The 91,442-nt window shown below is 70.4% G+C and carries 87 protein-coding genes (1 of these 87 cut by a window edge); 44 read left to right on the forward strand and 43 right to left on the reverse strand.

Translation table 11 applies throughout. The features are described from left to right. A protein-coding gene (gene edd / locus AC1DS4_RS17050) for a phosphogluconate dehydratase (RefSeq protein WP_477633474.1) crosses the window boundary here: on the reverse strand, nt 1-269 show its 5' portion. 1,630 nt of this gene lie to the left of the window's left edge; 269 of the gene's 1,899 nt are visible here — the first part of the coding sequence; the start codon lies at nt 267-269; its stop codon lies beyond the left edge, outside the window. Between the two features lie 191 nt (nt 270-460). On the opposite strand from edd, the gene AC1DS4_RS17055 reads away from it, so the two are divergent. After that, nucleotides 461-955 (forward strand): phosphate-starvation-inducible PsiE family protein, encoded by a 495-nt coding sequence (locus AC1DS4_RS17055; protein ID WP_477633473.1) that lies wholly within the window; start codon nt 461-463, stop codon nt 953-955. A 26-nt stretch (nt 956-981) separates the two neighbouring features. Here AC1DS4_RS17055 and pdxH read toward each other — a convergent pair whose 3' ends face one another. After that, nucleotides 982-1,659, reverse strand: coding sequence for a pyridoxamine 5'-phosphate oxidase (gene pdxH, locus AC1DS4_RS17060; protein WP_477633472.1), 678 nt, complete (start codon nt 1,657-1,659; stop codon nt 982-984). 93 nt (nt 1,660-1,752) lie between these two features. On the opposite strand from pdxH, the gene AC1DS4_RS17065 reads away from it, so the two are divergent. Beyond that, nucleotides 1,753-2,154, forward strand: a complete 402-nt coding sequence (locus AC1DS4_RS17065; RefSeq protein ID WP_477633471.1) for a hypothetical protein — start codon at nt 1,753-1,755, stop codon at nt 2,152-2,154. After that, nucleotides 2,151-3,056, forward strand: coding sequence for an oxygenase MpaB family protein (locus AC1DS4_RS17070; protein WP_477633470.1), 906 nt, complete (start codon nt 2,151-2,153; stop codon nt 3,054-3,056). Before AC1DS4_RS17065 ends, AC1DS4_RS17070 begins: the two co-directional genes overlap by 4 nt. A 108-nt stretch (nt 3,057-3,164) precedes the next feature. Here AC1DS4_RS17070 and AC1DS4_RS17075 read toward each other — a convergent pair whose 3' ends face one another. Next, nucleotides 3,165-3,899: a hypothetical protein gene (locus tag AC1DS4_RS17075; protein ID WP_477624318.1), complete on the reverse strand. Its 735-nt coding sequence runs from the start codon at nt 3,897-3,899 to the stop codon at nt 3,165-3,167. 196 nt (nt 3,900-4,095) lie between these two features. On the opposite strand from AC1DS4_RS17075, the gene AC1DS4_RS17080 reads away from it, so the two are divergent. Together AC1DS4_RS17080 and AC1DS4_RS17085 are read left to right on the forward strand one after the other, a co-directional pair. Beyond that, a complete protein-coding gene (locus AC1DS4_RS17080; protein ID WP_477633469.1) occupies nt 4,096-5,319 on the forward strand; it encodes a sensor histidine kinase in 1,224 nt (407 codons plus the stop codon). A 10-nt stretch (nt 5,320-5,329) separates the two neighbouring features. Next, complete coding sequence (locus AC1DS4_RS17085) at nt 5,330-5,995, forward strand: response regulator (RefSeq protein WP_477615799.1); 666 nt, start codon at nt 5,330-5,332, stop codon at nt 5,993-5,995. 147 nt (nt 5,996-6,142) lie between these two features. Here AC1DS4_RS17085 and AC1DS4_RS17090 read toward each other — a convergent pair whose 3' ends face one another. Next, nucleotides 6,143-7,417 (reverse strand): MFS transporter, encoded by a 1,275-nt coding sequence (locus tag AC1DS4_RS17090; protein WP_477633468.1) that lies wholly within the window; start codon nt 7,415-7,417, stop codon nt 6,143-6,145. Between the two features lie 60 nt (nt 7,418-7,477). Here AC1DS4_RS17090 and AC1DS4_RS17095 point away from each other — a divergent pair, with 60 nt between their 5' ends. Further along, nucleotides 7,478-8,359, forward strand: a complete 882-nt coding sequence (locus tag AC1DS4_RS17095) for an NYN domain-containing protein (RefSeq protein ID WP_477615801.1) — start codon at nt 7,478-7,480, stop codon at nt 8,357-8,359. 61 nt (nt 8,360-8,420) lie between these two features. On the opposite strand, the gene AC1DS4_RS17100 is transcribed toward AC1DS4_RS17095, so the two are convergent. Together AC1DS4_RS17100 and AC1DS4_RS17105 are read right to left on the reverse strand one after the other, a co-directional pair. Beyond that, on the reverse strand, nt 8,421-9,341 hold the full coding sequence (locus tag AC1DS4_RS17100; protein WP_477633467.1) for an alpha/beta fold hydrolase: 921 nt from the start codon (nt 9,339-9,341) through the stop codon (nt 8,421-8,423). Nucleotides 9,342-9,428: 87 nt separating this feature from the next. Next, nucleotides 9,429-10,028, reverse strand: coding sequence for a pentapeptide repeat-containing protein (locus tag AC1DS4_RS17105; RefSeq protein WP_477615803.1), 600 nt, complete (start codon nt 10,026-10,028; stop codon nt 9,429-9,431). Nucleotides 10,029-10,119: 91 nt separating this feature from the next. On the opposite strand from AC1DS4_RS17105, the gene AC1DS4_RS17110 reads away from it, so the two are divergent. The 3 genes from AC1DS4_RS17110 to AC1DS4_RS17120 all read left to right on the forward strand — a co-directional run bounded on the left by AC1DS4_RS17110 (nt 10,120) and on the right by AC1DS4_RS17120 (nt 13,909). Continuing rightward, the gene (locus AC1DS4_RS17110; protein WP_477633466.1) at nt 10,120-11,217 is read left to right on the forward strand and encodes a citrate synthase 2; all 1,098 of its coding nucleotides are present in this window, start codon (nt 10,120-10,122) and stop codon (nt 11,215-11,217) included. Between the two features lie 202 nt (nt 11,218-11,419). Continuing rightward, nucleotides 11,420-12,550: a phosphoserine transaminase gene (serC, locus tag AC1DS4_RS17115; protein ID WP_477633465.1), complete on the forward strand. Its 1,131-nt coding sequence runs from the start codon at nt 11,420-11,422 to the stop codon at nt 12,548-12,550. Nucleotides 12,551-12,676: 126 nt separating this feature from the next. Further along, a complete protein-coding gene (locus tag AC1DS4_RS17120; protein ID WP_477633464.1) occupies nt 12,677-13,909 on the forward strand; it encodes a lytic transglycosylase domain-containing protein in 1,233 nt (410 codons plus the stop codon). Nucleotides 13,910-14,413: 504 nt separating this feature from the next. On the opposite strand, the gene AC1DS4_RS17125 is transcribed toward AC1DS4_RS17120, so the two are convergent. Genes AC1DS4_RS17125 through AC1DS4_RS17135 form a run of 3 tightly spaced genes read right to left on the reverse strand, consistent with a single transcriptional unit; the run spans nt 14,414 to nt 17,773 of the window. Further along, the gene (locus tag AC1DS4_RS17125; protein ID WP_477615807.1) at nt 14,414-15,712 is read right to left on the reverse strand and encodes an MFS transporter; all 1,299 of its coding nucleotides are present in this window, start codon (nt 15,710-15,712) and stop codon (nt 14,414-14,416) included. Next, nucleotides 15,709-16,176, reverse strand: a complete 468-nt coding sequence (locus tag AC1DS4_RS17130; protein WP_477615808.1) for a MarR family winged helix-turn-helix transcriptional regulator — start codon at nt 16,174-16,176, stop codon at nt 15,709-15,711. The genes AC1DS4_RS17125 and AC1DS4_RS17130 overlap by 4 nt, the downstream gene beginning before the upstream one ends. Nucleotides 16,177-16,198: 22 nt before the next feature. Continuing rightward, nucleotides 16,199-17,773 carry an NCS2 family permease gene (locus tag AC1DS4_RS17135; RefSeq protein WP_477646082.1) on the reverse strand — a complete coding sequence of 525 codons (1,575 nt, stop codon included), beginning with the start codon at nt 17,771-17,773 and terminating at the stop codon, nt 16,199-16,201. Between the two features lie 55 nt (nt 17,774-17,828). Here AC1DS4_RS17135 and AC1DS4_RS17140 point away from each other — a divergent pair, with 55 nt between their 5' ends. Then, nucleotides 17,829-18,080 carry a DUF2530 domain-containing protein gene (locus AC1DS4_RS17140; RefSeq protein WP_477615810.1) on the forward strand — a complete coding sequence of 84 codons (252 nt, stop codon included), beginning with the start codon at nt 17,829-17,831 and terminating at the stop codon, nt 18,078-18,080. Nucleotides 18,081-18,096: 16 nt separating this feature from the next. Here AC1DS4_RS17140 and AC1DS4_RS17145 read toward each other — a convergent pair whose 3' ends face one another. Next, nucleotides 18,097-18,837 (reverse strand): DUF3027 domain-containing protein, encoded by a 741-nt coding sequence (locus AC1DS4_RS17145; protein ID WP_477615811.1) that lies wholly within the window; start codon nt 18,835-18,837, stop codon nt 18,097-18,099. Continuing rightward, nucleotides 18,837-19,232 (reverse strand): cold-shock protein, encoded by a 396-nt coding sequence (locus AC1DS4_RS17150; protein WP_477615812.1) that lies wholly within the window; start codon nt 19,230-19,232, stop codon nt 18,837-18,839. The genes AC1DS4_RS17145 and AC1DS4_RS17150 overlap by 1 nt, the downstream gene beginning before the upstream one ends. Before the next feature lie 198 nt (nt 19,233-19,430). Here AC1DS4_RS17150 and AC1DS4_RS17155 point away from each other — a divergent pair, with 198 nt between their 5' ends. Further along, entirely contained in the window at nt 19,431-20,783 is a 1,353-nt protein-coding gene (locus AC1DS4_RS17155; protein ID WP_477633463.1) for an MFS transporter, read from the forward strand. Here AC1DS4_RS17155 and AC1DS4_RS17160 read toward each other — a convergent pair. Both AC1DS4_RS17160 and AC1DS4_RS17165 read right to left on the reverse strand, forming a co-directional pair. Continuing rightward, nucleotides 20,776-21,702, reverse strand: a complete 927-nt coding sequence (locus AC1DS4_RS17160) for an aldose 1-epimerase family protein (RefSeq protein ID WP_477633462.1) — start codon at nt 21,700-21,702, stop codon at nt 20,776-20,778. The genes AC1DS4_RS17155 and AC1DS4_RS17160 overlap by 8 nt on opposite strands. Before the next feature lie 56 nt (nt 21,703-21,758). Next, nucleotides 21,759-22,595, reverse strand: a complete 837-nt coding sequence (locus tag AC1DS4_RS17165; protein ID WP_477633461.1) for a hypothetical protein — start codon at nt 22,593-22,595, stop codon at nt 21,759-21,761. Between the two features lie 103 nt (nt 22,596-22,698). On the opposite strand from AC1DS4_RS17165, the gene AC1DS4_RS17170 reads away from it, so the two are divergent. Continuing rightward, nucleotides 22,699-24,966 carry a helicase-associated domain-containing protein gene (locus AC1DS4_RS17170; protein WP_477633460.1) on the forward strand — a complete coding sequence of 756 codons (2,268 nt, stop codon included), beginning with the start codon at nt 22,699-22,701 and terminating at the stop codon, nt 24,964-24,966. Between the two features lie 13 nt (nt 24,967-24,979). Here AC1DS4_RS17170 and AC1DS4_RS17175 read toward each other — a convergent pair whose 3' ends face one another. Then, on the reverse strand, nt 24,980-25,912 hold the full coding sequence (locus AC1DS4_RS17175; protein WP_477633501.1) for a hydroxymethylglutaryl-CoA lyase: 933 nt from the start codon (nt 25,910-25,912) through the stop codon (nt 24,980-24,982). A 100-nt stretch (nt 25,913-26,012) separates the two neighbouring features. Between AC1DS4_RS17175 and AC1DS4_RS17180 the strand changes: the two genes are divergently transcribed. From AC1DS4_RS17180 to AC1DS4_RS17210, 7 genes are all read left to right on the forward strand, one after another. After that, nucleotides 26,013-26,837: a hypothetical protein gene (locus tag AC1DS4_RS17180; protein ID WP_477633459.1), complete on the forward strand. Its 825-nt coding sequence runs from the start codon at nt 26,013-26,015 to the stop codon at nt 26,835-26,837. A 3-nt stretch (nt 26,838-26,840) separates the two neighbouring features. Next, nucleotides 26,841-28,487, forward strand: a complete 1,647-nt coding sequence (locus AC1DS4_RS17185; protein ID WP_477633458.1) for a DNA repair helicase XPB — start codon at nt 26,841-26,843, stop codon at nt 28,485-28,487. A 304-nt stretch (nt 28,488-28,791) separates the two neighbouring features. Continuing rightward, on the forward strand, nt 28,792-29,499 hold the full coding sequence (locus AC1DS4_RS17190) for a response regulator transcription factor (RefSeq protein ID WP_477615819.1): 708 nt from the start codon (nt 28,792-28,794) through the stop codon (nt 29,497-29,499). Continuing rightward, nucleotides 29,500-31,035 carry a sensor histidine kinase gene (locus tag AC1DS4_RS17195; RefSeq protein WP_477615820.1) on the forward strand — a complete coding sequence of 512 codons (1,536 nt, stop codon included), beginning with the start codon at nt 29,500-29,502 and terminating at the stop codon, nt 31,033-31,035. A 53-nt stretch (nt 31,036-31,088) separates the two neighbouring features. Further along, entirely contained in the window at nt 31,089-32,642 is a 1,554-nt protein-coding gene (locus AC1DS4_RS17200) for a S1C family serine protease (RefSeq protein WP_477633457.1), read from the forward strand. Between the two features lie 47 nt (nt 32,643-32,689). Continuing rightward, nucleotides 32,690-34,714 carry a HelD family protein gene (locus AC1DS4_RS17205; RefSeq protein WP_477633456.1) on the forward strand — a complete coding sequence of 675 codons (2,025 nt, stop codon included), beginning with the start codon at nt 32,690-32,692 and terminating at the stop codon, nt 34,712-34,714. Nucleotides 34,715-34,781: 67 nt separating this feature from the next. Continuing rightward, nucleotides 34,782-35,444, forward strand: coding sequence for an HD domain-containing protein (locus AC1DS4_RS17210; RefSeq protein ID WP_477633455.1), 663 nt, complete (start codon nt 34,782-34,784; stop codon nt 35,442-35,444). Here the strand turns inward: AC1DS4_RS17210 and AC1DS4_RS17215 are convergent. Then, nucleotides 35,395-35,928, reverse strand: a complete 534-nt coding sequence (locus AC1DS4_RS17215; protein WP_477615824.1) for an NUDIX hydrolase — start codon at nt 35,926-35,928, stop codon at nt 35,395-35,397. The two genes, AC1DS4_RS17210 and AC1DS4_RS17215, sit on opposite strands and share 50 nt — an antisense overlap. Continuing rightward, nucleotides 35,925-36,671 (reverse strand): DUF4031 domain-containing protein, encoded by a 747-nt coding sequence (locus AC1DS4_RS17220; RefSeq protein ID WP_477633454.1) that lies wholly within the window; start codon nt 36,669-36,671, stop codon nt 35,925-35,927. The genes AC1DS4_RS17215 and AC1DS4_RS17220 overlap by 4 nt, the downstream gene beginning before the upstream one ends. Nucleotides 36,672-36,791: 120 nt before the next feature. Between AC1DS4_RS17220 and AC1DS4_RS17225 the strand changes: the two genes are divergently transcribed. Further along, complete coding sequence (locus AC1DS4_RS17225) at nt 36,792-37,082, forward strand: WXG100 family type VII secretion target (RefSeq protein WP_477615826.1); 291 nt, start codon at nt 36,792-36,794, stop codon at nt 37,080-37,082. A 115-nt stretch (nt 37,083-37,197) separates the two neighbouring features. Here the strand turns inward: AC1DS4_RS17225 and AC1DS4_RS17230 are convergent, their stop codons facing one another. The 4 genes from AC1DS4_RS17230 to groL form a co-directional block, all read right to left on the reverse strand. Further along, nucleotides 37,198-39,741, reverse strand: coding sequence for an ABC transporter permease (locus AC1DS4_RS17230; protein ID WP_477633453.1), 2,544 nt, complete (start codon nt 39,739-39,741; stop codon nt 37,198-37,200). Nucleotide 39,742: 1 nt separating this feature from the next. After that, nucleotides 39,743-40,528, reverse strand: a complete 786-nt coding sequence (locus tag AC1DS4_RS17235; RefSeq protein WP_477633452.1) for an ABC transporter ATP-binding protein — start codon at nt 40,526-40,528, stop codon at nt 39,743-39,745. Between the two features lie 123 nt (nt 40,529-40,651). Then, nucleotides 40,652-42,349, reverse strand: a complete 1,698-nt coding sequence (locus AC1DS4_RS17240) for an alkaline phosphatase D family protein (protein ID WP_477633451.1) — start codon at nt 42,347-42,349, stop codon at nt 40,652-40,654. Between the two features lie 139 nt (nt 42,350-42,488). Further along, nucleotides 42,489-44,114: a chaperonin GroEL gene (groL, locus tag AC1DS4_RS17245; RefSeq protein WP_477615830.1), complete on the reverse strand. Its 1,626-nt coding sequence runs from the start codon at nt 44,112-44,114 to the stop codon at nt 42,489-42,491. Between the two features lie 248 nt (nt 44,115-44,362). Between groL and AC1DS4_RS17250 the strand changes: the two genes are divergently transcribed. Then, complete coding sequence (locus tag AC1DS4_RS17250) at nt 44,363-44,800, forward strand: phage tail protein (protein WP_477633450.1); 438 nt, start codon at nt 44,363-44,365, stop codon at nt 44,798-44,800. Here AC1DS4_RS17250 and AC1DS4_RS17255 read toward each other — a convergent pair. The 9 genes from AC1DS4_RS17255 to AC1DS4_RS17295 all read right to left on the reverse strand — a co-directional run bounded on the left by AC1DS4_RS17255 (nt 44,797) and on the right by AC1DS4_RS17295 (nt 50,952). After that, the gene (locus AC1DS4_RS17255; RefSeq protein WP_477633449.1) at nt 44,797-45,855 is read right to left on the reverse strand and encodes a P1 family peptidase; all 1,059 of its coding nucleotides are present in this window, start codon (nt 45,853-45,855) and stop codon (nt 44,797-44,799) included. The two genes, AC1DS4_RS17250 and AC1DS4_RS17255, sit on opposite strands and share 4 nt — an antisense overlap. Continuing rightward, complete coding sequence (locus AC1DS4_RS17260; protein WP_477633448.1) at nt 45,852-46,256, reverse strand: VOC family protein; 405 nt, start codon at nt 46,254-46,256, stop codon at nt 45,852-45,854. The genes AC1DS4_RS17255 and AC1DS4_RS17260 overlap by 4 nt, the downstream gene beginning before the upstream one ends. Then, complete coding sequence (locus AC1DS4_RS17265) at nt 46,256-46,711, reverse strand: N-acetyltransferase family protein (protein WP_477633447.1); 456 nt, start codon at nt 46,709-46,711, stop codon at nt 46,256-46,258. The genes AC1DS4_RS17260 and AC1DS4_RS17265 overlap by 1 nt, the downstream gene beginning before the upstream one ends. Before the next feature lie 82 nt (nt 46,712-46,793). Continuing rightward, entirely contained in the window at nt 46,794-47,084 is a 291-nt protein-coding gene (locus AC1DS4_RS17270; RefSeq protein WP_477615835.1) for a DUF3263 domain-containing protein, read from the reverse strand. 185 nt (nt 47,085-47,269) lie between these two features. Beyond that, the gene (locus AC1DS4_RS17275; protein ID WP_477615836.1) at nt 47,270-48,640 is read right to left on the reverse strand and encodes a pyridoxal phosphate-dependent decarboxylase family protein; all 1,371 of its coding nucleotides are present in this window, start codon (nt 48,638-48,640) and stop codon (nt 47,270-47,272) included. Between the two features lie 23 nt (nt 48,641-48,663). Then, nucleotides 48,664-49,320 (reverse strand): HAD family hydrolase, encoded by a 657-nt coding sequence (locus tag AC1DS4_RS17280; RefSeq protein WP_477633446.1) that lies wholly within the window; start codon nt 49,318-49,320, stop codon nt 48,664-48,666. A gap of 47 nt (nt 49,321-49,367) precedes the next feature. Beyond that, nucleotides 49,368-49,781 carry an arsenate reductase ArsC gene (locus AC1DS4_RS17285; RefSeq protein WP_477615838.1) on the reverse strand — a complete coding sequence of 138 codons (414 nt, stop codon included), beginning with the start codon at nt 49,779-49,781 and terminating at the stop codon, nt 49,368-49,370. Next, on the reverse strand, nt 49,778-50,470 hold the full coding sequence (locus AC1DS4_RS17290) for an aquaporin (protein WP_477615839.1): 693 nt from the start codon (nt 50,468-50,470) through the stop codon (nt 49,778-49,780). Before AC1DS4_RS17290 ends, AC1DS4_RS17285 begins: the two co-directional genes overlap by 4 nt. Beyond that, a complete protein-coding gene (locus tag AC1DS4_RS17295) occupies nt 50,461-50,952 on the reverse strand; it encodes an ArsI/CadI family heavy metal resistance metalloenzyme (protein ID WP_477633445.1) in 492 nt (163 codons plus the stop codon). The genes AC1DS4_RS17290 and AC1DS4_RS17295 overlap by 10 nt, the downstream gene beginning before the upstream one ends. Nucleotides 50,953-51,052: 100 nt before the next feature. Here AC1DS4_RS17295 and AC1DS4_RS17300 point away from each other — a divergent pair, with 100 nt between their 5' ends. From AC1DS4_RS17300 to AC1DS4_RS17310, 3 genes are read left to right on the forward strand one after another with little or no spacing between them, the layout of a single operon-like run. Then, nucleotides 51,053-51,433, forward strand: coding sequence for an ArsR/SmtB family transcription factor (locus AC1DS4_RS17300; RefSeq protein ID WP_477633444.1), 381 nt, complete (start codon nt 51,053-51,055; stop codon nt 51,431-51,433). Between the two features lie 20 nt (nt 51,434-51,453). Continuing rightward, the gene (locus AC1DS4_RS17305) at nt 51,454-52,131 is read left to right on the forward strand and encodes a uracil-DNA glycosylase (protein WP_477633443.1); all 678 of its coding nucleotides are present in this window, start codon (nt 51,454-51,456) and stop codon (nt 52,129-52,131) included. 38 nt (nt 52,132-52,169) lie between these two features. Further along, nucleotides 52,170-52,997: an SGNH/GDSL hydrolase family protein gene (locus AC1DS4_RS17310; protein ID WP_477633500.1), complete on the forward strand. Its 828-nt coding sequence runs from the start codon at nt 52,170-52,172 to the stop codon at nt 52,995-52,997. A 7-nt stretch (nt 52,998-53,004) separates the two neighbouring features. Here AC1DS4_RS17310 and AC1DS4_RS17315 read toward each other — a convergent pair whose 3' ends face one another. Further along, nucleotides 53,005-53,718 carry a DUF5995 family protein gene (locus tag AC1DS4_RS17315; protein WP_477633442.1) on the reverse strand — a complete coding sequence of 238 codons (714 nt, stop codon included), beginning with the start codon at nt 53,716-53,718 and terminating at the stop codon, nt 53,005-53,007. A gap of 204 nt (nt 53,719-53,922) precedes the next feature. Between AC1DS4_RS17315 and AC1DS4_RS17320 the strand changes: the two genes are divergently transcribed. From AC1DS4_RS17320 to AC1DS4_RS17335, 4 genes are all read left to right on the forward strand, one after another. Beyond that, on the forward strand, nt 53,923-55,107 hold the full coding sequence (locus AC1DS4_RS17320) for an acyl-CoA dehydrogenase family protein (RefSeq protein ID WP_477615844.1): 1,185 nt from the start codon (nt 53,923-53,925) through the stop codon (nt 55,105-55,107). Nucleotides 55,108-55,111: 4 nt separating this feature from the next. Beyond that, nucleotides 55,112-55,876: an SDR family NAD(P)-dependent oxidoreductase gene (locus AC1DS4_RS17325; protein WP_477633441.1), complete on the forward strand. Its 765-nt coding sequence runs from the start codon at nt 55,112-55,114 to the stop codon at nt 55,874-55,876. 238 nt (nt 55,877-56,114) lie between these two features. Beyond that, a complete protein-coding gene (locus tag AC1DS4_RS17330; protein ID WP_477633440.1) occupies nt 56,115-57,518 on the forward strand; it encodes a vanadium-dependent haloperoxidase in 1,404 nt (467 codons plus the stop codon). A 311-nt stretch (nt 57,519-57,829) separates the two neighbouring features. Continuing rightward, on the forward strand, nt 57,830-58,051 hold the full coding sequence (locus tag AC1DS4_RS17335; protein WP_477633439.1) for a hypothetical protein: 222 nt from the start codon (nt 57,830-57,832) through the stop codon (nt 58,049-58,051). A 17-nt stretch (nt 58,052-58,068) separates the two neighbouring features. On the opposite strand, the gene gabT is transcribed toward AC1DS4_RS17335, so the two are convergent. Next, on the reverse strand, nt 58,069-59,400 hold the full coding sequence (gabT, locus tag AC1DS4_RS17340; protein ID WP_477615848.1) for a 4-aminobutyrate--2-oxoglutarate transaminase: 1,332 nt from the start codon (nt 59,398-59,400) through the stop codon (nt 58,069-58,071). 169 nt (nt 59,401-59,569) lie between these two features. On the opposite strand from gabT, the gene ligD reads away from it, so the two are divergent. The 6 genes from ligD (at nt 59,570) to AC1DS4_RS17370 (ending at nt 64,420) form a co-directional block, all read left to right on the forward strand. Beyond that, nucleotides 59,570-60,547 carry a non-homologous end-joining DNA ligase gene (ligD, locus tag AC1DS4_RS17345; protein WP_477624321.1) on the forward strand — a complete coding sequence of 326 codons (978 nt, stop codon included), beginning with the start codon at nt 59,570-59,572 and terminating at the stop codon, nt 60,545-60,547. 145 nt (nt 60,548-60,692) lie between these two features. Then, on the forward strand, nt 60,693-61,097 hold the full coding sequence (locus AC1DS4_RS17350) for a TOBE domain-containing protein (RefSeq protein WP_477615850.1): 405 nt from the start codon (nt 60,693-60,695) through the stop codon (nt 61,095-61,097). After that, nucleotides 61,094-61,909 carry a molybdate ABC transporter substrate-binding protein gene (modA, locus tag AC1DS4_RS17355; protein ID WP_477615851.1) on the forward strand — a complete coding sequence of 272 codons (816 nt, stop codon included), beginning with the start codon at nt 61,094-61,096 and terminating at the stop codon, nt 61,907-61,909. Before AC1DS4_RS17350 ends, modA begins: the two co-directional genes overlap by 4 nt. A gap of 10 nt (nt 61,910-61,919) precedes the next feature. Next, entirely contained in the window at nt 61,920-62,744 is an 825-nt protein-coding gene (locus AC1DS4_RS17360) for an ABC transporter permease (RefSeq protein ID WP_477615852.1), read from the forward strand. After that, nucleotides 62,741-63,805: a sulfate/molybdate ABC transporter ATP-binding protein gene (locus tag AC1DS4_RS17365; RefSeq protein WP_477615853.1), complete on the forward strand. Its 1,065-nt coding sequence runs from the start codon at nt 62,741-62,743 to the stop codon at nt 63,803-63,805. Before AC1DS4_RS17360 ends, AC1DS4_RS17365 begins: the two co-directional genes overlap by 4 nt. Nucleotides 63,806-63,832: 27 nt before the next feature. Further along, nucleotides 63,833-64,420 carry a DUF2238 domain-containing protein gene (locus AC1DS4_RS17370; protein WP_477615854.1) on the forward strand — a complete coding sequence of 196 codons (588 nt, stop codon included), beginning with the start codon at nt 63,833-63,835 and terminating at the stop codon, nt 64,418-64,420. A 6-nt stretch (nt 64,421-64,426) separates the two neighbouring features. Here the strand turns inward: AC1DS4_RS17370 and AC1DS4_RS17375 are convergent, their stop codons facing one another. The 7 genes from AC1DS4_RS17375 to AC1DS4_RS17405 form a co-directional block, all read right to left on the reverse strand. Next, the gene (locus AC1DS4_RS17375; protein ID WP_477615855.1) at nt 64,427-64,852 is read right to left on the reverse strand and encodes a VOC family protein; all 426 of its coding nucleotides are present in this window, start codon (nt 64,850-64,852) and stop codon (nt 64,427-64,429) included. Between the two features lie 98 nt (nt 64,853-64,950). Next, nucleotides 64,951-65,325 carry an acyl-CoA thioesterase gene (locus tag AC1DS4_RS17380; protein ID WP_477615856.1) on the reverse strand — a complete coding sequence of 125 codons (375 nt, stop codon included), beginning with the start codon at nt 65,323-65,325 and terminating at the stop codon, nt 64,951-64,953. Nucleotides 65,326-65,369: 44 nt separating this feature from the next. After that, on the reverse strand, nt 65,370-67,769 hold the full coding sequence (locus AC1DS4_RS17385; protein ID WP_477633438.1) for a bifunctional salicylyl-CoA 5-hydroxylase/oxidoreductase: 2,400 nt from the start codon (nt 67,767-67,769) through the stop codon (nt 65,370-65,372). Then, nucleotides 67,766-69,406 (reverse strand): AMP-binding protein, encoded by a 1,641-nt coding sequence (locus AC1DS4_RS17390; protein WP_477633437.1) that lies wholly within the window; start codon nt 69,404-69,406, stop codon nt 67,766-67,768. The genes AC1DS4_RS17385 and AC1DS4_RS17390 overlap by 4 nt, the downstream gene beginning before the upstream one ends. A 32-nt stretch (nt 69,407-69,438) precedes the next feature. After that, nucleotides 69,439-70,362 carry an acyl-CoA thioesterase gene (locus AC1DS4_RS17395; RefSeq protein WP_477633436.1) on the reverse strand — a complete coding sequence of 308 codons (924 nt, stop codon included), beginning with the start codon at nt 70,360-70,362 and terminating at the stop codon, nt 69,439-69,441. Then, complete coding sequence (locus tag AC1DS4_RS17400; RefSeq protein WP_477633435.1) at nt 70,359-70,835, reverse strand: cupin domain-containing protein; 477 nt, start codon at nt 70,833-70,835, stop codon at nt 70,359-70,361. Before AC1DS4_RS17400 ends, AC1DS4_RS17395 begins: the two co-directional genes overlap by 4 nt. Next, complete coding sequence (locus tag AC1DS4_RS17405) at nt 70,825-71,709, reverse strand: fumarylacetoacetate hydrolase family protein (protein WP_477633434.1); 885 nt, start codon at nt 71,707-71,709, stop codon at nt 70,825-70,827. Before AC1DS4_RS17405 ends, AC1DS4_RS17400 begins: the two co-directional genes overlap by 11 nt. 108 nt (nt 71,710-71,817) lie before the next feature. Between AC1DS4_RS17405 and AC1DS4_RS17410 the strand changes: the two genes are divergently transcribed. Next, nucleotides 71,818-72,237: a RidA family protein gene (locus AC1DS4_RS17410; RefSeq protein WP_477615862.1), complete on the forward strand. Its 420-nt coding sequence runs from the start codon at nt 71,818-71,820 to the stop codon at nt 72,235-72,237. Here AC1DS4_RS17410 and AC1DS4_RS17415 read toward each other — a convergent pair. Next, entirely contained in the window at nt 72,234-73,145 is a 912-nt protein-coding gene (locus AC1DS4_RS17415; RefSeq protein WP_477615863.1) for a PaaX family transcriptional regulator, read from the reverse strand. The genes AC1DS4_RS17410 and AC1DS4_RS17415 overlap by 4 nt on opposite strands. A 9-nt stretch (nt 73,146-73,154) precedes the next feature. Beyond that, nucleotides 73,155-73,436, reverse strand: a complete 282-nt coding sequence (locus AC1DS4_RS17420; protein ID WP_477615864.1) for a hypothetical protein — start codon at nt 73,434-73,436, stop codon at nt 73,155-73,157. 315 nt (nt 73,437-73,751) lie between these two features. Between AC1DS4_RS17420 and AC1DS4_RS17425 the strand changes: the two genes are divergently transcribed. The 9 genes from AC1DS4_RS17425 to AC1DS4_RS17465 all read left to right on the forward strand — a co-directional run bounded on the left by AC1DS4_RS17425 (nt 73,752) and on the right by AC1DS4_RS17465 (nt 84,373). After that, nucleotides 73,752-74,111 (forward strand): hypothetical protein, encoded by a 360-nt coding sequence (locus tag AC1DS4_RS17425; protein WP_477624323.1) that lies wholly within the window; start codon nt 73,752-73,754, stop codon nt 74,109-74,111. A 413-nt stretch (nt 74,112-74,524) separates the two neighbouring features. After that, a complete protein-coding gene (locus AC1DS4_RS17430) occupies nt 74,525-75,493 on the forward strand; it encodes an alpha/beta fold hydrolase (RefSeq protein ID WP_477615866.1) in 969 nt (322 codons plus the stop codon). A 289-nt stretch (nt 75,494-75,782) separates the two neighbouring features. Beyond that, nucleotides 75,783-77,042 (forward strand): Ig-like domain-containing protein, encoded by a 1,260-nt coding sequence (locus tag AC1DS4_RS17435; RefSeq protein ID WP_477615867.1) that lies wholly within the window; start codon nt 75,783-75,785, stop codon nt 77,040-77,042. 130 nt (nt 77,043-77,172) lie between these two features. After that, the gene (locus AC1DS4_RS17440) at nt 77,173-78,327 is read left to right on the forward strand and encodes a DUF1611 domain-containing protein (RefSeq protein WP_477646083.1); all 1,155 of its coding nucleotides are present in this window, start codon (nt 77,173-77,175) and stop codon (nt 78,325-78,327) included. An 88-nt stretch (nt 78,328-78,415) separates the two neighbouring features. After that, complete coding sequence (locus tag AC1DS4_RS17445) at nt 78,416-80,113, forward strand: ABC transporter transmembrane domain-containing protein (RefSeq protein WP_477633433.1); 1,698 nt, start codon at nt 78,416-78,418, stop codon at nt 80,111-80,113. Between the two features lie 17 nt (nt 80,114-80,130). Next, nucleotides 80,131-81,201, forward strand: a complete 1,071-nt coding sequence (locus tag AC1DS4_RS17450) for a CapA family protein (protein WP_477615870.1) — start codon at nt 80,131-80,133, stop codon at nt 81,199-81,201. A 23-nt stretch (nt 81,202-81,224) separates the two neighbouring features. Beyond that, nucleotides 81,225-82,088, forward strand: a complete 864-nt coding sequence (locus AC1DS4_RS17455) for a lipase family protein (protein ID WP_477624324.1) — start codon at nt 81,225-81,227, stop codon at nt 82,086-82,088. Nucleotides 82,089-82,540: 452 nt separating this feature from the next. Next, entirely contained in the window at nt 82,541-84,076 is a 1,536-nt protein-coding gene (locus AC1DS4_RS17460; RefSeq protein ID WP_477633431.1) for an RNA polymerase sigma factor, read from the forward strand. A 78-nt stretch (nt 84,077-84,154) separates the two neighbouring features. Continuing rightward, the gene (locus AC1DS4_RS17465) at nt 84,155-84,373 is read left to right on the forward strand and encodes a hypothetical protein (RefSeq protein ID WP_477615873.1); all 219 of its coding nucleotides are present in this window, start codon (nt 84,155-84,157) and stop codon (nt 84,371-84,373) included. Nucleotides 84,374-84,529: 156 nt separating this feature from the next. Here the strand turns inward: AC1DS4_RS17465 and AC1DS4_RS17470 are convergent, their stop codons facing one another. The 3 genes from AC1DS4_RS17470 to AC1DS4_RS17480 form a co-directional block, all read right to left on the reverse strand. Then, nucleotides 84,530-87,232 carry a DUF7507 domain-containing protein gene (locus AC1DS4_RS17470; protein ID WP_477633430.1) on the reverse strand — a complete coding sequence of 901 codons (2,703 nt, stop codon included), beginning with the start codon at nt 87,230-87,232 and terminating at the stop codon, nt 84,530-84,532. Between the two features lie 113 nt (nt 87,233-87,345). Next, nucleotides 87,346-89,778 carry a putative bifunctional diguanylate cyclase/phosphodiesterase gene (locus AC1DS4_RS17475; RefSeq protein ID WP_477633429.1) on the reverse strand — a complete coding sequence of 811 codons (2,433 nt, stop codon included), beginning with the start codon at nt 89,776-89,778 and terminating at the stop codon, nt 87,346-87,348. Nucleotides 89,779-90,019: 241 nt separating this feature from the next. Continuing rightward, nucleotides 90,020-90,832 (reverse strand): SH3 domain-containing protein, encoded by an 813-nt coding sequence (locus AC1DS4_RS17480; protein WP_477633428.1) that lies wholly within the window; start codon nt 90,830-90,832, stop codon nt 90,020-90,022. Nucleotides 90,833-91,442 lie beyond the last annotated feature (610 nt).

Below are 91,442 nucleotides of genomic sequence, written 5' to 3' on the forward strand. Positions count from 1 at the left end.
GAGAGCATGTCGTTGTAGGACGTGATGATCCCGAGGCTGACGCCGGTGTCGGCAGCCATGGTGGTCCGGTCGCTGCCGCCGCACGCGGCGACCGCGTGGGCGAGGTTGGAGCAACCGAGGTCGGTGCGCGCCGGGCGCAGGCTCAGCTCGGAGGCGGCCCGGGAGAGGCGTTGCAGGTATGCCGTGCGGCTGGCACGGCTGCGGTCGGTCACCCGGGCGGTGACGTCGGCGACGACGGGGTGGATCGCGGGGTGGCTGGCGGGCGCCATGGGGCTCCTGAGGGGATTCGGCGGTCGGGGTTGGGACCGCGCGAACGGCATCTTTGGCGCGCGCGTGTGATTCAGTTCACAAGTGTGACGGCGACCCGGGATCCGGCAATGGCCATCCCGGCATACGGACCGGTAGCCCTGCGAGTGACGGACGAGTGACGGATCAGCGCAGGTCGGTCAGGATGTCGGTCATGACGGACTTGATCGAACGGACCATCGAGCGGGTCGAGAACGTCATCTACCTCGCCGTGGCTGTGGTCCTGTTCGCCATCGCCGCCGTCGTGATCGGCAAGACCGTGCTGACCTTCGGGGACCTCGGCAGCGGCGGGGTCGTGGAAGTGGCCGCCGACATCCTCGACCTGCTGCTCCTCGTCTTCATCGTCGTCGAGCTGCTCTTCGCCGTGCGAACCACCCTGTCCCGGCGCGAGCTCGTGGCCGAGCCCTTCCTCCTCGTCGGGATCATCGCCTCCATCAAGGAGATCGTGGTGCTGTCGGTCAAGGCGCCGGACCTGCTGGGCAAGCCCGAGTTCACCGACACGCTGCGGCTCATGGGACTGCTGACGGGCACGATCATCCTGCTGGCGCTGGCGTCGTTCCTGTTGCGGCGCAAGGAGCGAGAGCCCAGCGAGGGCGCCAACTCCGGCCACGGCGACACCGAGGTGCAGACCGAGGCCCACCCGACCTGACCGCCCCAACCACCGTTCAGCGGACGTCAGGGTTGGCGACGGGACAGTGCCCAGGCGGCCGCGTCGTCCAGCGAACCCTTCCCCACCCTGCTGAAGACGAGCCGGTCGTGCAGCCGGTTGCGCCGGCCACCCCAGAACTCGACCTCGTCGCAGAGCACGCGGTAGCCGCCCCAGAACTCGGGCACGGGCACGTCGTCCGCGTTCCCTCGGTCGGGGAACTGCGCGGCATACCTGTCGTAGGCCTGCTCGAGGCCGGCGCGACCCTCGATCGGCTGGGACTGTCGCGAGGCCCACGCGGAGATGCGAGAGGCCCACGGCCGTGACCCGAAGTAGCCGGCAACCTCTTCGCGGGAGACCTCCTGCGCCACGCCTCGGAACCGGATCGCCCGGAACATCGCCGGCCAGGTCAGCGCCGCGGCGACCCCGCCGGTGGCGGCGATCTCGAGTCCCTTCGTGGACTCGGTGCCGGTGACGAACCCCGGACCGCGCTCGTCGAAGAACCGCATCAACACGGTCCGCACGTTGGGGCGTCCCTCGGCGTCGACGGTGGCGACCGAGAGGGCGTACGGCTCGGGAACGTCGGCCTGGACCTGCGAGCGCGCCACCGCCTCGTCGACCCAGCGCCTGGCCTGTTGCCACGGCGTGGGCGCGATGTCGGCCTCGGAGATTCCGTCGCCGCTGTAGTCGGTGCGAGCAGTGTCCATGGGAACAGTGTCCACGCGCCGTACGTCTCCCATGACACGGGACCAGGGGCCCGAGATTAGGGTGAAGGCCGGACCAGACGTCAGGGAGGCAGCATGCCCAGCAAAGGCAAGGCCGTCGGCAACCTCGTGAAGTGGGGCGTGAAGTACGGCCCCCACGTGGTCGTGCTGGCCCAGCAGGCCAAGGAGCCGGCGATGAAAGCCGCTCAGACGGCACTGGACCGGCAACGGGCCAGGCGCCGGGCGATCGAGCACGCGGCGACGGTGCGTGAGGGCACCGTGCTCAAGACGTTCGACCCGCGGGCGGACCACAGCGAACCGGTGTGGGTGGTCTTCTCGGCCGACGACCCCATCGCTGCCCACCCCACCTCCACCACCCCGCTGGCCGAGCTGATCGCCAACAGCGACCTGTCCAAGCGCGTCCGCCCGGCGGACCTCCCCACCCCGGCCGCACGCCTCAAGCAGCTCCCCCGCCGCCGGAACGGACGATCGCGATGACGCTGCTGGCGCCGATGGCCGACGGGGCTCGGCGCCAGCTCGCCCACGCGCTGCGCTCCAGGGTCGCCGGCAGTGACGCCCAGGCCAAGGCCGAGCGCATCTGGGGAGCCGAGGGACCGCGCTGGTTCACGCCGGAGGACCCGATCTGGCGGGTGCACGCCGACGCCGCGATGTTCCCCGGCGGCATCCGGGCGCTCCTGCTGCAGTCGCTGCACCCGCTCGCCATGGCGGGCGTCGCCGGGCACTCGGGCTACAAGGGCGACCCGTGGGGGCGGCTGCAGCGGACCAGCGAGTTCCTGGCCACGACGACCTTCGGCACCATCGACCACGCAGAGGAACAGATCGCCCGGGTCCGGTCGATCCACGACCGGGTGCGCGGCAAGGCGGCCGACGGTCGCCCCTACTCCGCCGGCGACCCGCACCTGCTGAAGTGGGTGCACGCGACCGAGGCCGACAGCTTCCTCACCGCCTACCAGCGCTACGCCGTGTCGCCGCTGAGCGCTGCCGAGGCCGACCTCTACGTGCAGCAGGGCGGCATCGTCGCCAGCGCGCTCGGGGTGGTCGACCCGCCGACGACCGTGGCTGGGCTGCGCTCGACCATCGAGGGCTACCGGCCCGAGCTCGAGTCGACTGCAGCGGCTCGTGAGGCGGCGCGGTTCCTGCTCGTCCACCCACCGCTGCCGCTGGCCGCCCGACCCGGGTATGCCGCGTTGGCAGCGGGCGCCGTGGCGATGCTCCCGCGGTGGGCCAGGCAGCCGTTGCGGCTGCCGTGGCTGCCTGTGACCGAGCGGCTGGTCGGGCGCCCCCTCGGTGGGGTGGCGACGTCGACGGTGCGCTGGGCGATGGCGGACGCGACCGACGAACGCCGCCGCGCCGCCTTGCGCCGGGGCAGCTCCGTCTGACGGACGGGTTCCGCCGGCTGGCGCTGGCCGGAACAAGCGGTGTGCCGCGCGGCTGAGCCAGCCACGCGGCATACCTGCTGTTGTTGCTCGGTTGGGGGTTGCTCTGGTTCAGGCGAGCCGGCTGCGCTGGAGCAGCCGCAGCCCGACGAGCGCGAACGGCGAGAACCCGACGAGCACACAGGCTGCGGCGACGAGCGGGCTCGTTGCGCCGAAGACCATCAGCCCCGCGACACCGGTGACGATCAGCCCCAGGGTCCACCAGCCAAGGACCCCCGCACGGGCCAGGCCCGCCAGCAGGAGCAGCGGCCCCACCAGGCTGAGCGGCTCGGTGCCGTCCCAGAAGGGCAGCAGCGACCCGGTCTTGAAGCCGCGGAACACCTCGACAGCCTGCTCGGAGCTGAGGTGCGTGCCGGCGGAGGCGTTCCACCAGTCGCTGAGGACCATCCCCGATACGTTCGCGAACCCGATGGCGGTGGCGAGGGCTCCCGCGACAGCGAGGCGCAGGCCGCGGGCGCCGCGCACCAGGCTCGGTCCGGCGAGGATGCCGAGGGCGATCACGAGGTTGCCGTAGTGCAGGAACAGCGCCGAGATCTGCGTCATCGTCGTGTCCCGCGTCAGCGAGGAGATGTAGTCGGCGTCGGCCATGCTCTCCTGCGGCGGAGAGGTGAACATGCCACCCGCCCACAGCAGGGGGCCTGCGACGAGGGCGATCCCGGCGGCGACCGCCATCGCGCGACCGGGCGCCCGGCGCGGGTGGTCGGCGGTGGTCTCGTCGCGGGTGGTGCGGTCGCGGGTGGTGTGGTCGCGGGTGGTGAGCGAGGTCCGTGGGGTCGTGGTGGTCACGGTGTGTCCTTTTCGTGAGGTGGCCCGTGGGCCGTCGCCGGCTCTCGGCGCTGCACCAACGGTCCCGGCGGTCCCCCTCAGCGCAGATCCGTCGAGGGGGACCGTCTTCGCCTCCCCCTCGAGGCGGAGCTGGACACGCTGCCGCTCCTCCTCAAGTGGGATACGCGTGCTCGGCGGGCGCCCTACTGTTTTCGCCATGTCTCGAGCCGCCGCCCTCCGCGACCACCGCGTGGTGCCCGTCGTGGCCGCGGTCGCCCTGGGCCTGCTCGGTCTCGTGGAAGCGTGGTCCGATCCCCAGTTCCGGCCGCACTTCGGTGCCCTCGCCATCGCGTCAGGAGTCATCGCCGCCGGCTTCCTGGTGGCCGTCCGCTGGCCGGTTGCCGGTGCCGTCGTGGTCGCCTGCTTCTATCCCCTCGCCACCCTGCTCGGCGCCCCCGGCCCGGGTGGTGCCGGCCTCATCGCCTCGCTCGTGGCCATGGCGTATGCCGGCTTCGCGGCATCCCCGCGCACGTCCCGCATCGCCGCCGTCGCCTCTGTGGCGGTGTTCATCGCCACCGAGGCCCTGCGCAACGGACTGGGCTGGGACACGGTCTTCTTCCCCGCGGTGTTCGTGCCGGCTTGGTGGGTCGGCACCCTGGTGCGGCGGGAGCGCGAGCGCAGCCGCCAGGTCATCGCCCTCGCCACGGAGCTCGACGCGCAGCGCGAAGCCAGCGCTCGCGCCGCGGTGGTCGAGGAACGGGCCCGCATCGCGCGTGAGGTCCACGACTCGGTGGCGCACTCGGTCAGCGTCATGACGCTGCAGCTCGGCGGCCTGCGGCGCCAACTCGACGCAGTGCTGGTCGACCACCCCGTGGAGCGCGACGTGATGCTGGGGCTCGAGCGGCTCGGCCGTCAGTCGGTCGAGGAGCTCCGCGCCACCGTGGGCATCCTCCGCGAGCCGGGTGATACCGCCATCGGAGCCCCTCCCCCTGCGCTGGCCCGGCTGGAGGACCTGGTCGGCGACGTGCGCGCCACCGGCCTGGAGGTGTCCCTCGAGGTGAGTGGCCCGCTCGACGGGCTGCCCAAGGCGCTCGACACCGCGGCATACCGGATCGTCCAGGAGGCGCTCAGCAACGTCCTGCGGCACGCACCGGGAGCGCATGCTGTCGTGCGGGTCGTCAACGACGGCACCGTGGTTCGCCTCACCGTGACCGACGACGGGCGCGGCTCCGGTCGCGCCGGTGTCACCGACCGGGACACCCCCACCACCGCGGACGGGGCGCACGGCGGCCACGGCGGCCACGGCGGCCACGGCGGCCACGGCATCGTGGGCATGCGCGAGCGGGTGGACATGCTCGGCGGGAGCATCTCCGTCGGGCCGGTGCCCGGCGGAGGGTTCGAGGTCGACGTGCGGCTGCCGGTCTCGCGGGAGTGGCAGTGAGGGAGGGGTCGTGAGCATCCGGGTGCTGCTGGTGGACGACGAGGCGATGGTGCGTGTCGGGCTGCGCATGGTGCTGAGTGCCGAGCCCGACATCGAGGTCGTGGGAGAGATCGGGGACGGTGAGGCCGCCGAAGCCGCCGCGCTCGAGCTGGCTCCGGACGTCGTGCTGATGGACGTCCGCATGCCCAGGCTCGACGGGATCGAGGCGGCTCGCCGGGTGATGGCCGCCCGGCCGCAGACGCGCGTGGTGATCCTGACGACGTTCGGCGAGGACGAGTACGTCGAGGGGGCGCTGCGCTCCGGCGTCAGCGGGTTCCTCCTCAAGGTGTCGCCGCCGGAGCAGCTGGTGGCAGCGGTGCGGACGGTCGCCTCCGGGGGTGGTCTGCTGGACCCGTCGGTGACGTTGCGGGTCATCGAGCGGTTCGCCGGCGCTCCCACTCCGCGGACCGTCCGCTCCTCGGCGCTGGACGCGCTGACCGAGCGCGAGCGCGACGTGCTGACCCTGATCGCGAGGGGACTGTCGAACGCCGAGATCGCCGCAGATCTCTACCTCGGCGAGGCCACCGTCAAGACGCACGTGTCGAACGTGCTGATGAAGCTCAGGCTCCGCGACCGGGTGCAGGCCGTCGTGGCTGCCTACGAGCTGGGCCTGGTCGCGCCCGGGGGCCCGGGCTAGTCACCACTGGCGGTCGGCAGCGGAGTTTCGGGCGAGTGGCCGAAAGTTGGGCCCCACCGGGCGGCGCGGGCCGGGAGTTTCGGGCGAGTGGCCGAAAGTTGGACCCCACCGGGGGGACAGATGCGGCGGAAGGGTTACGGCTAGGCGCTAGGGCACGGGGTGGCGGGCGTCGTAGCGCACGAAGCCCGGCTGCAACCGGCCCAGCACGACGATGGCGAGCACACAGGCGAGGCCGCCGACGACCGCGGTCATCGCCTCGCCGATTCCGCTGGCGAGGAAGCCACCCGCCATCTCACCCAGCCTCGGCCCGCCCGCCACCACGACGATGAAGACGCCCTGCAGCCGCCCGCGCAGGTGGTCCGGTGTGGCGGCCTGCAGGATCGTCGTCCGGAACACGGCGCTCACCGAGTCCGAGGCGCCGGCCACCGCCATGGCCACCAGCCCGAGCCACAGCGCCGCCCCCTTGGACATCACCCCACCGGCCGCCAGCATGGCGGCCCCGAAGCCGGCGATGGCGAAGCCCCAGCCCACGATCGACACCAGGATCGCCAGGCCCTGACGACGCACGTGTCCGAGCCGGCCGGAGAAGAACATGGCGACGATCCCACCCACCGCCGCCGCCGCCGACAGCGCCCCCACCGTCTTGGCCCCGCCTCCGAAGATGATTGCGCCGGCAGCCGGGAACAGCACCCGAGGCTGGGCCAGCAGCATCGCGCAGATGTCGGCGACGAAGGTCATGCGCACATTGGGTCGCGTTGCCAGGAAAGCGAATCCGTCGAGAACCGACCGCAGTCCGGGCCGGCTCGGGGCTGCCCCCTCCTCAGGCTCAGGGGGCAGGGGCTGCAGCCGGGCCAGCCCCCAGAGCGCGGCTGTCGTGATGACCGCGTCGGTCGTGTAGGCCGCCTTGGAACCGCCCCAGTCGACGAGGAAGCCGGCCATGAGCGGTCCAACGGACATCGACGCGTTCATCGCGAACACGGACAAGGCGTTCGCCGCCGGCAGCAGGTCGCGCGGCAGGATCCGCGGGTAGATCGAGGTGCGGGCCGGTGACGAGACCGCGAACGCGCCGTTCCACAACGCCACCAACGCATAGAGCACCCACACGTGCGTGTTGCCGAGCCAGGCCTGAAGCGCGCACAGGATGCTCGAGACGAACGCCACCGCCTGGGCGATGAGGCCGACGGTGCGCCGGTCGAAGTGGTCGACGAGCGTGCCGCCATAGAGGCCCATGACCACCAGCGGCACCAGCGCGCAGAACCCCACGATCCCCACCGCCGCAGTCGATCTGGTGATCTCGTAGACCTGCAGACCGATGGCCACGACAGCCAGCTGCGAGCCCACGTTCGAGAGGGTGAACCCGACATACAGCCGCCGGTATGCCGCGTGGCTCCGTAGCGGGGTCAGGTCCAGGAGCAGCGGCACGAAGAGACTGTATGCCGCGTGGCCACGCTCGCGGCGCCGGGTGCCGTAGCGTCGGGCCCCATGGACCCCCGCGCCCGGATCGCCCTGCTCATCGACGCCGACAACTCCTCGGCGACGAAGATCGACCTGATCCTCAACGAGCTCAGCGCCTACGGCGAGACCAGCATCCGCCGCGCCTACGGCAACTGGACCAAGGCCGGGCTGCGACCCTGGGCCGACGTGCTGCATCCACGGGCAATCCGGCCGATGCAGCAGTACGACTACAGCCGCGGCAAGAACGCCAGCGACATGGCGATGGTCGTCGACGCGATGGCGCTGCTGTACAACGACCACCCCGAGGCGTTCGGGATCGTCTCGTCGGATGCCGACTTCACACCATTGGTCATGCACCTGCGCGAGAAGGGGGCGGCGGTCTACGGGTTCGGCGAGCGCAAGACGCCTGAGCCGTTCCGCTCGGCGTGCACCAAGTTCCTCTTCCTCGACCAGCTCGCTGAGCCCGAGGAGGTGGGCGACGCGACCGCCATCACGGACGCTGCTCCCAACGGCACAGTCCTCCGCGAACCCGAGCCCGAACCCGGAGCCACAGGCCCCGCGAGCAAGGCGACGGCCACCAAGGCGACAACGAAGAAGGCAGCCGTGAAGAAGGCTGCGGCCCTGCGCAAGGGCGCTGCCGCGCCGGCACGCAAGACGACGACCGAGCTGCGCCAGGACGCGGGCCTGGTGCGGCTGCTGCGCAATGCCGTGTCCCGGGCCGCCGACGACGACGGGTGGGCCAGCGTGGCCGAAGTGGGCAACCGCATCTCGAACCAGTCGTCCTTCGACTCCCGCAACCACGGGTACGCCTCGTTGAGCAAGCTGATCAAGGCGACTGAGCTGTTCGAGGTCCGCACCAACGGCAACGCGATGTCCGTCCGCGACAAGCGCCTGGCCAGGAAGGCCTAGACAGAGCCCGCTCCACCGTCGAACCCGCCGCCTGCGCGGCGGTCAGCCGCCTGCGCGGCGGTCAGCCGCCTGCGGACCGCGCAGCGAGGAACGCGCGGAGGCTCTCGAGCAGGATGCTGCGCGAGGGGCCGATCCACGCGAAGTGGCTGAAGGCGCCAGTCTCGACCAGCGTGCTGCCCGTGATGGTCGCCTCGAAGTCGAGCGCGTGCGCGAAGGCCGCTCCCCCGTCCGTTCGCGACGCGGTGACCAGCGTGGGCACGCTGACGGAGCGCTGGACCCGCTCACGCTCGGACGAGGACGACTCGCGACCCTGGGCGACGTCGAGGACGAAGCCCCTGCCCGAACCCATCGACAGCAGGGTCGCCCGCGCCTGCTCGCGCTGCTTGGGCGACCACGCGTCGAACCACTCACGGACGGGCAGCGTGGACAGCTCGCCCATCATGAGTCGCAGTCCCCGGTCGGTCCGCACCATCGCCCTGGTTGCGGCCCACGTGGCCCGCTCGACCCGAGGGCCGAACACCACCGTGGCCATCGCCCGGTCCCGCTTCGTGTCGGGGAAGACGAGCCTCGACGGCGCGCAGCTGTGGAGGACGAGGCGGTCGGCGAGCTCCGTGGCGACGGCCGTGTGGAGCGCCTGCAGCCCGCCGAAGGAGACACCGACGACCGCGTCGAACCGACTGACCCCCAGGGCTGCCGCGACGTCGACGACCGCAGGGACGAACTGGGCGGCGGTCAGGTCGCCGACTCCGGTCGCGCCGTACCCGGGCCGGCTGACCGTCACGACCTGGTAACCGAGCTCCTGGTAGACGTCCTGCCCGAGCGGAGTCCTCGCCGAGCAGTGGCCTCCCGGGAAGAGCAGGACGTGCCGTTCCGCACTCCACCGTTCGGCACTCCCCCGGTCTGAGCTGCCCCACACGGCCACCTCGACCGGCCCGAGCCCGGTCCGGACCAGCGTGGCACCCGTGGCGGCCGTCCTGTTCACACGGCGAGTGTGGCCCGGCGGCGGAGCAGACGACTCCCTCATCGGGTTGATTTCCGCCGGCCGCGGGCAGACAGGCACTCCGCCCCGCTAGTCGGCGACCTTGATGCCCAGCTCGGCGGCGAGCGCGGGCCCGAGGTCGATCAGCTGCAGCGCCGAGACGGTCGCGCCCCGCAGTCCCGACACACCACGCGGGCCGGCCACCTCGGCCCCGGTCAGGTCGACGTCCTTGAAGGTTCCCTTGGTGAAGTCCGGCGACACCAGCCGCGACCCCTCGAACGTGACCGAGGTGAGCGTGGCGTCGGCGAAGTCGGCCTCCACGAGCTGGCAGTCGACGAAGGCGACGTCGCGAAGCCGGGCCCCACGCAGGTTGAGGAACTCGATCTTGCAGCCCTCGAACCGCACTCGGGACAGCTCCGCCCCGTACATCGCCACGGCACCGAGCCGGGCTCCCTGCACGAGGCAGTCGCTCCACGACGACTCGGCGAGGTCGACGCCCGCTCCGTGCACGGCATACAGGCTGGACTCGGAGAACCGCGAGCGTGGGGCGCGCAGCTCGCTGAGGTCGCACCGCTGGAAGGTGCACTCGAGGAATCGCGAGCCGCCCGCCGCGGACCCGGTCAGGTCCTCGGTGAACACCTCGCCGTCGTAGTCGGTGTCGGCTGTCAGCACTGCGCCATAGTGGCCCATCACCCCGACAGTGCAGAATGAACCAGCCAGTAGGTAACCGGGCGCCACACCAAGGTCGCCCCACCTTCCCCCCAAGGCCGAGAGGACACCGATGTCCGACAGCGACTTCAAGCCGGGCCTCGAGGGCGTCATCGCCTTCGAGTCAGAGATCGCCGAACCCGACAAGGAAGGCGGCTCGCTGCGCTACCGCGGCGTCGACCTCAAGGAACTCGTCGGCACGGTCAGCTTCGGGCAGGTGTGGGGTCTGCTGGTCGACAACGAGTTCGACCCGGGGCTGCCGCCGGCCGAGCCGTTCCCGCTGCCCGTGCACTCCGGCGACATCCGGGTCGACGTGCAGTCCGCACTGGCCCAGCTCGCCCCGTTGTGGGGTTTCAAGCCGTTGCTCGACATCGACGCCGCGCAGGCCCGTGAGGACCTGGCCCGCGCCTCGGTGATGGCGCTGTCGTTCATCGCGCAGTCCGCCCACGGGCAGGGGTCGCCGATGGTGCCGCAGAGTCGCGTCGACGAGGGGCGCACGATCGTCGACCGGTTCATGATCCGCTGGCGCGGCGAGCCCGACCCCAAGCACGTCGAGGCGATCGACGCCTACTTCATCTCCGCCGCCGAGCACGGCATGAACGCCTCGACGTTCACCGCGCGCGTCATCGCCTCGACCGGTGCCGACGTGGCCGCGTGCCTGTCCGGCGCGATCGGCGCCCTGTCCGGCCCCCTTCACGGTGGAGCCCCGTCGCGCGCGCAGCACATGATCGAGGGCGTGGAGCGCAGCGGTGACGCCCGGGCCTACGTCAAGGGTGTGCTCGACCGTGGTGAGCGGCTGATGGGCTTCGGCCACCGCGTCTACCGCGCCTACGACCCCCGCGCCGCCGTGCTGCGCGACACCTGCGAGCGCCTCGGCGCGCCTCGCTTCACGGTGGCCCTCGAGCTCGAACAGGCTGCCCTGGCCGAGCTGCGCGAGCGCCAGCCCGACCGGGTGCTGGAGACCAACGTCGACTACTGGGCCGCGGTGCTGCTCGACTTCGCCGAGGTCCCCGGCGCGATGATGACCCCGCTGTTCGCCGCGGCGCGCACCGCCGGCTGGTCGGCGCACATCCTCGAGCAGAAGAAGACCGGTCGGCTGATCCGGCCCAGCTCGCGCTACATCGGCGAGGCTCCCCGCGGCCTGGACGCCGTCTCCGGCTACCGCGCCTGACGCGTCGTCCGGCGTCGCGCCGAGCCTGATACGTGGTTGCAGAAATGCGAAATGGGCCTGCACGAATGCGCAGGCCCATTTCGCATCTCACGGCGGGGTATGCCGCGTTGCTCGGCCAGCGGGCGGCCTACCGTGCCTTGGTGGTAGTCCGGGTGGTGGACCTCACGTCCCACGCCTCGGGACGGGATGAGACACTGACGCCGTGACCGACACTGCCGCCACCGCGACGCCCACCATCCCCGCCGACCTGCTGCCCAAGGACGGCCGCTTCGGCTCCGGGCCATCGAAGGTGCGCCCCGAGCAGGTCGAGTACCTCGCCGGACTGGGCACCACCCTGCTCGGCACCTCGCACCGCCAGGCTCCGGTGAAGAACCTCGTGGGCGCCGTCCGTGAGGGGCTGTCCGACCTGTTCAGCCTGCCCGAGGGCTACGAGATCATCCTCGGCAACGGTGGGTCGACCGCGTTCTGGGACATCGCGGCCTTCGGCCTGGTCCGCGAGCGCGCGCAGCACCTGGCGTTCGGCGAGTTCTCCGCCAAGTTCGCCAGCGTGACCAACAACGCTCCCTTCCTCGGCGAGTCCACGATCATCAAGGCCGACCCGGGCAGCCTCGCCACGGCCCGCGCCGAAGCCGGCGTCGACGTCTACGCCTGGCCGCACAACGAGACCTCCACCGGGGTGATGGCTCCCGTCAAGCGCGTCGAGGGTGCCGACGAGGGCGCGCTCGTGCTCATCGACGCCACGTCCGGCGCCGGCGGGCTGCCCGTGGACGTGGCCGAGACCGACGTCTACTACTTCGGCCCGCAGAAGTGCTTCGCGGCCGACGGTGGCCTCTGGCTGGCCGCCTTCTCCCCGGCCGCGCTCGCCCGGGTGGACGAGATCGCCGCGTCCGGTCGCTGGGTGCCCGACTTCTTCAGCCTGCCGACCGCCGTGTCCAACAGCCGCCTCAACCAGACCTACAACACCCCCGCGCTGGGCACCCTGGCCCTGCTGCGCTCGCAGATCGACTGGATCAACGGTCAGGGCGGGCTCGAGTGGGCCGTGAAGCGCACCGCCGACTCGAGCGGACGCCTCTACGACTGGGCCGAGCGCACGGCATACACCTCGCCCTATGTCACCGACCCGGCCGCCCGCTCGCAGGTGGTGTCGACGATCGACTTCGCCGATGAGGTCGACGCGGCCGCCGTCGCCAAGACCCTGCGTGCCCACGGCGTGGTCGACGTGGAGCCCTACCGCAAGCTCGGTCGCAACCAGCTGCGTGTGGCGACGTTCCCCGCGGTGGACCCTGAGGACGTGTCGGCCCTTATTGCGTGCATTGAGCACGTTGTGGGCTGATTTACTGCCCAGTAAGCCCTCTGCGGACGACGCTCGCGTAACCTCGGCTCCAGACCCTCGTTGAACCCCACATAACCCCTGGGGTGGGACACCGCAAGGTGGACAACGATGTCGAGGAGCCGAACGATGACACGCACGACGCGACTGCCGTGGCGCAAGATCGCAGGAGGTGTGCCCGCGCTCGCCCTGATCGGCGCCGGAGTGGCGCTGGCGGCCACCGGTGGCCAGCCCGCGACCGACATCGTTGCCGACAACACCCCCGTCGTCACCGTGCCCGGCGAACCGCTCACCGGCCTCGATGCCCCGCGGCTCCCCGAGCTGCCGGCACCCCCGGAGGCCGAGCCCACCCCGTTCGCCCAGTCGGCGGGCCTGCCTGCCTCGATGAGCGCCAACGGCATCCCCGCCGCTGCCCTCGAGGCCTACCGTCGTGCCGCCACGATCGTCGACGCCGCCGACGCCGAGTGCCGCATCGACTGGGCCCTGATCGCCGCGATCGGGAAGGTCGAGTCCAACCACGGCCGCTACGGCGGCAACGGCATCGACCGCGACGGCACCGTGCGTCCCGGCATCTACGGCATACCCCTCAATGGCCAGAACAACACCGCCGCGATCAGCGACAGCGACGGCGGCTCGTACGACCGTGACGTGACCTGGGACCGCGCGGTCGGCCCGATGCAGTTCATCCCCGGCACCTGGCGCGTCGTCGGCGTCGACGCCAACGGTGACGGTCGCAAGGACCCGCAGAACATGGCCGACGCTGCCACGGCGACCGCCGTCTACCTGTGCTCGGGTCCTGGCGACCTCAGCACCGACTCCGGTGCCCGCTCGGCCGTGCTGCGCTACAACCACAGCGATGCCTACGCCGACCAGGTGCTGGCGATCGCAGCCGGCTACCGCGGTGGCTACACCGTGCTCCCGGGCTCCGACCTGTCCGAGGCGCAACGCAGCGGCTCGCCCTACCTCCCGTCGGGTGAACCCCAGACGATGGCGACCTACGACCCCGCCAGGGCGTCACAGCCCGCAGCCGCGACCCCCGGCAAGGGCGGCTCGGCGACAGCGGCGAAGCCCGGTTCCGGTGGTTCGGCGGGCTCGGGCGGCGGCTCCGCCTCGCCGGTTCCGCAGCCCTCGCCCAGCGCGGGCGGTGGCGTCGTGGGCACCGTGGGCGGTGCCGTCGGCGGAGTGGTGGGTGGCGTCACCGGCAGCACCCCCGCGCCGAGCCCGACGCCGTCCCCCAGCCCCAGCAGCTCGACGCCCGCGCCGCTGCCCCTGGAGGTGCTGCCCGTCAACGGCAAGTGCCCCACCGGCTACGACCCGGTGGTCAACCTCCTCGGCGTCACGGTCCTCTGCAAGCTGCACTGAGTCCTCCGCACGCTGCACTGACCGGACCGCTCAGCACCCGCGGGGACTTGTTGCCGCCAGGTGGTCACCGGACCCCCATTCCAGCCCTCCCGTGACGATCTGCGCGCAACAAGTCCCGGCCCGTCGGGACTTGTTGCCGCCAGGTGGTCACCGGACCCCCATTTCGCCCCTCCCGTGACGATCCGCGCGCAACAAGTCCCGGCCGTCCGGACTTGTTGCCGCCTGGTGGTCACCGGACCCCCATCCCAGCCCTCCCGTGACGACCTGCGCGCAACACGTCCCGGCCCGTCGGGACTTGTTGCCGCCTGGTGGTCACCGGACCCCCATTTCAGCCCTCCCGTGACGATCTGCGCGCAACACGTCGGGAGCTGGGCGCGTGGTCCCCACACGGCATACCCCCCCGATCGGGCGGTCAGCGGAAGGTGCCGGCGAGGCTGGCGACGACTGCCACGGTGACCACGATGACGAGGACGGCGATAGTCACGCGCCGACGGAAGAGCGGCGTCACCGGACGGCCTCGGGGACGGGTTCGGAGACCTCGGGCTGCGGGAGCGTGCGGATCCTGATGCGAGGGCGACGCTGGGACTCGTAGGTCACCTGGACATTCTCGCGCCTGGCGGTGCGGATGGACACCGCCACCAGCATGAGCCCGACGGCGATGGTGCCGATGCCGATCGTCCAGCGCGGGCCCGCGACGTCACCGATCCACCCGATGAGTGGTGCTCCGAGCGGCGTGCCCCCCATGAAGATGGCCATGTAGAGCGCCATCACCCGCCCGCGCATGGCGGGATCCACGCTGAGCTGGACCATCGCGTTCGCCGTCGTCAGGGCCGTCAGCGCCGTGAGTCCCACGGGGATCAGGGCGAGGGCGAACAACGGGTAGGTCGGAGCGCTCGCCGCCAGCCCGCTCGCGATCGTGAAGCCCACGAGCGCGACGAGCAGGATTCGCAGCCGCGGCCTGGCCCGACGGGCCGAGAGCAGCGCGGCCGTCAGGGAGCCGATCGCCATGATCGAGCCGAGCAGGCCGTACTCCTGCGGGCCCTTGCCGAACTCCTTGGTGGCCATCAGCGCCGTGGTGATCTGGAAGTTCATCCCGAAGGTGCCGAGCACGAAGACCAGCGCCATCACGAGCTGGAGGTCGGGTCGGCTGCGCACGTAGGCGAGCCCCTCACGGATGGCGCCGCTGCCTCGGGCGAGGGCGGGCGCAGGACGCAGCTCGCCGACGCGCATCGATGCCAGGGCGACCAGCACGGCCACGAAGGTCAGCGTGTTGAGCAGCAGCGTCCAGCCCGTGCCGAACGCCGCGATCGTCAGGCCCGCGACACCGGGACCGACCAGCCGCCCGGCATTGAACGAGGCACTGTTGAGGGAGACCGCGTTCGCCAGCCGGTCACGCGGCACCATCTCGGACACGAAGGTCTGGCGGGCCGGGTTGTCGACGGCGGTGGCAATCCCGGTGAACAGCGCGATGCCGTAGACCATCCAGAGCTGGGCGGTCCCGGTCACGACGAGCAGACCGAGGGCAAGGGACGACAGCGCGAGCGACGTCTGGGTGACAGCCAGGATCCGCCGCTTCGGATAGCGGTCCGCGATCATCCCGGCCCAGGGGGCGAGCAGCAGGAAGGGCAGGAACTGCAGCCCGGTGACGATGCCGAGCGCCGTCGACGAGTGGTTGGTCAGCTCGGTCAGGACCAGCCAGTCCTGGGCGACCCGGCCCATCCAGGTGCCGATGTTGGAGATGAACGCACCCGTGGCATAGATGCGGTAGTTGCGGACGCCCAGCGAGGAGAAGGTGGGGCTCACTCGTTGGCCACCCGGGTGAGGATGGCCGACGCCTGCCGCAGCACGTCCTGCTCGGCGGGGGTGAGGTGGCCGACGCGCACCGACATCCAGGCGTCGCGCTTGCGGCGGATGTCCTTCAGCAGCGTGGTCGCCTCGCTCGTGAGCGACAGGATCACCTGGCGTCGGTCGGCGGGGTCGTCGGTGCGCGCGACGAGCCCGCGCTCGACGAGGGCCGCGACGGTGCGGGTCATGCTGGGTCCGCTCACCTTCTCGATCTCTGCGAGCTCACTCGGTGTGCGCGGCGCCTCCTGCAGGCGGCAGAGCACCGAGAACTGGTGCGGTGCAACGACATCCGTGCTCTCGAACCGCACTCGGCGCGAGATGCGCATGCAGGCGAGTCGGAGCTCGCCGGCGAGGGCATAGATCGCAGAAGGCGAGAGCCCGGCATCGCCAGCGCGGCGTGAGCGTGCGGCGGGTGGGGTCATCTGTTCCTCCTCAGGTCGATACTTAGCATAACTCATTACCTGTGCTAAGTATTTCGATCACCCTTCCGGACAGCTCCCAAGGCCCAGACGCAGGTATGCCGCGTGGCCCCCTCACGGGGCCGTAGATGACGAACAGGGCGGACACGGTCCACAGCAGCGGGTGGATCACGCTCGCCCTGCCACGCACCACCTTGATGAGGGTGTAGACGACGAAGCCCGCGCCGATGCCGACGGTGATCGAGTAGGTGAACGGCATCAGGACGATGGTGAGGAAGGCCGGGATGGCGATGTCGAGGTCGTCCCAGTCGATGCCCTTGACCTGCTGCATCATCAGGAAGCCCACGACGACCAGGGCCGGGGTCGCCGCCTCGTAGGGCACGACCTTCACCAGGGGCGCCAGGAAGGTCGCGAGCAGGAACATCACCCCGGTGACGACCGAGGCCAGACCGGTCCGGGCGCCTTCGCCGACCCCTGCCGCCGACTCGATGTAGGACGTGTTGGACGAGACCGAGCCCGCGCCACCGGCGATCGCGGCGACGGAGTCGACGAGCAGGATCTTGTCGGAGTTCGGCGGGTTGCCGTCCTTGTCGAGCAGGCCACCCTCGGCACCGACGGCGACCATCGTGCCCATGGTGTCGAAGAAGTCGGCGAGCAGGAGCGTGAAGACGAGCAGCAGCGCCGCGACGAAGCCGAGCTTGTCGAACGAGCCGAGCAGGTTGAAGTTGCCGAGCAGCGAGAAGTCGGGGACGTCGACGATCTGGTCCGGCAGCGCGGGGACGTTCAGCCCCCAGCCGGCCGGGTTGACGAACTTGCCCGTGTTGTCGAACTGGCCGCCGATGTTGCCGATCGCCTCGACGATGATCGCCAGGACCGTGCCACCGAGGATGCCGTAGAGGATGGCGGCCTTCACCTTGCGGACCATCATCACGATGATCGCGAGCACGCCGATGACGAAGACCAGCAGCGGCCAGCCGTTGAGGTTTCCGGAGATGCCGAGCTCGACCGGGACGGGCCCGACGCCGGTGCGGCGGACGAACCCGGCGTCGACGAGACCGATGATCGTGATGAACAGGCCGATGCCGACCGAGATCGCGGTCTTGAGCTGGGCCGGGATCGCCCGGAACACAGCCTGGCGGAAGCCGGTCAGCACGAGCACCAGGATGATGACACCCTCCATGACGACCAGGCCCATCGCGTCGGCCCAGGTCATCTCGGGCAGCTTGGCGATGCCGAACGTCACGAACGCGTTGAGCCCGAGACCGGTGGCGAGGGCGAGCGGGTAGTTCGCGACGACACCCATGAGCAGGGTCATCACGCCGGCGATGAGCGCGGTCCCGGCCGCGACCAGGGTCTGCGCCTTGACGATGTCACCGCCACCGAGGAACTGTCCCGAGCCATCCTGCTGGGTGCCGATGATCAGCGGGTTGAGGACAACGATGTACGCCATCGTGAAGAACGTGACGAGCCCACCGCGGACCTCGCGGCTGAGGGTGGAGCCACGCTCGGTGATCCGGAAGAAGCCGTCGAGCCCTCCGGACGACGGGGACTTCGGGGACGGGCGCTGCGGTGCCGCAGACTTCGTGGTGGGCTTGGCCATGGGCAGCAGAGTAGGGCCTGACTGTCACGTCGTCGTGAAAGATAGGCTGCCCGGCATGAGCGAGTCGCACCCCACCCCCGACGGTCCCGGTGAGGAGCTGCAGCCGCTGGCCGTCAGCACCGCCCGGATCGTCGTCTGGGCGCAGCTCGGCTGGGTCCTCGCACTGGCCGTCATCCTCGCCGTGCCGGCCCTGCACGAGGGCGAGCGCGACTGGTGGCCGTGGGTCCCGGTGGCCGGCATCGTGCTCGGGCTGATCGGCTTCTCGTACGTGCGCCGCGGTCGCGGCAACGCCGCCGGCGCCCAGTAGCCGGCCGGCGCCTCAGTCAGACGAGGTCGTAGGCGATCTCGTCGATGATGGGTTGGCCGACCGGCATGGGTTCGGCCGGCTCGGCGTCGACCTCGGAGTGGGCGCCGCAGCCGTGGTCAAGACTTACGACGCGACCGTCGGAAGGTGACCAGGCGTTGGCGCACACGCCGAAAAAAGACCGGAGTGCACCCGCCATCGGGAGGAAGTAGCCGCAGGTCGAGCACGGTGCGGGCGCCTTCTCCGCGACGTCGGCGTGAGGGCCGTTCTCGCCCTCGTACCACCGCTGCGCAGCGGCCTCGCGTCCCTCGGCGGACAGGACGCGCTTGCGGCCCAGACCCAGCTCGTAGGCCGCGAGCTCGTCGACCTCCTCGTCGCCGGTCGCCTCGAACCCGGGTTCGAGCAGGGGGTCGTCCTCCTTGTAGGGGAGCACGTCGCCGGCGCTGAGGTCCCCGGGAGCCAGGCGCTCGGCATACGGGAGCCACTCGGGCGACAGCAACGCGCCCTCGCCGGGCACGAGGTTCGTCTCGCACACGGTCGCGACCTTGCCGCGCGGCACGCGGGCGACGGTGATCGCCCAGCGCCAGCCCGGGTAGGCGCCTGCCTCACACGCGAAGAAGTGCGTGGCCAGCCGCTCGTCCTCCATCTGCATGCCGAGGTGCTCACCGACCGTGCCCCGCTCCGCGATCGACTCGGCGGCCTCACGGGCGACGGCGACAGCTTCGGCGGCGGCCAGGACAGCGTCGTCCTTGGTGGCCATCAGGGCTCGATCTGGTCGGCGAGGAACCGCAGGACAGCGGCCAGCTTGGTGGCGTGGTCCTTCTCGGGCCGACGACCGCGGCGCAGCGCGTTCGACGAGTTGTCGAGCAGCTTGATCGCGTCCTCGACCAGCGGGGCGAGGTCCTCGGGGGACTTGCGCGACGCCTCGCGCTTGCCGGCGGTGACCGTCGGCGCGGCTTCGAGCAGCGTGACGGCGAGCGCCTGGGTGCCGCGCCGCCCCTCGGCCACGCTGAACTCCACCCGCGCGCCGCCCTTGAGCGTCGCGACGCCCTCGGGGAGGGCGTTCGCGTGCAGGAACACGTCGCTGCCGTCGTCGTCGGAGATGAAGCCGAAGCCCTTCTCCGCGTCGTACCACTTGACCTTGCCTGTAGGCACTTGTCTTCCTCTTGCCTCGAAAAGTTTTGGGGGTGCGCCAATGCGCACTTCAAAGGCTATCGGGTGGGTCCAAATCCTTTCTTCGGTATGCCGCGTGCTCACCGCGTGCTCGCTGGTGGCCGCCTGCCCGACGACGCGCCGGACGACGGCCCGAATAACCGGTGTCGGGCTGTCGGTGGAGTGCGGGAGGATCGTCCGGTGAGTGAGTCGTCCACGTCGAGCCAGCCCGGGTTGCGCCAGTTCTGGGCGGAGCTGCCGGTCGAGGGTCGGTGGCTGCTCTCGACCGTGGCGGTGCAGACCCTCGGTCGCGGGCTGACCCTGCCGTTCACGGTGATCTACCTGCACGAGGTCCGCGGCATCTCGCTCGACCTGGCCGGCCTGCTGATGGCGTTCATCGCCCTGGTCGCGCTCGTCGTCACCGGGCCGGGCGGCGCGTTGACCGACCGGCTCGGGGCGCGCCGGATGCTGCTGTGGGGCACCGGGGCACAGATCGTCGGCTGCGTGATCCTCGCGTTCGCGACCACCCCGCTCGTGGTGGCGCTGGCCTTCGTCTTCCTCGGGTTCAACTTCGGGGTGTCCTGGCCTGCCTTCAACGCCCTCGTCGCGGCTATCACGACCGGGACTGCGCGTCAGCAGTACTTCGGGATCAACTTCGCCCTGGTCAACCTCGGCATCGGACTGGGCGGGGTGATCGGCGGCCTCTACGCCGACGTGGCCAACCCGTCCACGTTCACCGTGATCTTCCTGGCCGACGCAGTGTCGATGCTGGTGCCGATCGGGCTGCTCCTCGGGCCCCTGCGCCACGTCCACGGTCGCGCCGAGAAGCCCGAGGGCGAGACGGCAGCGGCGGGCTCCTACCTCACGATCCTGCGCAACCCCGCCGTCGTGTGGGTCACGCTGCTGACCTTCCTCGGGGTGTTCATCGGTTACGGCCAGATGGAGGCTGGCTTCCCCGCGTTCGCCCGTCAGGTCAGCCAGGTGTCGACGAGCGTCATCGGGTTCGCCTTCGCCGTCAACACGGCCGTCATCGTCGGCCTGCAGTTCTACGTCCTCAAGCGCATCACCGGGCGCAGGCGTACTCGGGTGCTGATCGGCATGTCTGCCCTGTGGGCCCTGGCGTGGGTGGTCCTCGGGCTGACCGGGTTCGCTCCTGGGAGCGTCGCGGCTGCGGCCGGCGTCCTTGCTTTCCACGCGACCTTCGCCCTCGGCGAGACCCTGCTCCAGCCGACCATCCCGGCCATCACCAACGACATGGCTCCCGACCACCTCCGCGGCCGCTACAACGCCGTCAACGCGGGCGCCTTCCAGGCCGGCACGATCCTGGGCCCCGTGGTCGCCGGCTTCATGCTGAACCATCGCTGGTCGGCGGCCTTCATCGCCATGATCGTGGTGGGGTGCGCGCTCATGGTGGTGCTGGCCTTCGCGGTCGAACGCAGGATCACCCCGCTCGTCAACGGCCTCGAGGAAGATCCGGCGCCCACGGGTCCACACGGTCTCCAGGACGATCCGGCGCCCACGGGTCCAGCAGCGGGCGCAGGCGCCGTCAGCTGAGCACGGCTGGCTCGATGCCCCACTGGGCCGACCAGGACTGACCAGGCTCCAGGACGACCAGTCCCTCGCCGGAGTTGAAGGCGTTCGCGGGGCACGACATGGGTTCGACGGCGATGCCGCGGACGCCGTCGACCCCCGTGTCCCGGCCCTTGGCGGTGAACACCTGCACCCAGTTCAGCGACTCGTCGCCCCACACGGTCACCTCGCCGTTCTCGAGCCCGCCGACGACGACCTCCCAAGCTCCTGAGGTCGTGGACCGCGACAGGTCGGTGAACGCGGTGTCCAGCTCGGTCGTGCCCAGCGAGCGAGCAGTCCGGAAGTCCAGATCGGGACGCACGGGTGCGGTGCCGGTCGGGATCAGCCGGTCGTCGACCAGCACCTCGCGGGCTGCGGGAATGGCCAGCTCGACCTCGGCCAGCGGAGTGTCACCGAGGGCGATGTAGGGGTGCGCCCCGAAGCCGAACGGAGCCGCAGTCGCGCCGACGTTGGTGGCGTGGACGCTGACGGTCAAGCCCTCCTCGTCGAGGACGTAGTTGACGCTCAGGTCGAGGATGCCGTCCCAGCCGGGCTGGGGGTGCAGTCGGGTCCGCACGGTGAGCGCCGACCAGTCGTCGTTGTGCCAGTGCAGCTGCCAAACGGCCCACCGGACCAGCCCGTGGTTGGCGTTGCGCAGGACCGCCTCGGTCAGCCCGAGCTGGTGGTCTTCACCGGCAAAGGAGTACACCCCGTCGCGGATCCGGTTCGGCCAGGGCATCAACACCTGACCGCGGCCGGCGCGGCATACCTCGTCGTCCGCGTAGCCGGCCACGATGTCGGTGCCGTCCACGCGGTAGGTGCGCAGACCGCCACCCACCTCGACGACGGTCGCCTCCTGCCGTCCGCGCCGAAGGGTCCACTGCTCACCACTGGGAAAGGTCACGTCGCCCACGCTAGCGGCGGCGTTACGCGGGGGCTCGTCCGAGGGACTGCGGACGATCAGTTGCGGGTTCCGGTCACCAGGACCGCCTTGGCACCGGTCTTCTCGGCGACCACGAGGACCGAGTCGCCGACCTGGACGGTGGTGGCCCGGCCACGGGTGTCGGCGCCGATCGCATAGGTGGCGCTGAAGTTGTCGGCGCTCTTGACCGTGATCGAGGTGGAGCTGGCCTTGGTCACCTCACCGCGCTGGAGCGTCATGACGGTGGTCTTGCCGTTGTCCTCGACGGTGAACTCGCCGTGCTGGACGTTGCCGAGCCCCATCGCCTCGCGCATGAGAGGACCCAGGCCGTTGCCCATGCCGTTGCCCATGCCGTTGCCACCCTGACCGTTGCGCTGTCCGCGCGGGGCCTCGGGCGCCTTCGGGAGCCGGTCGAGCTTCTTCTGCTGCCCGGGCGGGAGCACGCGCCCGTCCCCGACTCGCTCCATCCGGTTCGCGTGGTCGTCGTGGCCGATGGCGCGCACGGCGACGAGTCCTGCCACGCCCACGAGGGCGAGCACCATCAGGGCAACGAGGCAGCCGGCCACGATCACGGCGATGGTCCCACCGGTCGTGGACGTCGCCTGACGCCACAGACCCGGTCGTCTCGGCGGTGGACCGCCGGGCGCGTAGCCACCCGGGGCTCCCGGACCGCCGTGCCCGGCCCCAGCGCCACCCGGAGCACCCGGTCCGGCAGCACCGGCTCCTTCTGCCGCGGAGACGGCGGGCAGTGGCTGGGTGGGCGCGGGAGGCACGCTCGCCGTCTCCGGTCCCGGACCCGGCGCGACAGGATCCCCGGGCTGCTTGGCTGCCCCCTTGGGCGTGCGGGGCTTGGTGGGTTCGGTGGGCTCAGACATGGTGCGTCCTCTCGTTGTCACAAGTGTGCAGGTCAAGCCTGTGCGTGGCATGGGAAACGGCTGAGAGTCCGGAGGACCTTCCTCGGACGACTACCGTGGTGCGGTGGCCGCCATCTCCTCGTCCCGTTCGACCGCACGGTCGATGGCCGACGACGTGCGGGAGCGGACCGACGACCAGCTCGCCACCCTTCTGCGACGTCGACAGGACCTGGCCCGGCCCGCGCCCGCAGACCTGTCGTCCCTCGCCGCCCGGGCCAGCACCCGCGCGAGTGTCCAGCGGGCCGTGGACTCGCTCGACCTGGCCCACCTTCAGGTGCTCGAAGCCGCCGTCGCCGCCACGTCGCCGCTCGACACCAGGGCAGTCGGTGCCCTGCTCGGCGTCACGACCGAGGAGATCGAGCCGGTCCTGGACGACCTCTGGACGCTCGCCCTGCTGTGGCGCAGCCCCGAGGGGTTGCGGGTGACCCGCACCGTCGGCGAGGTCCTCCCCCACCCGGCCGGGCTCGGTCCTCGAGCGGCCGACAGCTTCGTCGACGTCCCATCGCCGGCGCAGGTCCCGACCCTGCTCGCCGACGCCCCGCCGGCAGCCCGCGCCATCCTCGACCGGCTGACCTGGGGTCCCCCGCTGGCCGTCCTCCCCCCGGGCACGCCGGACCGGCTGGCCGAGGGCGCGCGGTGGCTGCTCGAACACCACTTGGTCTTCTCCCCGTCGGCCGACCAGCTGGTGTTGCCTCGCGAGGTGGCGTTGGCTCTGCGTGAAGGCCGCAGCCATGCCACCCCGGCGCTCCAGCCGCCTGCCCTCGAGGGTCAGCCCCGCGCGGGTGCCGAGGTCGACGCCGCGGCCGGCCAGCAGGTCACCGACCTGCTCGCCCTCGTCGACGAGCTCGCCGCCGAGTGGGGACTTCGCCCACCCAGGGTGCTTCGTTCCGGCGGCCTGGCGGTGCGAGACCTCAAGCGGCTCGCCTCCGTGCTCGACGTCGACGAGGCCCGTGCGGCCTTCGTCGCCGAGCTCACGTATGCCGCCGGCCTCCTCGCGGACGACGGCTCGCTCGACCCGTCGTGGGCCCCCACCCCCGCCTACGACGAGTGGCAGCAGCACCCGGGTGACCAGCGCTGGGCGGTGCTCGCCCGCGCCTGGCTGCTCACGACCCGCGCCCCGCACCTCGTGGGCACGACGCCCGCCGGCGCGTCCGGCACGGTCAACGCCCTCGGGCCCGATGCCCACTGGCCACCGGCCCGAGGTCTGCGCAAGGACGTCCTCGAGCAGCTCGCCGCCGCGCCGGCAGGGTTGGCCCCCGAGCGGGGCAGCGTGGGCACCGCCCTGAGCTGGCAGCGCCCGCGACGCGTGCCCGCAAGCCTCGACACGGTCGTCGCCGCGGTGCTCGGTGAGGCCGAGTGGCTGGGCGTCACCGGCCGCGGCGCCATCTCGTCCGCGGGTCGGGCCCTGCTGGCCGGGCGAGCCGACGCCGAGCTCGCCGCCGCGATGCAACCGCACCTGCCCGAGCCCATCGAGCACGTCCTCCTCCAGGCCGACCTGACCGCCATCGCGCCCGGCCCGCTGGCCGGGGGGCTGGCCACCTTCATGCGACTCGTGGCCGATGTCGAGTCACGCGGTGGTGCAACGGTGTACCGGTTCAACCAGGACTCGGTGCGCAGGTGCCTGGACGCCGGGTGGTCTGTCGACCAGGTGCTCGGAGCCCTGACCGACGCGAGCCACACCCCGGTCCCGCAGCCGTTGGACTACCTGATCCGCGATGTCGCCCGCAGGCACGGGCAGGCACGGGTCGGTGCGATGCGGGCCTACATCCGCTGCGACGACGAGGCCACCCTGGGCGCCATGATCGCCGACAGGGAGCTGTCACCGCTCCAGCTGCGGAGCATCGCCCTGACCATCCTCGTGTCGCCGGTGGCCGCCGAGACCGTGCTGGACTTCTTGCGCGACAACGGTTTCGCGCCTGCTGCCGAGACACCGGACGGCGGGATCATCGTGCCCACCACCGGGCAGCACCGCACGCCGCTGCAGCGGCGGCCCGCCCCCGTGACAGCGCAAGCCCTCGACGACGAGCTCGTGACCACCATGGTGGGTGCGCTGCGCGCCGGCGAGGAGGCCGCGGCATACCACCGCGAGCAGGTGGCGAGCAGGCCCGGACCCAGCCTGCCGAGCACCGATCCGACCACGACCCTCGCGGTGCTGCGCGATGCGGCAGCCGACCGGCAGGCGGTCTGGCTGGGCTACTCCGACGCGGACGGGCGCACCCAGCGGATCCTCTTCTACCCCGACCGGGTCGAGGGTGGCCGGGTGCACGGCACCGCGGACGGAGCTGCCCGCACCCTGTCGATCCACCGCGTCACCGGGGCCGTGCAGGGCTGATGCGAGGCCGCCGTCAGCCGCCGGCGAGAGCCCTCACGACGCTGGACGGTGACGGTCGCCCGAGGTGACCGGCCATCCACACGCTCGTCTCGACGAGGGCCGCGAGGTCGACTCCGGTCTCGACACCCGCCCCGTCCAGGGCCCACACGAGATCCTCGGTCGCGAGGTTCCCGGTGGCGCTCTTGGCGTAGGGGCAGCCGCCGAGCCCACCAGTGGACGCATCGACCACGGTGACCCCGTGACGCAGCGCCCTCATCGTGTTGGCGAGCGCCTGGCCGTAGGTGTCGTGGAAGTGCACGCCGATCCGGTCGGCACCGATCCCCTGGGCGTCCAAGGCGTCGAGGAGGCGACTCACGTGCCCGGTCGTGCCCGTGCCAATGGTGTCCCCGAGGGAGAGCTGGTCGGCTCCAAGGTCCATCAGCCGCTGCGACACGTCGACCACCTGCTCGACGGGGACCGGTCCCTCCCAGGGATCGCCGAAGCACATCGAGACGTAGGCGCGCACCCACAGTCCTGCGTCCTTCGCCCGCGCCACGACGGGCGCGAACATCTCGACGGACTCGGCAACGGTGCGGTTGAGGTTCTTGCGGGCGAACGTCTCGGTGGCGCTCCCGAAGATCGCGACCGCCCCGACGCCCGCCTCGAGCGCGTTGTCGAGACCGCGCTCGTTGGGCACGAGCACCGGTCGGCGCGGGCCGCGGCCGAGGTCCCCGAGGTCGGCCAGCACCTCACGGGCATCGGCGAGCTGCGGCACCCACGTCGGCGGGACGAAGGACGTCGTCTCGATCGTCTCGAGCCCGGCGGCGGCCAGCCGGCGGATGAAGTCCGCCTTCACGGCGGCCGGGACGACGGCCTTCTCGTTCTGCAGACCGTCGCGCGGACCGACCTCGTAGATGGTGACCCGGCTCGGCAGCTCCGGGTCCGGTTCGCGCTGGGGCAGTCCGATGGTCACGGTCTGATCCTGCCATTCCCGGACTGGGGAACGGTCCCCCGCGGCAGGGGTTAGATTTGCACCCGAACGCCGGCGACGCCCGAAGGGACGCACGATGAGCGACACACCACGCAACGACGAGACCCCCGAGTTCCGCGACCCCACGGCGCCCAGCGACGACAGCACCCTCAGCGACGCGAGCACCTCCAGCCACGCGAGCACCTCCAGCGACGAGGGCACGTCGGGCGGCACGACCGCCTCCGGCGACGCGACGACGTCCAGCGACCACACCGCGCCGATCGAGACCAACCAGACGCAGGAAGTCCCCCCGATCCCGCCGGCGCCGGCCACCTCGGCCAGCCCACCCGCATCGCAGCCGGCACCGCCCGGGCCCCCCACTGTCGCGCCGGGTGGCCAACCCGCCTACGGTCCGCCGCCCGGCTCCGCTCCCCAGAACCCGTATGGCGTGCCCTTGGCGGGTGCCGGTGCCCCGTCCCCCCCGGTCAATCCCTACGCCGGCGCCCCCGGCGCGGGGCAGCCGCACCCCTACGGGGGTCAGCAGCTCCCCACCCAGGATCAGCCGCAGGGTGGCTACGCCGGCGCCCCGCCCTATGGCGCCCCGGCCTACGGCGCCCCGGCGTACGGCACTCCCGGCTACGGCGCCCCCAGCTATGCCACGCCGCGGTCGCTCAGTGGCAACACCATCGCCCTCCTGGTCGTCTCGGGCCTGACGACGCTCGGCTGCGGCTTCGGCATCGTCGCGCTGGTCTTCGGCATCGTCGCCGCGACCAAGAAGGACGACCCGACCGCATCGGCCAAGTACACCAAGTGGGGCTGGGTCGCCTTCGGCGTGGGGCTTGCGCTGTCCGTGGTCGCCATCGGCCTGGTCATCGCGTTCGCGGTGACGAGTGGCACCACCACCTACGACTCGTCGTACTAGGTCATGCCTGATGGCCCCCTGATCGTCCAGAGCGACAAGACGCTGCTCCTGGAGGTCGACCACCCCCGCGCCGAGGAGGCCCGGCGGGCGATCGCCCCGTTCGCCGAGCTCGAGCGCGCGCCCGAGCACATCCACACCTACCGGGTGACCCCGCTGGGCCTGTGGAACGCGCGCGCCGCGGGTCACGACGCCGAGCAGGTGGTCAACGCCCTCATCACCTTCAGCCGGTATGCCGTGCCGCACGCCCTCCTCGTCGACGTCGCCGACACGATGGACCGCTATGGCAGGCTGACGCTCGAGAAGGACCCCGAGCACGGCCTCGTGCTGCGCACCACCGACCGGCCGGTGCTCGAGGAAGTGTTGCGGCACAAGAAGATCAAGCCGCTGATCGGGGAGCGTCTCGACGCCGACCGCGTCATCGTGCACCCCTCGGAGCGCGGTCACCTCAAGCAGGAGCTGCTCAAGGTGGGCTGGCCGGCCGAGGACGAGGCGGGCTACGTCGACGGCGAGGCGCACGCCATCGACCTCGACAACCAGGACTGGTCGCTGCGGCCCTACCAGCAGCAGGCGGTCGACGGGTTCTGGCACGGCGGGTCAGGCGTTGTCGTCCTGCCGTGCGGCGCCGGCAAGACCCTCGTCGGCGCGGGCGCCATGGCGGTGGCCAAGGCGACCACCCTCATCCTCGTCACCAACACGGTCTCGGCGCGGCAGTGGCGTGACGAGCTGCTCAAGCGCACCAGCCTCACCGACGACGAGATCGGCGAGTACTCCGGTGCCCGCAAGGAGATCCGCCCGGTCACCATCGCGACCTACCAGGTGCTCACCACCCGCCGGAAGGGCGTCTACACCCACCTCGACCTGCTCGACGCCCGCGACTGGGGCCTGATCATCTACGACGAGGTGCACCTGCTCCCGGCCCCGATCTTCCGGATGACCGCGGACCTGCAGGCCCGTCGTCGACTCGGGCTCACGGCGACCCTCGTGCGCGAGGACGGCCGGGAGGCAGACGTGTTCTCCCTCATCGGCCCCAAGCGCTACGACGCGCCGTGGAAGGACATCGAGGCGCAGGGCTACATCGCGCCCGCCGACTGCGTCGAGGTGCGCGTCACGCTCCCAGACGCCGACCGCCTCGCGTATGCCGTGGCGGAGCCCGAGGACCGCTACCGGCTGTCCTCGTGCAGCCCGGTCAAGAACCCCGTCGTCGAGCGGATCGTCAACCAGCACCGAGGTGAACCCACGCTGGTCATCGGCCAGTACCTCGACCAGCTCGCGGAGCTGTCGGAGCGGCTCGACGCCGACGTCATCACCGGTGAGACACCGGTCGCGCAACGGCAGAAGCTCTTCCAGGCCTTCCGCGTCGGCGAGATCAACCTGCTCGTGGTGTCGAAGGTCGCCAACTTCTCGATCGACCTTCCCGAGGCGAGCGTCGCGATCCAGGTGTCCGGCACCTTCGGATCCCGCCAGGAGGAGGCCCAGCGCCTCGGCCGGGTGCTGCGCCCCAAGGGCGACGGCCGCACCGCCCACTTCTACACCGTCGTGTCGCGCGACACCGTCGACGCCGAGTTCGCCGCGCACCGCCAGCGCTTCCTCGCCGAGCAGGGCTACGCCTACCGGATCGTCGACGCCGACGACGTCGACGCCACCGCCTGACCTGAGGCACCACGCGATCGCCGAGCGGGTTGGTCGGCGACAGCAAGCACCACCGCCCCGCACTTGTTGCCGCGTCGTGGTCACGAACACCGAAATCCGCCCCATCATGACCACCCCAGAGCAACACGTCGCGGGCCTCCAGCACTTGTTGCCGCGTCGTGGTCACGAACACCGAAATCCGCCCCATCATGACCACCCCAGAGCAACACGTCGCGGCGGGAGGGGCGGCGCAGCACACCGCCTGACACCTGACTCGCCCAGACGGCATACAGGAAACTCCCAGACTCTGCACGGACACTGAGGCGTGACCACTGTGCAACCCGAGGCACGCCTCCTCGTCGTCGAGGACGAGCCCAACATCCGCGAGCTCCTCGCCACCTCCCTGCGCTTCGCAGGTTTCGAGGTGCACGTCGCTGCCGACGGCGCCACCGCCCTTCACCTCGCGACCGTCCACGAGCCCGACCTGGTCGTCCTCGACGTCATGCTCCCTGACATGGACGGCTTCACCGTAACCCGCAAGCTGCGCGACACCGGTCGCCAGCTGCCCATCGTGTTCGTCACCGCGCGCGACTCGGTCGACGACAAGATCAAGGGGCTCACGGTCGGCGGCGACGACTACGTCACCAAGCCCTTCAGCCTCGAGGAGGTCGTCGCCCGGATCCGCGCGGTGCTGCGGCGCACCCGCGGCGAGGTGGACGAGGGGGCCTCGATGCGCTTCGAGGACCTCGAGCTCGACGAGGACTCCCACGAGGTGAGCCGGGGCGGTCGCTCGATCGACGTCTCCCCCACCGAGTTCAAGCTGCTGCGCTACCTCATGCTCAACCCCAACCGGGTCCTGTCCAAGGCGCAGATCCTCGACCACGTCTGGGACTACGACTTCCGCGGCGAGAGCGGCATCGTCGAGTCCTACATCTCCTACCTGCGCCGCAAGATCGACCTCGACGGGGTGCCGCCGCTGATCCACACCAAGCGCGGCGTCGGCTACGTGCTGCGCAAGCCGCCGGAGGCGTAGATGACGGCTCCGACGAGCCCCGCGCCCACGGGCACGCCACCACCTCCCCCGCCGGCCCCGAGCCGCCCCGCGCAGCTGGCCGTGGAGCGGGCCAAGGGGCGCCTGGAGCTGCTCCCGCTGCGGGTGCGCCTGATCGCAGTGATGCTCGTCCTGCTGTTGCTGGCGCTCACCCTCACTGCCGCGGCCACTGCGGCCCTGATGCGCCGCGACCTGATGAGCCGCGTGGACGACGACCTCAAGCGCGCTTCGCCGACCGTTGCCCAGCAAGCGCTGAACACGCTGCGCGCCCCGACCCGCAACCGCCTTCCCAGCGGCTACGCGGTCGTCTTCTACCCCACGGATGGCACCCCTGCGGTCGAGATCGACCCCACCGGCGCCCTCACCCGCCCCGGTGTCCCGGACACGCTCGCCCTCGACGACCCGCGGGTCACGTCGCTGGAGGCCTTCACCATCGGCAGCCGCAACGGATCTGGGCAGTGGCGGGCCTATGCGGGCAACCTCAGGGACGACTCGGCGACCTTCATCGTGGCGGTGCCCCTGTCCAGCGTCAGCCACACCGTGCGTCGCCTCGTCCTCGTGGAACTGCTCATCGGCCTCGCCGTCCTCGTCGCCTGCGCCATCGGAGGGTGGTATGCCGTGCAGCGGGCCTTCCGTCCGCTGCGCCAGATCGAGGACACCGCCGCCGCCATCGCCGATGGGGACCTCGCTCGCCGCATCCCGATGCGCACCGCCAAGGACGAGGTCACCTCGCTGGCCCGGTCGCTCAACGTCATGCTCGCGCAGATCGAGCAGTCCTTCGCCGCCCGCGAGGCCTCCGAGGAGCGGATGCGACAGTTCGTCGCGGACGCCTCGCACGAGCTGCGCACCCCGCTCGCGGCGGTGCGGGGCTACGCCGAGCTCTACCGCCAGGGCGCGGTCAGCGACCCTGCGGACGTGGCCAGTGCGATGACGCGGATCGAGGGCGAGGCCACCCGGATGGGCGGCCTGGTGGAGGACCTGCTCGTGCTGGCTCGCCTGGACGACCAGCGACCGCTGCGTTTCGCGCCCGTCGACCTCACGGTGCTCGCGGCCGATGCCGCACAGGACGCCCGCGCCATCGACCCCACCCGCCAGATCGCCGTGTCCGGGCTGTCCGGGCCGCTGGGCCCGACCGTGGTGCCCGGCGACGACGCCAAGCTGCGCCAGCTGCTGGCCAACCTGGTCTCCAACGCCCTCAACCACACCCCGAGTGGCTCACCTCTCGAAATTGCTGTGGGCACAAGGGAGTCCGATCAGCACATCGTGATGGAAGTGCGCGACCACGGGCCGGGAGTCGATCCCGACAAGGCCCGCAAGGTGTTCGAGCGGTTCTACCGCGCCGACCCGTCCCGAGTGCGCGGGACTGGTGGGGGCAACGGCCTCGGCCTGGCCATCGCCGCGGCGATCGTCAACTCGCACCAGGGCCGGATCGGCGTCGCCCAGACCCCCGGCGGCGGCGCCACGTTCATCGTGGAGCTGCCCACAGCGAACTCTCAGGCAGCGCCCAGCACCCCTTGACGTTGGGCAGGTTGACTCAGGGTCACCAAGCCACACCAAGGAGCGCGATCGTCATGACCCAGATTCACCCGGACACCCGACCGGACACCACCGGTGACGGCGGGCAGCGTCCCCAGCAGCCGACGGCATCGCACGATGACCGGGTGTGGGCAGCTCCAACCCACGACGCTCCCGCCCAGGGCGAGCCGACGGCTCCGGTCTGGTTCGGTCAGACGCAGGGAATCACGACCCCGGAGGACCGCACCGAGGAGCTCCCGCGCGACCATGCGGCGCTCGGCCTTCCGCGCGTCGCAGGAAATCCCACACTTCCCGCGGCGGGTGCCCACCCGGCATACCCGCCGTTCTCACAGACTCCGGCTGGGCCGCCCCCATCCTTTCCCACTCGGGACGGGGCAGAGCCTGCCCAGCCGGGCAAACGGCGTCGACTGACGGAACTCACCGCCGTCGCGGCGCTCGCCGCCCTCCTTGCGAGTGGCGGCACCTACGCCGCGGTCCAGCTGGGCGACGGTTCGCAGTCCTCCTCCACTGCGAACACGTCGACCCTGGGCCGCGGCGCGGACGCCGGTCCAGTCGTCCAGGCGGACGCCACCAACCCCAACTGGACGGCCACCGCGGCTGCCGTCGCCCCGAGCGTCGTCGCCATCACCGTGAAGTCCGGTCAGAGCGAAGGACAGGGGTCAGGCGTCGTGATCGACGCCAAGGGCCACATCCTCACCAACAACCACGTGGTGAGCGGCGCCGGTTCGAACGCGAGCATCACGGTGACCCTCAACGACGGGCGCACCTACAAGGCCACCATCGCGGGCACCGATCCCAGCACGGACCTCGCCGTCATCACCCTGAGCAGCGTCCCGAGCAACCTCAAGCCGATCGCGATCGGCAACTCCGACGACCTCAAGGTGGGCGACCCGGTCATGGCGATCGGCAACCCGCTCGGCCTCGCCGGGACCGTCACCACCGGGATCGTCAGCGCGCTGAACCGCCCGGTGACCACGGCAGCCGAGGACAACAGCCAGCAGCAGCAGGATCCCTTCGGCCAGAGCCTGCCCGGCCAGGACCAGCAGCCCCAGACCAGCAGCGACGGCGACTCCGTCGTGACCAACGCCATCCAGACGTCCGCGGCCATCAACCCGGGCAACTCCGGCGGCGCCCTCGTCAACGCGTCCGGCCAGCTGATCGGCATCAACTCGGCCATCGCCAGCCTCGGCTCGTCGAGCAGCAGCCAGAGCGGAAGCATCGGCATCGGGTTCGCCATCCCGGCCAACGAGGCCAAGAGCATCGCGTCGCAGCTCATCTCCTCCGGCAAGGCCGAGCACGCCTTCCTCGGGGTCACCCCCGGGGACGGCACGGCCTCCGACGGCACCAGCCAGCGCGCCGGCGCCGAGATCACCGCGATCTCGGCCAACACCCCAGCCGCCGCCGCCGGCCTCCAGAAGGGCGACGTGGTCATCGCCGTCAACTCCGAGCGCGTCGACTCCGCCCTCTCGCTGGTGGCGAACATCCGCGAACGCGCCGTCGGCGACAAGGTCACCCTCACGGTGCTGCGCAACGGGAAGCAGCTGAACCTCACGGCGACCCTCGTGGCCAAGGCGGCAGCGACCAACTAGCCAAAACGGTTCGACGCGGGGGTCGCGCGGTGGCAAGGTAGACCCTTGTGTCTGCACCCGCTCCCGCCGCCGAACTGACGCGCGAGCAGGACTACCTCGTCGCCGCGCGAGAGGCCCTCGCCCGGATGCGCGAGCAGACCCTGTCGCTCAAGATCCAGGCGCACGACCCCATCTCCGCCGAGCACCTCGCCCGCACCCTGCACCTGCGCGCCGCCTCGCTCCAGGACGACCCGTCGACCACGCTCTTCTTCGGCCGCATCGACACCGACACCGACGAGCGCTGGTACATCGGACGTCGCCACGTCGCCGACTCGGCCGGCGACCCGCTGGTCATCGACTGGCGAGCCGGGATGTCGACGGCGTTCTACCGCGCGTCACGGACCGAGCCGATGGGCGTGGTGCTCCGTCGCCGGTTCGGGCTGGACCACGGCGCCATCACGGCCTACGAGGACGAGCACCTCCAGGACCGCGCCGAGCACGATGTCCGCAGCCAGATCCTGGCCGAGGAGATCGAGCGACCACGCGTCGGGCCGATGCGTGACATCGTCGCGACGATCCAGCCCGAGCAGGACGAGATCGTCCGCGCGGGCGCCGACCAGACGATCTGCGTCCAGGGGGCGCCGGGCACGGGCAAGACCGCGGTGGGCCTGCACCGAGCTGCCTGGCTGCTCTACGCCTTCCGTGACCGCCTCGCCCGGTCCGGGGTCCTGGTCATCGGCCCCAACCGCGCCTTCCTCGAGCACATCGGCGCCGTGCTGCCGGCCCTCGGAGAGGTGGCCGTCGGCCACACCACCATCGAGGAGCTCGTCGCGTCGGTGCCCGTCCGTGGCACCGACAGCACCGAAACCGCTGTGCTCAAAGGCGATGCCCGCCTCGCCGAGGTGCTCAGGTATGCCGTGTGGTCGGCGGTGCAGCGCGCGACCGAACCGCTCGTGGTGCCGCGCGGCGTGCGCAAGTGGCGCGTCCCTGCATACGAGGTCAACGAGATCCTGGACGAGCTGAAGGCGAGGGGCGTCCGCTATGACGCGGCGCGCCAGATGCTGCCCCAGCGACTCGCCCACGCGGTCCTCCTCCAGATGGAGGGCGCGGGCGACTCACCCGACGACCGCGTGCAGGACCAGGTCGCCCGCAGCGCCATCGTGAAGAAGTACGTCGCCTCCCTGTGGCCGGCGCTCGACGCCAAGGCCGTGCTGTACTCGCTGCTGTCCGACCCGGACGTCCTGGCGCGCCACTCGCAGGACCTCCTGACCGACGACGAGCGCCGGATCCTGCTGTGGGAGAACCCGGCTCGCTCCAAGGGGACCGTTCACTGGTCGCGGCCCGACACCGTGCTGCTGGACGAGCTGGGCGACCACATCGCCCGCACGCCGTCGCTGGGGCACGTCGTCCTCGACGAGGCGCAGGACCTCTCCCCCATGCAGCTACGCGCCGTCGGACGTCGGTGCTCGACCGGTGCGGCGACGGTGCTGGGCGACATCGCCCAGGGGACGACGCCGTGGGCCACCGACTCGTGGGAGTCCTCGCTGCACCACCTCGGCAAGCCGGGCAGCCACGTCGAGGTCCTCGACCGGGGGTTCCGGGTGCCCGCAAGCGTCATCGAGTACGCCGCCCAGCTGCTCCCCCACATGGCGCCGGGTCTCGGCGCCCCGGTGTCGGTCCGCGACAACCGGGGCCGGCTCGACCTCGTCGCCGTGACCTCGGGCGACCTGCTGGCCCACACCGCCGGCGTCGTGGCCGGCGAGCTCGCCGAGCCCGGCTCGATCGGTGTCATCGCTCCCGACGACCTGGTGGCGGAGGTGTCGAAAGCCCTGAGCCACCACGGGATAGAGCACGGCGTGCTCGGGCAGGACCACGGCGACATCGACCACCAGGTCGACGTCGTGCCGGCCACGGTCGCCAAGGGCCTCGAGTTCGACCGGGTCATCGTGGTCGAGCCGGCCGCCATCGCCGCTGCCGAGCCCGACCAGCGCACCGGGCTGCGGCGGCTCTACGTCGTGCTGACCCGAGCGGTCTCGGCGCTCACGGTCGTCCACGCCGAGCCGCTGCCCCTCGAGCTCGCCCAACGGCCCTAGCCGGGGGTCTCGCGCGTCGTCCGACGACTCCCGCCCAGACGAGCTCGCGCTCTGTCAGACTCGGCCCGTGCCGGCACTCATCACGTGGTGGAAGCTCGACGTCGCCGACCTCGCTCCGCGCGCGCACTCTGACGCCGTCCTCGCGATCGGGGCCGACCTGGTGCGCAGGCTCGACGAGGAGCACCGCAGGTACCACACGACGCGACACCTCGTGGAGCTGTTCTGGGCGCTCGAGGACCTGGAGCGCGCCCACGTCGTCTCGGCTCGTGAGGCGGCACTGGGCCGGATGGCGGGCTGGTTCCACGACGCGATCTACGACCCCACCACGCCCCCCGGCGACAACGAGATCCGCAGCGCTGAGCTCGCCGTCCGGGACCTCAGCGCCCTCGGCTTCGCGCCGGACGACATCGAGACGATCCGCGACCTCGTCCTCGCCACGCAGACCCACGAGCTGGCCCACGACGGCCTGCCCGCCGCCTTCCACGACGCAGACCTGTGGATCCTCAGCGCCCCGCACAGCCGCTACGACGAGTACACAACCCAGGTGCGCGAGGAGTATGCCGCCGTGCCCGACGAGGTGTTCGCCTCCGCGCGCGCGGCGATCCTGCGGCCCTTCATCGACCGCGAGTCGATCTACGCCACGGCCTTCGCCCGGGAGAACTGGGAGGACGCCGCCCGTCTCAACCTGGCGGCCGAGCTGGAGACCCTGACGGGGGCACGTCCTCGATGAGCGGCCACCAGAAGCGCCCGCCGGAGCGGTTCCGGAACTCCTCCACGCTGACCCACTGGGGGTCGACCGCGTCATCCTCCGTGGCGGTCAGCTCCGGTGCCACCGAGCGGATGCGGGCTCGGTAGAGCTGCATCGCACCACCGGCGACAGGCCATCGTCCGGGCGTCTGCGGCTCGAACCGCTCCTGCCCCCACGGCGTCAGGTCCTCGTCCGCCAGGATGAGACCGGTCTCCTCCCGGACCTCGCGCAGCACGCATTCGAGCACGGTCTCGCCCTGCTCGCGGGCACCACCGGGAGGCCCCCACTCGCCGCGGCGCGGACTGAACACCACGGCATACCGGTCCTCGGCATCCTGGAGCACGACCATGGCGGCGAACACCTGCGACTCCGGCGCGAGCTCGTCGGAGCGGACGAGCTCGACGTGGGCCACCGAACCATCGGCGAAGGGCACGTCCCGCAGCTGCGCCAGGACGGTCCGACTCATCGTCGGCGTTCCAGGTGCTCCAGGTACCCGATCAATGGCCACCAATGGCGTTGTGACAGTTCGGTTTCCGCGCGGTCGGGCGCCAGCCAGGTGCCGTGACTCGCCTCGTCCCCCAGGGCGAGACGGTCGCTGTACACGGCGAAGCACGCCTTCGGGGCGGGCCACGGATAGTCCGTATCGGGTGACGGCACGGTGTTGCGGACGTAGCCCAGCAGCGTCGGCGAGACGGCAGAGGGCGAGCCCACCAGGTCGTCGACCAGCGCGGCAAGCGCCTCCACCGGCGACCGGTCGTCCACCGCGCAGGTCGGGAGGTCCCAGCCGCCGTCCGGGCGTTCGACCACCAGCAGGTCCGGCCCGCGCACCAGGGCCAGCCGCACCACGACCGTGTTGGCCGGCGGCTCGTCCTGACGGGACGCGATCACGTCGGCCCGTGAGCCAGGCGGCAGCCAGGACGCGCCGGGCACGGCCTCCACGACGCGTTCGTGCTTGCGCTTCTGGATCCGCAGACCGCTCCGCTGCAGGATCCGCACCACCTCTCGCCCGTCGACGGGAGCGGCGCCTGCGGCGACCAGCGCGGCATACCGCTCCTGCGGCACGTCATAGTGGTCACCCTCGAAACCGCGGCGTGGAATCCCTTGTGCTGCAGCGAAATCGTGGAGCTCTTCATAGGAGGTGTCACTGACGAGATGGGACCACAGGCGGCCGTGGGCCGGCCAGGCGGGCGGGTCGATCCAGATCGTCACCCGGCTGACGCTACCGCGCCGCGAAGAGCCCTGTGGATAACCCCGGGCCGACCGCGCACAGGTGCCTAGCCTCGGCACAGGCGGATGTCATGGGGGCACCGCACCGTCAGGAGGACAACCATGTCGGCACAGTTCACGGTGGACACCGAGCGCATCCACTCCGCGTCGGGCGACATCGCCCGCATCTCCAGCGAGATCGACGGCCAGGTCACGGCGATGATGGCGCGGCTCAACGCGCTCCAGGGGGCGTGGACCGGCACCGCCTCCGCGCGGTTCCAGTCGCTGGTCGCCGAGTGGCAGGGCACCCAGAAGCAGGTGCGTGCCTCACTCGACTCGATCGGCGGCGTGCTGGCCGCCGCCGGGGTTCAGTATGCAGAGGCGGAGGCGCAGACCCTTCGGATGTTCAGCTGACGTCGCGACACCGTGAGCGCGTGGCACGGATCGTCATGCGTCCGGGCCACGGACCGCAGGTATGCCGCGTGGCCCGGACCGCGCTGGGTCCGGGCCACGCGTCGTGCCGGCCCCGCTACTCGGTGGTGATGGCCTTGAGCACGTCCAGCCGCGAGGCGCGGCGCCCGGGCCAGAGGGCAGCGAGGACACCCACCACGCCCGCCAGCGCGACGAAGATCGCCAGCTGCGGCACGGGGACCGCCAGCACGTCGATGCCGTCGTCGGCCAGGGAGCGCTGCAGACCCCAGCCGGCGCCGAGGCCCAGGACCACCCCGAGCACGGCTCCCAGCAGGGCGATCGCGACCGACTCCAGCCGCAGCATGGTCCGCAGCTGGCGGCGGCTGAGGCCGACGGCCCGGAGCAGTCCGATCTCGCGGGTCCGCTCGATCACCGACAGGGCCAAGGTGTTGACGATCCCCAGCACCGCGATGACGACGGCCAGGCCGAGCAGGGCGTAGATCATGTAGAGCAGCTGGTCGATCGGTTTGCGCTGCTCGGCGGCGAAGGCGTCCTGGTCCTTGAGGGTGACCGTGGGCAGGTCGGCGATGACCTTGTCGATGCCCGCCTCGATGGCCTTCTTGTCGGCCCCGGGCTGACGGACGACGAAGGTCAGGCTGTCCTGCTCCGGACGTCCGTTGGCCGTGGCGGTCGCGATCGAGGTCAGCACGGGGATGTCCATGGCCTCCATCGACCGGTAGATCGCGGCCACGGTGTAGGAGCCTTCCTTGCCGGCGGCGATCGAGGCCTTGATCGTGTCGCCGAGCCCGAGACCCAGCTCCTTGGCGGACTTGTCGGTGAGCATGACCGTGTTTCCGGTGAGGTTGGACAGCTTGCCCTGGAGGACCTCGATCGGCACTGCCCGGGCGAAGGTCGCCGGGTCGACCGCGGCGGCGAACTGGGTGTCGCCGCCCTTCTTGAACACCGTGTAGCGCACCGGGGTGGCCACCTCGACGCCCGGGACCTTGGCCACGTCGGCCGTGATCGTCGACGAGAACGGCTGACCGATGGCGTTGGACACGACGTAGTCGGCCACGAAGTTCTGCGCGATCGACTTGTCGACGCTGGCCTTGGCCGACGCCCCGAACACCGACATCATCGACACCAGGGTCAGGCCGATCATCAGGGCCGAGGCCGTGGCCGCCGTGCGGCGCGGGTTGCGGATCGCGTTCTGCTCGGCCATCGCCCCGACGGTCCCGAACAGCCGCCGGTAGACGAAGCCGCAGGCCGCGATCACCGGGCGACCGATCACCGGGCTGGTCAGCGCCACCCCGAGCAGGAGCCCGAACACCCCACCACCGACGTACAACGCCGAGTGGTCGATGTCGGTGAAGGCACCGAGGTAGCCGGCCACGAGCCCGCCGACCATCAGGACGGTGCCCACCAGGAGGCGCCAGCGTAGCGCCGACTCGGGCAGCGCCACGTCATCGCGCATCGCGGCCACCGGCGGCATCTTGCCGGCGCGGCGAGCGGGCAGGTAGGCCGCGATCATGGTCACGAGCAGGCCCACGGCATACGACCACATGGCAGTCGTCCACTCGAAGACGAGGGGTGACCCGCTGAGGTCCAACCCGAACTGGGCGAACAGTGCCTTGATCCCCAGGGCGAGGACGAAGCCGAGACCCAGTCCGAGCGTCGCACCGACGAGGCCGACGACGAAGGCCTCGAAGAGCACCGACCGCGTCACCTGCTTGCGCCCCGCACCCAGGGCGCGGAAGAGCGCGAGCTCGCGACTGCGCTGGGCGACCAGGATCGAGAACGTGTTGACGATGAGGAACGACCCGACGAACAGCGCGATCCCGGCGAAGACCAGCAGGAAGGTGTTGATGAACGACAGCGCCTGGTTGATCGAGTTCTGCGACTCCTTGGCGACGGCTGTTCCGGTGACGGCCTCGTAACCGGCGGGCAGCTTGGCCTGGACGGCCTTGGCAAGGTCCTCCTGGCTCACGCCGTCCTTGGCCGTGACCCAGGCGTCGGTGTACTCGTCGCGGCCCCCCAGGTAGAGCTCCTGGGCGGTCTTGGTGTCGAAGAAGGTGAGGGTGGCGCCCACGAGACCCGACTTGAACTCGGCGAGGCCGACGAGGGTGGCGCGGACGATCGGCGTCGAGCTGCTGGTGGCCAGCGTGACCTCGTCGCCGATCTTGTAGCCCGCGCGCTCCGCGGTGCCGGCGTCGAGGACGACCTCACCCTTCTGGTGGGGCGAGCGTCCCCGCTTGATGGATGCCGGGGGCTCACCCGCCGCGGTCGGTGCGTCGTTCCACGACAGACCCAGTCCCGGGGCGCCCTGGCCGCCGATGAGCTTGCCCTTGGTGGACACCACGAACGTGGTGGGGTCGGTGACGTTGCCGTCGGCGCGGGCCACCCCGGGGACGGAGGCCAGGTCGCGGACCATGGCGCCCGGCAGGGTGGCCGACGAGGGGGCGCTGTCGAAGTCACCGCTCACGCTGTCGGGACGCACGACGACGTCGCCGACGGTGTCGACGATCCCGCTGAAGGCCTTCCCGAGGGTGTCGGTGAAGATCAGCGACCCCGACACGAATGACACGCCGAGGATGATCGCGAAGGCACTCATGAACAGCCGCAGCTTGCGGCCCATCAGGCTCTTCCAGCTGGCACGCAACATGTCAGGTGCCGGCCTGCGCGGAGAGGTGGGCCATCCGCTCGAGGATCTTCTCGGCGGTGGGCTCGCGCATCTCGTCGACGACCTTGCCGTCCGCGAGGAAGACCACGCGGTCGGTGTGGGCGGCGGCGTTGGCGTCGTGGGTGACCATGACGATGGTCTGGTCGAACTCGTCGACGCTGCGGCGAAGGAACCCGAGCACCTCGGCGCCGGAGGTCGAGTCGAGGTTGCCGGTCGGCTCGTCGGCGAAGACGATCTCGGGCTTGCTGACGAGCGCCCGGGCGCAGGCGACGCGCTGCTGCTGGCCACCGGAGAGCTCGCTCGGCCGGTGGCTGAGCCGGTCACGCAGGCCGACGGTGTCGATCACCGTGTCGAACCAGGCCGCGTCGGGCGTGCGCCCGGCGATGGCCAGGGGCAACAGGATGTTCTCCTCGGCGTTGAGCGTGGGGATGAGGTTGAAGGCCTGGAAGACGAACCCGATCCGGTCACGGCGCAGCAGGGTCAGCGCCTTGTCCTTGAGGCGGGTGATGTCGACGTCCCCGATGTAGACCTCACCGGAGGTCACCGCGTCGAGGCCGGCGGCGCAGTGCATCATGGTCGACTTGCCCGAGCCGGAGGGACCCATGATCGCGGTGAACTCACCGCGGGCGATGTCGATGCTGACGCCGTCGAGGGCGCGGACCTGCGCCTCTCCCTTGCCGTAGACCTTGTGCAGGTCCACGACCCTCGCGGCGACCGCGCGGTCGGTCGGCGCCGAGGTGGCGTCAGTGGTCAAGGGTGTCGCAGTCATCTCAGGCTCCCGGCTCATGGTGGATTCCGTTCTCGTCAAACGTAGGGATGCGTCCGCGCTGACGCATTCAGGTTCAACCCTGAACCCACCCTGAGTGAACCCTCAGTCGGCAGTTCCTGACGGTCAGTGCACGACAACCCGGGCAACTTGGCGCAGATCGGGCGAATCGAAGCGCTCGCCCCTGACCTCACCGGCCTCCCAGCGGATCACCAGTCCCCGCCCGCGCACCTCGAGCGTGGCGAGGTTGTTGTCGAACCAGGGACCATCGGTGACGTCCCACCGGTATGGGGCGTTGGGCACCTTGTCGGTGCGGTTCACCAGGAGGGCCAGGGGCCGGGCGAGGCCCTTGCCCAGGAGGGCCTGGGCGATGCGGACCTGGCGGGGCAGCGGGTTGCGGATCGGTGAGCAGACGGCCTGCAGGATCGTGCTGCTGCCGGCCGGGAGCTGGTCCGGGGAGATCCGCGTGACGTAGGAGTTGTGCACGTCACCGGACAGGAACGTGATCGTGCCTGGCCGCTGTCCGCGCTTGCCGGAGGCGACCTCCACCACCATGGCCAGCACGGCGGCGAAGCCGTCCTGGAACGCCGCCCAGTGCTCGAGGTCGACGGCGCGACGCATCTTCTCACCCCACCGGGCGACGCGCGGTCCCCACGCCCCGGTGGCCATCGCCTCGTTGATCGCCTCGAGGTCGTGGATGCCCTGCGCGATGAAGAAGGGCAGGGACGTGCCGATGAAGAGGTGGTCGACGTCGCCACGCAGCTGCCCGTCCAGCCACTCCAGCTCGTCGTCGTCGAGGATCGAGCGCCGCTCGGGCTCGAGGACGCGGGCCGCGCGGGAGTCCACGACCACGAGCCGGGACTCGCCGAGGTCCCGGGCGTAGCTCCAGCGGTAGGTCTCGGGCTGGCGGTCGACACGCTCCGCGAGGTCGTCCAACACCCGGGTCAGGTCGAGCTCGTCGGTCGAACCGCCGTCAGCGTGGGCCACGATCTGCTGCCACACGTCGTCCTGTGCCAGCTCCTCGGGCGAGAGGTTGCCGACGTGCTGGTAGACCCAGTAGGAGGCGAGCCCACCGACGATGCGCTCGTGCCACCAGGAGGTCTGGTTGATCTCGCGCTTCCAGCTCTGGGAGGTGTTCCAGTCGTCGCGGATGTCGTGGTCGTCGAAGATCATCGCGCTCGGCAGCGTCGACAGCAGCCAGCGGTTGAGGGGATCGCTCCAGGCCAGGAAGTACAGGTGGGAGTACTCCTCGAAGTCCTTCAGCTCCTCACCGGGCGGCTCGTCGAGGCTGCGCCGCGAGGCGATGAACTCCTGCATCTCCTCGCTGGTCTCGTCGGCGTACACCTGGTCGCCGAGGAAGCAGACGAGGTGGGGCCATTCCTTCTCGTCCCGCTCAGGGCGGCTCAGGTGGTACGCGTAGGCGCGCAGGGCGTCCACGCCGTTGCTGGCATTGCCCTCGGCGTCGTGCGGGACTGTCGTGCGGCACGACCCGAAGGCCAGCCGGGTGGGCTCACTGTGCAGCAGGGTCCGGATCCGGCTCGCCGGGAGGTCGGGGTGGTCAGGCGCGGCCTGCGGCCAGACCTGCTCGCCGTCGATGTCGACGGCGTAGTCGCTGGCCGTGCCCGGCTCCAGTCCGTCGACGACCACGAGGGCGTAGTGCCGTTCGTGCGCCCCGAAGGTGGGCGCCGACCACTCCCGGTCGAAGGCCCGCACGCGCACCACGGCGGAGTCGCGGGTCTGGACCCAGACCGTCGCCGACGTCTCGCCGATGTAGCGGAGCAGCGGCCCCAGGGTCAGGGGTGACGCGGGGAGGTGAGTCGGCACGAGGACCGTTCTACACGGCATACCCCCTGCGTGGGTAACGACCCCGGACGGCGCACCCCTTCGGGGGATGGCGAAAGGGCGGCCCACCTCTCGGTGGACCGCCCTTTCGGCGTTGCGGCGGGTGCCGGGTTGCGGGGTCCTAGAACCCCATGCCACCCATCTCGTCGCCACCGGGGGCCATCGCGGGAGCCTTCTCGGGCTTGTCGGCGATGACGGCCTCGGTGGTGAGGAACAGCGCGGCGATCGACGCGGCGTTCTGCAGCGCGGAACGCGTCACCTTCGCCGGGTCGATGATGCCCGCGGCGATCAGGTCGACGTACTCGCCGGTGGCGGCGTTGAGGCCCCACCCTGCATCGAGCGTGCTGACCTTCTCCGCCACGACGCCGCCCTCGAGGCCGGCGTTGATCGCGATCTGCTTGAGCGGAGCGGAGGCCGCGACGCGAACGATGTTCGCACCGGTGGCCTCGTCACCCTCGAGCTCGAGCTTCTCGAACGCGGCCTTGGTCGCCTGGAGCAGGGCCACGCCACCACCGGCGACGATCCCCTCCTCGATGGCAGCCTTGGCGTTGCGCACTGCATCCTCGATGCGGTGCTTGCGCTCCTTGAGCTCGACCTCGGTCGCGGCACCGGCCTTGATGACTGCGACGCCGCCGGCCAGCTTGGCCAGGCGCTCCTGCAGCTTCTCGCGGTCGTAGTCGCTGTCGGACTTGTCGATCTCGGCGCGGATCTGGTTGACGCGACCCTGGATCTGGTCGGCCTCGCCGGCACCCTCGACGATGGTCGTCTCGTCCTTGGTGACGACGACCTTGCGAGCGCGGCCGAGCAGGTCGAGCTCCGCGGTGTCGAGCTTGAGGCCGACCTCCTCGGAGATGACCTGGCCACCGGTGAGGATGGCGATGTCGGCCAGCATGGCCTTGCGACGGTCACCGAAGCCGGGAGCCTTGACGGCAACCGACTTGAAGGTGCCGCGGATCTTGTTGACCACCAGGGTCGACAGGGCCTCGCCGTCCACGTCCTCGGCGATGATGAGCAACGGCTTGCCGGACTGCATGACCTTCTCGAGGAGGGGCAGCAGGTCCTTGATGCCGGAGATCTTGGAGTTGACCACGAGGACGTAGGCGTCCTCGAGAACCGCTTCCATGCGCTCGGTGTCGGTGACGAAGTAGTGGCTGATGTAGCCCTTGTCGAAGCGCATGCCCTCGGTGAGCTCGAGCTCGAGGCCGAAGGTGTTGGACTCCTCGACGGTGATGACGCCTTCCTTGCCGACCTTGTCCATGGCCTCGGCGATCATCTCGCCGATCAGGGGGTCAGCAGCGGAGATCGAGGCCGTCGAAGCGATCTGCTCCTTGGTCTCGACGTCCTTGGCCATCTCGAGCAGCTGGGCGGAGACGGCCTCGACGGCCTTCTCGATGCCGCGCTTGAGGGCCATCGGGTTGGCGCCTGCGGCGACGTTGCGCAGACCCTCCTTGACGAGGGCCTGGGCCAGAACGGTGGCAGTGGTCGTGCCGTCGCCAGCGACGTCATCCGTCTTCTTGGCAACTTCCTTGACGAGCTCTGCGCCGATCTTCTCGTACGGGTCGTCGAGCTCGATCTCCTTGGCGATGGACACACCATCGTTGGTGATCGTGGGGGCTCCCCACTTCTTCTCGAGGACGACGTTGCGGCCCTTCGGACCGAGGGTGACGCGGACGGCGTCGGCGAGAATGTTCATTCCCCGCTCGAGACCGCGGCGAGCCTCTTCATCGAAAGCGATGATCTTGGCCATTCGGGTGGTTCCTCCCACGCGAAACGTAAACGATGGCCAGCGGGCGCCCGCGACGGACGGACCGGCTTGCGCGGCTCACGTCGCCGTGCTCCCCGGACCTCGCCCTGACTGGCCTGGATTGTCACTCTCATGGTGAGAGTGCTAACGCCATTATTGGCACTCTCAGGGGGAGAGTGCAAACGGGTCGGGCGTCCGGTGGGACAGGCGGTGGGGTTCCGCCGGGGGTCGGGGGGTGGGACGCTCGGCTCATGGCTGCGCACCCCGACCCGTTCGAGGCCTCGAACTTCCTCGTCGACTTCGCCGGCGCGGACGACGCGTCCTTCTCCCACGTCGACCTCCCGGTGGCCCTGCTGGACGAGATCGCCTACCGCTCGGGCAACGACAAGGCCAACGAACCGCGCAAGCAGCCTGGGCTGGCGAGCTATTCGCACCTCGTCCTGAGCCGGGGCCTGACCGCGAACCTCGACCTCTGGGACTGGTGGGAGGCAGCCCGCAACGGAGACCCCACCGTGGACCGCAACGTGGTCGTCAAGCTGCTTGACGGGATCGGTCAGCTCGTCCTGACCTGGAAGTTCCGCAACGCCTTTCCGGCCGTCTACCGGCTGAGCCCGCTGGATGCGGCCTCCAGCGACGTCGTCGTCGAGACGGTCGAGCTCGCCTTCGACTCCATGGACGTGGAGGTCTAGGAGGAGGTCCAGGAGAAGGCCGACGGGAAGGCAGCACGGTAGGAGCGGAGGTCGACCGTCCCGTTGGCGACCGATTCCGCGGCCAGGACGGCGTGCCCGACGGCGCGGGTCACGCACACCCCGGCAGCCACCATCACCGCGTGCAGCTCTGGCAGCTCGGGCGCGGGCCGCTCACCGGTCGCGAGGGTGAACAGCGTGTCGCCGTCGAGCAGCGTGTGCACCGGGTTGACGGCCCGGGCGAGCCCGTCGTGACCGAGCCCGCTCACCTTCTGGCACTGCGCCTTGGTGAGCGTGGCGTCGGTGGCGATGACGCCGATCACCGTCGCCATCCCCGGACGCAACGGCTCCCCTTCGTATGCCGCGGCCGCCCGTTCGCGCGCAGCCGCGAGCTCGTGGGCGGCCGGGAGCGCGACGTCCGCGAACTCCTCACCGAGTCCGTGCCGCCTGGCGAGCAGCTCCCCGGTCAGCTGGTCATACGGGGCGCCGAACGAGTTGACGACGACCAGGGCCGCGACCGCGGTGCCGTCGTCGAGCACGGCGCTCGCCGAGCCCACAGCACCCTTGAGACCGCCGGCACGGGCTCCTGTCCCAGCGCCCACACACCCCTGGAGCACCGCGTCGGCAGTGGCCACGGCGAACGCGTCGGCCCCGTCCGCGGCGGTCGGTGCGTTCGCGAACTCTCCACCTCGTCCGAGGTCGAACAGGATGGCTGCCGGGACGATCGGGACCACCTCACCGGGTTCACCCATCGGCCAGCCCAGCCCCGCGGCATACAGGCCCTGGACCACCCCGTCGGCGGCCGCCAGGCCGAATGCACTCCCGCCTGCCAGCACGATGGCGTTGACGCGGTCGACGAGGTTCCGCGGGTCGAGCAGGTCGGTCTCCCGCGTGCCCGGCGCACCACCTCGGACGTCGACCCCGGCCACCGCTCCCGCATCGGGGGCGAGGACGACGGTGACGCCGGTGAGCCAGCCGGCCTCACGGCGCGTGGCGTGCCCGACGCGCACCCCCGCGACGTCGGTGAGCGAGTTGGTCGGCCCGGGGACCGGGCTCACGCCGGGCCGTCCGGCCCGGTGGCGTCGTCCTGTCCGGGGGCGGCGTCGATGACGCAGAACCTGTTGCCGTCCGGGTCCTCGAGGACCACGAAGTCGTGCTCCTCCTCGGGATAGGGCCAGTCCTCGACGCGTCGCGCGCCGAGACCGACGAGCCGCTCCACCTCGTGGGCCTGGTCGTGGGCGTAGAGGTCGAGGTGGAGGTGGGGAAAAGCCTCAGGGGTGGACTCGCCGAGGTTGAGCGAGAGGTTGGGACCCACACCGTCCCTGGGCTGGAGGATGACCCAGTCCGGCTCGGGCTCGTAGCGCGGTTCGTAGTCAAGGACCGCGGACCAGAAGGCCATCGCCCTGGGCACGTCGCTCACGTTGACGACGACCGACCCGATCCGCAGCGCGGCACCCATCACAGCTCCAGTCGGTGGGCCCGTGCGTCGGCCACGAACCCGACCCGCTCGATCATCGCCGTCGTGTGGACCCCGGCGGACATCAGTACCTGCCTGAATCCCGCGTCGCGCGCCCACTCCACGGCGGCTCGCAGGAGCACTTCCCCGGCACCGACCCCCCGGTGCTCCGGGCGCACGAAGAAGGTGTCGACCACCAGGTCGGCTCCCGCTCCGGACGGGCGGCCCGGCCACGGCAGCGGCTCCACGACGGCCGCCTGGAGGTATCCCGCGTGCTCGTCCCCTGCCTCGGCGATCCAGACCGGGTGGGCGTTGCCGGTCGCCAGCCAGGCCCGTGCGTAGCGGTCGAGGAAACCGGGCTCACCCTGCCCACCCCGGTGGCGGGCGCACTGCAGGGTGAGTGCCGCCACGACGAGCGCGTCGTCGGGTTCGGCCAGCCTGGTTCGCAGCTCACCCACGAGGGCAGTCAAGCACGACCCGGGACGCAACAACGCCCGTACAGTCGCTTCTGCACGGGCGTTGGTGAACCAGGGGGCTCGGTCAGAGCTGGATGCCCAACCGTCGGGCGCTGCGGGCCCGCTGGCGCGACGCGCGCAACCGGCGCAGTCGCTTGATGAGCATGGGGTCGGCCTCGAGGGCGGCCTGGGAGTCGATCAGGGCGTTCAGCACCTGGTAGTAGCGGGTCGCGCTCATGTCGAACAGCTCGCGGATCGCCTGCTCCTTGGCGCCCGCGTACTTCCACCACTGCCGTTCGAAGGCGATGATCTCGCGGTCGCGGTCAGTCAGCTCCGTGGGGGCGCTGACGTGATCCTGCTCGTGTGCGGCGTTCAACTCTCGACTCAGTCCTTCGTGGTTCGCAGACGTGCCCTGCCGTGTGTGCGTGCAGGGCAACTATACGGAGCGAATCACACGCTTGTCATTCCACTCGCGTAGTCCGATCGGGCGAGTTCTCTGGGTGTGGTCACATTCGTCCCACTCGCCTCACGAGGGCCTTGGCGCCTCAGCAGGCAGGCGCCTCAGGCCATGGTGTCGAGGATGGCCACGATGTCGTCCTCGGAGGTGCGCGGGTTGACGATCGCGAACCGGGTCAGCGTCTCGCCCGCGTGCGAGGTGGGCACCACGAAGGCGAACTGGTCGGCCAGCAGCCGGTCCGACCACTCCTGGTACTGCGCCGCGGACCAGCCGATCCGCCGGAACACCACGACCGAGAGGTCCGGCTCGCGCGCGACCTCGAGGTAGTCGCGCCGGCCGATCTCCTCGGCCGCGAACCGCGTGACCTCGAGCGTGCGCTCGACGGCCTCGCGGTAGGCGTCCGTGCCGTGGGTCGCCAGCGAGAACCAGAACGGGAGGCCCCGGGCCCGGCGGGTCAGCCCCACCGAGTAGTCGGTGGGGTTCCAGTCGGGCGCGTCGTTGAGGACGTCGAGGTAGGACGCGTGCTGGGTGTGTGCCGCGCGGGCCAGGGCGGGCTCGCGGTAGAGCAGGGCGCAGCAGTCGAACGGCGCGAACAGCCACTTGTGCGGGTCGACGATGAACGAGTCGCAGTGCTCGATGCCTGCATACCTGTGGCGCACCGACGGAGCGGCCAGCCCGGCGCCTCCGTAGGCGCCGTCGACGTGGAACCAGATGCCGAACTCGCGGCAGACCTCTGACACCGAGGCGAGGTCGTCGACGATGCCGAAGTTGGTCGTGCCACTCGTCGCGACCACCGCGAAGAACGTCTCGGGGCCGTGGGCGAGCAGGACCTCGCGCAGGGCCGGTCCGGTCAGCCGACCCATGTCGTCGACGTCGACCCCCACGAACTCGGCGTCCATGACGTCGCAGGCCGACTGGATCGAGGAGTGCGCACCGTGCGTCGCGGCGACACGGAACGGTCGCGCGCCGGCGCCGGTCCTGCCCTCCAGGGCGGCGCTGGTGCGAGCGGTGTGTCGTGCCGCGACCAGCGCGGACAGGTTGCCGATCGTCCCACCCGGCACGAAGACACCACCGGCCTCCGGCGGCAGACCGGCCAGGTCGGCGATCCAGCGCAGCGCCTGGTTCTCGGCGTAGACCGCCCCGGCCCCTTCGAGCCAGGACCCGCCGTAGATCGACGAGGCCCCGACGACGAGGTCGAACATCGCGGCCGCCTCGGTGGGGGCGCACGGGATGAAGGAGAGGTACCGCGGATGGTCGGTGGAGATGCAGGCCGGAGCCAGGTCCTCCTCGAAGAGCTTGAGCGCCTCGATTCCGCCGATGCCCTCGGCGGTGATGGTGGCTCCGGCCAGGGCGTCGAGCTCCGCCAGGGTCCGCGGGCCGTCGAGCGGCACCGGGTCGAGCTTCAGCCGGTCGGCGGAGTAGGCGAGGATCGCGTCGCCGAGGGCCTCGAGGTTCTGGTCGCTGTAGCCGTGCACGCGGCGAGTCTAGGCTGCGCCGCTCACGCGGGGGCAGGGGCGAAGAGGACCGCCCTCAGGCCGACCACATCCGCCACGATCGCGTCGGGTCCGCTCGCCGCGAGCGCGGGCTCCAGGCCCGCGCCCCAGGTGACCGCGACCGCACCCATTCCCGCGGCTCGGGCGGCCTCGACGTCCACGGTCGCGTCGCCGACGTAGACGCAGTCGCGGGGGGCGGCACCGAGCTGCGCCGCGGCATACACGAGGGGTGCTGGGTGGGGCTTGTGGAGGTCCGTTTCCTCTTGTCCTGCAAGGACATCGATCCGGCGGTCCAGGCCCACCGCCCGCAGGCCGAGGCGCACGGTGTCGCCCTTCTTGGAGGAGACGACGCCGGTGCGGGCACCGGCGTCGTGCAGGTCGTCGAGGAGCTCGATCACGCCGTCGACGGTGCGGATCAGCTCGTCGTGGTTGGCGAGGTTCCACTCGCGGTAGACGTCGGTGAGCTCGGCGCCACGACCCGGGTAGCGCTCCTCGAGCACTGGCTGGAGGGGGCGGCCGATCCAGGACCTCACCTCGTCCTCTGCGGCCTGCTCGCCGAGGACCGACCCCAGCGCGTGGTGGTAGGACGCGACGATCAGGGGGATGGTGTCGGCGAGGGTGCCGTCGAAGTCGAACAGGACCACGGGCCAGCGAGGAGTCACGGGCTCGAGGCTAACGAACAGCCTCGATGGGGCGCCGGGTGCGCCGGTCAGGCCCGCGGCTCGACGCCCAGCTCGCGGAGCAGCACCTCGACCCGTCCGCGGATCTCGTCGCGGATCGGGCGCACGGCGTCGACTCCCTGCCCTGCCGGGTCGTCGAGCACCCAGTCCTCGTAGCGCTTGCCGGGGAAGTAGGGGCAGGTGTCGCCACACCCCATGGTGACGACCACGTCGGAGTCCTGGACGGCTTCGGTGGTCAGGACCTTCGGGATCTGTGCGGCGATGTCGATGCCCTCCTCGGCCATGGCTGCGACCGCGGCGGGGTTCACCTGGTCGGCAGGCTGGCTCCCCGCCGAGCGCACCTCGACGGCCCCACCGCCGAGATGCGCGAGGTATGCCGCGGCCATCTGCGAGCGCCCGGCGTTGTGGACACACACGAACAGGACAGAGGGCTTGTCACTCATACGGATTCGCTTTCAGGGGTGGGGATCGGGACGGTGCGCGTCCGAACGGTGCGCAGCAGGGCGAGGCCGGCTCCGACGCCGACGAGCTGCGCGGCGACGAAGGCCGGAACGGAGGCGGGCGCGATGCCCGCGAAGGTGTCCGAGAGGGCACGCGCAACGGTGACGGCCGGGTTGGCGAACGACGTCGAGGAGGTCAGGAAGTAGGCGCCGAAGATCCACGCCGGGACCACGAGGGCGGCGCGACTCCCCTCGCGCACCAACCCGATGGCGAGGACCAGCCCTGCCGTGGCGACGACCTCGCCCAGCCACTGTCCGGCACCCCCTCGCTCGTGGCGGGACAGGTGCAGCGCGGGCAGCCCGAACATGAGGTTGGCCAGCGCCGTGCCCGCAACGCCACCCACGAGCTGGACGGCCACGTAGGGCGCCACGTCGCCCCACCCATGCTCCCCCCGGACGGCCTGCGCCAGCGTCACCGCGGGGTTGAAGTGGGCACCGCTGACCGGGCCGAACGTGCTGATGAGCACGCCGAGCACCGCCACCGTGGCAAGCGCGTTGACGAGGAGCTGGACAGCGCCGTCGTCGGTCAGGCGCTGGGCCATCACGCCCGACCCGACGACCGCGGCGAGCAGCCCTGCGGTCCCGACCAGCTCGGCGGCCAGTCGGGCGCGCACCGGGTGGTTCAGCAACACGCCTCCTGCAGCGCTGGGCCTGCGGCCGTCGTGCAGCACCCGCCGTCGTTTCCGCCTGCCACGATCGGAAGGCTCGCCGTGGCGGGACGTCCGTCGGCCGGGTTGTCGTCCTTCACGGTGTAGACCTCCCAGGGGGCGCCGGCCGGGTCGTGCACCCAGACCTTGTCCTGCAACGCATAGCAGCAGGTCGTGTCCCGCTCGTCGAACGCGGCCAGACCAGCCTCGCGCAACCGCGTCGCACCCGCCTCCACGTCGGCGCTGCTGTCCACCTCGATGCCGAGGTGGTTGAGCGCCTGCGCGGTGCCCTCGCCGCGCTGGTCGGCCGGGACCTCGATCAGCACCAGCTTGAGCGGCGGCTCGACGATGGCGAAGTTGGCGTAGCCCGGACGGCGCTTGTGCGGCTGGGTGCCGAAAAGGGTCGAGTAGAACGCGACCGACTTCTCGAGGTCGACGACGTTGAGGGCGAGCTGGACACGCGACATGAGCGGACTCCTTGGTTCATCGACTATTGTCTATGCAGGAAGTGAAACGACTGCATCGATGTTTGTCAATATCGATGCAGGTCTATTTCAAGGAGATCCCGTGTCCGGCCCCACGCTCGTCACCCTCACCGCCCCCGGCGACGCCCTCGCCGCCACCACGACCGCCGGTGTCGCCTGCTGCGGCACGCTCACCACGGACGAGGCGATGGGACGAGAGCAGGCCGAGGCCACGGCATCCCTGCTCAAGGCGGTGGCCGACCCCGTGCGCCTCCAGCTGCTGTCCCTCATCCGCTCGTCCCAGGGGCAGGAGGCCTGTGTCTGCGACCTCACGCCCGCCGTCGGACTCAGCCAGCCGACCGTGAGCCACCACCTCAAGGTGCTCACCGAAGCCGGCCTGGTGACCCGCGAGCGGCGGGGCACGTGGGCGTGGTTCCGGCTGGTGCCGACGCGGTTGGACGACCTGGCCGCGATCTTCCGCTGACAGGGGTTTAGTTTCTGGGTATGCCGCCGGCTGCCCTCACCGAGCTCGTCCACCCCTCGTGGGCGGTCGCCCTCGAGCCCGTGGCCGGGGCCGTGGCCTCGCTGGGTGAGTTCCTGCGCGAGGAGGTCGCGGCCGGACGGGGCTACCTGCCGGCCGGCATTCACGTGCTCCGTGCCTTCGAGCGGCCGCTGGACGACGTGCGGGTGCTCATCGTCGGGCAGGACCCCTACCCGACTCCCGGGCACGCCGTGGGACTGTCGTTCTCGGTCGCGCCGGACGTGCAGCCGGTCCCCCGCAGCCTGGCCAACATCTTCCAGGAGCTGCAGACAGACCTCGGGCTCCCGCGACCGTCGACCGGCGACCTGTCGCCCTGGGCCGACCAGGGGGTCCTGCTCCTCAACAGGGTGCTGACCGTGCGACCTGGCAAACCCGCCAGCCACCGCGGCAAGGGCTGGGAAACCGTGACAGCACAAGCGATCTCGGCGCTGGTGAGCCGCGGCGGCCCGCTGGTCGCAATCCTGTGGGGCAGGGACGCGAGGAACCTCGTGCCGCACCTCGGCGGCATACCCGCCATCGAGAGCGCCCACCCCTCTCCCCTGTCGGCGCACTCCGGCTTCTTCGGGAGCAGGCCGTTCAGCCGGACCAACGAGCTCCTCGCCCACCAGGGCGCCGCACCCATCGACTGGAGGCTTCCGTGAGCGACGCGACCACTGACCCCACCCCCGCGCCCGACGCGATGGCGGACAACCTGACGCATCTCCCCGAGAGCGGCAAGGTCTGGCACCGCTACGTCGCGATCGGCGACTCGTTCACGGAGGGCATGTCCGACCCGGACCCCCAGCACGAGAACGCCTTCGTCGGCTGGGCCGACCGGCTGGCCCACCACCTCGCGGCCATCGCGCACGATGCGGGAGGCGACTTCGCCTACGCCAACCTTGCGGTGCGCGGGCGGCTGCTGGCCGACGTCATCGGACCGCAGCTCGACGCCGCGATCGCCCTGGGTCCCGACCTGGTCTCGATGGTCGGGGGCGGCAACGACATCCTGCGACCCAAGGCCGACCTCGACGCGATCGCCGCCCGGCTCGAGGCGGCGGTCGTGCGGTTGCGCGAGGCAGGGGCCGACGTGCTGCTGGCGACGCCCACCGACCCCGTGGGCGCGCCGGTGCTGCGCCACCTGAGGGGGCGCCACGCCATCCACTCGGCCAACCTGTTCAGTATCGCCCAGCAGCACGGCGCCTACGTCATCAACCAGTGGGGCATGAAGGCGCTGCAGGACTTCCGGCTGTGGTCCGAGGACCGGATCCACATGACGAGCGAGGGGCACCGGCGCGTGGCGCTCAACGCCCTGTCGGCGCTCGGGCACGACACCGACCGCGCCGACTGGTCCACCCCGTTGCCCCCGGCACCGCCCGTCGCCCGACGCGAGGCGGCCGCGGCCAACGCCGAGTGGGCCCGCACCCACCTCGCGCCCTGGGTGCAACGCCGGCTCAAGGGCGAGTCCAGTGGCGACGCCGTCCGGGCCAAGCGCCCTGACCTCACCCCACTGGACCGCGGGACCTCCTAGCCCGCGATCAGGCGAGCGCCACGAGCAGCTGGCGCGACACCAGACCCACGCTGCTCGCGAGCGAGTCGAGGTAGGTGCGGGTCAAGGTCGGGCTGGACTGCAGCTCCCAGAGCACCAGCGCCTGCTGCCAGGCCGCGTCTCGGGCCCGGCTGACACTCCATGAGCCGACCAGGTTCAGGACCGGGGAGACCTCGTGGTCGAGGCGTCGCTGGGTCTCGTCGAGCAGGGACTGGCGCACCTCCTCATGGACCTCTGCCAGCACGGCATTGACGGTCAGGTAGTCACGCTGGACCCCGGGACTGGTCGGTGAGAGACCGAGCTGGCGGCAGGTGCGGACCGTGGCGATGGGCAGGTCGTGGTTGATGTGGGCGTTCATCCCCGCGACGGCGAACTGGACCGGCACCAGACCGGTGGCCGCACGGCTCTCGAAGAGCGGGGTCCACGCCTTGCTGCGGCTCTCGTCAGACGCCTCGACTGCCTCGAGGTAGAGCCCCGCGAACACCACGTCGAGGCGCTCGAGGAAGGCCGGGTTCACGAACGCGTGGGCCGCCAGCCGATCACCGACCCGCTCGGTGACGAGGAGGTACAGCGCGTTGAAGCGGCCCACGCCGTCCGCAGGCCCGAGGGCGGCACCCAACCGGCGCAGCCGCTCGACCACCTCCGGGACGCTGGCGGCCTGGCCGGGCGGCACGACGACCGGACGGATCGGCGCGAGGACCATGCGCACTCGTCGGATGACAGAGCTCAACCACCCCACAACGACGACGGTAGGCGCAGAAGTCCACGGCGTCCACGGTGTCGCCGCAGGGTCGAGAGTGCGTGACACGCTGGCGCCCGAGCCGAACCTTCAGCGTGTCGTGCACTCTCGAACCCTGCTGACCTGCGCGATTCAAGTAGTAGGACGTCCTACTACTACCCTTGGTGCATGCCAGCGACCCGCCTCATGCCCTCCGAGGAGGGCTACGACCTCATCGACCTGACCCGCGAGATCTGCGACAAGGAGCTCCGTCCCCAGGTCGACGAGGCCGAGCGCGCCGCCGCGACGACGCCGGCCCTGCCCCGCGACGCCTTCCGCACCCTGGGCCGAGCCGGGCTGCTCTCGCTGCCCTACCCCGAGGAGTTCGGCGGCGGTGGCCAGCCCTACGAGGTCTACCTCCAGGTCGTCGAGGAGATCGCCTCCGCCTGGATGAGCGTCGCGGTCGGCGTCTCGGTCCACTCGCTCACCTGCTACCCCGTCGCCCAGTTCGGCACGCGGGCCCAGCAGGAGGCACTCCTTCCGGCGATGCTCTCGGGTGACCAGCTCGGCGCCTACTGCCTCTCCGAGCGCCACGCCGGTTCCGACGTCGCCTCGATGAGCGCCCGGGCGACCCCTGATGACGAAGCCGACCCCACGGCATACCAGCTCAAGGGCACCAAGGCCTGGATCTCGCACGCCGGGCACGCGGACTTCTACACGAGTTTCGTGCGCACCTCGGACGACGGCGCGCGCGGCCTGTCCTGCTTCGTCGTCCCGGGTGACGCCAAGGGCATCGCCTTCGGTGCGCCGGAGAAGAAGATGGGCCTGCACTGCGACACCGTGAGCGAGGTGCACTTCGAGGGGGTCGAGGTGTCCGCTGACCGTCTCGTGGGTGGCGTCGGCCAGGGCATGACCATCGCCCTGTCAGCCCTCGATTCGGGGCGCCTCGGAATCGCTGCGGCCGCAACGGGTTTGGCTCAGTCGGCACTCGACCAGGCTGTCGCCTACGCCAAGGAGCGCGAACAGTTCGGTCGACCGATCGGCGACAACCAGGGGCTCGCCTTCCTGCTCGCCGACATGGAGGCAGGCGTGACGTCGGCCCGCGCGGCCTATCTCCACGCCGCCCGGCTGCACGATGCCGGCCGGCCCTTCACCAAGGAGGCGGCAGTGGCCAAGCTGGTCTGCACCGACAACGCCATGCGCGTCACCACCGACGCGGTGCAGGTGCTCGGCGGCGCGGGCTACACCCAGGACTTCCCGCTGGAGCGCTACATGCGCGAGGCCAAGGTGACCCAGATCTTCGAGGGCACCAACCAGATCCAGCGGCTCGTCATCAGCCGCCAGCTCCTCAAGAGCCCGTCCAAGAGAGACTGACGCCATGCAGATCACCGATTCCACCGTCGCCGTCGTCACCGGCGGAGCCAGCGGCCTCGGCGGTGCCACCGTCCGCCGCCTGCACGCCGACGGTGCCGCCGTGGTCATCCTCGACCTGCCGTCCTCGCCCGGCGAGGCACTCGCCCAGGAGCTCGGCGAGCGTGCGCGGTTCGTGGCGACCGACGTCCGCGACGAAGCGCAGGTCCAGGCCGCGATCGACGTGGCGCGTGAGCTCGGGACGCTGCGGATCGTCGTCAACTGCGCGGGGGTCGGCACGCCCGGCCGCGTGGTCGGCAAGCGCGGTCCGCTGCCGCTCGAGCAGTTCGCCAACGTCATCAACATCAACCTGATCGGCACCTTCAACGTGCTGCGGCTCGCTGCCGCGGCGATGCTCGAGAACGAGCCCGTCGACGCCGACCGGGGCGTCATCGTCATGACGGCGTCCATCGCCGCCTACGACGGACAGATCGGTCAGGCCGCGTATGCCGCGAGCAAGGGTGGCGTCGTCGGCCTCACCCTGAGTGCCGCTCGCGACCTGGCGGACAAGGGAATTCGCGTGATGACGGTCGCCCCGGGAACGTTCATGACTCCGATGCTCGCGGGTCTGCCGCCTGAGGCCACTGCCGTCCTCGAGGCCCAGGTGCCGCACCCCTCACGACTGGGCAACCCTGACGAGTACGCCAGCCTCGTCGCGCACATCGTCGACAACGGCATGCTCAACGGCGAGGTCATCCGCCTCGACGGCGCACTCCGCATGCCCCCTCGCTGACGACTCGCTGACGACTCGCGGGTCTTGGCCGGACCTCGGGCGGACGCGATCCGGAGTACGCGATCCGGAGTACGCGCTTCGACGTACTCGCCACCACGAACGCGCGGTTCGTCGGTACGCGCTTCGCCCGAGGGCGAGGCGCATTTCGTCGTGCCACGATGGTGAACTGGGCCTGACTCTGGTGGCGTCGGGCGTCCCGCTCGCGTCGGTCGTTGGGCCCCCGTCGAAGGGACCCGCCATGAGAGCACGCTCTCGGACCGTGGCAGGGACGGTCCACCAGACACCCCCACGCGGCCTCCGGCCGCTTCATCGTTGGCACCGCAGTTCTGGTCTCGCGCTCACCGCCGCCCTGGGCGCGGCGGTCACGGCGACGGCCGGAGCGCCCGCCACTGCCGAACCCTCGGCCGCCGCACCCGGCCCGGGCGTACTGCTGCAGTGGAACATCACCGCCCAGGGCCTCACCACCCCACTGCGGCCCTCGGCCCACGGCCAGACGCGAGGCATCGCCATGGTCGCGGGGGCTGTCTACGACGCGGTGAACGCCATCGACCGCAGCCACCAGCCCTACCGACTCGACGTCGCGGCCCTGGACATCAAGCCGTGGGCGTCGACCGACGCGGCGATCGCGACCGCAGCCCACGACGTCCTGGTTGCCATCGTGCCGCAGGCTCAGTGGGCCGCGCTCGACACCGCCTTGACGACAAGCCTTGCGGCCGTGCCGGACGGAGCCGGCGAGGACGAGGGTGTTCGTGCCGGCAGGGCCGCGGCCGCGGCGATGGTCGACTTGCGAAGGGGGGACGGCTTCATGTCACCCTTCACGTTCAACCTCGGGACCGAGCCGGGCGACTGGCGACCCTCACCCGCGACCGCGCTCGACCCCGACCCCTGGGTGGGGCAGCTGCGACCGTTCCTGATGAGGAGCCCCGACCAGTTCCGTTCCTCCGGGCCGAACGCCCTGACCAGTGCCGAGTACGCGAAGGACTTCAACGAGGTCAAGGAGCTCGGCTCGCTCACCAGCACACGGCGTACCGCGGACCAGACGAAGGCGGCCATCTTCTGGCAAACCGCTCCCGCGCCCCTCTGGCACGGCATGGCACGAGACCTCATCACCCGCCACGGCCTCAGCGCCAGTGAGGGCGCTCGCCTGATAGCCAGCATGAGCCTGGCCGGGGCGGACGGCGCGATCGCCTGCTGGAACGACAAGTACTACTGGCAGTTCTGGCGGCCGAACGCGGCTATCCGTGAGGCGGACACCGACGACAACCCGGCCACCGTGGCCGATCCCGGTTGGCGACCTCTCTTCGACCCTGCGACGGCGACCACGCCTCCTTTGGTGAACCCGCCCTTCCCCGATCACCCCTCGGGCCACGGATGTGTCAGCGGTGCCACCCTCGACGCCGTCCGCACCTTCTTCGGGACCGACAAGGTGTCCGTCCGCATGGCGTCCAGCCGCTACCCGGGCGAGACGCGGGACTTCAGCCGGCTGTCGCTGGCCATGAAGGAGATCATCGACGCCCGCGTCTGGGGCGGGATCCACTTCCGCACCGCAGACGTGGTGGGAGCGAACACGGGTCGCAAGGTCGGCCACTGGATGGAGAAGCACTACTTCCAGCCAGTCGGCCAGGTGCCGGCCAGCCCGTAGGTCGCGGGACCCGGCGCAGAAAGGGGACTCATGCACCTCTTGCGCGAGGGACCGTGATGGGTCAAGATCATCGAACCTCCCTCGGGAGGCCAGTCCCCCTCGGGGGACACGAGACCCGGCCAACTCATACTTGGCCGGGTCTCACCTTTTCTAACAGCCGAAGGTGGTCCGACCGGTAACCGACACGCGTCAGCCAGGTAAACACTGCACGAGGCTTGGTGCCATGTCGTTGACCCGGCGTCCCGATCTCGCGAGTCGCGCGTCCTTCCCTGTGAGAGGTGCAGCCGCCTTCTCCTGCAAGGGAGGGAATCATGCTCGCAGCCCTGGTTCGACGTCCCACCACGTTCGCCCAGGCGCTCGCGCTGGCGGCGTCCGAGGCCGTGCTCGTCGAGGTTCTCCTGGTCGTCGTGACCGCGGTGTCCGGCACCCCCCACCCGCCTTGGACAGCACTGCTGCTCTACGGGCTCGGCTGGGTGTCGGTCTCCGCCCTGCGGTGGGTGCTGATCGACAGGCGCTTCGTCCAGCGCACCTAGCAGACGACAGGTGCGGGTCAGACGGACTGGGCGAACGCGTCCTCGAGGATGTCGAGCCCCTCGGCCAGCAGCTCGTCGCCCGCGGACAGCGGCGGCAGGAACCGGAACACGTTGCCGAACGTGCCGCACGTCAGCGTCACCAGACCGGCCGCGTGACAGGCCTTGTTGATCCGGCCGGTGAGGTCCGCGTCAGGAGTCTTGTGCTCGAGGTCGCTGACCAGCTCGACGGCCAGCATCGCCCCACGGCCACGGATGTCGCCGATCACGCCGTACTTGTCAGCCAGCGCCTCCAGCCTCGGGCGGAACAGCGCCTCGACGGCCCGGGCGCGACCGCGCAGGTCGTCCGCCTTCATGGTCTCGATGGCCGCGAGGGCACTGGCACACGCGACGGGGTTGCCGCCGTAGGTGCCGCCCAGCCCACCGACGTGGATCGCGTCCATGACGTCGGCGCGACCCGTGAGGGCCGCGAGCGGCATACCTCCGGCGATCCCCTTGGCCGTGGTGATGAGGTCGGGGACGACGTCCTCGTGGTCGGAGGCGAACCAGTCGCCGGTCCGGCAGAACCCGGTCTGCACCTCGTCGGCGATGAACAGGATCCCCTGCTCGGTGCACCAGTCGGAGACCTTCTTCATGAAGCCCGGCGCCGGCACGATGAACCCGCCTTCGCCCTGGATCGGCTCGAGGATGACGGCGGCCGTGTTGTCCTCGCCGACCTGGGCGTGCACGAGGTCGACGAACTCCGCGAACGCCTCCTCCGCACAGGCCTCGGGACCCGTCGGCCAGCGGTAGGGGTAGGCCATCGGCACGCGGTAGATCTCGCTCGCGAACGGCCCGAACCGGTGCTTGTAGGGCATGTTCTTGGCGGTCAGCCCCATCGTGAGGTTGGTGCGCCCGTGGTAGGCGTGGTCGAACGCGACGACACCCTGCCGACCGGTGAAGTGGCGGGCTACCTTGACGGCGTTCTCGACGGCCTCGGACCCGGAGTTGAAGAGGGCGGAACGCTTCTCGTGGGTTCCGGGCGTGACCTCCGCGAGCACCTCCGCCACCTCGAGGTACTCCTCGTAGGGCGTGACCATGAAGCAGGTGTGGGTGAAGTCGTTGATCTGTGCGGTCACCGCGTCGATGATGCGCTGGTTGCCGTTGCCGACCGTCGTGACGGCGATGCCCGAACCGAAGTCGATGAGCTGGTTGCCGTCGACGTCGCGCAGGATCCCGCCCGCCGCCTGCTCGATGTAGACGGGGAGGCCGGTGCCCACACCGGCGGACACGGCGGCGAGCTTGCGCTGCTGGAGGGCCTGGCTCTTGGGGCCGGGGATGCTGGTGGCGAGGATGCGCTTCTGCTCGAGCATGCGCCGAGCATACGACCGCCCCCGCCCCATCGTTATCGGGTCTAGGGACTTGTGTCGGCTTCACCCTGGAACCGTTTCCGGGTGAAGCCACCCTTTGTCCCTAAACCCGATAAAGGTGAGGTATGCCGCGGGCGTGGCACCGCGGCATACCCACCCGTAGCGTGGGGGCATGGCAGCCAAGGCGTCGCCCGCGATCGTGCTCGAGGTCGGTGATCGCGACGTGCGGATCACGAACCCGGAGCGCGAGTACTTCCCGGCCCGCGGCGAGACCAAGCTCGACCTGGTCAAGTACTACCTGTCGGTGGGCGATGGGATCGTCAACGCGCTGAGGGAACGGCCGTGCATGATGCACCGGTTCCCCTCGGGGATCGCCGGGGAGAAGGTGCACCAGAAGCGGGTGCCGCACGGGGCGCCGCCGTGGCTGCAGACGGTGCGGGTGACCTTCCCGCGCTACAACCGCAAGGCCGACGAGCTGTGCGTCACCGAGCTGGCCCAGGTCATCTGGGCGGTGCAGATGTCGACGGTCGAGTTCCACCCCTGGAACAGCAGGCGCGCCGACGTGGAGAAGCCGGACGAGTGGCGGATCGACCTCGATCCCGGGCCCGACTGCCCCTGGGACCGGGTGCAGCGCGTGGCCCACGTGGCGCACGAGGTGCTCGACGAGCTGGGGGCGGTCGGCTGGCCCAAGACCAGCGGCGGGTCCGGGATGCACGTCTACGTGCGGATCGCGCCGGACTGGGGTTTCAAGGACGTGCGGCGCGGTGCGCTCGCGTTCGCGCGCGAGGTGGAGCGACGTATGCCGGACGACGTCACCACCACGTGGTGGCGCAAGGACCGCGACCCCGCGGACCTGTTCATCGACTACAACCAGAATGCGAGGGACCACACGATCGCCGCGGCCTACTCGGTGCGCGGCAACGCGATCGGGACCGTGTCGGCACCGATCCGGTGGGACGAGGTCGACGATGTGGTCCCCGACGACTTCACCATCGCGACGATGCCCGCCAGGTATGCCGAGCTGGGCGACCTGCACGCCGGAATCGACGACGCGGTGTTCGAGATCGACCAGCTGCTCGAGTGGGCGGAGCGCGACGAACGGGACGGCGCCGCCGAGCCGCCCGAGCCGGACGCGGCGGAGCCGGCCTAGCGAGACGGAGCCGACAGCGGGACGCCAGACCGCGCCGAGCAGGCCGAGCGGGTGGAATAGGCGGAGTAGGTGGAGTAGGCGGAAAACCGCAGACGCGGTTTGATTTGCTTGTATCGACCGCAGGCACGGAACTACAGTTGATCGCATGCCGCTGATGAGGATCAAGGACGCCGCGTCATTTCTCGGCGTCAGCGACGACACCGTGCGGCGCTGGGTGGACAGCGGCGCGCTCGAGGCACGCACCGACGAGGCGGGCCGCAAGGTCGTCGACGGCTACCAGGTCGCGCTGCTCGCCCGTGACCAGGCGCATGCCGTGGAGGATCCGTCCGGCGTGGGTCGCTCGGCCCGCAACCGCTTCGTCGGCCTCGTCACGGACATCAAGCGAGACACGGTGATGGCCCAGGTCGAAATGCAGTGCGGGTCGTTCCGCGTGGTGTCGCTGATGAGCTCCGAGGCCGTGGACGACCTCAGGCTCGAGCTGGGCTCCGTGGCCATCGCCGTGGTCAAGTCCACGACCGTCATCGTCGAAACACCCCAAGGAGCATCATGATCCGCCCCCTCGCCACCCTGGCCACCGTTGCCACAGCGGCGCTGGTCCTCGCGACGGCAGCGTGCGGGTCCGACGCCGGCGACACCACGAGCTCCAGCTCGTCCTCGTACTCGTCCTCGTCCTCGTCCCCGGCGCTGACCGGGCAGATCACGGTGTTCGCGGCGGCCTCGTTGAAGAAGACCTTCACGGCGATCGGAGCCGAGTTCGAGAAGGCGCACCCGGGCGCCAAGGTCGCCTTCAACTTCGCTGGCTCCTCCGACCTCGTCGCCCAGATCCAGCAGGGCGCACCCGCCGACGTCTTCGCCTCGGCCGACACCAAGAACATGGACAAGGCGACCGGCGCCTCGCTCACCGCGGACACCCCTGTGAACTTCGCGTCCAACACCCTCGAGATCGCCGTCCCGCCGGACAACCCGGCCAAGGTCACTGGCCTCGCCGATCTTGCCAAACCAAGCGTCAAGGTCGTCCTGTGCGCCCCGGCCGTTCCGTGTGGCTCCGCGGCGGCCAAGGTCGAGACGGCCGCGAAGATCGACATCAAGCCGGTCAGCGAGGAGCAGTCGGTCACCGACGTCCTCGGCAAGGTGACCTCGGGCGAGGCCGACGCCGGACTCGTCTACGTCACCGACGTCAAGGGCGCCGGCGACACAGTGAGGGGCATCGAGTTCGCCGAGTCCTCGGCCGCCGTCAACACCTACCCGATCGCGACCCTCAAGAGCAGCAAGAACGCCGCGCTGGCCGACGCCTTCCTCCAGGCCGTGACGGGTGAGCCGGGTCAGGGCATCCTCGCCGCCGCCGGGTTCGCCAAGCCGTAGCCTGCCTGTCGTGCCCCCGGTCCATCCCACGCCGCGACGACGACCGCAGCCGGGACGACCGCGGCTGGGGCTGCCGGCCTGGGTGTTCGTCCCCGCCGCGGTCGGCGCGCTGTTCGTCGTGCTCCCCCTCGTGGCGATGCTCACCCGGATCGAGTGGGGCAGCTTTGGCACCCTCATCACGTCGGACTCCTCCCGCGCCGCCCTGGCCCTGAGCCTGCGCACCTCGGTCGCCAGCACGGTGCTGTGCATCGCTTTCGGGGTGCCGATGGCGCTCGTCCTGGCCCGCACCGAGTTCCGCGGACAGTCGATCGCCCGGTCCCTCGTCCTGCTCCCCCTCGTGCTCCCGCCAGTCGTCGGCGGCATCGCGCTGCTCTACACGTTCGGTCGTCGTGGGCTGCTCGGCCACACCATCGAGGTCCTCGGACTCCAGATCGCGTTCTCCACCACCGCAGTCGTGATGGCACAGACGTTCGTCGCCCTGCCCTTCCTCGTGGTCAGCCTCGAGGGTGCGTTGCGCACCGGCGGACAACGGTTCGAGGAGGTGGCCGCGACCCTCGGGGCGCGCCCGACGACGGTGTTCCTGCGGGTGACCCTGCCCTTGGTCCTGCCCGGCCTCGCCTCCGGCGCGGTGCTCGCCTTCGCCCGGGCGCTGGGTGAGTTCGGAGCCACGATCACCTTTGCGGGCAGCCTCCAGGGCGTCACCCGCACCCTGCCGCTGGAGATCTACCTCCAGCGCGAGACCGAACCCCAAGCAGCCGTGGCCCTCTCGCTCGTGCTCGTCGTCGTCGCCACCGTCGTGATCGCCCTGACCCGACGGTCGAGGACCGCGCTGTGAAGCTCCACGCGCAGGTCCGACTCCCCCACCGCGGCGTCGACCTCACGCTCGCCGTCGAGGCCGGCCGCACGCTGGCGCTGCTCGGACCGAACGGTGCCGGCAAGTCCACAGCCCTCGCCACCATCGCCGGGCTCCTGCGCCCCACCTCGGGCCAGATCACCCTCGACGACCGGGTCCTCTTCTCCGGCAACGACTCTGCCAATGCTTCAGGCCACGGCGAGTGGGTGCCTCCGCACGCGCGAGGCGTGGCCCTGCTGGCCCAGGAGGCTCGACTGTTCCCGCACCTGTCGGTGCTGGACAACGTCGCCTTCGGCCCGCGCAGCGCCGGTATGCCGCGTGGCCGGGCCCGCGAACAGGCGCGGCAGTGGCTCGCCCGGGTCGACGCCGAAGACTTCGCCGACCGGCGTCCGGCGTCGCTCTCCGGGGGTCAGGCCCAGCGGGTGGCCATCGCCCGGGCGCTGGCCACCGAGCCGCACCTGCTTCTGCTCGACGAACCGCTGTCCGCCCTCGATGTCGAGTCCGCCCCCGCGATTCGCCAGCTGCTGCGCCGAGTCCTCAAGGACCGCACGACGATCCTGGTCACCCACGACATCCTCGACGCGGTCCTGCTGGCCGACGACGTCGCCGTCGTCGAGGACGGCCACGTCGTCGAGCAGGGGCCCACCTCCCGGGTGCTCACCCGGCCGACGAGCGGCTTCGCAGCCCGCATCGCGGGACTCAACCTGGTGCGCGGAACCGCCCACGGGGCAACGGTTTCGACTCCTGGGGGACTGCGCATCGAAGGGCTCACCGAGGACGTCCTGGGGGATGGTCAGGCCGCCGTCGCGGTGTTCAGCCCGAACGCCGTCGGCGTCTACCTACAGGCCCCTGCCGGTAGCCCCCGCAACGTCGTCCGCGGGACGGTGACCGACCTCGAACCGCACGGTCACCAGGTGCGCGTGCACACGGCATACCTCTCGGCGGACATCACGCCTGCGGCGCTGGCCGAGCTCGACCTGGCCCCCGGCTCCGACGTCGTGTTCACGATCAAGGCGAGCGAGGTCGCGGTCTACGCCGCGTGAGCGGCTCGCGTCCACCATGATCGTGTGATGATCCGGGAGACGAGGCGGCGCGGTGCCTGGTGGCTGCCCGCGTGCGTGCTGGTCCTGACGATCGGGCAACTGGCCGTGGGCACCTTCGCCGGCGGACTGCAGCAGTTCGAGGGCAAGGCGTTCGGGGCACGGCTCGTGGCCTACCCGGTGATGATGCTCATCGTTCCCGCCGCGTGGTGGCTGGTCCACCGGCGGCAGCGCGCCGAGGTGCCGTGGCTGGCGTTCGGCCTCGTGATGGCACCGTTCCTCATCGACGTCACCGGCAACACCCTCGACCTCTACGACTCGGTGACGTGGTGGGACGACGCCAACCACTTCGTCAACTGGGTGTTGCTGTGCGCCGGCCTGGGTCTGCTTCTGCTGCAAGGGATTCGTATGCCGTGGGCACGGGTCCTGCTCGTGACGGGACTCGGCGCGGTGCTGGCGATCGGGTGGGAGCTCGGCGAGTGGTACACGTTCATCCGCCACGGGACCGAGCTGGACACGGCCTACCAGGACACCCTCGGCGACGAGGCGCTCGGCACCCTCGGCGCCCTGGTGGCAGGGCTGCTGCTGCGCAGGCCACGACCCACCCGAGGTGCCTGACCGCCCCTAGCCGTCGCTGGCGTCGGTCGCTGCCGCGGCCTCGCGCGCAGCCAGGGCGGCCGCGTAGTCAGGCAGCTCCTGGAGCGCGAAGTGGTTGCCGTCAGGGTCCTCGAAGTGGGTGAACCGACCCCACGGGAGGTCCTCGACCTCGGTCACCTCGACGCCGCGGCCCTTGAGCTCGGCATAGGCCGCATCGGCGTCGGCGACCACGACCTGGAGGTACTGCTTCATCCCCTCGCCCAGCATCTGCATGCCCTTGACGAAGCAGAACGAGCAGGCCGACCCGGGAGGCGTGATCTGGACGAAGCGCAGGCCGGCCTCTTCCACGACCTGGTCCTGGTCCGCCGGCCACCCGACGACGTCCTCGTAGAACGCCTTGGTGCGGTCGATGTCCGTGACGGAGATGGGGATGAGCTCGATCTTGTAGTCCATGGCCGGTCCTCTCGTCGCAACCTCTCTCCCGGAGGTTCTACCACCAGCCTAGGAAGGCTTCCGGTCACCTTCTGTCCGGAATCAGGCTCGGTCCGGAATCACGACCTGTCCGCTTTGGACAGGGCTTCTCGCCACGAGGTCGGCCACGGCTGGGCCGAGTCCGCGCCCGTGGGGACGTGGACGGTGACGTACCGCCCGTGGGCCGCCCTCGTCCGGGGGCGACCCTCGAACGGCTCGCCCCACACCTCGTAGGCGAAGGTCATCGAGCTGGTGCCGATGCGTTCGACCGCCACGGTGGCCGTGACCTCCTGGCCGAACCAGAGCCGCGCCTCGTAGTCGACCTCGTGGCGCACCCGAGGGGCGACACCGAAGTAGCCGGCCACGGCGCGCTCGCGCATCAGCTCAGCCTCCGCCGACTCGACCCACCGGGTGATGGCCGTGTTGTGGTGGTGGCCGGCCGCGTCGGTGTCCATCCACTCGACCCTCGCGCGATGGATGCCGACCGGATCTTCGAGGGTCACCGAGCCACCGCGACCTGCGAGCCCACCGAGGCGGCCTCGGGCGTCCAGCGCAGGTGGGTCGGCAGCTCGTCGCTCTCGGTCTCCTTGATCAGCGAGAGCCGGGGCCGGACCGCATCGGTCCGAGCCGTCGGCGGCTTGCGGCGGCCCGCCGCGAAGGGCAACGGCCACTCGGCGGCCGGACCGCGGAACTCCTGCTCCGCCGCCGCGTGCAGCGTCCACTGCGGGTCGTAGAGGTGCGTCCGCCCCAGCGCACACAGGTCGGCCCGGCCGGCGAGGAGGATCGAGTTGACGTCATCGTGCGACGAGATGGCGCCCACGGCGATCACGGCCACGCCTGCTGCCGCGGCCACCTCGTGACGGATCCGGTCGGCGAAAGGAGTCTGGTACGACCGCCCGAACGCCGGCTTCTCTTCCTTGGCGATCTGCCCCGACGACACGTCGATGCCGTCGGCACCGTGGGCGATGAAGGCCCGGGCCATAGCGACCGCGTCGTGCTCGTCGTTGCCGTCCGGCATCCAGTCGGTCGCCGAGATGCGGACCGTCAGGGGCCGCTCAGCCGGCCACGCGGCCCGCACCGCGTCGAAGACCTCGAGCGGGAACCGCAGCCGGTTCTCGATCGAGCCGCCGTACTCGTCGGTGCGCTGGTTGGAGATCGGCGAGAGGAACGAGGACAACAGGTAGCCGTGGGCGCAGTGCAGCTCCAGCAGGTCGAAGCCCGCGTCCGCCCCACGCCGCGCGGCGGCCACGAACTCGTCGCGGATCGCATCCATGTCACTGCGGGTCACCTCGCGAGGCAGGTGGCACCCGTCGCCGTAGGCCAGGGCCGAGGGGCCGGTGACCTCCCAGTTGTCCGTGTCGAGCGGTTCGTCCATGCCCTCCCACATGAGCTTGGTCGACCCCTTGCGTCCGGAGTGGCCGAGCTGGAGGCCAATGGCAGCAGTGGAGTTCGCGTGGACGAAGTCGACGACCTTGACCCAGGAGTCGCGCTGCTCGTCGGTCCAGAGCCCGGTGCAGCCGGGGGTGATCCGACCCTCCGGCGAGACGCAGACCATCTCGGTCATCACGAGCCCCGCCCCACCGAGTGCTTTCGACCCCAGGTGGACGAGGTGGAAGTCGCCGGGCACACCGTCGACCGCGGAGTACATGTCCATCGGCGAGACGATGATGCGGTTCTTGAGCTGGAGGTTGCCGACGTGCATCGGCTGGAACATCGCCGGCACCACCTCGGCTGCGCCCTGGGCGGCGGCGAACGCCTCGTCCACCCGGGTCGCGAACTCCTCGTCGCGGGTGCGCAGTCCGTCGTAGGTGATGCGCCGCGAACGGGTCAGCAGGTTGAAGCAGAACTGGGTGGGGTCCTGGTCCTCGTACAGCCCGATGTTCTCGAACCACTCCAGCGAGGCCTGCGCCGCGCGCTGCGTCGACTCCACGACCGGTCGCCGTTCCGTCTCGTATGCCGTGAGCGCGGCATCGAGGGCATCGTGCTCGTGCAGGCAGGCGGCCAGGGCCAACGCATCCTCCATGGCCAGCTTGGTGCCGGAGCCGATGGAGAAGTGCGCGGTGTGCGCCGCGTCGCCGAGCAGGACGACATTGTCGTCGTGCCAGCGCTCGTTGCGAACGGTCGTGAAGCTGAGCCACTTCGAGTTGTTGGACAGGACCTCGTGGCCGCCCAGCTCGTCGGCGAAGACCTCGGCCACCCGGGCGATCGACTCCTCGTCGGAGACCCCCGGAGGGAATTCGGTCCCCTCGCTGGCATCCAGACCCGCCGCCCGCCAGACGTCCTCGTGCATCTCGATGATGAACGTCGAACCCTTGTCGGAGTAGGGGTACCCGTGGATCTGCATCGTCCCCCACTGCGTCTGCTTCACGTAGAACTGGAACGCCTCGAAGACCAGGTCGGTCCCCAGCCACATGAACTTGTTGTGCCGCCGGTCGAGACTGGGACGGAACACGTCGGCATACCGCTGACGCACCGCGGAGTTGACGCCGTCGGCCGCCAGGACCAGGTCGTGTGTGGCCCGGAGCTCCTCGACGTCCGGCGCCACGGTCGAGAACCGTACGTCGACCCCGAGCTCGGCGCACCGCTCCTGCAGGAGCGAGAGCAGCTCCTTGCGACTCATGGCCGCGAAGCCCTGGCCGCCGACGGTGTGCCGCTGGCCGCGGAAGTGGATGTCGATGTCGGTCCAGCGGGCGAAGCGGTCGGCCATCTGCTCGGCGATCCGCTCGTCGGCGTTCCCGATGCCACCGAGGGTCTCGTCGGAGAAGACCACTCCGAACCCGAACGTGTCGGAGGCGGCGTTGCGCTCCCACACGGTGACCTCGTGGGCGGGGTCGAGCTGCTTCATGAGGGCGGCGAAGTAGAGCCCGCCCGGCCCACCCCCGATGACGGCGATCTTCACGACTGCCCCTCCTGAGCGATCTGGTCCCTCAATCTGAAGTGCTGCAGCTTGCCGCTGGGGTTGCGCGGCAGGACGTCGACGAAGCGGACGTCGCGGGGGTACTTGTAGGGGGCGATGTGGGCCTTCACGAAGTCCTGGAGCTCGCGCGCCTTCGCCTCGTCGCCCACCACGCCGGCGCGCAGGACCACGAAGGCGCAGACGATCGACCCGCGCTCCGCGTCCGGCCTGCCGACGACAGCGCACTCGGCCACGTCGGGGTGCTGGTCGATCGCGGCCTCGACCTCCGGCCCGCCGATGTTGTAGCCGGACGACACGATCATGTTGTCGGAGCGTGCCTGGTAGTAGAAGTAGCCGTCGGCGTCGCGGACGAAGGTGTCGCCGGTGATGTTCCACCCGTTCAGTACGTAGGCGTGCTGGCGTTCGTCGTTGAGGTAGCGACACCCCGTGGGTCCGATGATCGCGAGCCGACCGGGCACGTCCGGACCGACCTCCTGACCATCGGCGTCGAGGATCGTCGCCCGGAACCCGGGCACCGCCTTGCCGGTCGCGCCGCGGCGGATGTCGTCCCCCCTCGCCGAGACGAAGACGTGCAGCAGCTCGGTCGACCCGATGCCGTCGATGATGCGCAGGCCGGTCTGGTCGAGGACGGCCTGCCAGGTCTCGGGGTTGAGGTGCTCGCCGGCCGACACCGCGGTGCGGACGCCCGCCAGCAGCCCGACGTGACCGTCGACGACGATCGCCCGGTATGCGGTTGGGGCGGTGAACAGCGTCGTCACCTCGTGGTCGTGGACCAGCTGGGCGAGCTCTGCGGGCGTTGCCTTCTCGGTGAGCAGGGAGCTCGCGCCGGACCGGATGGGGAAGACCACGAGTGCGCCGAGACCGAAGGTGAAGGCCAGCGGCGCCGTGCAGGCGACCACGTCGTCGGAGGTCAGCTGCACGAGGTGCTTGCCGAAGGTCTCGGCGATGGACGCGATGTCGCGGTGGAAGTGCATCGTCAGCTTGGGGACCCCGGTGGTGCCGGAGGTCGGACCCAGCAGGGCCACGTCGTCGGCAGCCGTTGGCACCGCTACGAATTCGCCCGACTTCGTGGCGCACCGAGCCACGAGGTCGTCCGACCCCGAGCCCCCGAACTCCACCACGGTGAGGTTGGGCGAGGCGCTGTCGCGCACGGCATACACGTCCTCCGCGAACCGGTGGTCGACCAGGGCGATGGTCGGCTTGGAGGCGGCGACGATGGGGGTGATCTCGACGGCCCGCAGGGCAGCCATGGTGGTGACGACGACGGCACCCGCCTTGAGGGCACCGAACCAGCAGGCCACCACCCACGGCGTGTTCGGCGCCCGGAGCAGGACGCGGTTGCCGGGCACGAGGCCCAGGTCGTCGGTGAGCACCTGCGCGACCTGGTTGGCCCGCTGCTGGAGCTCGCCATAGGTCCACGTCGTCCCGCCGGGCGTGTGCAACGCCGGGCGGTCGGCACCGACCCGGTCGGCCGTGTCGTCGAGCAACCAGGACGCGGCGTTGAGCCGGTCGGGGTACTGCAGCTCGGGAAGGGTGAACTCGATGGTCGGCCACAGCTCGCGCGGCGGCAACGAGTCGCGGGCGAAGGTGTCCTCATGGGCCGAGGGGCTGAGCTCCATCATCGTGCCTTTCACAGTCGTGCGCTCCGACATCACTGACCTGCGCGGATCATGCCCTCTTGGGCGACGGTGGCGACGTGGTCGCCGGATCGGGTGTAGAACCGGCCCAGACCGAGGCCGCGGCCCCCGTGGGCACTGGCCGCCTCCTGGGCGTAGAGCAGCCAGTCGTCCATCGCGAACGGCCGGTGGAACCACATCGCGTGGTCCAGGCTTGCGGTGACCAAACCCTTTTGCGCCCAAGGCATTCCGAGCACCCTCAGCACGGGCTCGAGGATCGTGTAGTCGCACGCATAGGCGAGCGCCGCCTGGGCCAGCTGGACGTCGTCGATGCCCTCGACCGGCCGAAGCGCGTCGAACGGCTTGACCCACACCGCCTGGTGCGGGGCCCGCTCCCCCTGGACCTGCACGTAGACCGGTCCGGGGACGTGGCGCATGTCGAACGACCGACCGCCCGACCAGTAGCCGCGCGAGTCCGCGGTCATCGTCCCCGCCGCCTCACTGCCCGGCTCGAACCCCTCGAGGTATGCCGCGGAGCTGGGCAGCGCCTCGGGCGCCGGGACCGCGGTCGGCGCCTCCGCGGCATACTCCCCGCCGTCCTCGGGCACGTGGAAGGAGGCCATGGCGACGTAGACGACCTTGCCCCCCTGGAAGGCGCGGACCTGGCGGGTGGAGTAGCCCCGGCCATCACGCAGCCGCTCGACCTCGTAACGCACCTGCGCGCCGATGTCGACGGGGCGCATGAAGTAGCTGTGCATCGAGTGCAGCCCGCGGTCGGTCTCGACCGACCGGATCGCGGCGACCGTCGCCTGGGCGACCATGTCGCCGCCGTACGCCTTCGGCCACGGGCAGTACTGCGTCGTGGCGGTGTAGGCCTCGTCGAAGACCTCGGCATCGACCTGGGTGAGGGCGAGCGCATCGGTCAGCACCCGCGAGGTGGGGGTCACGAGCTCACTCATGCGCGGCGGAAGCCCTCGAGGATGGAGTCGTCGACGTCGGCAAGGTTGACGACGATGTTGTCGGGAGTCCGGGTGGTCAGCCAGACCAGGTCGTGCTTGGTGGACATGTTGCACTCGACGTGGTGCATGAACGGCGGCACGAACACGAAGTCCCCCTCGGTCATGTCGACGTACTCGCGGAAGTCCTCGCCGTAGTAGATGCGGCCGTGTCCCTGCAGCACGTAGCCACCGGTCTCGGCCTCGCCGTGGTGGTGGTTCACGGAGCGGTAGCCGGGCTTGTTGAAGACCTTGCCGTACCAGAGTCGCTTGGCCGGCGTGTGCTGGATGCTGACACCGGAGACGCGGTAGGCGCCGCCGGAGTCGGCAGTCGACGCGTCCTCGGAACCCGCCTTGGTGACGATGGGGATGACGCGACCATCGGGCTGGGCCCACGGCGACGGGTCTCCTTCGAGCACGTAGTCGTCAAAGTTCATCGGCGTCTCTCCTTGATCGGTGTCGGGTTAGTCGAATCGTGTTGTCCAGGAGGCCGATTCCCTCGATTTGCGTGCGCACGACGTCGCCGTCGGCGAGGAACCGTGGTGGCTTCATGCCCATGCCCACGCCTCCGGGCGTGCCCGTGAGCACGAGGTCACCGGGCCGCAGGAGCGTGAACTCGGAGATGTAGGCGAGGAGCGCCGCTGCACCGAACACCAGGGTCTTGGTGTTGCCGCGCTGGACGGTCTCGCCGTTGACCAGGCAGGTGACCTCGAGGCCGGCCTCGGGGTCGACCTCGTCCGGGGTCACCACGACGGGGCCGACCGGTGTCGTCGCGTCCCAGGCCTTGCCCTGGAACCACTGCAGCGTGCGTCGCTGCCAGTCACGGACCGAGATGTCGTTGGCCACGGTGTAACCGGCGATCGCTCCTCGGGCCTGATCCTCGGTGGCGTGGCGTAAGGGTTGGCCGACGACGACGGCGAGCTCGGCCTCCCAGTCGAGGTCCACCTCCGCAGGAGCGTGGATCACGTCGGTGGGACCGACCAGGGTGTCGGCGTACTTGGCGAACAGCGTCGGGAAGTCCGGCAGCTCGCGGCCCATCTCGGTGATGTGGTCGCCATAGTTGAGCCCGCAGCAGATGACCTTGGCGGGGCTGGGCAGCGGAGTGAGCAGCGGAGTGAGCAGCACGGCGTCAGGCCCACCGACGACCACGGCGGCCGGGCACGCGGCCACCTCGCGCCAGTCCGGTCGGGCCAGGAGCTCGGAGAGGTCGGCGGCAGGCATCGCGAGCCAGTCGCCGCACGAGGGCGACGTGTCGTGGGAAACGGCGGCACACGTCGCACCGTCCGGCGTCGCCACCGTGGCCAGTCGCATCCTCGCGCCCTTCCGTCCGCTGTATAGCGACAATTTCACGATCGTCACGTATAGTCAATAGTCGCAGGCGTCGAACTGCCCACGCCCAGGAACCACCCGAGGAGCGCCATGACCCCCGTCGCCATCAACCCGGCCGCGCTGCCCGCTCCGAGCGGCTACTCGCACGGCACGCTCAGCGGCAACACGCTGTACCTGGGCGGCCAGACGGCGCTCGACGCGGACATGCAGATCGTCGAGGGCGGCATCGTCGAGCAGTTCCGCCAGGCGTTCGGGAACGTGCTGACCACCCTCCGCGAGGCGGGCGGCCTCCCGGAGGACCTCGTCAGCCTGACGATCTACCTCACCGACATCCCCGACTACCAGGCGCACGGCCGCGAGATCGGCCGCGCCTGGCGCGAGCTGGCCGGCCTCGTCTACCCGGCGATGGCCGGCATCGGCTGCACCGCCCTGTGGCAGCCGGAGGCGCTCATCGAGATCCTCGGCGTCGCGGTCATCCCCGACGACCGGCTGCGCCGCCCTCAGGCCTAGCTGCCGATGACCGACTCTGCGTAGCGACGCGCTGGGCCGGCCAGCCGCTGGTGCAGGTCCGAGAAGAGCCGCTCCGCTGCGATCCCCTGCCAGTCCGGTGGCAGGAACTCCACCGGGAGGCCGGGGTCGAGGTAGGGCAGCCGGCGCCACGCGGTCAGCAGCAGCACGTCGTCGGCAAAGGCGCGCGCGTCGTCATCCGGCCCTGACCCGTGGGGACCCGACCCGTCCGCAGCGGTGCCCCACCGCTCGCGGACCGGTTCGAACTGGGCCCGGAACCCGGCATACAAGGCACCCAGCGCGTCGAGGTCCCACCACTCGGCGACGCGCCGCGCGACCTGGTCGTCGAGCAGGTCGGCCGCGAAGAACTCCACGAACTCCAGCAACCCCTCGCGCTCGAGCTCGCGGCGCAGGTGGGCGTGGACGAACTCGGGGGCGATCCACAGTCCAGCGGCCACCGTGCCGAACCCACGCCCCGCGAGCACCCGGCGCAGCTGGTGGCGCAGGTTCCGCTGCGACTCCGGCACCGAGAACGCGGCCAGCAGCCAGCGGTCGCCGGGCTGGGCGCGCCGCGGCGCGAAGATGCGTTCGTCACCCTCCTCGAAGACGTCCTCGAGCTGCGGATCCAGCCGGTATGCCGCGCTGCCAGCTTTGCGGGTCGGCAACAGGACGCCGCGCTTCTTCAAGCGGGACAACGCCGATCGCGTAGCGGCCTCGTCGACGTCGAGGGTGGCGAGGAGCTTGATGAGCTCGGCCACAGCCAGGGAGTCGTGCTCACCCCGGGCGTGGAGAGCGCAGATCGTGACGATCAGCTGCTGGAGCTGCCGACCGGTGCCGGCCTGGGGCTCACCCGCATGCGACGCACCCGTCGGGGCTTCGCCCTGGACTGCGGTGTCGGACGGACGAGGCACCCCGCCAGCCTAGTCAGCCCGGGCGGCGCGGCCTTGGACGTCGAGGTGACTCGTGGGGAGCTGGGTCTCGGGACACCGCGCGTGCAGCTCGTCGATGATCTCCTGCTCGCGAGCCAGGGCCGCGAGCAGGTCCGTGGGCTGCACCGTCCCGGCCGGACCCGCGAAGCCCCCGGGGCCGCGGGTGGCGTCCTCCAGCTCGGCGAGCTCGGTGAGGAGCTCACGCACGGACGCGGAATGGACGGGCGTCGTGGCCCGATCACCCACGCGGACGGACTCGATCGGCTCGCTCACCTGCAGCCTCCTGGGCGCTGACGACTGGTGCCCCGGCTGCTTGAAGCCTTGCGATCATCATCCGGTTTGTGGCGTTCTGTCAACGGTTGGCGCAACGGCTGGGCCTCCGGCGTCACATTCGGACCGTCCAGAATGTCTATCCCGTAGTCCTGTCGGCAGGGCGCGGCGACCATCACCCCTGCCGACAGGACCACGAGGGCCTGACCCGCGCGGGTTCAGCCCGGGCGGCGTCACGGTTCGACCGGGTATGCGTCGTATGGGTGGTGCGCTGTGCTGTCGGTGGGGCGGTCGGAGGGTGAAGGTGAGTTCGCGGCGATGACGGCGTTGAGGCCGGTGACGGTGGCCCAGCTGCGCGCGTCGATGGGCGTTCCCACCCTCGTCGCGGCATACCGACAACGCGTGCTGAACGTTGCCGCGCCGGGCGCGTGCCACCCGTGGACCGGTGCGGTCTCCGGACGTGGGCACGGACAGTTCTGGATCGCACACGACCGCATGGTGATCGCTCACCGCTTCGGTTTCGCCCTGGCATTCGGCGTGGATGCCCTCGTGGCGGCCCAGGTGCTGACGCACGCGTGCCGGAACCCTCTCTGTCAGAACATGGCCCACATCGGGCCGGCGCTGTCCCCGACGCGGGGCCTGGATACCGACCAGATGGGCCTCGGACTCTCTGCGTAATCGTGGACCCCGCCAGGTGGTCTTAAGGGTGACGGTCCACCCACCCCCCCCAGGGGTGCTCCTGAGAAGCGAAACATCAACGAGCACAATGCTTTTCGAGAACCGTCGGCGGCGCCCTCAAACCCCTTCCGACGGGCCTGAGGAGGGTCGGCGGCTGCGGGACCGTCGTCTCGGAGCACCAGCCCCGAGGCCACTCTGTCATGGAGGTAGGCGCTCGCATGATCGCTACACACCTGTCCAGGAACTGTCGCATCCGGTCACCACGACGGACCCCGCGCGACCCGGCTGACCATCACCCTTCCACCGCATGCCGGACCGAGCGGCATCTGCGCGGATCCACTGAGCCGCCGGTCTCGTGCCGCCGGACCCACCACCGCAAGGCCCCCTGCCCCGCCGTCGCGCGGGTGCTCCCGGTGCCCGCTCGGACCCGGCGCATCATCGCGTCCGTCTCGTTGGTGGCCGGCCTGCTGGCGCCCGCGACCCCCGCCGCGGGCCAAGCCTCCGCTGGCACCACTTCCGCGACGAGTCGCACGTTCCCGGTCGGCACGAAGGTTGTCGACTACTGCGGCAACGGATCCGTGGCCGTGAGGAGCAAGGCGATCGCCAGGGTCGTCATCGTGGTCCACGGGACCTCCGGCAACTACTGCGACTACGCGCGCTACGCGATGGAGTCCGCCTCCGACGCCGGGGTTCTCGGTTCGACCCTCGTGGTTGCCCCTCACTTTCCGACCTACGCGGAGACGGACGACGAGAGTCGGCTGATCTGGGGGTCAGGATGGCGCGAGGGAAACACCAGCAACAACGAGGACGGCACCAGGGTCTCGAGCTTCGAGGCACTGGACCAGCTGACCGCCGCCGTCCGGAAGACCTTCGGGAGCAGCGTTCCCATCCGCATCATCGGGCATTCTGCCGGTGGCCAGTTCGTCCAGCGCTACGCCGAAGGCAGTGACGCGCCCATCGACCGGTTCGTCCCTGCGAACCCGTCGAGCTACGGGTACCTCACCGCCCAGAGGTGGGCTGGCGGGACCGTCCTCGCCCCGGCGGCCGGGTGTTCCGGCTACAACACCTGGAAGTACGGCCTGGACGGGCTGAACGGCTACATGCGGTCCGCCGGGGACGTGCGCGCGCGCTATGCCGGGCACCGCGTCGCCCTCCTCCTCGGCGGTGCGGACGTGTTGCGGGACTCGGAACTGGACGTCAGCTGCGAGGCGGACGCCCAGGGCAGGAACCGGCTGGAACGTGGTCAGGTGTTCTTCAACCACCTGCGCGACCAGCTCGGGCAGCTCCCCGCTGGTCACTCCCTCTCGGTCGTGCCCGGAGTGGGGCACGACGGACGATCGATGATCCGCTCCGCCCCGGCACGAGCCCTGCTCTTCCGCTGACGTGTCGCCGGGCCCGTGCCCCCCGTGGGGCACGGGGTGGCAGCCTCCTGACACACGCCTCCCGCTAGTGGCGGGCGTCACGTATCCGCCGCTGCCCGCTCGCGTCATCCTTTCGCCACACCCCGGTCCTTTCTGATGATGGCATCGCCCGGCCAGTCCAGGGGGGACGACGACGATGCCGCTCTAGGGGAGGCGTTCGCGCATGGTGGTAACAGGCACAAACCGGTGGCAGCGAGTGGTGGGGACAGTGGGAGCGTGTGTCCTGCTGGGGCTGACCGCCCTACTGATCATGGCTCCGCCGTCCCGGGCCGACGACATCCCGGGAGCGATCACCTCGATCTCGACCCGGGCCACCCACGTCGACGAGGGCGACGAAGTCACCTTCGCCTGCACGTGGGCGGTCCCTGACGGATCAGACCCGGGCGACACGTTCGACCTCACCCTGCCCGACCAGCTCAACTGGTTCGGGGCGAAGAGCTTCAACCTCTTCGCCCCGGACGGCTCGGTCGTCGCCACCGCGACCGTCGACGACGCCGACCACGTCGTCTTCACCCTGGCTGACTACGTCGCCTCGCATCCCACCGACATCCACGGGACCTGCACGTTCGTCACCCTCTACAGTGCTGCCGGCACTGGCGGGGAGGTGGATCTCGAGTTCCAGACGGGGTCCGACGTCGTCAGGGTTCCCGTCGGTACCGACCAGCCCTGCACCGCGAGCTGCGTGGGCTCTCGGGACGATGCCGGCAAGGACATGTGGTGGCTCGACTCCGGGCAGACGAAGACGCGATCAGTCGTCTGGACCCCGGCAACGACCGCTGACACCACCACCGTGACCATCACTGACACGCCCGGGCCGGGACTGAGCCTCGACTGCGCCTCCGTGACTGCCCACATCGGAGGACGACTCGGGTCCGAGGGCAGGCTGGCCGAGCCCTACGACGACGCCACCGTCCCGGCTGCGGTCTCCTGCGCCCCGGACCGCCTTGTCGTGACGTGGTCGGCTGTGCCCGCCGGCGAGTATGCAGAGGTGCGGGTCAACGCCACCGTCACCGATCCGGGACGGTCCGTGTACTCGAACGACGCAACGGTGAAGTTCGACGGCACGGTCCTGCCCGTCGAGTCAGTCGTGAAGCGCACGGACGCCTCGGGAACGGGCTCAGGCGGTACGCCATCCCCGACCACGACGACACCGCCGACGAGCACCACGTCCACCACGACCGCACCGCCGACGAGCACCACGTCCACCACGTCCACCACCAGCACGACGGCACCGCCGACGAGCTCGACCTCCAGCACCAGCACCACGACCACGCCGCCGGCCTCCACGCCCACCTCGACGGTCAGCACGGGAGGCACGGGAGGCGGAGGGGAGGAGAACGGGACGATCGGCGGAGGGCTTCCCTTTGTCGTCACCACCAGCGGGGCTCTCGAGGTGAGCGAAGGCGCCCTGGCGTTCACGGGGGTCAACGTCATGGCCGCGGTGGCTGGCGCGCTGGTCCTGCTCATCGCGGGGACGGGCCTGATGACGGCGGGCCGGCGCTCACGCTAGGAGTGAGACGACGTGAGCGGGGGGCGGATCGGGTCCTAGACCCGATCACGTGTGGGTCCGGCCGTTGGAAGGGGGGACCAACCAGCGAGCCAGGCAGAGCTTCGCAACGCGCCGGGTGCCGCGCTCGGCCATGAAGACCCTCGTCGGAGGCGCGATCCGTCCGCGGTCCGGTGATGTCGTGCTGGCTCACGTCGAGCGCCTGGGGCAGCACCGGCGGATCGAACAGCCCGATGGCCGGCGCAGCGCGCTGCACGTCGGGGACACGGTGGTCGTCGCCTACGCCGACCGCTACGCCACGGACCAGTTCGAGTCCCACGTACCGTCCTCCCTGGGCCGTGTCCAGCTGGTGGCCTCCGGGGGGATCGCGTCCCAATCGATTTCCCACAGCAGGGCCGTCCGGCGTGCCACGGACATCATTCCGCTGGGCCTGGTCGGCGACGAGTACGGCAGGCCGCTGAACGTCTGGGACTTCCGACTTCCCGACGTGGTTCCGCCCCCTGTGCGGCCGAGGACGGTTGCCGTTCTCGGGACGTCGATGAACGCCGGCAAGACCACGACCATGCACTACCTCCTTCACGGGCTGAGCAAGGTCGGCATGTTGCCCGGGTCGGTCAAGGTCACCGGCACCGGCTCGGGGAACGACTTCTGGGTGATGCTGGATGCAGGCGCTCACCGGATGTTCGACTTCACGGACGCGGGTCTGGCCTCGACCTTCCGGCAGCCGATCCCCGTCCTCGAATCGGCGATGACCCAGCTGGTGTCCCAGCTGTCCCTTGCCGGATGCGGCGTCAACTTCGTGGAGATCGCTGACGGGGTGTTCCAGCAGGAGAACAGGATGCTGCTGACCTCGCCGGTCGTCCACGAGCTGCTCGACGTCGTGGTCCTCGCGGCCTCCGACGCGATGGGCGCCGCGCACGGCGTCAGCCACCTGCGGGAGCGAGGCTTCGAGGTCGCTGCGGTGTCGGGCATGCTGACGCGCTCCCCGCTCGCGATCCGAGAGGCCCAGGAGGCGACCGGCCTTCCCGTGTGGGGGATCCCCGAGCTCCAGACTCCCGAGCTGGTCATCCCCGCGCTCGGCCTGGACCCACGTCTGGCTCGTGAACCGGACCCCACGCTGGATGCCGCCTGGCCCGTCGAGCTCGCCGGGCTCGACCTGACGATGCAGATGGACCCGTCCCCCGTCGAGTCGGCCACCTCACCGTCCTCCGTGGCCGGCTTCCAGTCGAGCGACGCCCTACGGGGAGAAGCGTTCGCCACCGGTCGCCTGATCCCGCAGGCGGGCTGACCTCGTGGATGGGCGACTTCCTCCGGGAGAGACCGGTCCCGGGCCTCGCCCGGGCGGCGACAGACGCACGTCCCCTGCCTCCTTTCGCGTGTCGCGCGCGGCCAGGGTCGTCGTTCTTGCGCTGGGCCTCGGGCAAGGCGCCTGCCTCCTGACCTTCATCCTGCTGCTGGCCCACGTCGTCGACGCTCTCGAGCCGACAGGCGTGGGATTCGCCGCTGAACGCCAGTATCGAGACTCCCTGCTGGGCTGCCTCGCCCTCGCCGCCCTCGGCGCGGCACTGGGGATCATGCGGGCGATCGAGTTCAGCGTGACCGAGAAGGCCGGCTACGAGGTCGTCCGTCGACTCCGCATGGACATGTACGGCCACCTGCAGCGGATGCTCCCCTCGCACCTCGTGCATCGGGCCCGTGGCGGGCTACTGCTCAGGCTCACCGGAGACCTCTCGATGCTGCGCATGTGGCTCAGCCGTGGCCAGCTTCAGGGCTCGTCGGCCGTCATCACGCTGATGGCAGGCCTGACGGGCGCGTTCGTCCTGGACCGTGCCATGGCGTCCGCCCTCGTGGCCGTCCTCTGCCTTGGTGCCGCGGTGTCGCTCTACAGCGGTCAGACGATGCGGTCCGCCACGCGCACGATGCGGCGGCGACGCTCGCTGGTCATCGGCAACATCGCGGAGCAGATCAATGCCCTCGCCGTGACGCAGGTGTCGGGCCGTGCGGGCGGTGAGTACGCCAGGCTCCCCCGCCAGAACGACTCGCTCAACCGAGCGCTGGGGCGGGTGGCCACCTTGCGGGGTCGGCTGCGCGGAATTGCCACCGGCACCAGCATGGTGGCGACCGCCGCCGTGGTGGCCACCGGTGTCGTCGAAGCCCGCAACGGCGCTGTTCTTCCTTCCACGGTCCTGCTCGAGGTGCTGATCGCACGCTTCCTCACGAGGTCGGTCAGGACCCTCGGACTGATGCACGACTACTGGCACCGGGGGCTGGTGTCGCGCCAGAAGATCGGGGACTTCCTCGCGAGCTCGAGCCGCGCCATCGAGGCTGAGCTCCTCGCGCCGCTGAAGGTGCGCCGAGGCCGCATCCGCTTCGACGGCGTCACGGTGGAGGGCACCCTCAAGGGCTTCTCCGCCGAAGCGGCACCCGGGACCGTGGTGGCCATCACTGGTGGGGCGGGTTCTGGTGCAAGCACGGTGCTCGACCTCATCGCCAGACTCGTGGACCCCGATGCCGGGACCGTCACGATCGACGACCAGGATCTCGTGGCCACCTACCCCGGCTCGATCGGTCGCGCCGTGGGCATGGTCAGTCCCGACCTGCCACTCATGCGCGGCACGGTCAGGCGCAACCTGACCTACGCTGCGGGGGCCGCCTCCGCGGCCGAGGTCCAGCGGATCGCCTTCGGGCTCGGACTCAACCAGGTCCTTCCGCGGATGGGGGGTTCGGGTGTGGCCGAGTGGCTCGTCGAGGGCGGACAGAACATTCCGTCCGCTGACCGACAGCTGATCGCCCTCGGCCGGGCGCTGATGGGAAACCCTCCGATCCTGCTGTTGAACCGGCCTTTCGAGGGCCTCGACCCGGCCAGTCGAACCCTGGCTCGTGCCATGGTCCTGCGTCATCGGGGAACCGTTCTCTGGTGCACCGACGAGCCGGACGACCTGGCCGAGGCCGATCTGATCTGGGTCGTGGACGGCGGGCAATGTGTCGAGGTGAAGGCCAGCAGCACCTACCGCGAAGAGCTGTGGACGAGCCGCACACCCCGGGGGAACCGATGGCCCGTCGTCAACACCTGAGGCGCGACCGTCGGCTGATGACCGGCTTCGGGGCCGCGACGACACTCTGCCTCGGGTCGGTCGGATGGCAGCTGACCGGCATGGCGGCACCCCCGCCCGACGTGGTCACCCGATCGGTCAGCGCCGGCACGGACGGCTCCATCGACCTCACGTTCGGGGGTGACACCATGCTGGGCGATGGCGCAGAACGCCTGATCGCCACCGCCGGCTTCGACGCACCGCTCGCAGGCGTGCGCGTGATGCTGATGTCCGGGGACGTCACGATCGTCAATGCCGAAGGCCCGATCACGACGGTGGCCGTGCCCGCCAATCCCGGCGCGAAGTACTCCTATGCGGTCGGCCTGCCCGGAGCGGCGGCCCTGGGCCGAGCGGGGGTGGACGTGCTCGGCCTCGGGAACAACCACGCCATGGATCGTGGCGCGGCGGGTCTGGCAGAGACCGAGCGGACGGCGGCGGCCTCTGGCCTCTCGACGTTCGGCGCCGGCGCCCGTCGAGCAGAGGCCATGCGGCCGCTCGTCCTCAGGTCAGGTCAGGAAACGGTTGCGGTGGTGGCGCTGGGCGAGAACTTCGGGCCGGCCCAGCGAAGCACGCCGACCACCCCGGGAATGGTTCCCTTCAGTCCCGACGTCATCGAGCGAGGGGTCATCACGGCGAAGCGCGCAGGAGCCTCGAAGGTGGTCGCCTTCGTCCACTGGGGCGACAACTACGCGGACATCAATGCGCAGCAACGGTACTGGGCCGGGCTGCTCGTCGACGCGGGGTACGACGCCGTGATCGGTACCGGTCCCCACGTGCTGCAGCCGATCGAGATCGTGCGAGGCATCCCGGTCGCCTACAGTCTCGGCAACCTCACCTTCGGCGCACCAGGCAGGTTTGCCAGCTACGGCAAGGTCGGGGTGGGCGCCGTCGCACATCTTCGTTGGGACGCGAACGGCCGCGGAACTCTGCTGCTGGACTGCGTGCAGACTGACAACCTCCTGAACGGGTACGTGACACGGGCCTGCCCTGCCGCACCCCTCGAGGCGGCCCACCGAATTCTCGGTCCGGCGGTGAGCTGGATTCAGAACCGGGCATCCCTCTCCTTCTGATGCGACGGCTACAGCTCACTGGGATGTTGCTGCTGATGACGGCGTTGGGCGCCACGGCCTGCAGCCAGGCCGTCGACCATGCGGCGGGCGTCCAGGGGGCCGGCCTCACGGGAACTGGCTCGTTCGAGTTCGCCCCCGCCGGTGCGGCACCGATCAGGGTCTTCTATGCAGTCGGCTCGGGTGACCTGGCGACCGGACGAGTGGTCGTCGTGATGCACGGAACGAACAGGAACGCGCGCGACTACCGCGACTCGTGGACGTCGCTGGTGAAGGACCGCCCATGGGTGGTGGTCGCGCCACAGTTCGACCAAGCGGCGTTTCCGGGGGCCGCGGGCTACAACCTTGGGGGCACGGTGGACGAGTCCGGAGACGCACGGCCCGCGCAGGACTGGTCCTTTGCCTACATCGAACCCCTGGTGGACCAGGTGCGAGCCCTGACCGGTGTGCGGGACCCCACCTTCGACCTGTTCGGCCATTCTGCAGGCGCTCAGTTCGTCCACCGGTACCTGGAGTTCGAACCGAAGGCCCGTGTCCGGCGGGCGGTCGCAGCGAACGCCGGCTGGTACACGGCTCCTGATCCCGACGTCGACTTCCCCTACGGCCTGGAGCACGCGCCGGCACCAGTGGACCTCGACGGCCTGTTCTCCCGTGACCTCACCGTGCTGCTGGGCAGCGAGGACGTCGAGGACGAGAACCTCCGACAGGACGCAGGAGCCTCTCGGCAGGGTCAGACGCGGATCGAGCGTGGCGAGGAGTTCTACCGGGTGGGGGGCGAACAGGCGCGCAGCCGTGGAACACCGTTTCGGTGGACGCTGCGCGTCGTCCCCGGGGTCGCGCACGACCACGCGCCAATGTCCGCGGAGGCCGCCGCCGTCTTCGCGCGCTAGGGCGTCGGCGCCCATGGTTCGGCTGGGCGATGCAACCACCCATGACGGGTTCCACGCTTCCCGCGTCACCAATTGACCTTTCAGACGTCACAGTCCTAGGAGGAGTCGTGTGCCCGGTAGGAAAGGTTCAGCGGTGAGCGAATCGGTATTTCGCCAGGGACCTGGAGACATGGAGCTCGTGGCTCGAATCATGTACTCCATGGAGGTCGCTGAGATCGACATGCCCCATGTCGTCATAGCGATGGTCCCGGGGTGTCCGCCGGCCAGCTACTCAGGCCCCTACCCCAGTGCCCTGGCTGCACTCACGGTGGCGGAGGCAGAGCATCGAGCCGACCTGGCAGCCGGGGGCACCGGGGAGGTCCGTTTTCGCGTCGCGGCACTGTACCCAGCCGAGCCCGAAGAGCTGCGAGAGCCAGCCGGAGCAGTCGCGGAGCCAGAATCAGGCACAGACCGTGGATGACGGCGACCCCGACGACCCCGTCGATGCGGCAGGCACCGTCGAGCCAGACGTGGACCTGGTCGAGCGCGCTCGCCAAGGCGATCAGGAAGCGGCCGTCCAGCTCTGGACCCGGCACTACCCCTCGGTGCTGCTGGCCGCACGACGGGTGACCCGGCAACCGCGGGACGCCGAGGAGATTGCCTCCGACGCGTTCGCGGGAATGCTGTCGGCCCTTGCCTCGGGCGCCGGGCCCACCACCTCCGTGCGCGCCTATCTCGTGACCTCTGTGCGCAACCTGGCCGCGAGCCGAGCTCGACGGCCGTCGTCGGGTGATGTCATCACCGACGATGTGGCCGTGTTCGACCGTGCCACCCCGGACACCACAGTCCACATGTCCGAGCTCGAGCTGGTGCGCCTCGCGTTCGCGGATCTGCCCAAGCGGTGGCAGATCGTGCTCTGGCGGACGGCTGTCGACAAGGACAGCAACATCGAGGTCGGCCGCGCCATGGAGCTCTCCCCCAACGGCGTGGCCGCCCTGGCCAAGCGAGCTCGGCGCGGGTTTCGACTGGCGTACCTTCGCGCACACCTCTCGGACCGGGGGGTGGATGCCGGGTGCAAGCCCTTTGTCGACGGCCTCGCCGACCTGACGGTGTCCGAGGCCGGAGCACCGGACGCGCTGGTGAGCCACGTGGCCACCTGCCTCGGCTGTACGAGGCGCATGGAGGAGCTCAGAGCAGTCGACCGCAACCTGGCGGGCGTGCTCGGGCCCGCCATCCTGGGCCTGTTTCCCTCCTCGATGATCGCTGGCGGCCTGGGTGCTGGCGCCGGGGCAACGGGGTGGCCCCCAACGGCCCTTTCCCCTTCCACCGCACGTCCCCGAGCCCGCTGGTTCATGGGGCCCGCCGCGGTTGGTGTCGTCATCGCGATCATCCTGGCCGTGCGGCCGGACGGACTGCCCACGCCACCGGCCTCAGCGGCGGTCCCCCGCGCAACCCAGCCGTCGGCGAGCACCCCGACCAGCCCGAGCACCCAACCCGCCCCGACCCCCGCACCGACCGTGACCCAGCGGCCGAAGCGACCCGCCACCCCGGTCACGACTCCACCCCGCACGAGCGCGCCGCCACGGCCGACCGTCCCCCGCCCCCGCCCCCGGCCCACCTCCGTCGTGAACCCGACGAGTCCTGCCCCCACCACCCCTGCGGCCCGGACGAGTCCGATGGCCGTCGACCTGGCGATCGGGGGCGCCCGAACCGACACGGCCACCACCATCAGAGCCTCCGTCGAGGGCGTCGTCGGCCCGCCCACACTCGTCCTGGAGGTGCCCACGGGTGTCACCTTGACGCACGCCACGGGCGACTGGACCTCTTGCACCCAGAGCCAGACGAGCATCCGGTGCGCCGCCGCCAACACCCAGGACGTGACGTGGTCGGGCACCGTCCACACGACCTGGACTGCGGCGGCACGCGGGCTGGTCCGCGCGACCGTTGAGGGGACCTATGGCAATGGTTCGCCCGCCCAGGGGTCGATCGAGGCCACATGGCCCCCGTAAAACCGCCGCCCGGCCCGTCCCTCGCGTCGTGGTCATCGCCCCAGACGTGAACCCGCGCGTCCCACGAAGGAGCTCGTCATGGATATTCCGGAACGGATCTCGGTTTCGTCGCTAGTGCTCGACGAGCTCGTGCAGGCCGTCGATCGGGTCAGCTTCCTCAACCACGAGTTCCATCGCTCCTACCTCCTGGATCCCTGCTGCCTGCTCGAGGCGCTGGTGGAGGTGTATGCCGCGTCGCTCCACCTCGTGCAGGAGAACGGCCAGTACGGCAACACGCTGGTTACTGGAGCCGGGTGAGAGGTCCCAGGGGGCAGGGGTCCCGGGGGTGAGAGGTCCCAGGGGGCAGGGGTCCCGGCGGGCAGAGGTCCTAGTGGGCAGCACGACGGCGGGCGGGTGTTTCTCCCGCCCGCCGTGCGCGCCTACTCGTCGCCGCGGGTGGTGACCGCGCCCAGGTCAGGCACTCTGCGACCCCCGTCGCCGACGCGCCACCATCACCAGCCCGAGTCCCGTCATCAGGAGCAGGACCCCAGCGGCCACCAGGGGGATGGCGTTCGAACCGGTGAACGCGAGCACCGGGGGGTCGGTGAACCCGAGGAACGGCGGCAGGTCATCCTCGGTCCACGTGAGAACGTCGACCGTCGATGGCGGGGACGTCACCGTGCCCGGCGTCTGGCTCCCAGGTGGTGGCGGGGTCTCCCCGTCGGCCGTCGCCACGTTGCGGACACGCCCCGCGTCGACGTCGGCCTGGGTCACGACGTAAACGCTCGACGTGCAGTCCATCGCTTCGCCCGGCGCCAGGGTCGTGGACGGGCACGTCACAGAGATGCCGAGGTCGGCGAGCCTGCGGTCGTCCACCTCAACGGCCTTCAGCGTGATGTTGCCCGTGTTCTTGATCGTGAACGAGAACGTGACCTCGTCACCGACACCGGCCAACGCATCGTCGTTCGCATCCTTGGTGATCTTCGCCGACTTCACCAGCGTCAACCCGGGCGTGGCCGCGAGAGTGGGCTGGGTGGCCGTGTCCGTGGCGGTGACGTTGGGCCCGTCCGGCGGTGTGCCGGTGGCTGTTACGGTGTTGTCGACGTGGCCCGCCTTCGCGTCCTGGGCAGTGATCACGTAGTCAGCGGTGCAGACGATGGCGGCCGCCGGCGCCAGCGTCGCCGGGGTCACCGGGCTGCACACCAGGGTCAGGGCGGGCCCGGCAGGCGGCGCGAGCACGTCCGTGACAATGACCCCCGTCAGGGTCGACTGACCGGTGTTGGTCGCCGCGATCCGGTAGTGGATGACGTCGCCGGCGTCGGTCAGGCCGTCGTTGTTGGCATCGCTGACCGAGGTGACGGACTTGACGACCCCGATCGAGCTGCCCGGAGTCGCGACCGAGGCCGAGCAACCCACTCCTGGCGCGGGCGGGCAGTTGGCATCGACGGTGGGGACCGTCGTCGTCGAACGCGGGGCGTGGTCGGGACCCCCGCCGGGCATGAGGGGGATGGTCGTCTCCGCCGCAGGCACGACGGTCGCCGTGTTGAGGATCTCGCCGGTGGTTCCGGCGGCGACGACGCCCGTGAGGGTGTAGGTGATCGTGCCACCGACGTTGACGCGCACCGTGTCCGTGATGTCACCGGCGCCGCTGGCCCCACAGGCGGTCGGCCCCGACGGGGGCAACGTCGCTGTTCCCGCCGCGGTCACGGCGCACGTCCAGGTGGGGCTGGTGACCGCAGCAGGGATGGGATCGCTGAACGTCGCGTCGACCGCGTCGCTCGGGCCGTCGTTGTGGACCGTCACGGTGTAGGTGATCGGCTGGCCTGGTGTGTAGGAGTCCAGATTCGCGCTCTTCGTGATCGAGAGGTCGACCTCCGGGAGAACGGTCAGCGGTGTCGAACCCGGCGGGTAGAGCCCGACGATGGTCGAGATGTTGTTGGTGCAGTTCGGGATCGGGGCCCCGGTCGGGTCCGTGCACCCCGAGTTGCTGTAGACACCGGGGGTGTTGCTCGTGACCTGCACGGTGATGGTGCACGAGACCTCACCCTGCGCGAGGTCCCCCGTGGCGCTGATGGTGCCGCTGGTCACGCTGCTGGACGTCAGGTCGCACGTGCCTCCAACCGGCCCGGAGGCCACGAGCCCGGCGGGCAGGTCGTCGGTGAACGACCACCCGTTCTTGGCCATCAGGTCGGTGGTGTTCGTGACCGTGAAAGTCAACGTCGAGGTGCCACCTTGGGCAATCGTCGTGGGCGAGAAGGCCTTGTCGAGCTGCGGGGTGACGTCCACCAGCTGGGGCAGGTCGAAGCCGACGTCGTTGCCGTTGCCGTTGGCCTGCAGGTTGCGCACGCGGAACCCGAGAGTCGGCGTCGCCCCGGTGACCGGCACCCGGAAGGCGTTGGACTGCAGCTTGGCCACACTGAAGTTGGCAGCGTTGATCGAGAAGACCACCCTGCTGGGGTCGGTGCACGGGTCCAGGTTCGTGCCGACCACCGTCGGGACCCCGTTGATGAGGATCGCCAGCTCCTCTTCGGCGTGGTTGCTGAAGCAGTTGGTCTCGGCGAAGATCCCCGAGACGGCGTAGAAGTGCCCGGCGATCGTGGAGATGGAGTTGTTGGTGGTCTGGAGCTGGAGTCCGGCTGCCTGCGCACCGGTGGTGCTGTTCGTGTACTCGCTCAGGATCTGGTTCTGGGCGGACTGCGCGAGCGTCATCCCCTGGTAGCGACCCATGGCGTCGGCCATGTCGCCGAGGATGTTCCAGGCAGAGTTCCGCCCACACTGGTCGTTGTTCGTCACGGCAGGGGTGCCCCCGTCCGCCGGCAGACCTGAGCCCTTCCGCATCACCCAGCCGTTGCAGGCGCCGGCCCCCGGCGCCCAGGCCGCGTCCGCGGCATACGTCTCGCCGTCTGCCGCCGCGCCGCCGACGTAGGCGCCGATGCGAATCGGGGCGGCGCTGGCGTCCACGGCGGAGAAGTCCTCGCTGTAGAGCAGCGTCCCCGCCTGGGGAACACCCGGGCTGCCCGGTGCGGCGTTCGCGGGAAGGGCGAGCCCGGCCGCCCCCATCACTGCGAGGAGGCTCAGCAGGGCGGTCGAGGCCGTCCCCCGTCGCCCTCTGGTCCTCGCACCAACAGGTCCCTCACCATGCGGCACTGCCTTCACGCTCTTCTCCCCCCGGGTCATGAGATGTCGCTAGTAGGACCACCTCGATGCCCGTTTGTGACGCCGGCTCGAGGCAGAGGCGGGCCTGCGGCCTCGAGTCGCCCCCGTGCTGCCCGTCCGGGAGAGGCTGCGCGTCAGCGCTCGTCAACCTCCAGAGGCGCCTCCACCACGGAAAGGTGGCGGGTCACGGCGGGGGTCGGCGAGGCGAGGAAGAAACCCTGGACGAGGTCGAACCCAAGTGCCCGGACCTGGCTGAGCTGGTCCGGGCGCTCGATTCCCTCCGCGAGGGTGCTGATTCCCAACGCGCTTGCTATGTCGACCGCGGCCTTCATGACCGCCACAGCGGTCTGGCCCGAGCGCGCGTCGCTGGTGGTCAGTGCAGCCGCGAAGGCGCGGTCCACCTTGAGCAGGTCCACGGGCATCCGCTGGAGACTGTTGAGTGAGGAGTAGCCGGTCCCGAAGTCGTCGATCGCGATGCGCACCCCGAGGTGACGGAGCTCGTGCAGCAGCGAGATGGAGTGGTCGCTGATGGCTGCGGACTCCGTCACCTCCAGCTCCAGCAGGCGGGGCGGGACAGCGAACTCGATGAGGGCGGCCTCTATGTGGTCCAGGAACCCCGCAGCGCCCAGCTCGGCCGCTGACACGTTCACCGCGAGTCGGACGCCGCGGCCCAGTCGCGACAGCTCCCGGCAGGCGTGGCGGAGCATGACCTGACCGATGGGCACGATCAGTCCGGACTCCTCTGCGAGCTCGAGGAAGTCCGCGGGCGCGAGGAGACCGCGCGTCGGATGCTGCCAGCGCAGGAGCGCCTCGGTGGCCACCACCCTGCCCGTGCGCACGTCGTGCTGAGGCTGGAAGTGGAACAGGAACTCGTCGTGCTCGATGGCGCCGGCCAGGTCAGCCAGGAGGGAAGCCCGCTCCCGCGCGCGGACGCTCATCGACTGGGTGAAGGAGCTCATCCGGCCGCGCCCGACTCCCTTCGCGTCGTACAGGGCCAAGTCGGCCATCCGCACCATCTCGTCGGCGCTGATGCTCAGCGGGAGCGCGTGGGTGCACCCCACGCTGGCACTCATCTCGATCCGGTTTCCCCGAATCGTGAAGGGCTCGGCAAAGGACGCCTGATATCGGGCGAACAACACCTCCGGGAAGTCCGGAGGCGATTCGGGCCGGGCGATGACGGCGAACTCGTCACCCCCGAGTCGAGCGACGAAATCACCGTTGCTGTGGGCCAGCATGCGAGTGGCGACCTGCTGCAGGAGCTCGTCGCCCACCCCGTGACCCAAGGTGTCGTTGACGGACTTGAAGTTGTCGAGGTCGAAGATCGCCAGGTGGCTGGGACCAGGCCGTTCCCGCCCGGCGAGGCTCGACTGGAGTCTCTCGTTGAACCTGCGCCGGTTGGCGAGGGCCGTCAGGGGGTCGGTCTCTGCCAGTCGGACCATCTCCTGCCGGTGCATGAACTCGTCCGTGATGTCGACTCCCACCCCCCGCCAGCCGGTGATGGGCCCGTTGCGCGTGGTCATCGGCTTGGCCGACAGGGACCACCACCTCTCCTTTCCCTCCACCACCACGGCGATGACGTGGTCACGGATGGCCTCTCCGCGAGCCATGGCGTCGCCCAGCTCCTGAATGGCCTCGCCACCGTCCCAGGAGTCGTTCGCCAGTCGCCCCAAGAGCTGGGTCAGCGTCAGCTGTCGAAGTTCGTCCGTCGAGACTCCCGACACCTCGGACATCCGGTCGGAGGTGCGCGTGAAGTCCCCCAGAGGTGAGGTCTCCCAGAGCCAGTCGCGCGCTCCGTCCTCGAAGTCGTCGAGCAGGAGCTCGACATCCTGCTGAGCCTGCCGAGCAGTGAACTCAGCGACCGATCGTCGCTCGAAGGAGTTCGACAGGTACATGACTCCGACGATCAGGACTCCCCCGTAGACGACCACCTGCAGCGTCATGACGTAGTAGGCGGTCTGCTCCATGAGGAAGAAGGCCGGAGCGAATCCGGCCATGTGGATGGCGACCCAGAGGATGCCGATGGGCCTGAGCGGCGAAAGCACCACGGCACCAGCACCCATGATCCCGGCGACTGTGGCCACGAGCACGACCTGACGCCCCGGGTCCACATTCGGGAGCACGTAGAACGCCAAGCTGGTGTTGAGGACGCCCTGGACCGAGATCTCGAGGGCGGTGATGCGAAAGACCCTTTGGCTTCCGGCCAGGTCCCGAGGGGCGGTCCCGTTGCGTTCACTGATCCACCACACCGTCGAGCGGACGCCCGCCGCCAAGAGGGCCAGGGGCAGCCACACCGCGCCGAACGCGGGGTGCTGGGGCGCGATGACGTACAGCCACAGGACCAGCACGCTCATCGCATTCGCGACGTTGGCCCTGGGGGCCAGACGCATGTGCGCAAAGACCTGACGACGAAACAGCTCGTCCTTCAGTTCCGCGGCACGGCCGGGGAGCCCGGCCCCTGGGGCCATCACGGTCGTCCCGTGTGCGTCGATCGCGAGCATCGAGGTGTACTTCCTCCGGTCTGGCTGGTCCGGCTCGGGCCGCCATCCCCGCGCCGTCGACCACGACATGCGGCTCGCCTGTGGGAACCGTCGCTGATGAGACGACTTCGAAGGCCACTCATTACGCGCATGGCCCACCTTTCTTCGTGCGTAAGACCCCGTGCCGGCGAGGCGTCTTGGTGGTGGTCGGTCACCCCCTGATGACTGACCGGCCGGCGGGAACGCCTGCCGGGGCCCCGCGTGGATCCGTCCCCCTTCGGATCGCGCGGGGCCCCTTCACTGCCGTGGCCGTCGAGGCGAGGGAACTGCCCTAGGCGGCCCGCCCGGAGAGAAGCTTGCGGACCGGCGCCGTCAGCGCCGAGGAGCAGCCGCCGCGGACCACGTACCTCAGCGTGAGACTTGCGCCGCAGTCGGCCGCGCGCTCCATTCCGGGAATGGAACCGAACACAGTGAGGGAATGACGGAAGCCGCCATATCGAATCTGCCTGACGTGAATGGCCTCGTGCGCCATGACCATTCTTGTCTTGGCCCAGCTCATGCCGGGCTGGATGTAGACCGTGGAGCGGCTTTGTCCCCAGCTGTGGAACACCGTCAGGCCGCGTACGGGGCCCTGGGTGTGGGCGCGGGAGTAGTCGATCTTCCACGTCGCGCTTCCCGCTGGGTCCAGGGCCCGCGCCCAGGCCTGGAAGGACTGCGCAGACCCTGCCTTGGCCGCGGCCTTCGGAGTGGCACCGGCACGGGTGGCGCAGGTGACGGTGGTCGAGACCCACTGCCCGTTGCGGAGCTTGAGCCAGCCCTTGGCCACCGGCCCCTTCACGCTGGCGCCGCGGCCGAGCGTGCCGACGACCGGGTATGCCGTGCCCGGGCCGGAGCGCACGTTTGCCCTATTCACGCACACCTGCCGCACGGTCGCAGCGGGTTGCGCCGCGGCATACGTCAAAGCCATGGCGTGGTCCCCGAGTCGGGGTCCGGCCAGCGGGCTGGTCACGGGTGGCCAGTCCGGTGCGGCCACCGCCCTCGTCGCGGCGGACGGTGGGGCGGTCGACAGCGACGGGCCGACGCGGGTCGGCTCGCCCGTTGCCGCGGGCGCTGCCAGTGCAAGTGCCAGGGCGAAAGCGCCCACGGCGGCTCCGCAGGCTGACGGGTGGGACCGCTGTGTCTGACGGCCCGGGGATGGGTGCCGCCGCGAATGGCGTGCACCGGTCAGGACTTCCCTTGTTTGTCGTGCGAAAAGCATCCGAAGTCACCTCCGCCGATAATAGCGATTTCCCTTGGGGAGAGATTCTCGAGAACTGCCTGTCAATGACAGCGCCGCACGTTTCCAAACGCATGAGCGAACACGAGAAGAATTCCCTCTCACGCGACCGAAGATTGATTTGGCGCCGTCCCCATGTAGACCGATTCGGCTGATTGGGCATTACGACGACAGGGCCGGACGCCGACCTCTCGGGCACCTCGAGGGAGCTCACTTCCCGCGGTCGCGGTGGCGCTTCACCCGACGCGAGCGATCAGGCTCCGGACGGAACCGCCCGCGAGCCAACCGACGTCAAGCGTCGGGAGAAGTCGTACAGGTCAGGGAGCCGATGTAGGCATTCGGCTGATGGTTGACGGTTTTACGTCGGTTGATCCTTGACACTCCTTACGTCAGTTTGTCCTGCGGGTCTTGGTCAGTGCACCTCCCAAGGGTCGTTTGTTGCGGACGGGGCCGGTGCTGTCGCGTCGCACGGTGCGCA

The sequence above is a fragment of the Pedococcus sp. P3_C7 genome, from assembly GCF_056402615.1.

Bases quoted from the DNA above. Each gene is read 5' to 3' on its own strand.
- AC1DS4_RS17055 (WP_477633473.1), top strand. From the start codon at position 461: ATGACGGACTTGATCGAACGGACCATCGAGCGGGTCGAGAACGTCATC.
- pdxH (WP_477633472.1), bottom strand. From the start codon at position 1,659: ATGGACACTGCTCGCACCGACTACAGCGGCGACGGAATCTCCGAGGCC.
- AC1DS4_RS17065 (WP_477633471.1), top strand. From the start codon at position 1,753: ATGCCCAGCAAAGGCAAGGCCGTCGGCAACCTCGTGAAGTGGGGCGTG.
- AC1DS4_RS17070 (WP_477633470.1), top strand. From the start codon at position 2,151: ATGACGCTGCTGGCGCCGATGGCCGACGGGGCTCGGCGCCAGCTCGCC.
- AC1DS4_RS17080 (WP_477633469.1), top strand. From the start codon at position 4,096: ATGTCTCGAGCCGCCGCCCTCCGCGACCACCGCGTGGTGCCCGTCGTG.
- AC1DS4_RS17095 (WP_477615801.1), top strand. From the start codon at position 7,478: ATGGACCCCCGCGCCCGGATCGCCCTGCTCATCGACGCCGACAACTCC.
- AC1DS4_RS17105 (WP_477615803.1), bottom strand. From the start codon at position 10,028: ATGGGCCACTATGGCGCAGTGCTGACAGCCGACACCGACTACGACGGC.
- AC1DS4_RS17110 (WP_477633466.1), top strand. From the start codon at position 10,120: ATGTCCGACAGCGACTTCAAGCCGGGCCTCGAGGGCGTCATCGCCTTC.
- AC1DS4_RS17120 (WP_477633464.1), top strand. From the start codon at position 12,677: ATGACACGCACGACGCGACTGCCGTGGCGCAAGATCGCAGGAGGTGTG.
- AC1DS4_RS17130 (WP_477615808.1), bottom strand. From the start codon at position 16,176: ATGACCCCACCCGCCGCACGCTCACGCCGCGCTGGCGATGCCGGGCTC.
- AC1DS4_RS17135 (WP_477646082.1), bottom strand. From the start codon at position 17,773: ATGGCCAAGCCCACCACGAAGTCTGCGGCACCGCAGCGCCCGTCCCCG.
- AC1DS4_RS17140 (WP_477615810.1), top strand. From the start codon at position 17,829: ATGAGCGAGTCGCACCCCACCCCCGACGGTCCCGGTGAGGAGCTGCAG.
- AC1DS4_RS17145 (WP_477615811.1), bottom strand. From the start codon at position 18,837: ATGGCCACCAAGGACGACGCTGTCCTGGCCGCCGCCGAAGCTGTCGCC.
- AC1DS4_RS17165 (WP_477633461.1), bottom strand. From the start codon at position 22,595: ATGTCTGAGCCCACCGAACCCACCAAGCCCCGCACGCCCAAGGGGGCA.
- AC1DS4_RS17180 (WP_477633459.1), top strand. From the start codon at position 26,013: ATGAGCGACACACCACGCAACGACGAGACCCCCGAGTTCCGCGACCCC.
- AC1DS4_RS17185 (WP_477633458.1), top strand. From the start codon at position 26,841: ATGCCTGATGGCCCCCTGATCGTCCAGAGCGACAAGACGCTGCTCCTG.
- AC1DS4_RS17195 (WP_477615820.1), top strand. From the start codon at position 29,500: ATGACGGCTCCGACGAGCCCCGCGCCCACGGGCACGCCACCACCTCCC.
- AC1DS4_RS17200 (WP_477633457.1), top strand. From the start codon at position 31,089: ATGACCCAGATTCACCCGGACACCCGACCGGACACCACCGGTGACGGC.
- AC1DS4_RS17215 (WP_477615824.1), bottom strand. From the start codon at position 35,928: ATGAGTCGGACCGTCCTGGCGCAGCTGCGGGACGTGCCCTTCGCCGAT.
- AC1DS4_RS17225 (WP_477615826.1), top strand. From the start codon at position 36,792: ATGTCGGCACAGTTCACGGTGGACACCGAGCGCATCCACTCCGCGTCG.
- AC1DS4_RS17230 (WP_477633453.1), bottom strand. From the start codon at position 39,741: ATGTTGCGTGCCAGCTGGAAGAGCCTGATGGGCCGCAAGCTGCGGCTG.
- AC1DS4_RS17235 (WP_477633452.1), bottom strand. From the start codon at position 40,528: ATGACTGCGACACCCTTGACCACTGACGCCACCTCGGCGCCGACCGAC.
- groL (WP_477615830.1), bottom strand. From the start codon at position 44,114: ATGGCCAAGATCATCGCTTTCGATGAAGAGGCTCGCCGCGGTCTCGAG.
- AC1DS4_RS17250 (WP_477633450.1), top strand. From the start codon at position 44,363: ATGGCTGCGCACCCCGACCCGTTCGAGGCCTCGAACTTCCTCGTCGAC.
- AC1DS4_RS17260 (WP_477633448.1), bottom strand. From the start codon at position 46,256: ATGGGTGCCGCGCTGCGGATCGGGTCGGTCGTCGTCAACGTGAGCGAC.
- AC1DS4_RS17285 (WP_477615838.1), bottom strand. From the start codon at position 49,781: ATGAGTGACAAGCCCTCTGTCCTGTTCGTGTGTGTCCACAACGCCGGG.
- AC1DS4_RS17295 (WP_477633445.1), bottom strand. From the start codon at position 50,952: ATGTCGCGTGTCCAGCTCGCCCTCAACGTCGTCGACCTCGAGAAGTCG.
- AC1DS4_RS17305 (WP_477633443.1), top strand. From the start codon at position 51,454: ATGCCGCCGGCTGCCCTCACCGAGCTCGTCCACCCCTCGTGGGCGGTC.
- AC1DS4_RS17310 (WP_477633500.1), top strand. From the start codon at position 52,170: ATGGCGGACAACCTGACGCATCTCCCCGAGAGCGGCAAGGTCTGGCAC.
- AC1DS4_RS17315 (WP_477633442.1), bottom strand. From the start codon at position 53,718: ATGGTCCTCGCGCCGATCCGTCCGGTCGTCGTGCCGCCCGGCCAGGCC.
- AC1DS4_RS17320 (WP_477615844.1), top strand. From the start codon at position 53,923: ATGCCAGCGACCCGCCTCATGCCCTCCGAGGAGGGCTACGACCTCATC.
- AC1DS4_RS17325 (WP_477633441.1), top strand. From the start codon at position 55,112: ATGCAGATCACCGATTCCACCGTCGCCGTCGTCACCGGCGGAGCCAGC.
- AC1DS4_RS17330 (WP_477633440.1), top strand. From the start codon at position 56,115: ATGAGAGCACGCTCTCGGACCGTGGCAGGGACGGTCCACCAGACACCC.
- AC1DS4_RS17335 (WP_477633439.1), top strand. From the start codon at position 57,830: ATGCTCGCAGCCCTGGTTCGACGTCCCACCACGTTCGCCCAGGCGCTC.
- gabT (WP_477615848.1), bottom strand. From the start codon at position 59,400: ATGCTCGAGCAGAAGCGCATCCTCGCCACCAGCATCCCCGGCCCCAAG.
- ligD (WP_477624321.1), top strand. From the start codon at position 59,570: ATGGCAGCCAAGGCGTCGCCCGCGATCGTGCTCGAGGTCGGTGATCGC.
- AC1DS4_RS17350 (WP_477615850.1), top strand. From the start codon at position 60,693: ATGCCGCTGATGAGGATCAAGGACGCCGCGTCATTTCTCGGCGTCAGC.
- modA (WP_477615851.1), top strand. From the start codon at position 61,094: ATGATCCGCCCCCTCGCCACCCTGGCCACCGTTGCCACAGCGGCGCTG.
- AC1DS4_RS17370 (WP_477615854.1), top strand. From the start codon at position 63,833: ATGATCCGGGAGACGAGGCGGCGCGGTGCCTGGTGGCTGCCCGCGTGC.
- AC1DS4_RS17375 (WP_477615855.1), bottom strand. From the start codon at position 64,852: ATGGACTACAAGATCGAGCTCATCCCCATCTCCGTCACGGACATCGAC.
- AC1DS4_RS17380 (WP_477615856.1), bottom strand. From the start codon at position 65,325: ATGGACACCGACGCGGCCGGCCACCACCACAACACGGCCATCACCCGG.
- AC1DS4_RS17390 (WP_477633437.1), bottom strand. From the start codon at position 69,406: ATGGAGCTCAGCCCCTCGGCCCATGAGGACACCTTCGCCCGCGACTCG.
- AC1DS4_RS17395 (WP_477633436.1), bottom strand. From the start codon at position 70,362: ATGAGTGAGCTCGTGACCCCCACCTCGCGGGTGCTGACCGATGCGCTC.
- AC1DS4_RS17400 (WP_477633435.1), bottom strand. From the start codon at position 70,835: ATGAACTTTGACGACTACGTGCTCGAAGGAGACCCGTCGCCGTGGGCC.
- AC1DS4_RS17405 (WP_477633434.1), bottom strand. From the start codon at position 71,709: ATGCGACTGGCCACGGTGGCGACGCCGGACGGTGCGACGTGTGCCGCC.
- AC1DS4_RS17410 (WP_477615862.1), top strand. From the start codon at position 71,818: ATGACCCCCGTCGCCATCAACCCGGCCGCGCTGCCCGCTCCGAGCGGC.
- AC1DS4_RS17425 (WP_477624323.1), top strand. From the start codon at position 73,752: ATGACGGCGTTGAGGCCGGTGACGGTGGCCCAGCTGCGCGCGTCGATG.
- AC1DS4_RS17435 (WP_477615867.1), top strand. From the start codon at position 75,783: ATGGCTCCGCCGTCCCGGGCCGACGACATCCCGGGAGCGATCACCTCG.
- AC1DS4_RS17440 (WP_477646083.1), top strand. From the start codon at position 77,173: ATGAAGACCCTCGTCGGAGGCGCGATCCGTCCGCGGTCCGGTGATGTC.
- AC1DS4_RS17450 (WP_477615870.1), top strand. From the start codon at position 80,131: ATGACCGGCTTCGGGGCCGCGACGACACTCTGCCTCGGGTCGGTCGGA.
- AC1DS4_RS17455 (WP_477624324.1), top strand. From the start codon at position 81,225: ATGTTGCTGCTGATGACGGCGTTGGGCGCCACGGCCTGCAGCCAGGCC.
- AC1DS4_RS17465 (WP_477615873.1), top strand. From the start codon at position 84,155: ATGGATATTCCGGAACGGATCTCGGTTTCGTCGCTAGTGCTCGACGAG.
- AC1DS4_RS17470 (WP_477633430.1), bottom strand. From the start codon at position 87,232: ATGACCCGGGGGGAGAAGAGCGTGAAGGCAGTGCCGCATGGTGAGGGA.
- AC1DS4_RS17475 (WP_477633429.1), bottom strand. From the start codon at position 89,778: ATGTCGTGGTCGACGGCGCGGGGATGGCGGCCCGAGCCGGACCAGCCA.